The following is a 100,814-nucleotide window of genomic DNA, read 5'->3' as shown; positions in this document are numbered from 1 at the left end:
TTACTGTTTGTTCACTCTTCAAGACTTGATATTTTTTACATCTGATATCGTCTTGTGAGTGCCCACACAGATTGTCTGATAAATTGTTAAAGAGCGTGGCCAGCGTGAAAAAACTCACGTGGCGCGGGTGGCGTATATTACGTTTTCCCGCTGAAGAGTCAAGCTTTTATTTGCTTCACCGAAGCGCTTTTCCCTTCCCGACCCGGTGCGTCGAAGCGCTTATTCCCGGTCAGTGGAGGCGCATTATAGGGACTTCCTGCGGCATGACAAGCGCTAATTTTAAAAATACGGCCAACCGCTCAGAATTAGAACAAACCGCTCTTTTTCCCAACGATTAGGCCTTGGGACATGCCCAGTCGGCTCAAAACATCAGCGGCGAGGCAACATATTGATGCTGCGGAATGTCGCTAAGACTGAGTTTGCGCTGCTGGAGTGGGAAAGGAAGGCCATGGTACAGGCCTGGCAGCTTGCACCATGGATAACACCTTAATTATTACTGTAAGGCAACGATGTGATCATCTTTGACTTCCAGACGTACCGGCACCCCTGGAATCAAGGTCCCGGCCAGGATCTGCTGGGACAAGGGGTTTTCGATTTCCTGCTGGATGGCGCGCTTGAGAGGACGCGCTCCATATACCGGATCGAATCCGGTTTTAGCCAGCAGGTCTAGCGCTTCATCACTTAAGGTCATGCTATAACCACGATCTTCCAGACGTTTGTGCAGTCGCTGCAGCTGAATCTGGGCGATGTTGGAAATGTGCTCACGAGTAAGCGGATGGAATACCACTACTTCATCGACCCGGTTGATAAACTCCGGCCTGAAATGATGGCTGACCACTCCCAGAACCATATCTTTCATCTGCTGGTAATTCATCTCGCCGAATCGCTCCTGGATAACATCAGATCCCAGATTCGATGTCATGATGACCACTGTATTGCGAAAATCAACCGTGCGTCCCTGGCCATCTGTCAGTCGGCCGTCATCCAGCACCTGCAGCAGAATATTGAACACATCCGGATGCGCCTTCTCGATTTCATCCAGCAAGATGACCGAATAAGGACGACGGCGCACCGCCTCGGTCAGATAGCCACCTTCTTCATAACCGACATATCCCGGAGGAGCGCCAACCAGACGCGATACCGAATGCTTTTCCATAAATTCGGACATATCTATCCGCACCATGGCGTCATCACTGTTGAACAGGAACGTCGCCAGCGCTTTACACAGCTCGGTCTTACCTACCCCGGTTGGCCCAAGGAACATAAATGACCCGATGGGACGGTTAGGATCGGCAAGTCCGGCACGACTGCGCCTGATAGCATTCGATACGGCTTCTACCGCCTCATTCTGGCCGATAACGCGCTGGTGTAAATCCTGCTCCATACGCAGCAGCTTTTCCCGCTCGCTTTCCAGCATCCTTGATACCGGAATACCGGTCCAGCGCGCCAATACCTCAGCGATTTCAGTATCGGTAACGCGGTTACGCAGCAAGCGCATGGTTTTGCCTTCAGACTGGGCTGCTGCCGCGAGCTGTTTTTCCAGCTCAGGAATACGCCCATACTGTAACTCAGACATGCGGGCCAGATCACCAACGCGACGCGCTTGTTCAATAGCCAGCTTCGCCTGTTCCAGTTCAGCTTTTAGCGTCTGGGTACCGGACAGGGAAGCCTTTTCAGCTTTCCATTCTTCTTCAAGCTCGGAATATTCCCGCTCTTTATGATCCAGTTCCTCATTCAGCATCGACAGGCGTTTGAGGCTCGCATCATCAGATTCTTTTTTCAGCGCCTGCTGCTCCAGTTTCAACTGGATGATCCGGCGTTCGAGCCGATCCAGCGCTTCAGGCTTGGAGTCAATCTGGATACGGATGCTTGAAGCCGCCTCGTCGATAAGGTCGATAGCTTTGTCCGGCAACTGTCGGTCAGCGATATAACGGTGCGACAGCGTGGCGGCGGCAACGATAGCAGGGTCAGTTATCTGTACATGGTGATGGAGCTCATAGCGCTCCTTCAAGCCCCGCAGTATAGCGATGGTATCTTCAACACTGGGCTCCGCCACAAACACTTTCTGGAACCGGCGCTCAAGAGCCGCGTCTTTCTCAATATACTGGCGATACTCATCCAGGGTGGTGGCGCCAACACAGTGGAGCTCGCCGCGTGCGAGTGCCGGCTTCAGCATGTTGCCTGCATCCATCGCCCCATCGGCTTTGCCGGCGCCGACCATGGTATGCAGTTCATCAATGAACAGGATGATATTGCCTTCCTGTTTGGACAAGTCGTTAAGCACCGCTTTGAGACGTTCTTCAAATTCGCCGCGATATTTGGCGCCGGCGACCAGCGACCCCATGTCCAGCGACAACACACGACTGTTTTTCATGCCCTCAGGTACTTCACCATTGATGATACGCTGGGCCAGCCCTTCAACAATGGCGGTTTTACCGACGCCGGGCTCGCCGATCAAGACCGGGTTATTTTTTGTACGGCGCTGCAGAACCTGGATGGTACGCCGAATCTCTTCGTCACGACCGATAACCGGATCCAGTTTACCCTGCTCTGCCCTTTCGGTCAGATCGATAGTGTATTTCTGCAAAGCTTGCCGCTGCTCTTCTGCACCTTGTTCTTTCACGTTTTCTCCACCGCGCATTTGATCTATCGCCTGGGTAATAGTGTCGCTGGTCGCGCCGGCCGATTTCAGTAAATCCGCCAGGGCTCCACGCGACTCCAGGGCAGCCAGGACAAATAACTCAGATGAAATAAAACTGTCGCCGCGCTTCTGGGCAAATTTGTCGCACAGGTTAAGCACCCGGATGAGGTCGGCCGAAGGTTGGACATCGCCGTCGGTACCCTGGACCTGGGGCAGACGTTCACAAGCCTGCTCGACATCGATAGTGAATTTAGCTGCGTTGACGCCGGCCGATTGCAGCAAAGGCCTGACGCTGCCGCCTTCCTGTTTCAGCAAGGCCTGCATAAGATGTAAAGGTTCGATGAACTGATTGTCGCGCCCAAGTGCTAAGGACTGGGCATCGGCGAGGGCAAGCTGGAATTTATTGGTAAGACGATCCAGACGCATAACTCCTCCCACATTGGTCAAAATTGCTACTCTGGAGATTAAATAAGGTCGTTTATTTAAAATTCAAGGATATTTCGCCAATAAGTTGGATGATATTTGTTACCCATCCTGGACCGTCTTGGGGAGAGAGATTATATCAGCCAGACCAAACTTGCCATACGTCCGGTGATTCCATCACGCCGATAGGAGAAAAATAATGCAGTTTCAGTCACTGTACAGTGATTTCCACCATAAATTTGCCTTACGCCGGCGGCCTTCAGCCTCAATCTGGCCAAAAGATAGATATCTGCTAAAAACTTGTTGCCCGAAGCGACGAAAGCGGCTTCCGCTGCCGCATCAACGCCGATGAAAGCGTCCCTGACCTCGGCACCCACTTCAAAGGCCCGAGGACCAATGGCTGGACCCAGCCAAGCCATGATCTGCCCCGGATGGTCAGCAAAAGTCGATAGGGTCTTTTCAAGAATACCGTTGCAAAGTCCTCGCCAGCCGGCATGGGCGGCAGCCACTTCGCTGCCGGCCTGATTGCAAAACAGCACCGGTAAACAGTCGGCAGTCATCACCGCGCAGACTTGCCCTGCGTGACGAGTATAAACCGCATCGCCCGGTTGATGGCCGCTGCCGCAGCCATCAAGGGTGACGACATCGACGCCATGTACCTGGGACAGCCAGTCAACCGGCCCGGGCAATCCGGCCATTTCGATCAAACGACGGCGGTTCTGGTCCACCGTTGCTGGTTGGTCACCGACATGGGAACCCAGATTCAATGACTGCCATGGTGCAACGCTTGCGCCACCCATGCGGGTAGTTGAACAGGCGCGGACGTTGGCCGGTGCCGGCCATTCAGGGAAAATCAGCGAGTTCATGACCAGCCGTTCTGCTCGTTGAACAGCAGGGTATCAGCCTTGAGTGCTTCAATAAGATCGACCATGTCCTGAGGTAACGGAGCATGCCATTCCATTTCTATGGAGGTAATGGGATGATAAAGCCTGAGCATGGTTGCGTGCAGCGCCTGCCGATCAAAGCCACGCAGCACCCTGCTGAACTCCTCGGTTGCTCCCTTGGAAGGACGAGGACGGCCGCCGTAAAGAGGATCACCGATCAGCGGATGATTGATGTAAGCCATATGCACACGGATCTGATGGGTACGACCGGTTTCCAGCCGCAGCCGCAGCCGGGTATGGGCACGGAAATGTTCCATGATGCGATAATGCGTCACAGCGGGTTTTCCCATCGGATGCACGGACATATGGGTGCGCTTGGTCGGATGGCGCGAAATCGGCTGCTCAACCGTGCCGCCGGCGGTCATGTTGCCCATGGCAACCGCTTCATATTCGCGAGTAATCTCGCGGGCCTGTAACGATTCTACCAACCGGGTTTGGGCCGGAACCGTTTTGGCGACCACCATCAGACCGGTGGTATCCTTATCCAGTCGATGAACGATACCGGCTCGCGGCACGTCGGCTATCGGCGGGTAGTAATGGAGCAAGGCATTCAGTACTGTGCCGTCTGCATTACCGGCTCCAGGGTGTACCACCAGATCGCGCGGTTTATTGATTACCAGAATATCATCGTCTTCATATACGATATTCAGGGCGATATCCTGTGCCTGCCAGCGGGTTTCTTCTTCGATAACCGCATCAATTTCAACGCGTTCTCCGCCAAGCACCTTCTCTTTGGGCGTCGCACAGACCTGCCCGTTTACACTGACCCGATTATCCAGGATCCAGGCTTTTATGCGAGATCGGGAATAATCAGGGAACATTTCAGCCAAAGCCTGATCTAACCGTTGGCCTAGTTGTGATTCATTCACCGTGCCGGTGAGGAGTTGTTGTTGTGCCATATGCAGCTTCTTCGTTAACGTTAGGTTTTCACGGCAATGCCGTTTAAAATAATATGCTATTGTAGCTGGTCTCGACCGGGAGCTTAACGGACAGTTCCTGGAAAAACACTCTGAGGATAAGCAAAACGTCATGATGCGTATGAAATATCTGGTGGCTGCTGCCACACTGAGCCTGGTGCTGGTAGGCTGTTCCAGTACCAAGGATGCCGTTCCCGACAATCCGCCCTCCGAGATTTATGCGTCCGCACAGCAGAAATTGCAGGACGGCAACTATAGTGGAGCGATTAAGGAACTGGAAGCGCTGGATAACCGTTATCCTTTCGGTCCCTATGCGCAGCAGGTTCAGCTTGACCTTATTTACGCCTACTATAAATCGGCGGACTTAGCGTTGGCCCAGGCCTCGATTGATCGATTTCTGCGGTTGAACCCTACCCATCCCAACGCCGATTATGTACTTTACATGCGCGGTCTCACGGATATGGCGCTAGATGACAGCACACTGCAGGGATTCTTTGGAATTGATCGTTCCGATCGCGATCCTCAGCATGCCCGTGCGGCATTCAAAGATTTCACACAATTATTACGCAGCTATCCGAACAGCCAGTATGCCACGGATGCCACCAAACGTCTGGTTTATCTGAAAGATCGCCTGGCCAAGCATGAACTGGCGGTTGCTCAGTACTACAACAAGCGTGGCGCATATGTGGCGGTTGTGAATCGCGTTGAACAAATGCTTCGTGATTTTCCCGATGCGCAGGCAACCCGCGATGCACTGCCGCTGATGCAGCGAGCCTATCAGCAATTGCGCCTGAACGGGCAGGCTGACAAAGTGGAAAAAATCATCGCCGCCAACCCGGCTTGATGTCTTCAGTCAGCGTTTTTCGACGGCAACCTGCGGGTTGCCGTTTTTATTCAACAGGGGCGCTATTCAGGGGGCAATTCGCTCGCACTTACACTTTACCGTTAAGCTATCAACACTTATACCTCTTCAAAAACGGACTTTCCGGGGAAGGCATATCGGTAAACCGTTTTGCTAAAGTACCTGCGGCGTACATGTTGCTTTGGTCGAGTAGGCGAAAGGGAGCATTTAGCAGGCAGTTAGGCAGTTAGGCAGTGATGAATTAATAGAAGCAGAAGCAGAAGCAGAAGCAGAAGCAGAAGCAGAAGCAGAAGCAGGGCAGCATCTGTCGTTAAACAGAAGAAATCAAGACTGATTGGCTCACCTTCACCGCTACCATCCATTCAATAATGACTGATTTGAATCCAACACTCAAGGCCCTTCCAGCAGTTCCTCCCAGCGGTTCACAAAAACAGTTTCTGTGCCTCCAATCGCCGAAATAAATCGCGTCAGATCACACATATTTCCCTACCAGGGGTTATGCTTAATTTACCGAGACGACAACAGAGAGGTATTTGATATGATCATTAATATCACCAGCAAACAAATGGACATCACTCCGGCCATTCGTCAGCACGTCGAGGAACGCTTGGCCAAGCTGGTCAAATGGCAGACCCAACTGATCAACCCGCATATCATCCTCTCCAAGCAGCCCCAGGGCTTTGTGGCTGATGCCACGCTGAATACCCCTAATGGACAATTGGTTGCCAGTGCCAATCATTACGATATGTACGCTGCGGTAAATGAGCTGATTAACAAGCTTGAGCGCCAGCTCAACAAGGTTCAGCATAAAGGTGAAGCACGCCGCGCAGCAGAATGCGTGAAAACGTCCGCTTTTGTGCTGGAAGAGGAATAATCCGCCCTGACCGGCCCCGGCAATCTACAATGCAATGGTCCTGCCTGACGGCGATGGCTTCAGCTTAATTACCCAGACGCGCCCCGGTGGCGCGTTTTATATTGACAGAATTAAAAGCCAACGGTTAATGTAAACCTCTTAATGACACACAGGGCCCTGAAAACATGTCTTCATCACCGTTTCTCTTCGCATCCTTTTTTATCTTCCCCTAAATGGGAGGCCTGTCGTCATGTGAGAAAGAATGCGAAGACGAACAAAAAAGCCTCCCGACAACGGAGGCTTTTTTTATGATTGCGGCTAAGGTAAAAACTGAATGAATGATAATCCTTTATTAGCGCTGCGCGAGCGCATAAGCGCATTAGATTTAAAACTGCTGGCGCTGCTGTCGGAGCGGCGCGAGATTGCACTGGAAGTGGCTAAAAGCAAGATTGATTCCCACCGGCCGATTCGCGATAAATCCAGGGAGCGCGATCTGCTCGAATACTTGGTGGCGGAGGGAAAAAAACGTAACCTTGATGCTTTCTATGTCACTCGCCTGTTTCAGTTAATCATTGAAGATTCTGTACTGACACAGCAGGCTCTGTTGCAGACCCGTCTTAATCCCGACCATGAGCCTTCGGCCAGGGTTGCCTTTCTGGGTCCGAAAGGCTCCTATTCCCATCTGGCGGCGCGTCAGTACGGGGCACGGTATTTCGATAATGTCCTGGAATGCGGTTGTCAAAAATTTGCCGATATCATTCAAATGGTTGAAACCGGGCAAGCCGACTACGGCGTATTACCCATTGAGAACAGCAGTTCTGGCTCAATCAATGATGTTTATGATCTGCTGCAACATACACATCTGTCGCTGGTGGGTGAACTGACTAATAATATTGACCATTGCGTACTGGTCAGCGGCGAAACACGTCTGGATGATATCCACGTGGTCTATAGCCATCCTCAGCCGTTCCAGCAATGCAGCCAGTTTATCAATCGTTTTCCTCACTGGAAAATTGAGTATTGTGAAAGTACCGCTGCGGCAATGGAAAAAGTGGCGGCGCTGAAATCGCCTCATGCCGCTGCGCTGGGCAGCGGCGCAGGTGGCGAACTCTATGGTCTGCAGGTGCTGGAGCATAGCCTGGCTAACCAGGAGCAAAATTTTACCCGCTTTATTGTATTGGCTCGCAAGGCTATCGACGTGTCTGAACAGGTGCCGGCCAAGACAACGCTTATCATGGCAACTGGGCAGCAGTCTGGTGCATTGGTGGAGGCACTACTGGTACTGCGTGAGCAGGGAATCATCATGACTCGGCTGGAATCGCGCCCTATTCATGGTAATCCCCACGAGGAAATGTTCTATATCGACGTGCAGGCTAATGCCCGTAGCGCCGAGATGCGCAGAGCCCTGGCGGGACTGATGGAAATCACCCGCTCGCTAAAAGTCTTAGGCTGTTATCCGAGCGAGAACGTTATACCCGTCGAACCGCACTAGAAAAGACCGCCACCGCCAGGCCTTGCATCTTCGACATCGCTTCGTTCACCTTAACGGATGATCCCTCGGAAGATGGCGGCCTTAAAGGCACCGCCGTCGACACAGCAGGAAATAGGCGGGAATATTAGCGGTGGCGGTCTCGGGATTGGGCTGCCGGTGTAGACCTGTATTTCTCAGTCACGGCCGCCATTTGCTATAGCGGTCCCCTATAACCCGACATTTTCAGCTACGGCTATCATTGGCCTGACGCAGCAGCGTCCGGCTCTCTTCCAGAAAGCGCTGGGCATAATCGCCAAACCAATGTTCGATCTTCTCAAATCTATCGACAAAAGCTTGTTTATCACCGCTTTCCAGCAATTGGATGGCATCGCCAAAACGCTGGTAGTAACGCTTGATAAGCGCCAGGTTGCTCTCGGAGGACATGATGATATCGGCATACAGCTGCGGATCCTGCGCAAACAGTCTGCCGACCATCGCCAGTTCCAGCCGGTAGATCGGTGAAGATAAAGCCAGCAATTGCTCAAGTTCGACATTTTCTTCTGATAAGTGATAACCGTAGGCAAAGGTCGCAAAGTGACGCAATGCCTGAATAAAGGCCATATTCTGATCATGTTCAACCGCGCTGCTGCGATGAAGTATGGCACCCCAGACCTGGATTTGCTCCAGCAGCCACTGATAGGCTTCGGGCTGACGTCCGTCGCAATAAACCACCACCTGCTTGGCCAAGCTGCCACTGTCCGGTCCGAACATCGGATGCAGTCCAAGTACCGGACCGTTATGAGCAGCGAGCATTGCCTGCAGCGGGTCATTTTTGATCGATGCCAAATCGACAAGAATACAATCATCCGGCAACGGCGGCAGGCGTTGAATGATGTCTATCGTCAGATGTATTGGAACGCTGACTATCACCATGCCGGCATCAGCCAGCAGTGTTTGTGCCTGCGGCCAGTCCTCCTGTTCCAGAATCCTGACCTGGTAGCCTGATAGCGTCAGCATTTTTTCAAACAGGCAACCCATACGACCACGGCCGCCGACGATCACCACCGGACCGAGCTGCGGGCAAAGCGTTTTGAACCCTTTGTCGTTTTCACTGCTGTAAGATTCACGCATCACGCGGCGCAGCACATCTTCAATCAGGTCCGGCGGTACACCCTGGGCCAAGGCTTCTTCACGGCGAGAGGCCAACATCAGCGCTTCTCGATCCGGCGCATAAATCGGCAGACCGTGGCGACTTTTAACCTCTCCCACTTCAGCCACCAACTTAAGCCGCTGGGAAAGCAAGGCGAGCAATCCTTGGTCAACTTCGTCAATCTTATCCCTTAACGCCGTCAGCTCCGCTACCATACCCGTTATTCTCCTGTCAGCCGCCCGGCAAGAATATCCTGCAGCTCATTATGCATGCGTCGCAACAGGGTATCAGTACTTTGCCAATCGATACAGGCATCCGTTATCGAAACGCCATAGCGCATTGCTGCACGCGGCTGCTCGGATGACTGATTGCCTTCGTGGATATGGCTTTCCAGCATCAATCCGATAATGGACCGATTACCGGCTTTGATCTGTGCCAGCGCGGATTCAGCCACTTCGGCCTGACGACGGTAATCTTTGTTCGAGTTACCATGGCTGCAGTCAATCATCAGGGCAGGATGCAGACCGGCGCCTGACATTTGAGCTTCGCAATCAAGAATATCTTCAGGATGGTAATTGGGTTGTTTGCCGCCACGCAGAATGACATGACCATCCGGGTTACCCTGCGTATGCAGCAAGCACACCTGTCCTGACTGATTGATGCCCATGAAGCGGTGAGCCATGGCGGCGGCGCGCATAGCATTGATAGCCGTTCCCAGGCTGCCATCGGTACCATTTTTGAAGCCCACCGGCATGGAAAGCCCTGAGGCCATTTCACGGTGGGTCTGCGATTCAGTCGTGCGTGCGCCGATAGCAGACCAGCTAAACAGATCGCCCAGATATTGCGGACTGTTGGGATCCAGCGCCTCGGTGGCGAGGGGGAGTCCCATACGTACCAGTTCCAGCAACAAACCGCGCGCAATCTTGAGCCCTGCTTCGACATCGAAGGAGTTATCCATGTATGGGTCGTTAATCAGGCCCTTCCAGCCCACGGTAGTGCGGGGTTTTTCAAAATAGACCCGCATCACGATGAACAGCTTGTCACCCAGCTCATTGGAGAGCTGTTTTAAACGGCGAGCGTAATCCAGTGCCGCGTCGGTATCGTGGATGGAACATGGTCCGCAAACCACCAGAAGACGCGGATCCCTGCCATGGATGATATCGCGAATGGATTGACGGGCCGAAGCGATAGCCTGCTGCTCGCCCTCAGACAGGGGGAATTGCTGCTTAAGTTCTTCCGGCGTGATCATTACCTGCTCGGCGCTGATATTGACGTTATTGAGTGCATCTTTCTGCATGGGAAAATATCCTGACTAAGTGAGTTCTTTCGCCTGCGTCACTCGAGAGTGGACGCCGCTGTATGGGATATACCATACCATTAAATGTAAAGGTTACAATCCATAACTGTAAATATCTCATTACTTTTCCAGAACTCTGTGCGAGGACCTAACTCCGCATCACCCTTGGCTTCCAGTGATAAACATCAGTGGAAAACTGAATAAAATAGTTAATTATCAATATCTTAAAAAACAATGCAACATAAAAAAACCTTCACAACCATAACGTTAACGCCATTCAAAAAAGCCGTCGTAAACTTAAATTTACACACCTTCACTTCGACATTTTACATTCCATCGAGTCAACTGCCGATAACATTGACGGATGAATACCACACACCTTTTTACCTCCTGACAATAGCTGTCGCATATTACCGGCCGACACCCTATGATTGATAAAACCATCAGGTCACTTAAAAGATGATAAGCATGAATAAATACATTTTGATCTGTACGGCAGGCTTTATTCTGGCCGGCTGCAGCACTCCTCCTCACCTCAGTGCTGACGCCCCCGCCGGATCGCAATGGTTCCAGGCAGGATACCAGGATGCATCAACCGGTAAAATCGTCAAAGATAACAATACCTTGGCCGAATGGTACGGCAATCCGCAAATCAATCGTGAGGAATATCTTCAAGGATACAGCGCTGGCCAGAAAGCCCTTTGCCAGCCTGCGGCGCTGCTGGCCTGGGGAAAGCAAGGTAAAAACTTCCCTGCCAGTTGCGACGGGGTGGATAATGCGGAACGACTGAGGGACCAATGGCAACAAAAAGTCGACCCTGAAGGTCAATAAGCCAGAACTTTGCTCAGCCCGTTGACCTATAAACCCGTTGACCTGTTACCCCGTTGACCTGTTACCCCGTTGGCCTGTTAACCCGTTGGTATGTTAACCCGTTGGTATGTTGGCCTGCGGGATTAATCTCATTCTCTGCCCAGCAACATCAGGCGGGTTAATTATCATATATATTTATTAATGTTTTCAATTGACCCTGTCAGCGCCGTATTGCGCAGCACGCCATTACGGCTTTTTTTATCAAACGGAATATCATTAACAATGAATACACTATTCAAAGGATCGACCCTCACCCGTTTTGTTTTAATGCCTTTAATGCTACTGGCGATGCTGGTTGCCCTGAACGGTTGTGGCGATAAAGAGCCTGAGCAGCGTAAAGCCTTTATCGATTTCCTGCAGACCCGGGTTATCGCCAAGCCACAGATGGCCGTGCCTCAATTAACCGAAGCTGATAAAAAGGCCTTTGGCCCCTATGCAGATCATTATGCCATCATCACGGATTTTCATAAGGCGATGAATGAAGAAATGAACGGGAGTTTGGCACCGGCATTTATCAGCCTCAGTGATGTGGGATCAGTAGATAAACTGCTGGCTAAACGTGACCAGTTGCAGAAAATGTCTAATGACAGCACCGCCTGGCAGCAAAAGCTAGTCCAGCTGCGGGCAGATACTGACAAGAAGCATGCGGCTCTCAAGCAACCTGATGACCTGAAGGCCGTTTATGACAGAGCCTACGACAAAGTGATCGTGCAGCCAGATATACTGGCTGAGCAGGTCTTCACTCTGCTGCCAAAAGTACTGACGCTGGTGGTCGCCAAAGCTGACTTTATAAAATCACAGGGTGACAACGTTAAGATTATCGGCAATACCGTTCAGTTCAGCGATCAGCAAACGCTGGATAAATTCAACCAGATCCAGAAACAGCTGCAGCCGCTTATCGTCGAGCTAACGCAGGTAAGCAGTAACATGCAGCAGTTGGTTCGTTAGCCTCGCGACTCACTTGCTTCATCTATGCTGGTATTACCTATACATGCAGAAAAATGACCATTATCTGCTTCAGGTTACTGAGTTTCTAGCTGCCACTGTCGGTTATTCGCCAGGGATTAGCCGGTATCTGCCTCAGATGACAGGGTATGTCACTCCGTTTAACCGGTCACTGCTGCGAGATCCAGATTCCGGGTAGTTGCCGCCGATGACGTGCGCTATCTTGGGCAGTTTAAAGCCTGATAGTTGGTCTGGTACCGCGTCGAGCGCATAAAAAAAGGGTTAGCCTCGCGGCTAACCCTCTATAACTAAAAGCTTTCGGATGTAGCGAAAGCGTACTAGCCGTTAAGACGCTCTTTGATACGGGCAGACTTACCAGTACGTTCACGCAGGTAATACAGTTTGGCCTGACGAACGGCACCACGACGTTTCACGGTAATGCTGTCGATTACCGGAGAGTGCGTCTGGAATACACGCTCAACACCTTCGCCGTTGGAAATTTTGCGAACAGTGAAAGCAGAATGCAGACCGCGGTTACGAATAGCGATAACCACGCCCTCGAATGCCTGCAGACGTTTCTTGCTACCTTCAACAACCCATACCTTAACTTCCACGGAATCACCCGGACGGAATGAAGGTACGTCCTGTTTCAGCTGTTCTTCTTCGATTTGCTTGATAATGTTGCTCATAATAAGTCTCTTACCCTAGGTAAACTGAGTTTTCAGGTTGAAAGGCAATCAGTGCCAATCCCCTTTAATCGTCTTGCTGCACGGACCGATATTCCTTTTGGAATGCCGCCAGCAACTTTGCTTGCTCGTCAGTCAGAGCTAGGCTTTCCAGAAGTTCAGGCCTTCGAAGCCAGGTACGGCCCAAAGACTGTTTCAGACGCCAGCGACGAATCTCGGCATGATTTCCCGACAGCAGAACCGGCGGTACCTCCACACCTTCTAACACCTCTGGGCGGGTATAGTGGGGGCAGTCCAGCCACCCCTGCGCGAATGAGTCCTCGGCCGCGGATGCTTCGTGACCCAGTACGCCTGGAATAAACCGGGATACCGAATCAATCAGCGTCATAGCCGCCAACTCACCACCGCTGAGCACAAAATCGCCTATTGACCATTCTTCATCAATTTCAGCGGCGATAACGCGCTCATCTATACCTTCGTAACGACCGCAAACCAGAATCATCTTCGGGTTACCGGCCAGCTCGCTCACGCCTTGCTGATCGAGCTTACGTCCCTGAGGGGAGAGATAAATCACCTTCGCCCCTTCGCCTGCCTTGTTTTTTGCCTCGTGAATTGCATCCCGCAAGGGCTGCACCATCATCAGCATGCCCGGTCCGCCGCCGTAAGGTCGGTCGTCCACGGTACGATGCCGGTCATGGGTGAAATCACGCGGACTCCAGCACTGCACATTAAGCAGGCCGTTTTTCACTGCTCGGCCAGTTACCCCGTACTCAGTAATTGCGCGGAACATCTCAGGAAACAGGCTTATTACCCCAATCCACATAACAGCGTTCCACTCATTATTACCGGTTACTACCGGTCAGAAAGCCGGATCCCAGTCAACTTCAATCAGTTGCGCGGTAATATCGACCTTCTTGATAACCTGGCCGTCAAGGAACGGTATCAACCGCTCCTGGATGCCGAAGGCATCTTTCAGGTTGGCTTTGACAACCATGACATCATTAGAACCGGTTTCCATCATATCAATGACGGCGCCGAGCTGATAACCCGCAGTAGTGATTACCTGGCAACCCATAAGGTCTTTCCAGTAATAATCGCCTGCGTCCAGCGCCGGCAGTTGCGTTGAGTCGACGAGTATTTCACAGTTCGTCAAAAGACCCGCAGCTTCCCGATCTTCAATGCCTTTGATCTTGATGATCAAATCCTGATTATGGCGTTTCCAGCCTTCCAGCTCGATATGCTGCCAATTACCCGCCCGTTTAATAAACCAGGGCTGGTAGTCAAAAATGCTTTCGGCGTCTTCAGTGGATGAAAACACTCTGAGCCAACCGCGAATGCCATATGTAGAACCCATCTTGCCCAATACGATGGGATTGTCAGGACTCGTCATACGGATTTGTGTGCTCATTGTTACCACCGTGACCTTTTAAGCCGCTTTCTTAGCGTCTTTGATCAGCGAGGAAACGCGTTCGGATACTGTTGCACCCAGGCTTACCCAGTGATCAACGCGATCCAAGTCTAAACGCAGACCTTCAGCCTGACCGGAAGCGATCGGGTTGAAAAAGCCAATACGTTCAATAAAGCGACCATCGCGCGCATTGCGGCTATCGGTCACGACGATCTGATAGAACGGGCGTTTTTTAGCGCCGCCACGTGCCAAACGAATTGTTACCATAACATCCTCTTTAGTTAATAAAACAACCGGGCCTCATCGGGGAACGAGGTCCGGTTGCAGTATAAAAAGCCCCAAAATTTTACTCGTTTCGGGACAAAAAGCAATCGATACTTAACGTCCGGGAAAACCAGTAGGCATCATACCTTTCATGCCGCGCATCATTTTCGCCATACCGCCTTTCTTCATCTTCTTCATCATACGCTGCATTTCATCAAACTGCTTGAGCATACGATTCACATCCTGTACCTGCAGCCCGCAACCAGATGCAATGCGGCGCTTGCGTGAGCCTTTGATGATTTCGGGCTGGGCGCGCTCTTTAAGCGTCATCGAGTTGATGATCGCCTCCATGCGGACCAAAACCTTGTCATCCATCTGCGACTTGACGTTATCCGGCAGTTGCCCGGCACCGGGCAATTTGCTCATCATGCTGGCCATGCCGCCCATATTGCGCATCTGCTTGAGCTGTTCCAGAAAGTCGGTCAGGTCGAAACCATCGCCCTTCTTGAGTTTACTGGCCAGCTTTTCAGCCTGGGCGCGATCAACCTTGCTTTCGATATCTTCGATCAATGAAAGCACATCGCCCATACCGAGGATTCGGCCGGCCAGGCGGTCTGGATAAAAGGGTTCCAGCGCGTCGGTTTTTTCGCCGACGCCCATAAATTTAATCGGTTTGCCGGTAATATGGCGAATAGACAACGCCGCGCCGCCGCGGGCATCGCCATCGACCTTGGTCAGCACCACGCCGGTGAGCGGCAGAGCTTCGTTAAACGCCTTGGCGGTATTGGCCGCATCCTGCCCGGTCATGGCATCGACCACGAACAGGGTTTCCACCGGATTGATCGCACTGTGGATCTGGATGATTTCATCCATCATGGCCGAGTCGACATGCAGGCGGCCGGCGGTATCCACCAGCAGCACATCATAAAACTTCAGCTTGGCATGCCTGACGGCTTGGTTGACGATATCAAGCGGCTTCTGCCCGGCATCGGAGGGGAAGAAATCCACGCCTACGGTTTCGGCCAGGGTTTCAAGCTGTTTGATAGCCGCCGGACGATATACGTCCGCCGAGACCACCAGCACTTTCTTTTTATGCTTCTCGCGCAGGAACTTGCCGAGCTTGCCGACGCTGGTAGTTTTACCTGCCCCCTGAAGACCGGCCATCAGCACGACTGCCGGCGGCTGGGCGGCAAGGTTCAAATCGTTATTTTCAGCACCCATGGCGTTAACCAGTTCAGTGCGGACGATTTTGACGAATTCCTGCCCTGGGGTGAGGCTCTTGTTGACATCCTGACCCACCGCGCGCTCTTTCACGCGGTTGATAAATTCCCGCACCACCGGCAGAGCGACGTCGGCTTCAAGCAATGCCATGCGCACTTCACGCAGCGTATCCTTGATATTGTCTTCAGTCAGACGGCCCCGGCCGCTGATATTGCGCAACGAGCGCGATAATCGATCGGATAAATTTTCAAACATCGTTGTTTACTCAATCTGGAGTCGGGCCGCTTTCGCGACAGTATTGCGATGAGTATAACACGAAGCGTATACGGATCACTGCCCCGAAGACGAGAACGGTTGGAGCAAAACGATGCTGAGGCTATACTGTGCCTCTTATTCTTTTGAACAAAGCCTATAAGCGATATGTCCTGGATTGCCCTGCTGGCGTTTATCGCCTATTCAATAAGCCTTGGCCTGATTCTGCCCAGTATCCTGCGTAAACAGGGTCTCTCCCGCCGGCTGGCGCTGCTATCTGCGGCAGTAGCGCTGATAAGCCATGCGGTGTTTCTCTATCTGCGCATCTTTGATGTCCAGACCGGCCAGAATCTGAGTCTGCTGAATATCGGATCGCTGATAACGCTGATGATCTGTACGGTAATGACCATCGTTGCCTCCCGCAACCGCGGCTGGTTCCTGTTGCCCATCGTTTATCTGCTCGCCATGATCCATATGGTGTTTGCCAGCGTGATGCCGGGTGAATTCATCACTCACCTGGAGGCGACGCCAGGCCTGATGGTGCATATCGGCCTGGCCCTGTTCTCCTACGCGGTGCTGTTCATCGCCGCGCTGTATGCCTTCCAGCTGGCCTGGCTTGACCATATGCTCAAGAACAAGAAGCTGACATTCACCAGCGATATGCCGCCGCTGATGGGCATAGAGCGCAAAATGTTCCATATCACTCAGGTTGGAGTGGTGCTGCTTACGTTGACGCTGATAACCGGCCTGGTGTTCATGCAGCATATATTTGATGAAGAGAATCTGCACAAGGCACTGCTCTCCTTTCTGGCCTGGCTGGTCTATATTGTTATTTTATGGGGCCATTACATCAAAGGCTGGCGCGGACGTCGCGTGGTATGGCTCAGCATGGTCGGCGTGGCACTGTTGACCCTGGCTTATTTTGGCAGCCGTATCTGGCAGAATGTGATGGTTCTCTGAGCCCAATGCTGACGGTTCGCGTCGCGCCCTTTCGAGGGCGTTTGTTTTTTCTCCTGTAAGGAATACCACGTTGGAACATGTTTCAACCGGTACACTGCTGATTATCCTGGTGATCATGGTACTGGTTTCTGCTTATTTCTCCGCCTCAGAAACCGGCATGATGACGCTGAACCGCTATCGCCTGCGTCACGCCGCCAAACAGGGCAACCGTGCCGCCCGCCGCGTTGAAAAGCTTCTGTCGCGCACCGATCGTCTGCTCAGCCTGGTGCTTATCGGCAATAACCTGGTCAATATTCTGGCATCGGCACTGGCAACCATTGTTGGCATGCGTCTGTATGGCGACGCGGGGGTGGCGGTTGCTACCGGCGTTCTGACTTTCGTGGTGCTGCTGTTCGCCGAGGTGCTGCCCAAGACTATCGCCGCACTTTATCCAGAAAGGATAGCCTTTCCCAGCAGCGTGCTGCTGGTCCCGCTGCAGACCGTCATGATGCCGCTGGTCTGGCTACTGAACATGATGGCTCGCCTTATCATGCGCCTACTGGGCATTAAGCTGCCGTCAAATCTGCGCGATGCGCTGAACAAAGAAGAGCTGAGATCGGTGGTTAACTCCTCTCGATCGCTCATTTCCAGACGCAACCAGGACATGCTGATTTCCATATTGGACCTGGAAAAGGTCACCGTCGGCGACATCATGGTGCCGCGTAACGATATCGTCGGCATCAACGTCAATGACGACTGGAAGTCGATTATCCGCCAGTTGACCCATTCCCCCCACGGCCGCATCGTGCTGTACCGTGATAATCTTGATGATGCGATCGGTATGCTGCGGGTGCGTGAGGCCTACCGCCTGATGACTGAAAAGAAAGAGTTCACCAAGGAAAACCTGCTGCGGGCGGCGGATGAAATTTACTATATTCCCGAAGGCACGCCGCTGAATGTACAACTGGTAAAGTTTCAGCGCAATAAAGAGAAAGTAGGGCTTATTGTCAATGAATATGGCGACATCCAGGGGCTGGCGACCGTTGAAGATATTCTGGAAGAAATCGTCGGCGACTTTACCACGTCCATGTCGCCGAGCCTGGCGGAAGAAGTTATCCCCCAAAGCGATGGTTCGGTACTGATTGAAGGCGGCGCCAATATCCGCGAACTCAACAAGGCGTTCAACTGGACGCTGCCCGAGGACGAAGCCAGGACCATTAACGGCATGCTGCTGGAAGAGCTGGAAGACATCCCGGCAGTCAATACCCGCACCCGCATCGGCAGTTACCAGATAGATATACTCGAGGTCAGCGGCAATATGATAAAGCAAGTGCGGATAACGCCGCTGACGCCGTTAAAGGATGGCGTTGATGATGCTCGTTGAGTTTACGAGGGCTCTTGCGGGGGACATTTGCGCGCTTGCTGAAGCATTGTTGACTGCATCCGCTGGAAACTAAAAACCCTCCGGTATCGGAGGGCTGTGCTGCTGCCGCTGACAAATCAACGCTTCTCAGAATGGACCCGATGATAGCAGTCGCGTACTGCCTCAGGCCGCCTACTGTGAAAACGGCTGAACAGTCAGATATGCAGTTCCGCCAGTTTGTCTTTAGGCAGCGCCAGCTCATCATTTTGGTTGATGCGGATATCATTATCCAGAATATGCCGGGCGATGTCCTGTGCTTCCGTCAATGAGTGCATTTCATAAGTACCACACTGATATTCGTTAAGCTCGGGGATGTGTTTCTGGTCAGTCACTTTGAGCACATCGGCCATTGCCGCCTTCCATGCCGCTGCGACACGATTTTCGTCAGGCGCGCCAATCAGGCTCATATAGAAGCCGGTACGACAGCCCATCGGCGAAATATCGACAATTTCCACGCCCTGACCATTAAGATGATTACGCATAAAGCCGGCAAACAGGTGTTCCAGGGTATGTATGCCGCGTTCAGGCATCACTTCCAGGTTTGGCCGGCAAAAGCGCAGATCGAAAACGGTGATGGTATCGCCATGTGGCGTTTTCATGGTTTTTGCTACACGTACCGCAGGCGCTGCCATGCGGGTGTGGTCTACGGTAAAGCTATCCAAGAGTGGCATCTCGTCACCTCCTCGTAAAAAAATTTGAAATTATTTTTGCTATCAAAGGAAACCTTTTCCCCAGCCGCTAGTCATAATTAGTGAAAGACGCGCATTTGTTATCATCATCCCTGTCTACAGTGATGTTTATTTGGCCACATATTCTGTGGCCTTTTCTTTTTACTGCTACTTGTCATTGCCCGGCCTTGCTGGCCAGGAAACTTTCAAAATCCATGATATCGGCCGCTTCGATTTCCTGCTGTTTGCGCAGGGAACGCACGCGTTCTGCCGCCAGATCATCTTCACTCAAAACGTCCAACGGTTCATCGCATAACGTGCGGCGATACTGATCTGCCAGTATCAAGCCCAAACCGCCGATGCCGTGCTGCTTCATATCTTCAAGCATGCGTGCTGAAAAGGTCAATTCCGGGTTATCAAAGCTCTTGACCAGTTTGTCGCTGACCTGCTGATAGTGATCGTTCTGATTAATGCGGTCCAGAACCTCCGCCACGCGACGCAGATCGTGAAACAGTCCCTTACCCACGTCAGCCAGCGGGAACTCTGCTGTGCGACAGCCGATGCCCAATTTAAGCCCAGGTTTGCGTCCTTCGATAATGACGCGGTTCCAGTTGGCTCGAGTGCAGTCCAGTTCCTCAGCGTTCATTTCCGGCGCGTCGGCCAGGGTACACCAGATCAGGAACAGATCGAGGAAACGCGCCTGCTCATGGTCGACGCCAATCGGTGAGAAGGGATTGATATCCAGTGAACGAACTTCGATGTATTCAATACCGCCGCGCAGCAACGCATCCGAAGGGGTTTCGCCTGCATGGGTGACGCGTTTGGGGCGAATGGGCGCATACAGTTCATTTTCAATCTGCAGGACGTTGGTGTTCAGTTGCAGATAGCGGCCATCCCGTTTAAGCCCCATCCGCTGATATTCTGCAGAGGGGGTCTTGATCGCCTGTTTAAGCGCGGCGACGTATTCGTCCAGCTTGTTAAAGGTAATACCTAGGTGACTTTGCGACTTATTGGTATACCCCAGATCACTCAAGCGCAGTGAGGTGGCGTATGGCAGATAAATCATGCCGGAGGCAGAAGTCTCAAAAGGCAGGCTGGTTTCGCGACCGTTAAGGAATGAAGAACAAATGGCCGGCGATGCACCGAACAGATAAGGAATGATCCAGCCGAAGCGGTAGTAGTTGCGAATCAGCCGTAGATAGCCTTCAGAGATCGCTGTCTTACCGCTAGCTGCGTCGGTCACGCCCAGACGCGCCTGCCAGAATGCCAGCGGCAGGGAAAAATTGTAATGAACGCCAGAAATGACCTGCATCAGCGCACTATAACGGTTTTTCAGCCCTTCGCGATAAAGGGTTTTAAATTTGCCGGCATTGGAACTGCCGTACTGGGCCAGCTCAATCGGCTGATTACTGTCGATGTAGCAAGGCATGCTCATCGGCCACAGCCGTTCATCGCCCAGATTACGCGCTACATGGCGATGTACGTCGCGCAGCAACGCGAGCATATGATCGATATCGTCATCGACCGGCGTAATAAACTCCAGCAGGGCTTCGGCAAAATCAGTAGTAATCCATTTATGGGTCAGCGCCGAGCCAAGCGATGCCGGATGGGGAGTCTGTGCCAGTTGCCCATTAGGGGTAATGCGCAGCGTCTCGCGCTCCACGCCTCGGCGCAGTCCTTTCAACGCATCAGGATGGGATTCCAGCCATGAAAGCGCTTCTGATACATCCGGGATCACATTGACCTCCCGCAATTAAATGGGTATAGATTAAGCATAATTGAAACTGCCTGTTTAAGACTGTCTGTCAAATTTGTTCCGGTATTTACCACCACGCTATCCCCTGCAACGTCAACCAGGTCAGTACGCCATAGCGTAATGCTTTACCCAGAGATAAAAAAATCATTACCGGTATTAACGGTAAACGCAACCAGCCGGCGATCACACACAGCAGGTCGCCTATAATCGGCAGCCAGCTCAGCAGCAAGGTAATGCTGCCATAACGGCGCATCCAGCCCAAAGCAGTCTGCAGGCCTCGTCGACCGCTTAATTCAGGTGCAAAACGTCCCAGCATCACATTGGTCGCCCCGCCGAGCGTATTGCCAAGCGTTGCGACCGTCAATAATAGCAGGGGAGCTCCCTTGCCCGCACTGAGCAGCGCGACCAGCATGACTTCGGAGTTACCCGGCAGCAGCGTCGCACTCAGAAAGCTGCTGGCCAGCAGCAGCCATGGGCTTGCCGCTTCGATCACGGAATCAAGCGTACGTCGACAAATGCCATATTGGCTGCTTGCGCTGCCTGGATACCAAAGTCTGCATCCTCGAATACCACGCATTTTTCAGGCGCAACTCCGATGAGCTCGGCGCAACGCAGAAAGGTTTCCGGATGGGGCTTATAGGCTTTCACGTCGTCAGCGCCGACAATGGCGTCAAAATAATGCAGTAGTCCCAGATGCTCAAGCAACATTTCGGCCATGTGATGCTCACTGCCGGTGCCAACCGCCATCGGCTTTTTACCGTAAGCCTGCTTGACTACCGAAATCAGCGGCAATGGGCGGACATGGTCCAATAGCATTGCGCTTACCGCCGCGGTTTTTTCTTCCGCCAGCTGATAGGGATCCAGTGAGGATTGATGAGCTGCCAGAATAGTGCCGGCGATGAACCAGGTGGGCGAACCATTCAGCCCGACGACCAACGACTCATCAAACTGCATGCCGTATTTATTCAGCACCTGGTGCCATGCTTTTCGATGAGTAGGTTCAGTATCAAGCAGAGTACCGTCCATATCAAAGATCAGTCCATCGTAGTCATCGTACATGGTGGTAACCCTGAGACCTGAAAAGAGGCTTTACTGTAGCGCAAAGTCATAAAGTTGTCGCTTTTTCTGTTGACGTCCCGCATACGTTAACAGCTTGCCTGCTATAACAATAATGAGAAAATTTCAGGAGCCGCAAAGCTTATGACTGGCGGCAGGCAAGGGCTATGGCTGGGGATCCGTCATGATACCGTGCGGGTTCAGTGCGGTAAGCGCAGAGCTTAAAATGGCATCTATGGTGAAAACCAGCCAGCTAGGCAACTCTGCAAGATGTTTGATGAGAGGACAAATAAGGTTTAAGCCCGTAAGTGATTTACTTGATAGCTTCGCCGCCAAGTTCATCGCCATCGAGTGCTCTTCAAGCCGGGTATCAATGGGCGAAACCGGCCGGGTCGGGTTACCAGCGCTCGTTACAATCAGTGTGCTGAGGGTTGGCCGCGGCACCTACCGGCCTGGCCGGATCATCTGCTAGTGCTAGGGACAATCAGTCTATTGCCGCCATTGCCAACGCATCTTCGCCCGCCGGGAGGCGCATCGGCGTGTCTGGGTCGTTAGCCATCAGCCATATCGCTTTTGCCACATCATCGGGGTAGGTCACCTTGGCATCGCCTTGCATTCCGGTAAAGATGCGCTGGCCCAGTTCAGCATAATCTTCGGGCACAGTTCCCATTATGCGCTGGGCATTTTCACCGAAACGGGTTTCCGGCGCTCGGCCAGGAAGCACCAGACCAACCCGGATATTGAATGGCCTGAGCTCAATGGCCAGTGACTCCGTGAAAGCATTCACCGCCGCCTTGCTGGCGGTATAGACTGACAGCAATGGCAGCGGGGCCAGCGTCACGGCAGATGTCACATTGATGACCACACCCGTGCGTCGCTGCCTGAATCGCGGCAACACAGCCTGAGTCATTGCAATGGTACCCAGAGTATTGGTGGCAAATACGGCCTCCAACGCAGCGGCTGGAACCCCCTCGAGCGCATTTAACAAACCGAGCCCAGCGTTGTTTACCAGTACGTCGATATCTCCAGCATCAGCCATAGCCTGATCAATGCTGTCCTGTTGAGTCACATCAAGGCCAAGCAGACGTAAATTATCATTGTCAGGTAAAAGGTCTTTTTGCACAGTGCGCATTGTGGCGATCACCTTCCAGTTTCGTGCCAGAAAATATCTGGCGGTTGCCAAACCAAATCCTGATGAACAGCCTGTGATCATTACTGTTTTCATTATTTACTCCGCTTAGTTGACTTGCCCAGCGCAAATAATAAACTGCCTTGTTCGGACTATATATATCTATAAATCCGTTATTCATTTGCAGGAGTCCAGAAATGCCCGATCCGTTAGCGGAAATAATCACCATGCTGAAGCTTAAGGTTGTTTTATCTAAAACGGTCAGTGGAGCGGGCAACTGGCGGGTCCGGCGTTCAGAGCTCGGACAGCCATTCTACTGCGCCATTCTTTCCGGATCCTGCCACTTTGAAATTGAAGGTCATGCATTACTGACTCTGCATACGGGTGATTTTATTTTGATACCTGCTGCTTATAACTTCGCCATGACCAGCATTCAAGGGCCAGAGTCGGGAACGACTAACTCCACCCCTATTGCTGTTTCAGCAGGCCATTTCAGGCTGGGAAATGCACATGCTTCCTCTGAAATGCTGGCCATGATTGGGCACTGCGTAGCGGATTCACCGGACGCGGGCCTGCTGGTTTCTCTTCTGCCAGAGTTCGTTTTTGTCAGAGACGAAAAGCGACTGGCCATGCTTGTACAGTTAGTGCGTGATGAGGCCCAGGCGCAACGGGCCGGCAAGGAAATGATCCTGGAGCGCCTGGTAGAACTGCTGTTCATTGAGGCCATACGTGCGACAGGTACCCTCGCTACTCCGGGACTGATGCGCGGCCTTGCCGATAGCCGTATCGCCCAGGCAATACGCCTGATACATCAGGATCCCGCCAGACGGTGGACGGTTAAAGAGTTGGCTATGTGCTGCGCTTTATCACGCTCGGCTCTATTCGAGCGTTTTACGGAATTGATGGGCGTCACACCGATGGGATATCTGATGACCTGGCGGATGACGATTGCGATGCAGTTGCTCGGCCGCGCCGGGGTCGGTATTGCAACAGTAGCGGAGCGCGTAGGCTATGGATCCGCCAGTGCCTTTAGCGTGGCATTTACCCGCTATGTCGGCATGCCGCCAGGTAAATATAACCAGCATCTGTCAGCGGGGAAACCCTTGCCTGGGCTTATTCAGCAAAATTTGGCATACAGGAGATAATCACAGGATGGGGCATCGCAGGTAGTCAAGATAAAGCAGGAAATCGGTCGATTGCAGGTATTCAGGGTAGAAGAGTAAATCAGAGAATGGTGCATCCGGGAGGATTCGAACCTCCGACCGCTCGGTTCGTAGCCGAGTACTCTATCCAGCTGAGCTACGGATGCAGATAATTACCGGTACTGCCTGACTGCGGAATCGATGTGTTAATCAGAAATGGTGCATCCGGGAGGATTCGAACCTCCGACCGCTCGGTTCGTAGCCGAGTACTCTATCCAGCTGAGCTACGGATGCAAGGTGTGAAATGAATAATGAACTGGGCCGGAGCCTGGTTATTTATCTGCTGTCAGGTACGAACGACCTGAGGAACAGCTATTCAATTCTGACATCTGAAAAACAGGGCACTGATATAATGCATAACTCTGTGATACTTGAAGCCTGCATGATGCAGGGGACTTAATCCATGCTGACCACTAACCTTCAGTTCGCTTAAGGCCCGACTGAAATGGTGCATCCGGGAGGATTCGAACCTCCGACCGCTCGGTTCGTAGCCGAGTACTCTATCCAGCTGAGCTACGGATGCAGTGTTAATGGCGGTGAGGGAGGGATTCGAACCCTCGATACAGCTTTTGACCGTATACTCCCTTAGCAGGGGAGCGCCTTCAGCCGCTCGGCCACCTCACCTACGCGCCGTTGATAAAGCTCATCGGCACTGCGTGGCGCACATATTACTTTCCCGGCCTGATAAGTCAAACAATTTTTCCAGACTCACGCTCGTTTGCACAAAAGCCATTCAACTTGACGATATTGCCAGCAAAAACGCACACGCACACGGTTTTTATCGACGACAATACCTGCAGCATGAGTCCAGCCAGTTATGGCATAAAGTGGAGCAAGGAAAGTTAATAAGCAGAATTATGCGGCGCCTCGCTTATTGCAAGGCGCTTGAAATTGTCAGAAAGGAGCCTGTTGTGACTTCTCGGCCTGAATACGCTGGTAGATTTCTTCACGGTGGACGGATACCTCTTTAGGCGCGTTGACACCGATGCGAACCTGGTTGCCCTTGACGCCTAAAACAGTAACCGTTACCTCATCGCCAATCATGAGGGTCTCACCAACTCGACGAGTCAGAATAAGCATTCTTTGCTCCTTGAAAAATTAAAAGAGTCGGGTCTCTCAGTTTCCCGCCATTATCCATCATATACCGTGAAAACGTAAGACTTGTGAGTGGCACTACACAAAATGCCCCTGAGCCTGTATCACTTTCAATATCTGGTATAAGTTTAGTCGATATGACCAGCTTCGCGTCTAACTTTTGATACCGGGAACAATATGAATCCAAACACCCTAACTTAACAGAAAGTTAGGGTGTTTATAATAAGGTATTCTTATTCTGATCAGAGTTTTGTTGCAAGCATCGCGTCAACGCTTGCCAGCGCCGCTGGCAACGCAGCGACATCACTGCCGCCGGCCTGGGCTAAATCCGGCCGTCCGCCCCCTTTGCCGCCCACCTGCGCGGCCAGAGAAGCGATGACCTCACCCGCTTTCACCCGATCTGTGACATTTTTTGTCACGCCAGCAATCAGGCTTACCCGGTCGTCGGTTACCGTCGCCAATACGATTACCGCAGTGCCGAGCTGGTTCTTCAAGTCATCAACCATGGTGCGCAGCATTTTTGGCTCCACGTTATCCAACTGGCAGACCAACACCTTGACGCCGTTTATTTCTTTGGCTTGCTGCACCAAAGAGGCGCTTTCAAGCGCCGCCTGCTGGCTCTTGAGTTGCTGGATCTCTTTTTCCTGCTGGCGCGTACGTTCAAGCAGCGCCTTGACCTTATCGGCCAGGGTCTGGCTGTCGCCTTTAACCAGTTGGCCGATGCCCTGAATCAAATCGCTTTGCTGATGAAGGCTTGCCAGTGCGCCTTCACCGGTAACGGCTTCAATGCGCCGTACGCCGGCAGCGGTACCGGATTCCGAGATAATATGGAACAGGCCGATATCGCCAGTACGGCTGGCGTGGAGCCCGCCGCACAGTTCGGTAGAAAAGTCCCCCATCGAAAGCACCCGCACTTCAGCATCATATTTCTCACCGAACAATGCCATTGCGCCTTTACTGCGGGCGGCCTCGAGCTCCATGATTTCAGTGTTGATCGGCAGATTACGACGAATCTGGGCATTGACGATATCTTCTACCTGGCGGACCTGTTCTGGCTTCATGGCTTCGAAATGCGAGAAGTCAAAGCGCAGATACTGGTCGTTGACCAGCGACCCTTTCTGACCGACATGACTGCCCAGCACCTGGCGCAGGGCTGCATGCAGCAGATGGGTAGCCGAGTGGTTCAGCCGGATGCGATTGCGACGGGCTTCATCCACTGTGGCGAAAACCCGATCGCCGACCTTGAGTTCTCCATGATTCAGTCGACCCTGATGACCAAAGGCTTTGCCATATTTCTGAGTATCGTTGACGATAAACAGGCTGTTTGTGCTTTTCAGCTCGCCCTGATCGCCAACCTGCCCGCCGGACTCGCCATAAAAGGGCGTTTCATCGAGGACAACGACCGCTTCCTCGCCCTGATGCACAGAGGATACCGACTCGCCGTTGCGGAACAGCGCTGTGACTTTGCCTTCATGATGCAGCTCGGTGTAGCCAAAGAAACGAGTAGCATCGTCGACACGCAGCATGCTGTTGTAATCGGTGCCGAAGCCGCTGGACTCACGGGCGCGCTGTCGCTGCTGCTCCATGGCCTGCTCAAAGCCGGCTTCATCGACCTTCAGGCCGCGTTCACGACAGACGTCAGCCGTTAAATCCAGCGGGAATCCGTAGGTATCATAGAGACGGAAAGCCGTTTCGCCATTCAGCGTATCCCCTTCCAGGCGGGACAGCTCATCGTCAAGCAATGCCAGGCCGCGTTCCAGGGTACGGGCAAACTGTTCTTCTTCAGTGCGCAGCACTTGTTCGACAATTTCGCGCTGGGGCAGCATCTGGCTGGCAGCAGAGCCCATCACCTCAATCAGCGGCGCCACCAGCTTATAGAAGAAGGCGTCACGCGCGCCAAGCATATTGCCATGGCGTACTGCCCGGCGAATGATGCGGCGCAGCACGTAGCCGCGACCTTCATTTGACGGCACCACGCCATCGGCAATCAGGAAAGCGCATGAACGGATATGATCGGCAATGACGCGTAATGATTTACTGGTCAGGTCGCTGTGGCCGGTTACCGCGGCCACATCGGCAATCAGCTTAGTGAACAGATCGATTTCGTAGTTGGAGTTAACATGCTGCAATACGGCAGAAATACGCTCCAACCCCATGCCGGTATCAACCGATGGCTTTGGCAGCGGCAACATAGTGCCATCAGCCTGGCGATTGAACTGCATGAACACCAGGTTCCAAATCTCGATATATCGGTCGCCATCTTCTTCCGGGCTTCCGGGCGGGCCGCCCCAGATATGATCGCCGTGATCATAAAATATCTCTGAACAAGGCCCGCAGGGACCGGTATCGCCCATCTGCCAGAAATTATCCGAGGCATAAGCGCTACCCTTGTTATCGCCGATGCGAATAATGCGTTCTTCAGGTACGCCCACTTCATTGGCCCATATACTGTAGGCTTCGTCGTCCGTGGCATAGACGGTGACCCAGAGCTTTTCTTTGGGCAGATTGAACCACTGTTCGCTGGTCAGCAGTTCCCAGGCAAATAAGATGGCATCCTGTTTGAAATAGTCGCCGAAGCTGAAATTCCCCAGCATTTCAAAGAAGGTATGATGCCGTGCGGTGTAGCCGACATTTTCCAAATCGTTGTGTTTGCCCCCGGCACGCACGCAACGCTGGGAGGTGGTTGCGCGATGATATGAGCGCTTATCCAGACCCAGGAAAACATCTTTGAACTGGTTCATCCCGGCATTGGTAAACAACAATGTCGGATCGTTATCAGGCACCAGGGAGCTGCTCGCTACGACCTGGTGTCCCTTACTATGGAAAAAATCGAGAAACGCTTGACGGATCTCAGCGGTGCTCTTGCTCATAATTGTCCCGGAATGAGGCTAAAAAAACAAATCGAGAACAGAATAGCGCAGTATTGGGGCGCTGCAGTAGCGTTCACGGACTCAAAGTGGGAATAAGATAAATTTTCTTGAAGGGGAAGTAAAATCCCGCGCACTATCTATTTATAAATTTATATAAATTGCACGGATATCGTCGAAGGAAAAACCACGGGAAAGGAGGTAGCGCTGTATCTTGATTCTGGCGTCCCGTTCCGCGGGGAGGGGATCACCAAACTTTTTCATCGCAGCTGCTTTTGCCAGGGCCGGCCGGTCAATCTCAGCTTCGCCAAAGGCGCCGTCAATTGATTCACGGTCAACGCCTTTTTGCATCAGCTCCATGCGGATCCGCTGCTCACCATAACCTTTGCGGGTGCGGCTGCTGATATAACGCTGGGCAAAACGCGTATCGTTTAGCCAGTCATTTTCCAGACAATAGTGTATCGCAGCATCAATTTGCTCCTGCGTAATTTCCGGGGATTGCTCAGAAGTCTCTGCTTCTTTGCCTGCATCAGAGGGCGCGCGCCGAGGAAAACGACGCCGAGACACGGGCTGCGATGCAAGCTTGCGCCGCAGCTCCGCTTCACTGTGGTCACGCATCGACAGGATACGTAATGCACGGTCAAGTAATGTACTCAACCCAATAACCTGCCATTGTCAAAACATAACGACATGACCGGGTTATGGGATTCAGACTGATTAAAACTCTTCATTACTCTCGCTGGCGGCTTTTTCGTCAGCTTTTTCAGTATCTGCACCCAGAGGAGCTCCATCGGTGTTGCGCAGCAGCATGTCACGAAGCTTTTTATCCAGTTCAGCGGCAATTTCAGGCCGTTCCTTCAGGAAGATACAGGCGTTTGATTTACCCTGACCGATTTTCTCGCCGTTGTAGCTGTACCAAGCGCCCGCCTTTTCAATCAGCTTATGCTTCACGCCCAAATCGACCAATTCACCGCGGATATTGATACCTTCGCCGTACATGATTTGGAATTCAGCCTGCTTAAAGGGTGCGGCAACCTTGTTCTTGACCACTTTTACCCGGGTTTCGCTGCCGACCACCACATCGCCTTCCTTGATGGAACCGATACGACGGATATCCAGGCGCACGGAAGCGTAGAACTTCAGGGCATTACCGCCGGTGGTTGTTTCCGGGTTACCGAACATCACGCCGATTTTCATACGGATCTGGTTGATAAAGATCAGCAGCGTGTTGGCGTTTTTAAGGTTGCCGGCCAGTTTACGCATTGCCTGGCTCATCATACGTGCCGCGAGGCCCATATGGGAGTCGCCGATTTCACCTTCGATTTCCGCTTTCGGCGTCAACGCCGCCACGGAATCGACGATGATGACGTCGACCGCGCCGGAACGGGTCAGCGCATCACAGATTTCCAAAGCCTGCTCGCCGGTATCCGGCTGTGAGCACAGCAGGTTGTCGATATCTACGCCCAGTTTTTTCGCGTAGATGGGATCGAGGGCATGCTCGGCATCGATAAAGGCACAGGTCTTGCCTTCACGCTGGGCAGCAGCGATAACCTGCAGCGTCAGCGTCGTCTTACCTGATGACTCAGGCCCGTAGATTTCAACGATACGCCCCATCGGCAAGCCACCGGCGCCCAGTGCGATATCCAGGGAAAGAGAACCTGTGGAGATCGTTTCAACATCCATTGAACGGTCTTCACCAAGGCGCATGATAGAGCCTTTACCAAATTGTTTTTCAATCTGGCCCAATGCCGCGGCTAACGCCTTTTGTTTATTCTCATCAATAGCCATTTCAACTCCTATCAGCAGGGAGCGACATCGCTACCCTCTTTTTCACCAAACATGTGTGCCGGTACTGCAGCCAATTATACTGTATAGTCATACAGTATCAAGTAGAATTTCACAGAAACGTATCTATCAGGGTTTTCAGCGCGAAATGCACCGATTGCCGGCGGATATCATCACGCTCGCCGTCAAAGTGCATCAACTGGGAAAACGGCTCGCTGCCCCTGGCGGCAAAACCAAACCAGACGGTGCCGACCGGTTTTTCAATCGAGCCGCCGTCAGGCCCGGCGATGCCGCTGATGGCAACCGCATAGTCGGCACCCGCGGCTTTAAGCGCACCGGCGGCCATTTCAAGCACGACCGGGTCGCTGACCGCGCCATGCTTTTCAAGTGTGCTCGCCTGGACGCCGAGCAAATCGCTTTTGGCCTGGTTACTGTAGGTCACAAAACCCCGGTCAAACCAGCCGGCACTGCCGGAAATGTCTGTGATGGTTTTAGCCACCCAGCCGCCGGTGCAAGACTCGGCGCAGGTAATGAAAGCGTTTTGCTGTTTCAGGGCCGCGCCAAGGCGGCTACTGACGGCTGACAGTTCTTTATCGTCCATTGTACCCCATCCTGATGAGTAAGGTGTGCTGGTGAAAGGCGGGTATCTGGCTTGCAGCGGGATTACCGTTGGTTTTCCGGCACCTATCCCGAAAGCGTGCAAAAAGTGTTTGCCTTCGACAGAGCCGCTTCCAGCTCGCCTTTCCTTTGGTTGTCACCATTATAATGAGTTAAGCGCAGTTGTGATGTGCCGGAAGTAATAATCTGCGGCACAGAAGGGAAAAAACATCAGGTGCGAATTTGATATATTCTCATTATAAATATATAACTTGAAGTTATTAATAATTACTTAATATGATTTAATGTTAACTAGAAACTGGTTTAGCATCCTGGCAATCAGGGAATGAATATCTCATTTGCCCTTTCACTGTCATTCAGGAACCTCAATGAAAAAGATAACTCTGGCACTATTGGCAGCCGGCTCACTGTTAGGCGCCGCGACTCAGCTTCAGGCTGCCGACAATCTGGCCGCGATCAAAGCCGCCGGCACCATCACTTTTGGCACCGAAGGCACCTATTCGCCTTATACCTATCATGACAGCAGCGACAAGCTGGTCGGTTTTGATGTGGATCTGGGCCGGGCGGTGGCAGAAAAACTGGGTGTGAAAGCCAAGTTCATCGAAGGCCGTTGGGATGGACTGATTGCCGGTCTGGACGGTAAACGCTACGACGCGGTGATAAACCAGGTGGGAATCACGCCGGAACGTCAGGCCAAATACGCTTTTTCCAAGCCTTACATTGACTCGAAAGTGGTCTTGATTACCCGCGAAGACAATACCACCATCAAAAGCTTTGCCGACCTTAAAGGCCAGAAATCCGCCCAGAGCCTGACCAGCAACTATTCCCAGTTGGCAACCAAGTATGGCGCTGATATCGTACCGACCGACGGCTTTAACCAGTCGCTGGACCTGGTGATTTCCGGCCGTGCCGCCGCGACCCTGAACGATAATCTGTCATTCCTGGACTTCAAAAAGCAAAAACCCAATGCCAAGGTGAAGATTGTGGCATCGGAGAAGGCCAATGCCCCGTCAGGTATTCTGGTGCGTAAAGGAGATAGCGAACTGGTTGATGCCCTGAACAAGGCTCTGGACGAAGTGAAGGCAGATGGTACCTATAAAGCCATTTCCATTCGTTATTTCAATCAGGATATTTCTGAGTAATTTTTTTCGTGTAAAGGAGCGCTGAACAGATGCCGCCTTGGTTGCAACTGATGGCAGACTCCTTCTGGCGGTTGTTCTCAGCCGGAGTCATGTTTACCCTGCCGCTGGCCCTGCTGTCGTTTGTCTGCGGGCTGGCGGTAGGTTTTATTGTGGCGTTGATCCGGCTGTACGGCCCGCAACCGCTAAAAGGGATCGCTGATTTTTATGTGTGGGTGATACGGGGTACGCCATTACTGGTGCAACTGTTCCTCATTTTTTATGGTCTACCCAGCGCAGGTATTACGCTCGATGCTTTTCCGGCGGCGCTTATCGGTTTTACGCTAAGCGTGGGTGCCTACAGCTCGGAAATCATACGGGGCGCTATTGTGTCAGTGCCGAAAGCCCAATGGGAAGCCGCCTATGCCATCGGTATGGACAGCAGCCAGGCGATGCGCCGCGTCATTCTGCCGCAGTCGGTATTTGTTTCCCTACCGCCACTGGCCAATTCTTTTATCTCCCTGATTAAAGATACCTCGCTGGCAGCGGTGATTACCGTGCCGGAAATGTTTCTTGCAGCGCAGCGAATCGTCTCAGTGACGTATGAACCGCTGATTCTGTATGTTGAAGCGGCGATAATTTATTTGGCATTCAGCACGGTGCTGGGCAAGCTGCAGATCAAACTGGAAGTCTATTTCCGCCGTTATGAATAAGCTACTGGAGCTTATCTGCATATTCTGACCCGGCAGTAGGCATTGGACTGCTGTCGGACCAGATACCCCCGTGCCGCTAACCCTTCCCCGACCGATGCTGGATTTTACCTCTTGGCGCGGCAACGTGTTTTTACCTTGCGGCTCGGGATGAATCATCCTGAATAACTTTCTCACTGAAATTGAGTTTATAAAGCGTTTAAGGAACGCTAAAGTAATTGTCACAATGAATTATTTACCCAGGAAACTAGTGATGATTGCAAGTTTGAACAACCACTTCACCCGACTGACCGATCGGCCGGATTTCGGCAAACTGATCCTCAGGCTGACGTTCGGCTTGCTGATGCTGTTCCATGGCGTATTCAAGCTACAGCATGGGGTAGGCTGGATAGCAGACATGCTCGAACAGCAGGGCTTGCCCGGATTCATCGCTTATGGCGCCTATATCGGCGAACTGGTGGTGCCGGTGATGATCATCATCGGACTGCTGACCCGCCCGGCCGGCTTTATCTATGCGTTTAACCTGTTGGTTGCCACCTGGCTGGTGCATTCCAACGATGTTTTCACCCTGAGCAGAGTGGGTGCCTGGACGCTGGAGACCGAAGCGCTTTATTTCCTGGGCGGCATTATCATCATGCTGATGGGTGCCGGTCGATATGCTGTTATCCGTAATCCATCATATCGCTGACCCCTTTCCGCCATAAAAGCCGAGATCCTGCGTCATCCTTGACTGCGCTGCGGTCAAGGATGACGGCCGACTGAGCCCCTCTGCGTCTTGCCAACCCCTGCCTGCCGGGACTATGGCAATGGCCTTTTTGGGTCAACCTTCTGCAAAACGTGCCCGGGTTTCACTTTTCCTGCCTTTTCGAGCAATAATTTGACCCCACAAGGATTGGCGGTTGTTATTGAGGTGATAGACTGAGGTTACTGATATCAATATCAACCAGAGGAAAGGGATAGATGGAAGGAGGGCTGATTTTTTGCAAGGATTCAGTATTACGATTCCGTTCGGACTATGACGATACCACCGCCGTTCCCCTGCTATCTATCCAGCGTTGCCTGGATGAAGATGAACTCAGCATACTGCAATTCTTCCGCAATCCGGTGATCATCGAATCCGGCACGACGCTGTCGGCCATCTTTGTCGCCCTGCAGCCATGGCAGAAAATCCTGGGAACCTGGCTTGATCGGGATGTCTCGGCGTATATCGCCGCAATCAGAAAACCCTCGACCACTGACAGCGAATTTGACTGGATTGAGTTACAAAAGACCACGACTGTGCAGCGCGCCTGGCACCATGAAAAGATGCAGGATGAAGACGACCTGACTGAATATATGAATCGCAAAGGGTCGCCGACGTTGGACTTTGATATCGAGACGCACTGGTCGGCGACCGGTTTCAAGAGAGACGATAAAGAGCGCTACAGTATCAGCGGCGATATCCAAGGCATCAAAAATGTGCCGGTGGTGATCAACAATCGTCAGTTGCTTAGCAGTTATCAGGGCGGAAACAGCCGTTTGATCAACGGTGCCTGCCCTGGGGTCACGGTAAAGGGCAGCTCAAGTTATATTCAAGGCGATACTTCATTCCCCTTCTCGGCCGTACTTGAAGCCATCTTCATTGATGGCCTGTTTTACTACTCGCCGCAGGCGGCGAAAGCCAATCTGGCGATGCTGACTGAACTGGCGTCGCTGATTGAGGAAACGGAGGCTGACGGTGACGATGTCCTGGCAACCGCCGACGCCGGCAACAGCCCCGTGGATTTCGCTGCTGCCAATGACCGTGAAGGGACTCATGATGACGATGGCGCCATCGGCAGTGCGGGCGCTAACGATGACGACGGCGCCAATGATGATGATGGCGGTACGGAAGTGATTCAGGTTGAAGTCAGTGACGGCGCTTTTGATTCATTGTTTGAACATATGGAATCGGAGCAGGAACGCTGGGAAGCGCTGAAATCCCGCTGCAGTTCCGCAGGCAGTCTGCCGGTGAGAATTGGCGCCATACAGCAGGCCACCGCGCCGGAATCACGCTTCATACGTTATATCGAAGGTGGCGAGGACGACAGATAACATTAATTTCTGCCACTGCCGACAGGCTTTACAGACAGCTGTGCACATAAGATACTGCGCTATCATTTTCCCTGCTGCAGTTGCTCTATGCCTTTTTACACAGTTCTTCCGGTCTGGATATTTGGCGTTGCATTAATTCTGCTGACCCCCGGCCCCACCAATACCCTGTTATCTTCAGCCGGGGCCGCCAAAGGCTTTGCCGGCGCGGTGGGTTTCCTGCTGTTTGAAATACTGGGATATGTCATCGCCATCAGCCTTTGGGGCGTGATGCTGCATCATCTGATGGGCGGCTATCTGGCACTGCTGCCGATTATCCTGAAGGCATTCTGCGCTCTGTATATCATCTACCTGGCCACTAAACTGTGGCGGAAAAAAACCTTGGCCGCATCAGGGCAGGAAAACACCGTTACGCCGAAGCGCCTTTTCCTGGCCACACTGGCCAATCCCAAAGCGTTTTTATTCGCCGGCACGCTGCTGCCTGCCGCGACTTTCCTGCATTACGACGACTACCTGAAAAATTTGGCGGGATTTGTCGTCTTGTCCGCCGCAATCGGCCTGGGATGGGTTTATCTGGGCAGCGCTCTGGTGCGCGGTCGGTTCACGCGTTTTCCCCTAAGCGTAGTAGACAAGGGGGCGGCGCTAGTGATGTTGGCGTTTTCGCTGCTGATGCTCGGCCAGGTGCTCAACAATCTGTGAACAGCTGGTCACTGCTGTGGACCATTAGCCGCAGCAGTGATTACGGCATTCAGTTTTTCTTCACGAATTCAGATTTGAGCTTCATCGGGCCGAAGCCATCGATTTTGCAGTCAATATTATGGTCGCCTTCAACCAGGCGGATACCTTTCACTTTGGTGCCGATCTTCAAGGTGGAAGAGCTACCTTTGACTTTAAGATCTTTAATCACCGTAACCGAATCTCCATCGGCCAGCAGATTACCGTTGGCGTCACGTACCGTCAGTCCTTCGTCCTCTGCGGTGGCAGTAAGACTGGCCGACCATTCATGGCCGCATTCGGGGCAGTTGAGCTGCTCCCCTTCCTGCCAGGTAAATTCTGAACTGCATTGGGGACATGGGGGTAATTGTTGCACCTTAACCTCGACAAAAATAAGAAAAACAGGAAAAAGCGGCCTAACACAGCGCTCACTCTTCGGAATGCCTATTTTACACGTTTTGTCATCCTGAGGTACAGCCTGTCCAGCAGAAGTCACTCCGAGAACATTCACCCATAGCGCAGCCGCCTTCCAGCGGATCAGTGCATCAGCGGATCACTACATCAGCGGATCAGTGCATCAGCGGGTCGGGATTCCCAATTTCTTCATGCGCGAAAGCAGGGTAGTACGCTTTACCCCCAACCGCTGGGCCGCGCCGCGCGGGCCGGCTACCACACCATTGGTTTCTTTCAATACCTGCATAATCCGTTGATATTCATCTGCCGGGCCAGATGAGTCAGCCGCGGGCCGGGCCACGCCTTCAGCAGTGCGGGACTGGCCTGCGGGGATGGCTAACGGCCCGGCGGGCGACATCGGCGACAGATGAAACTGCAGCTCGGGCAGTTGCAGGTTGAGCACCGTGCCATGCGTAAGCAATACTGCCCGTTCAATCACGTTTTCCAGCTCACGTACGTTGCCCGGCCAGGGCATCAGGCTCAACAGGCGCAGCGTTTCGGCAGGAATACTGTCGATGGTGCGCTTCATGCGTCTGGCGATTTTATAGGTCAGGAATTTCACCAGCAGCGGGATATCTTCCGGCCGTTCGCGCAGCGGCGGGATGACCAGCGGGAAGACATTCAGCCGATAATAGAGATCGCTGCGAAATTCGTGATCGGCCACCATTTGCTTGAGATCCCGATTGGTGGCCGCAATAAGCCTGACATCAACCGAAATCAGTTTATTCCCCCCTACCCGTTCAAATTCCCGTTCCTGCAGCACCCGCAGAAGTTTAGGCTGCAGCTCCGGCGGGATTTCACCCACTTCATCCAGGAACAGCGAACCCTGATCCGCCAGTTCGAAGCGCCCCATTCGCTGGGCGGTGGCGCCGGTGAAAGATCCCTTTTCATGACCAAACAGATCGCTTTCCAACAGGCCCGCCGGCATCGCGGCGCAGTTCATGTTGACCATGCGTTTATCCCGGCGATCGCTGAGGTTATGGATGGCCCGCGCGATCAGTTCTTTGCCGGTGCCGGTTTCACCCAGAATCAGCACGGTGCAGTCGCTTTTGGACACCATTTCCACTTGCCTGAGCACCGACGACATGCCTTGACTGCGGCCGACAATTTCGCTGAAGTCCGGGCTGTTACCGTTTATCTGCTCAGTCAGGTAAAGGTTCTCGTGCACCAGCCGCTCCTTGAGCCGGCTTATTTCCTGATAGGCCAATGCGTTGTCTACGGCGATGGCGATACGTTCGGCAATCTGTTGCAGCACCTGCAAATTGGCGGCATTGAAATTATCCGGCTGGCACTGAGCCAGCTTCAGCACGCCGAGGGTTTTCTGGCCAAAGATAAGCGGCAGAATGCAAAGGCTTTGGATGTGTTCATGCCACAGATCAAAAAGCTGGCGCTCATCGTCGGCCAGTTGATCGGACTGCTTAAGATTCAGCAGCAGCATCTGACCGCTCTGCATAACCTGTTCTGCCAAGGTGCCGGCCAGCGGTACCGTGGATTGCTGGCGCTGGGCGACATTATTTTGCAGGTAATGCGTAGAGTATAGCGTTACCAGATCTTCTCGATCGCCGCACAGCACGATGCTGATAGCGTCAATCTTGAAAAAGCGATGAATTTCGGTAGAGATCTCACCGATCAAATCGTCCAGATCAAGCTTGGACAGTACGGCGTTGGTCACATCGACCAGCACGCGATAATCGTCCCGCTCGCGACGTAACTGCCGCTGCTGACCCTGTGACTGCTCGCGGAGCTGCAACTGTTCGACCGCCATTGACAGCAGGTCCATCAACAGCCGCGCTTTGACCAGCGACGCATCGCTGAAGGGCTTGCCATTACTGCGCCAGAGTTCGCAGCCGCCGAGCAGAACCCCGCCCGCCCGCAGCGGCATCAGGCAATAGTGACTGAAGGAAGGGTGCAATGCCAAAGCGGCGATTTGCGGATACCGTTCGGCCAACGCTGCGGCGGTGGCCCGCAGCGGCTGCCCGCTTCGCTGTAGCTCTAAAACCGGTCCATTGGCAAGCAGGGTTTGATCATGAAAGCTCAGCGACTGCTGCTGGCGGTCGAGACCATAAAAACTGACGCGGGCCCCCGGTGGATGCAGCAACAGCAGCGCCGCGCCTTCGGCCAGTTCCCATGCCTGGACTACGTCCTGCAGCAGCCGCAGCAGGGAGCTGAAACTCTGCTGATTAAGCAACCTACGGGTGAGCTCCAGGTGTTCCGGTTTCTCAAGACTTGTCTTCGACATTGAACATCACTCTGATTGACAAAATAAAAGCGAAAATAATCATTATGGGTTAGTGGAGTAATAAGGGTACCGCTCACCGCGGGCCAGCGCCCCCGACCGGATCAACAAATCCGGGGTAAAGGCTCGGCATAGGGTAAGTCCAGCAGTCGGCCTACGCCATATGCCCCCTCAAGCCGGACATCTCCCCGGCCGGTGACCCGGCCGATAGTGGCCGCATCCCGGCCTAGCGGATGGCTACGTAGCGCAGCCAATACCGCCTGCTCGGCCTGCTCGCTGACCACCAGCACCAGATTGCCCTCATTGGCAAAGTTCAGCGCCTCCAGCCCTAGCAGCTCACAGATGCCGCGAACCGCCGGCTTAATCGGCAGCAGACACTCAGAGATGCTGATCCCCAGCCGGCTGGCGGCGGCAAATTCATGCAGGATGGCGTTGACGCCGCCACGGGTGGCATCACGCAGGGCATGCACTCCGGCAATCTGCCTGAGCGGGGCGATAAGATCGGTCAATACTGCACAGTCGCTGGTCAAATCCAGCGACATGCCCAGCTTCTCCCGCAGGTTGAGGATGGTCGCGCCATGATCGCCAAGGGTGCCGCTGACCAATATTCGATCATCAGGCTGGATATGCTGCGCCGACCACTCCAGTCGCCGGGGTATCACGCCAATGCCGGCGGTATTGATAAACAGCTTGTCTGCGGCGCCACGCTGCACCACTTTGGTATCGCCGGTGACGATGCGAATGCCGGCCTGGTGCGCCACTGCCGCCATTGACCTCACCACCCGTTCCAGATCCGCCAGCGGCAGGCCCTCCTCCAGGATAAAGCCACAGGAGAGATAGCCCGGCGTGGCTCCGCTTACCGCCAGATCGTTGGCGGTTCCGCATACCGCCAGGGTGCCGATATCGCCGCCGGGAAAAAAGAGCGGATCAATCACATAGCTATCAGTGGTGAAGGCCAGTCTGTCGCCCTGCAGGGCGAGCGTATCCAAGCTGATCCTGGCCTGATCCTCGCGCATCTGCAGCTCAGGATCGGCGAACGCCGGTAAAAACAGTTCATCAAGCAAGCGTTGCATGGCCCGGCCGCCGCTGCCGTGAGCCAGGCTAATCACATCGTTCATTGCGTTTGTTCCTTGGTTTGCCGCCGATACTGGTACCAAGCGGCGCAAGCGCCCTCCGAGGACACCATCAGCGCACCGAAAGCGTTCTGCGGCGTGCATTCACTGCCGAACAGAGGACAGTCACAGGGTTTGCTTCGGCCGGTCAGCACCGCCCCGCAGCGGCTACGCCGGTCATCCGCCACTTGGCAATGGCTGGGATGAAAGCGTTGCTCGGCATCGAAATGCCGGTAAGCCGGCGTCAGCGCAATGCCTGAATCGGCGATCACGCCCAATCCTCGCCATTCGCTGTCGCCGCCGAGGGCAAATACATCCGCCATCGCCTGTTGAGCCAGTATGTTGCCCTGGTCAGGGACCACCCGCCGATATTGGTTTTCGACCGTGCTGTCATGGCGCAAGAACTGCTCTAGCAGCATCATCACGCCCTGCAGGATATCAAGCGGTTCAAAGCCGGTGACCACCACCGGCTTGCGGTGTTCCCGGCTGATAAATCGATACGGCACGATACCGGTAACCATGCTTACATGCCCCGGCGCCAAAAACGCATCGATAGGCACGTCGGGCTGTTGCAGCAGGCTGGCCAGGGTCGGCATCAAACTGATGTGCTGGCAGAAAACGGTGAAATTGCCGATGCCTTCCGCCCGGGCCTGCTGCAGGGTGATGGCAGTCACCGGCATGGTGGTTTCAAATCCCAGCGCAAAGAACACAACTTGTCGGTCCGGACTCTGTCGGGCCAGCGCCAGGGCATCCAGTGGCGAGTAGACGACCCGCACATCGGCTCCCCGTTCCCGGGCCTGCTGAAGTGAGGCTCGGCTGCCCGGTACGCGCATGGCATCGCCAAAAGTACAGAAGATCACTGCCGGGTGGGTGGCAATCTCTACGCAGGCATCGATCCTGCCGCGCGGCAGTACGCACACCGGGCAGCCTGGGCCGTGGATAAACTCGATAGCCGATCCCAGCAGCTTATCCAGCCCGAAACGAAAAATGGCGTGGGTATGGCCGCCGCAGACTTCCATGATGTGCAATGGCCGGTCCGGGCGGTAGGGCAAGGTTTCGACCGTGCGGGCGATACGCTGCAGCATCGCCTTGACCAGCGTCGGATCGCGAAATTCATCCACATAGTCCATCAGCGCCCTTCCCCGGTCATGAACAACATCACATCGTTTTCCACTTCCCCCATGGCGTGCAGGGCCGCCAGCATCTCTGCCGCCTCCGGTTCATCAAGCAGGCTCATGGCAAAGCCCACATGGATAAGTACCCAGCAGCCGACCAGCGAGGCGGCGCTGTTACCCGGCGCGATCACCAGGGCAATATTGACCTCCCGCCTGACACCGCAGACTTCGGCCCAGGCATGCTGGGGCGGGCAGCCGTCCAGCTCGACGATTTGACCCGGGATGCCTATGCACATCGCTGTGCCTCCAGCCAGTCGAGCCATTGATCCATCCCCTCGCCGTGAGCGGCAGACAAGGCAATAATGTCAATGTCAGGATTGACCTGGCGGGCATTGGCCACGCAGGCCTCCATATCAAAATCCAGATAGGGCAGCAGATCGATTTTATTCAATATCATCAGGCTGGCGGCGGCGAACATGTGCGGATATTTAAGCGGTTTATCTTCACCTTCGGTGATCGACAGAACCGCCACTTTATGGCGCTCGCCCAGATCGAAACCGGCCGGGCAGACCAGATTGCCAACGTTTTCAATAAAAAGCAGGCTATTGGCGGCCAGCGACAGACGGTGAAATGCATCGTGGACCATTTGAGCATCCAGATGACAGCCCTTGCCGGTATTCACTTGGATAGCCGCCACGCCAGTGGCGCGTATGCGCTCTGCATCGCGCGTGGTCTGCTGGTCGCCCTCTATAACTGCACAGCTAACCTGGCCGCGCAGCCGCAGCAGCGTTTGCGTCAGCAACGTCGTTTTACCCGAGCCGGGGCTTGATACCAGATTCAGCGCCAGGATCTGCTGACTGCCGAAATGCGCCCGGTTATGAGCCGCCAGCCGATTGTTTTTCTCCAGCACGCCGGTTTCGATTTCCACCATTCGGCGCTGGCTGAGACCAGGTGCATGGGTGCCGGCGATGCCCAAGCCGTAATGCAGATCAGCCGACACTCTTTTTCGTGGCCTGAAAGGGACTTTTACCGGCTGGGCATCAACCGCCACATCGCCTTCTATTTTCAGTTCGCCACTGGCGCAACCACAGGTTGAACACATCATTTTACCCCTTAAACGTTATTCAATTTCCATGCGTTTTATCGTCATACCGTCATCAGCATCAACCTGCAGATTACGACTGCCGCAAAGCGGGCAGAGCACCACTTTGATTGCCAGCAGTTCTACCTCCCGCTGGCAGTCATGACACCAGCAATGGGCCTGCTGCTGATCAATATGCAGTTGGCAACCCTGAGCCAGGGTGTCGCGGCACACTACATCAAAGCAAAATCGCAGCGCTTCGGCCTCAACACAGGAAAAAGCGCCGATTTCCAACCATACGGCCCTGATCCGTTGCGCCTGCTGCCTGACGGCATGTTGCAGCATAATGTCCAGCGCATGCTGGCAAAGCGTTATTTCATGCATCAGGTTCTCCCGGTCGTCAAAAACGCGTCATTTCTTGAAGGTTGCAATTTGAATGCCAAGCCATCCAGCAAGCCGATAGAGGCGTGAAATAAATCGCCACAGGGTCAGTGACATATTTGTCGGTCGTCATCGTCATCGACACCAGAATTTATCCTGTCTCTGTCTTAGCCCAGGCGAGTATTTAACGCTGCTGCTTGAATTTAATAGAAATAAATATTATCCGCGACACTGGCACGTTTTATGCCATATAGCCCTATCCAATGTCATATTGTCAGCATTGACCTAATACATAATCAAAATCGGGTAACCACTATGAGCACGATAAATGAAGTAACCAGCCAGGCCGATTATATCGCCGCCCAGAGAAGCCGCCTGTCAGCCCAGTGGCAGGCATATCACCGCACATTAATAAATGGAATTACCCACTCAAAAATAATTCATAATCATGAACTTATATGCGGTCACAATCACGATGCGCGCTTTCTTCTTTTTGATCATTTTATGATTCGCATCCAACTGAATGATGATTTTTACAGCCGTGATATCTGCTACTGCATAAATGTCGCCACGCCCGATCAAGCAGAACGGTTGCTGCCCTTTGCCCACGCCACCCTGGATGAAAACGGCACTATAGACGGCAGCGTCAATAACCGGGATACGCAGGCGGTAACTGAACATTACCTGATGAAAATTTCAGTCATTTATCAGTGCCTGTTTAATTCGATGCATGACAATCATTCGGCACATAAAGAATTAGAAAAAATAATTCTTAATCGCTAAGCCGATTATTTCTCTGACGGTCTCAAGTGTCGAAATAATCCGTTAAATGCCGATTTCGTCAAAAATGACGAAATAACGAGGAGCATCAATGAACCGCTTTATTATCGCGGATCCCAAATTATGCATTGGCTGCAATACCTGTATGGCCAGTTGCGCCGAGGAGCACCGTCAACTGGGTTTACAGGCGATGCCCAGGCTGCGGGTCATGCGCAATGCCCGGGATTCAGCGCCGGTTACCTGCCGCCAATGCGATGACGCCCCCTGCGCCAAAGTGTGTCCGGTAAATGCTATTCGTCATCAGGACAATGCCATCGTCCTTAATGAAAGCCTGTGCGTCAGTTGCAAACTGTGCGCTATTGCCTGCCCGTTCGGAGCAATCGGCTTTGAAGGCAGTCGGCCGTTGGCTGTTCCGGCAAACTGCAATACTCCGCTGGCGCTGCCGGCCCCCGTCGCTCCGCGCCCGGTCAGTCCGTTACTGGACTTTCAGCCGGGGGTACGCGCCGTGGCGGTGAAGTGCGACTTGTGTGCGGCGGGCAGCGAAGGCCCGGCCTGCGTACGCACCTGTCCGACCCAGGCTATACGTTTGGTGAGCGCTGAGGATGTCCGTGCCGCCAGTGAACAGAAAAGGCGCAGCGCCATGCAGGCCCTTGCCAGCGATCTCCCTTTTGTCCGCCCGTTAGAAACCCATAAGGAGCAACGCTCATTATGAACCCGCTGTTTACCGATCCACTGCAGCTGCTGACAATATCGCTGACAGGATATCTGCTGCTGGCCGTATTGGGGATACTGCTGTCGCCCTGGCCGCGGGTCTGCGCCTGGACCGGCGCAGGCACCGTTATTGCCGCCCTTGCCAGCCTGATTGCGGCATGGCAAATGCGTTTTACTGTTCCGCAGCACGCTTCCCTGCCCTGGCTTGGCCTTGGCGTTGAGCAAAGCGGGCTGAATGCACTGCTGCTGCTGGTGGTTGCCGTCAGCGCGCTGTGGCTGGGGCTTTATCACTGGGGATGGCTGGCGACGGTTGCCGCCCGCCGACGCGCGCGCATCGCCAGTCTGAGTCATCTGATGCTGGCGGCGCTCAGTGCGGCGGTGATGGCGGATAATGCCGTCACCCTGACGCTGATGCTCGAACTGTCCGCTCTGGCCGGCTATTTCCTGGTGGTGCAGCCGGGTGAGGCTAAAAGCCAGGCCGCCGGCCATAGCCAGTTCCTGCTGGCACGCCTGGCGACCCTGCTGCTGATAGCCGCTTTCAGTCTGCTTTATCTTCATCTGCACAGCCTGCAGTTCAGCGTAATTCGCACCGCTCAGTTGCCCGACGCCTTGCGTAACGCGGTGTTTTTGCTGGCGCTCGGCGGTTTTGGCATTGTTGCCGGCATCATGCCGTTGCACGGTTGGGCACCGTCATCCCATGGCAGTGCGCCGGCATCGGTGGCGATGCTTTTTTCATCGGTGCAGCTGAAAATCGGTTTGCTGGGCATTCTCAGGATCAGTCTGGATGTGCTGGGGACACCGTCGCTTTGGTGGGGGCTGCTGGTGCTGATACTGGCGGCCGGCACTGCATTCTTCGGTGGGCTTTACGCATTGATGGAACATGATCTGCGCCGTTTGTTGGCCTATCACTCCCTGGAAAACGTCGGCATTATCCTGCTGGGTATCGGCGGGGCAATGGTCGGCATTACGCTTCAGATGCCGCTGCTGGCTATGCTGGCGCTGACCGGCGGTTTGTTCCATCTGTTTAACCATAGCCTGTTCAAAGGGGCGTTGCTGCTCGCGGCCGGCGCTATAGAACAGCAGACCGGGCTCAAGGACCTGGAAAAAATGGGCGGACTGGCGCGGTTGATGCCTTGGACCGCCGGCGCGTTGCTGACCGGTCTTATTGCTATGGCGGCATTGCCGCCGCTGAATGGTTTTGCCAGCGAATGGCTTATTTACCAGGGGCTATTTACCCTCGGTACCGGGCCGGGATTTGTTTTACATTTGCTCGGCCCGCTGCTGGCGGTGGTTCTGGCCATCACCGGTGCGCTGGCGCTGATGTGCATCAGCAAAGTATTCGGCGTTTGCTGCCTGGGCGCGCCACGCACTGAGGCCGCACTCGGCGCCCGTCCGGCCCATCGACTGGTTACCCTGAGCGCACTGCTGCCGGCCATACTCTGCCTGTTATGCGGCATAGGGGCACCGTGGCTGATTCCGTTGTTTGCCGCCACCGCCGCCGAGCTCACGGGATATCCCTCGGCGGCACCGATCGGCCTGGTATCAGCGCCGCTGATTGCCCTGCTGTTGCTCTCCATGCCGCTGCTGCCGTTGCTGATAGCCGCGGTTTATCGCCGCAAACGGCTGCCTCCACGGTTACGGGGCAGCGCCTGGGCCTGCGGCTACGGCCATGAAGCCTCGATGGTGGTGACCGCCACCGGCTTTGCCCAACCGTTGCGGGTACTGTTCGCCCCCCTTTACCAGTTGCGTCGCTGGTTGATGCCTTCGGGCATCAATACCTTGCTGCATCGCCAGGCGGTAACCACCTTCTGCCATGGCCTGGCTGCCGTAGAATTGGCGGTGCTGCTGGTTGTGGCACTGGCCTGAGGAGATTCTGATGACCTATCCCACTTTACTGGCAGGCCTGGTGCAGGCTGTCATCTTACTGGCGGTTTCGCCGTTTTTTGCCGGCTTGAGCCGCCTGTTGCGCGCCAGGCTTCACTGCCGCCAGGGCGCGGGTGTTCTGCAGGAATACCGCGATATCGTCAAACTGCTCAAGCGCCAGAGTGTGGCGCCGGCGGCAGCCGGCTGGGTATTCGTCAGTATGCCGTACCTGCTTACCGGTGCCCTGCTGACTATCGCCTGCGCCTTGCCGATGCTGATGCAAGCCTCACCGCTGCCGGCGATTGGCGATGTGATTACGCTGATTTATCTGTTCGCGGTGGTTCGTTTTGTTTTTGTTATCGCCGGTCTGGATACCGGCAGCACCTTTACCGCTATCGGCGCCAGCCGGGAAGCGATCATGGGCATCCTGGTGGAACCGATTCTGATGCTGGGCCTGTGGGTGGCCGGGCTGGTCGCCGGTTCACTGCAGTTAACCGCCATAACGCACAGCATTGTCTCATGGCCGCTGTATGACTGGCTGCCGCTGCTGTTCGCCTGGCTGGCCTGCGCCTTCGCTACCTATATCGAGATGGGCAAACTGCCTTTTGATCTGGCTGAAGCCGAGCAGGAACTGCAGGAAGGGCCGCTGACAGAATACAGCGGTGCAGGGCTGGGTATCCTCAAATGGGGCATCAGCCTGAAACAGTTGGTGGTGCTGCAGCTGTTCCTCGGCGTGTTTATTCCCTGGGGGCAAGCCACGGAGCTTACCGTGCCGGCGCTGGTGCTGGCTCTGGGACTGAGTCTGTTGAAACTCGTTTGCGCCATCGGGCTGATTGCGCTGATTGAAAACAGCGTAGCCCGCCTGAGATTCCTCAACGCCGCTCGCACTACCTGGGCTGGATTCGGCCTGGCTTTCCTGGCGCTGGTGTCCTGGCTGGTTGTCAGTTGATCAATAACAGAGGCAATTCATGAGTAACGAACATATTGGCCAGCATTATCTGGCAGCGCTGAACCAGCAGTTTCCGGCTACCGTGCTGAAGGCGGAATGGCAGACTCGCGATCAGCTGACCGTCACCATTAAAATCAATGATCTGCCGGAAGTGGTCGCTTGGCTTTACTATCAGCAGGGCGGCTGGCTGTCGGTGCTGTTCGGCAATGACGAGCGGACGCTGTGCGGCCACTATGGCCTGTATTATGTGCTGTCGATGGAGCAAGGCGTTAAATGCTGGATAACGGTGCGGGTCGAGGTCGATGCCGACACGCTGGAGTTTCCCTCGGTCACACCACGGGTGCCGGCGGCGGTGTGGGGCGAGCGCGAAGTGCGGGACATGTACGGCCTGCGGCCAGTGGGCCTGCCTGACCAACGGCGCCTGGTGCTGCCCGACGATTGGCCGGATGAACTCTACCCATTGCGTAAAGATGCGATGGATTACCGCCAGCGTCCGGCACCCACCACCGACGTGGAAACCTATCCCTTTATCAGCGAGGCCGGCAGTGAGGCCGGGGTGGTGCCGATAGGCCCATTGCATGTCACCTCGGATGAACCGGGCCACTTTCGCCTGTTTGTCGATGGCGAAGATATTATCGATGCCGACTACCGTTTGTTCTATGTCCATCGGGGCATGGAGAAACTGGCTGAGACCCGGATGGGTTATAACGAGGTGACCTTCCTGTCCGATCGGGTATGCGGCATTTGCGGCTTTACCCATAGCGTGGCTTATACCAGTTCTGTGGAAAACGCCATGGGGATCGCGGTGCCGGAACGGGCTCAGATGATTCGATCCATTCTGCTGGAGGTGGAGCGGCTGCACAGTCATTTGCTTAACCTCGGGCTGGCCTGCCATTTTGTCGGCTTTGATTCTGGCTTCATGCAGTTTTTCCGGGTGCGTGAACAATCGATGAAGATCGCCGAAGTCCTGACCGGCGCCCGCAAAACCTATGGTCTGAACCTGATTGGCGGCATTCGTCGCGACATGCTGAAAAACGACATTGTTCAGACGCTGCAGTTGGCGGCCGGTATGCGCGCCGAGCTGACTGACCTGGTCGATATTCTTCTAAGCACGCCGAATACCGGGCAGCGCAGTATCGGCGTCGGCCGGCTGGATCCACAGGTCGCACGGGATTACAGCAATGTCGGCCCGATGATCCGCGGCAGTGGCCATCGCCGGGATACCCGCCTGGATCATCCGTTTGCCGGCTATGCCAGCCTGCCGGTTGAACTGTGCGTTGAAGACGGCTGCGATGTGTATTCACGCCTGAAGGTGCGTATCCACGAAGTCTTCAACTCCCTGGCGATCATTGAGTTTGGTCTGCAGAACCTGCCGGCCGGCCCATTGGCGGTGGAAGGCTTTAGCTATATTCCGCACCGTTTTGCGCTGGGTTTTGCTGAGGCGCCCCGTGGCGACGATATCCACTGGAGCATGACCGGCGACAATCAGAAGCTGTTCCGCTGGCGCTGCCGTGCCGCTACCTATGCCAACTGGCCTACCCTGCGCTATATGCTGCGCGGCAATACCGTCTCCGACGCACCGCTGATTATCGGCAGCCTCGATCCCTGCTACTCCTGTACCGATCGCATGACCATTGTCGATGTGCGCAAGCGTAAGTCAGTGGTGGTGCCCTATAAGGAGATCGAACGCTATGGCATCGAACGCCGAAATGCGCCGTTTTAAGAGAACAACATCATGTTGAAATTCATTAGAAAAGTGCTGAACACCGGTAAAGTGACAGTAGCTTATCCGGCTGAACCCCTGCCGGTAGATGCTAATTTTCGCGGCAAGCCGGAATATCAGCCTGAACAATGCATCGCCTGCGGCGCCTGCGCCAATGCCTGTCCGTCAAACGCACTGACAATGGCAACCGATAGCGAAAAAGGCGTCATCCGCTGGCAGCTGTTTCTCGGTCGCTGCATCTTCTGCGCCCGTTGCGAAGAAGTCTGCCCTACCGCGGCTATCCGCCTATCAAGGCAATTCGAACTGGCAGTCTGGCGTAAGGAGGACCTGTTTGAGCGGGCTGACTTCAAGCTGTGCTACTGCCGACAATGCCATAAGCCGTATGCCGCGCAGAAAGAGATTGATTACACCCTGGCATTACTGGAAATAAGCGGTGAGCAGCAGGGGTATTACCAGCGCCAGTTGGAAACTTGCCCGGCCTGCAAGCAGCAGCAGAATCTTACCCAGGCCGACCGGATTGATATCGGCCGTCATCTGACCCGCGAGGTGAACCGATGAGCCCACTACCGATTGGACCCCGAGACCAGAATGGCCTGCCGGTGCCGATTAGCGTTGATGAAAGTATTAGCCGCCTGAAAACCGCCTTATTACAAGACATAGGCCGATCGGCCTATGTCTACCGCGTTGACTGCGGTGGCTGTAATGGCTGTGAAATCGAAATTTTCGCCGCTATCTCTCCGCTGTTCGATGCTGAACGCTTTGGTATCAAGTTGGTTCCTTCGCCGCGGCATGCCGATATTCTGCTGTTTACCGGCGCGGTTACCCGTGCCATGCGGATCCCGGCCGTTCGCGCCTGGCAGGCGGCGCCAGACCCGAAAATCAGCATCTCCTACGGCGCCTGTGGCAACAGCGGGGGTATTTTCCATGACCTCTACTGCGTGTGGGGCGGTACCGATCGCATCGTTCCGGTGGATGTCTATATCCCAGGATGTCCGCCTACTCCCGCGGCGACCCTTTACGGTTTTGCCCTGGCCCTGGGGCTGCTTTCCCAGAAAATCTCTGCCCGACAGCATCATCAGGCACCCGAAGAAGCCGCTGCCTTGTTACATCCGGCCTTGCCCCAGCCCTTGCGCGTGCTGCTGGACCGGGAAGCCCGCCGGATGGCCGGCTACCGCTATGGCCGCCAGATTGCCGACAGGTTTATGGATCTGATGGCGCAGGCCCCCATGGAGGCGCGGCGCCAACGGATTGACCAGTATCTTGCCGAGCAAAGCGATCCCCGGCTGACGGAAATCGTCGGTAACCTGATGGCGATTTGCCAGCAGGTAGCGTCTGGAGAGCTGCGGCTATGAGCAGATCATCCCGAGTGGTGTTTTATTCCCTGAGCCGCAAATTCGTCCAGGAAAAACAGGCGCCGCCCAAAGCCCAGGAAGTGATTTATTACAGCCTGGCGATAGGCCATCACCTTGGCGTCATCGACTGTCTGCAATCCCGGCTGGAATGCCCGCTGGACGGCTTTAACCGCTGGGTAGCGCAACTGCCGTCCGGCGGTGCCGCGCGTCGCAAGCTGGAGGGCTTAGGGCGCTTCGGGGAAATCTGCATCGACAGTACCCATACCCATCTGCTGGCCACAGCGCTCAGCAAGGCGGCCCCCCTGCTGACCGATGAGCAACAGTCCTGGAGCCAGCGGCTGATAGACCTGCTGCAGCTGATTGAAAATGAACCGGCCATTTACCTGATGGTGAGGAGGAGAGATGGCTAACCTGTTGCTGTGCGTAGGTAACATCATGATGGGCGATGACGGCGCCGGCCCTTTATTGGCGGAGCGCTGCCTGCAGGGGATGCCGGCGAACTGGACGGTGGTGGATGGCGGCGCGGCGCCGGAAAACGATATCGGCCATATTCGCGACCTGCGTCCGGACCGGCTGGTGATCGTCGATGCGACCGAGATGGGGCTGGCCGCCGGCGAAACCCGGGTCATTGACGCCGAGGCTATCGCCGAACTGTTTATCACAACGACCCACAACCTGCCGCTCAGTTTTCTTATCGATCAACTGCGTCCGGATATTCCTGAGATCACCTTTATCGGTATACAGCCGGAGACGGTCGCCTTCTATTACCCGGTAAGCGCGGCGGTCACCCAGGCGGTCGACAGATTATACCGCCGCATGGCGCATTGGCTGCCCGATGGCGGTTACCCGCGACTGATGATGACGAATGACTGAAAAGCCGCTCGTCACTTATGCCACGACGCTCGTCACGCTTAGATCAAGATTATGATTTTTAACGCATTAATTGTTGGCACGCTTTATGTATAAGTTACGACTAACAGCACAACATGACCTTCTTACCAGGAGTTACTGATGAACCGGTTCATCATCGCCGATCCCAAAAAATGCATCGGCTGTCGCACCTGTGAAATCGCCTGCGTGATGGCGCACAGTGAAACCCAGGATATTTCGGCGCTTAACGCCGCCACTTTCGCCCCGCGATTGCATGTGATCAAGGGCGTTAACGTCAGCACCGCCGTGCTCTGCCGGCAGTGCGAAGACGCGCCCTGCTCTAACGTCTGCCCCAACGGCGCCATCGTCCGCCAGAACGGTATGGTGCTGGTGATGCAGGAACGCTGCATTGGCTGCAAAACCTGCGTAGTGGCCTGCCCCTACGGCGCCATGGAGGTGATTACCCGTCCGGTAATTCGTCAAAACGGCGCGGCGCTCTATGCCAGCACTGATAAAGCGGAGGCACACAAATGCGACCTGTGCCACCAGCGCAGCGACGGCCCTGCCTGTATGGCAGTCTGCCCGACCAACGCGTTGCATTGCGTTGACCGCAACCTGCTGCAGGATATGAACGCCGAGAAACGCCGCCGCGCCGCGCTCGACACTATGTCGTCACTGTTTTAGGAACCCCACAGATGAATAAAATCACTACCGTCTGCCCATACTGCGGTGCAGGCTGCAAAATGAAACTGGTGGTCGATAATGGCCGCATTATTCGTGCCGAAGCTGCCGAAGGTGCCACAAATCAGGGGGAATTGTGCCTGAAAGGTTATTACGGCTGGGATTTTCTCAATGATACCAAGCTGTTGACGCCGCGTCTGAGCCAGCCGCTTATCCGCCGTGAAAAGGGCGGCAAATTCGAGGCGGTGAGCTGGGATGAAGCAATAAGCTATACCGCCCGTCGCCTGAAAGAGATCAAGCAGCAATACGGCGCCCGCGCCATTATGCATACCGGCTCATCACGGGGCACCGGCAACGAAACCAATTACGTGATGCAGAAATTCGCCCGGGCCGTTATCGGCAATAATAATGTCGACTGCTGCGCCCGCGTCTGTCACGGCCCTTCGGTTGCCGGTTTACAGGCTACCCTGGGCAATGGCGCGATGAGCAACTCCATCGGCGATATCGAAAACTCCAAGTGCCTGCTGATCATTGGCTATAACTGCGCCGACTCCCACCCGATCGTCGCTCGCCGGGTATTGAAAGCCAAAGAAAAAGGCGCCCAGATCGTGGTGTGCGATCCGCGCCGGATCGAAACCGCGCGCATTGCCGATCAGCACTTGCAAATCAATAATGGCTGCAATATGGCATTGGTTAACGCCTTCGCCCACGTACTGATTGAAGAAAATCTCTACGACACCGATTATGTGGCCAAATACACTCAGGGGTTTGAAGCCTATCGCCAGCTAGTGGCGGATTTTGCTCCCGAAGCGGTAGAGGAGCTTACCGGCGTGAGCGCCCAGCAAATCCGGCAAGCGATGCGGACCTATGCCAGCGCGCCTTCAGCCACCATCATGTGGGGCATGGGGGTGACGCAGTTCGGCCAGGCGGTCGATGTGGTCAAGGGGTTGGCCAGTCTGGCGCTGTTGACCGGCAATCTGGGACGTCCCAATGTCGGCGTTGGCCCGGTCCGCGGGCAAAACAATGTTCAGGGCGCCTGCGATATGGGCGTACTGCCTAACGAATTCCCGGGTTATCAATCAGTTACCGACCCAGAGGTTCGCGCCAAATTCGCCGCTGCCTGGGGTATCGATGCCGACAAAATGGACAGCGAAGTCGGTTATCGTATTACCGAAGTTCCCCATCTGGTGCATGAAGGCAAGGTCAAGGCCTACTACATCATGGGAGAAGACCCGCTGCAGACCGAAGCCGATCTCAGTTTGGTCCGCGGTGCCTTCGCGGCACTGGACTTTATCGTGGTGCAAGATATCTTTATGACCAAAACCGCTGAGCAGGCCGATGTTATTCTGCCTGCCACTTCCTGGGGAGAGCACGGCGGCGTATTCTCCTGCGCCGACCGTGGCTTCCAGCGCTTCGAAAAGGCTATCGAGCCTCAATATAATGTGAAACGTGACTGGGAAATCATCAGCCTGCTTGCCACCGAACTGGGCTATCCCATGCATTACCAGGATAACCAGCAAATCTGGGACGAGATGCGCGAGCTCTGTCCGCTGTTTTACGGTGCCACCTACGAAAAAATGGGCGAACTGGGTCATATACAGTGGCCGTGCCCGACGCTTGATCATCCGGGTACCCCCTATCTTTATGAAGGTAACCGGTTCACCACCCCCTCAGGTAAAGGACAGTTGTTTGCCACCGCCTGGCGGGCGCCGGCAGAAGTACCTGACAGCGCCTACCCGCTGGTGCTGTGTACTGTGCGTGAAGTCGGGCACTACTCCTGCCGATCAATGACCGGTAACTGCGCCGCCCTGCAGACGCTGGCCGACGAACCGGGTTTTGTCCAAATCCATCCGCAGGATGCCGACCTGCTCGGCATCAGTGACCAACAGCTGGTGTGGGTGTCATCCCGCCGGGGTAAGGTCATTTCGCGCGCCAACTTTAATGAGCGTATCAATAAAGGCGCGGTGTATATGACTTATCAGTGGTGGATAGGGGCGTGCAACGAGCTGACGCAGGAAAATCTGGACCCCATATCCAAAACGCCTGAAACCAAATATTGCGCGGTTAAACTGGAAGCCATCAGCGATCAGCACTGGGCCGAAAATTATGCCCAGCAAAGCTACAGTGATATGAAGGCCCGTCTGCGCAGCGCAGCCGAAGATCTGGCATAACTGCCGGGTGTTCGACAAGCTAAAGCCGGCTGGACGATGGCTTGGCCTTATCAGTCTGATGCCTGTCACATCAGGCGGGCATCAGGGTCAACAGTACCGCCTTTGCCCATCAGTCCGGCCGTCGGCGTATGACCCAAGGAGTAGGCATAATGACAGATTCTGTTCCCTGCATCGCGCTACCCGCCGGACAGCCGCTTGCTGAGCCCGGTGTCCTGATATCGATAAGCGGTAAGGTGCAGGGTGTCGGATTCAGGCCCTTTGTCTGGCAATTAGCCGGGCAGTTGCAGTTGCGCGGCGACTGCAGCAATAACAGCGCCGGCGTGGAAATACAACTGGCCGCTACCGACGGGATAGATGAATTCCTCGGCAGGCTCCGGCAACAGGCGCCGGCGCTGGCCAAGATTGATTCCATCAGTCTGACGCCATTCAGCTGGCTGCGGTCGCCCGTGGACTTCATTATTCTCAGCAGCCGACCAGGGCGGATGAGCACCCAGATCGTGCCCGACGCCGCCACTTGTCCGGATTGTTTGGACGAGCTGTTCAACCCTGGCAATCGCCGATTTGCCTACCCTTTCATCAACTGTACCCATTGCGGCCCCCGCTATACCATTATCAGCGCCATGCCTTACGACCGACCCAATACCAGCATGGCGACGTTCCCGCTTTGTCCCGCCTGTGGCCAGGAATATGCCTCGCCCACCGACCGGCGTTTTCATGCCCAGCCGGTGGCCTGCCCGGTATGCGGGCCGGTACTGTCCAGTTGCCAGGCCGATGGCATTACGCAGCATGTTGGCCAGATGGCGCTAGAGCAAGCGGCCGCTGCGATTGCCGCCGGTCACATCGTGGCGATTAAAGGGCTTGGCGGTTTTCATCTGGCCTGCGATGCGACCCGCAGCGAGGCGGTGCGCCGGCTCAGAGCACGCAAGCGTCGGCCGGGCAAACCGCTGGCGGTGATGCTGCCGGACAGTCATTGGCTGGCGCGAGTCACTAACAGCCCGCAGCTGGACCCACTCGCCGCCTTGCTGGCATCGCCCGCCGCGCCGATCGTCCTGGTCAGCCATCGATCGGACTCGCCATTGTGTCCGGAGATTGCCCCGCAGCTGGATGAGGTCGGCGTGATGCTGCCGGCTAATCCGCTGCAGCATCTGCTGATGCGGCGGCTCGGATGTCCGCTGGTGATGACCTCCGGTAACGCCAGCGGGCGCGCCCCGGCACTGAGCAATCAGCAAGCGCTGGCCGGACTGGCCGGCATTGCCGATCTCTGGCTGCTGCACGATCGGGCTATTGTGCAGCGCGCTGACGATTCACTGCAGCGCTGGCATCCTGACCACCCGGAGATGCTGCGCCGCGCCAGAGGCTACGTGCCGGATGCATTTCCCCTGCCGCCGGGATTCAGCACCCGGCAACCGCTGCTGGCGACCGGCGGCGATCGCAAAAATACCTTTTGCCTACTGCTGGGCAACAAGGCGATCCTCAGCCAGCATTTCGGCGATCTGGAAGCGGAAGACGTCCAGCAGCAATGGCATCAGGCAATCGCGGTGTTCAGTAATCTTTATCACGTCCGTCCAGAGCTGCTGGCGACCGATGCCCATCCGGGCTATGTCTGCCACCGCTGGGCCCACCGCCAGTCGTTACCGGTAGTCGATATCATGCACCATCATGCCCATCTGGCTGCCTGCCTGGCGGAACATCAGTGGCCGCTGGATGCCGGACCGGTCATTGGCCTGGCGCTGGATGGCATTGGCTATGGACCTGATGGCCAATGGTGGGGAGGCGAATGCCTGTTGGTCGATTACCGGCACTGTCGCCATCTGGGCGGCTTACCGCCGGTCGCCCTGCCGGGAGGGGATTTGGCCGCCCGCCAGCCGTGGCGCAACTTGCTCGCACACCTGGACAGGTTTGTCCCTGACTGGCAGGGCATGCCACAGAGCGCCGATCTGTTGGCCCGTCCCTGGCAGCCATTGCTCAAGGCAGTCCAGGCCGGCATCAACGCGCCACTGGCGTCTTCCTGCGGGCGGCTGTTTGATGCCGCCGCCGCCCTGCTGGGCTGCGCCCCTGAACAACAGCGCTGGGAGGGTGAAGCCGCCTGTCGGCTGGAAGCCCTGGCGCATCGCTCAGCGGCCGCTGATCATCCGGTCACGTTACCGCTGAAAGGAGATAGATTGGATCTGGCGGTATTCTGGCGGCAGTGGCTGTTATGGCAAGCTCCAGCCCCTGAGCGGGCCTGGGCATTTCACGATGCGCTAGCCAAAGGCTTTGCGCGGCTAGCCCGGCAGTTTGCCGATCGACATGGCATCCGGTGGGTGGCGGTGAGTGGCGGCGTGCTGCATAACCGTCTGCTGCGCCAGCGGCTGTGTCTGCATCTGGCACCGCTGCGAGTAATGCTGCCTGAGCAGGTCCCGGCCGGCGATGGCGGGCTGGCGCTGGGTCAGGCGATGATCGCCTGCGCGTTACGCATTCCCCAACCTATCATTCAGTTAAGTTATACCTAGGTTTAAGGTATTGATCAGAAACAATGCGATAGTATGATAATTCATTACAATGATCACACGCTTCATTGAACCTTCTTCTCATAGAGATCAAAAACTTGCTCATACTGCGCACAACGCTGCTGGCACTGCTCGCCGTTATACCCCTGCTGGCCAATGCCGCCGCACCTGAAGAACTGAGTATTGCCTGGCCGGTTAACGTCGGGCCTTTGAATCCTCATCTCTATACCCCCAACCAAATGTTTGCCCAGAGCATGGTGTATGAACCCTTGGTGAAATACCAGGCAGATGGGACGGTCATTCCCTGGCTGGCAGTCAAATGGCAGCACTCGGATGACGGAAGGGTCTGGCTTTTTACCCTGCGCGATGATGTCACCTTTTCCAATGGGGAGCCCTTCACCGCCCAGGCCGCGGAGCAGAACTTTCACGCCGTGCTCGACAATCGCCAGCGACATGCCTGGCTTGAACTGACCAACCAGATTACGGACGTCAAAGCGCTCAGCCCTACTCAACTGCAGATTACCCTGAAGACCGCTTACTACCCGTTCCTGCAGGAACTCGCCCTGCCGCGGCCATTCCGTTTCATTGCCCCATCGCAGTTCAAAGGCCATGAGACCATGAACGGTATCCTGGCCCCTATTGGTACCGGGCCGTGGGTACTGCAGCAATCCCGGCTTAATCAGTATGACGTCATGGTGCGAAACGAGCATTACTGGGGGAATAAACCGCGGGTAAAGAAGATCACTATCAAAGTCATTCCGGATGCCACCAGCCGCGCGGTAGCCCTTGAAACCGGCGATATCGACCTGCTGTATGGCGATGAAGGGCTGTTACCCCTGGATACCTTTGACCGTTTCAGCCACAATCCGGCGTACCGCACCCAGCGTTCGCAGCCGGTGGAAACGGTCATGCTGGCGCTTAACTCCGCACGCTGGCCGACCAACGAGCAGGCAGTGCGGGAAGCGCTTAATTATGCGGTCGACAAGCCTACCCTTATAACCAGTGCGCTGTACGGAACACAGAAGGTGGCCGACACCCTGTTTGACCCGACAGTGCCTTACGCCGACATTGGCCTTGCCGCGCGCTCTTTTGATCCGGTCAAAGCCAGAACCCTGCTCGAGAATGCGGGATGGCTGCTGCCTGCCGGTGAATCGGTACGTCAAAAGGCAGGCCAGGCGCTGCGGATAGAGCTGGCCTTTATCGGCACCGATGCGCTGAGTAAATCGATGGCCGAGATTATTCAGGCCAATCTGCTGCAGGTGGGGGTGGCGGTCACGCTGGTCGGCGAAGAGGAGAGCAGCATCTATGCCCGGCAGAAAGATGGCCGTTTCGGCATGATTTTCAACCGCACCTGGGGCGCGCCCTACGATCCGCCGGCCTTTTTGAGTTCCATGCGCGTCCCCTCCCATGCCGATTATCAAGCGCAACTGGGGTTAGCGGATAAGGCGCTTATCGACCGCAAAATCGAGCAGATCCTGACAACCACCGACCCAACGCTGCGTAAGACGCTGTATCGCGAGGTGCTCACCCGTTTGCATAACGAAGCGGTTTATCTGCCTATCAGCACCGTTTCACTGTTATCGGTCTCTCGCCGAGAACTGGGCGTTATCCCCTTTGCCCCGCTGTCATCGGATATTCCCTTCGAACTGATTACACCGGTGAACCGCTGATGCTGCGATACATTCTGCGGCGTATTCTGCTGCTGGTGCCGATGCTGCTGGTAGCGTCGGTGGTAATATTCCTGATGCTGCGCCTGGGCGCCGGTGACCCGGCAATGGATTATTTGCGGCTGTCCAGCCTGCCGCCGACGCCGGCAATGCTTGCATCGACGCGAAGCATGCTGGGTCTCGATCAACCCCTGATTGTCCAGTACGGACACTGGCTGTTTAAGGCCGTGCAGTTGGACTTCGGCATCTCCTATGCCACCCAGCGCCCGGTGCTGGAAGACTTGCTGCAGTTTCTGCCCGCCACGCTGCAGTTGACCGCAGCGGCACTGGCGCTGATTTTACTCACCTCGGTGCCGTTAGGCATCTGGGCGGCGCGCCATCGCGACCGGATGCCCGATTTTGTAGTGCGGCTGATCGCTTTTCTCGGTGTTTCAATGCCCAATTTCTGGCTGGCATTCCTGCTGGTGATGGTATTTTCGGTCTGGCTGCAGTGGCTGCCTGCCCTGGGCTATGGCAGTTGGCGGCACATTCTGCTGCCGGCGTTCTCTATCGCCTTTATGTCACTGGCTATCAATGCGCGCCTGCTGCGGGCCAGCATGCTGGAAGTCGCCGGGCAGCGGCATGTAACCTGGGCACGTTTACGTGGGCTTGATAACCGACACACTGAACGGCGCCATATATTACGCAATGCCGCCCTGCCGATGGTGACCGCCTTGGGAATGCATATCGGTGAACTGATTGGCGGCACGATGATCATCGAGAGCATCTTTGCCTGGCCCGGCGTCGGACGCTATGCCGTCTCGGCCATCTTTAACCGCGACTATCCGGTAATACAATGTTTCACCCTGATGATGGTTACCGTATTTGTCGTGTGCAATCTGCTGGTGGACCTGCTCAATGTAGCGCTCGATCCGCGTATTCGCCGCCACGAAGGAGCCTATAAGTGAGGTTTTTCCTTTCAGCCCGCTGGTCGGTTCGTCTGGCGCTGGTCATTATTGCGCTGCTGATCATGACTGCCTTCACCAGCCACTGGTGGCTACCCTACGATCCGCAGGCGATCAATTTGCCGCAGCGCCTGTTATCGCCCAACAGCCAACACTGGCTTGGCACTGACCACTTGGGACGGGATATTCTCAGCCGGCTGCTGGCCGCTACCCGCATCTCGCTCGGTTCGGTGATGGTTTGCCTGATACTGGTGCTGGCGCTGGGATTGACTATCGGCGGCGGGGCAGGACTTATCGGTGGCCGGGTCGATCAGGGGCTGATGCGCATAGCCGATCTGTTTATGACCTTCCCCACCTCGATCCTGTCCTTTTTTATGGTAGGGGTATTGGGCACCGGTCTCACCAATGTGGTGATTGCTATCGCCCTGTCCCATTGGGCCTGGTATGCGCGCATGGTACGCAGTATGGTTATCTCCCTGCGCCAGCGCGAATTTGTGCTGGCAGCCAGGCTCAGCGGTGCCGGCTATCGGCATATTTTCCTCGATCATCTTGCCGGCGCGGTGGTGCCGTCGCTGGTGGTACTGGCAACGCTGGATATCGGCCATATGATGCTGCATGTGGCGGGCATGTCCTTCCTTGGCTTGGGCGTTACCGCCCCTACTCCTGAGTGGGGGGTGATGATCAATGACGCCAGGCAATATATCTGGACCCAGCCACTGCAGATGCTGTGGCCCGGCATGGCGCTATTCCTGAGCGTGATGGCCTTTAATCTGGTCGGTGACGCACTACGCGATCACCTTGACCCTCATATGACGATGGAGCACAGCCACTGATGCCGCAGCAGATTGAACTGCAGCATATTACCCTGCAGGCAAAACAGCCGCTGGTGAGGGATATCTCGCTTACGCTGCGAAAAGGCCGGGTACTGGCGCTGGTTGGCGGCAGCGGCAGCGGTAAATCCCTGACCTGCTCAGCTCTGCTGGGGGTGCTGCCCGCCGGCGTATATCAGACCTCCGGCCAGGTGCGGGCAGATGACCAAACCGTTTGCCCCGACCAACTGCGGGGCTTCAAAATAGCGACCATTATGCAGAATCCCCGCAGCGCCTTTAATCCGCTGCATACCATGGCGGCGCATATTGATGAAACCTGCAAGGCGCTCGACAAACCCGCCGACCGGCCAATGCTGCTGTCGGCGTTACAGGCCGTCGGGTTGGAAGATGCCGAGCGCATACTGTCGCTCTATCCGTTTGAAATGAGCGGCGGCATGCTGCAGCGCATGATGATTGCGCTGGCCCTGCTTATCGATGCGCCCTTTATCATCGCCGATGAGCCGACCACCGACCTGGACATGGTGGCCCAGGGCAAAATTCTCGATCTGCTGGAAAACGTAATGGCCACCCGTTCACCCGGCATGCTGCTGGTCACCCACGATATGGGCGTGGTCGCGCGCCTGGCGGATGATGTTGCGGTCATGCATCAGGGTGCTATCGTCGAACATGCCTGCATAGAAGATATCTTTACCTCTCCTCGGCACCCGGTGACCCGGAATCTGCTGAGCGCCCATCTGGCGCTATATGGACTGGAGTTGCCCGGATGAGCTTACTCAGCGTCAACGCACTCAGCCATGGCTACTTTCATCAGCCGCCAGTGCTCAACGGCATCACGTTTACCCTGCAGGCAGGAGAAACGGTTGCCCTGCTGGGGCGCAGCGGGTGCGGCAAGAGTACCCTGGCGCGTTTGCTGGTCGGACTGGAATCCGCTGCGGCCGGGCAGATACACTGGCGAGGGGTAGCCATTTCATCGCTGAAAAAAACCGGCCGTATTGCGTTTCATCGCGATATCCAGCTGGTATTTCAGGACGCGATAGGCGCGGTAAATCCGCGCCAAACGGTGTACGACATTATTCGCGAACCGATGCGCCATTTGCTGAACTTGTCGCGCCAACAGCAGCTTGCCCGCATCTGCCAACTGCTGCGAGTGGTTGAACTGGATGAAGACGTGCTCAGGCAGCGCCCCCCCCAGCTTAGCGGCGGCCAGCTACAGCGGGTCTGCCTGGCCCGCGCACTGGTGGTCGAGCCAAAATTACTGATCCTGGATGAAGCGGTATCCAATCTCGATCTGGTGTTACAGGCCGGCATCATCGAACTGCTTAAGCGCTTGCAGCAACAGTTCAACACCACCTATCTGTTTATTACCCATGATCTGCGGCTGGTCGAGCGTTTCTGCCAGCGGGTGATGGTAATGGAGAACGGGCAGATTGTTGAAACCGTTAACGTGCAATCGCCGTTGACCTTCCGGTCCTCTGCCGGGCAGCAATTGCAGAGGGCGGTGCTTCCCCCTTTCCCGGTTCGCCGTCACACGCCCCCTACCGAGGTATTAACTGCATGCAGCGCATAACAATTACCCTTGATGATGATCTGTTGACCAGCCTGGACGATTTAAGCCAGCAACGCGGCTACCATAATCGTTCCGAAGCCATTCGCGATATTCTGCGTAACCAACTGGTCCGGGCCAGCGAGCAGAGCAGCGAACGGCAGGGTTATGCGGTACTGTCTTATGTCTATGAGCATGAGAAACGGGATCTCGCGAGCCGCATTGTTTCCACCCAGCACCATCAGCACGATTTATCGGTGGCGACTCTGCACGTGCATATCAATCATGATGACTGCCTGGAAGTCACCGTGCTGAAGGGCAGGATGGCTGATATCCAGGAATTGTCGGATGATGTCATTTCACAACGCGGCGTCCGTCATGGCCATTTGCAAAAGCTGCTATAGTCGATCCTGTCTCGCTCAAAGCTGGTATTGCCAGGGTTCAGGCAACAGCCTGAAGCTGTCGCCTTCTTCGATAATGTGGGCAAAGCCGGGAAAGTCGATATGCATACCGGCCACCAGCAGCCGGTCACGAGCCACATCGGCAAAGATGTCCCGGCGAGTGCTTGCCGCCAGGGCGGGATGGTGGTCGAAGCTCATGGTAACCTCCGGTCGCGTCACCTGTATTTCGGGCACGTGAATGATATCGCCAAGAATAAGTAACCCATCACCGCCAGAAGCGATCATAAATCCGCTGTGGCCGGGCGTATGGCCGGGCAGCGGTACGCTGGTAACTCCCGGAAAAATGTCGGCTTCGCCGCGAAACGTCTTGATAACGCTGGCATAAGGCTCAATCTGCTCGCGCGCGCAGTGGAAAAAGTGCTTTCGATCCTGTTCATCCATGCGGTACATCTCGACATCGTCGAACCAGTGTTCAAGCTCAGCATGGTGGACCACCAGCTCGGCGTTAGGAAAGTACCGTGCTCCGCTCCGGCGGTCCGACAGGCCTGCAGAATGATCCGGATGCACGTGCGTCAGCAGAACAGTATCGATAGCGGCGGGATCGACGCCTAGGGCATGCAGGCTGTTCAGTAATTGGCCGGCTGAGGGCTGCAGATAGGTGCCGCAACCGGTGTCTATCAGCGCCAGCCGGCCGGCAGAATGCACCAGGAAGCAATTCACCGAGGCCCGTCGTGCAGGGCGGAAATTGGCGGCCAGGATCTGTCGCGCTTCCTCGGGCTCGATGTTCTGCAACGATGTGATGCCGGCATCCAGATAGCCATCCGACACGCAGGTTACGATGATATCGCCAATGCGTCGGTGATAGACCGGAGGCACTTGAGTTTGGGGAGGTTGGTGCATGCAATCACGGCGCCTTGTGGATAGAGTATCAAGTAAATATTGAGCGGACTATCGAGCCCGCACTGCTGCTACCGCGCAAGCTCGCCGCGGGCGGGCCCGGCCGCCCTTAATGCGGCACGCGTATTCCGCCTTCAACACCGCTCGGGCTTAACAGCACCTGCCAGAGTTGGATATTGCGCGCACGAAATGCGCCGGCACAGGCGGTAAGGTAATAATTGAACATACGGTAAAAGCGATCGCCATAGCGCTCAGCCAGACGAGGCCAGGCCCGTTGAAAACGCTGATGCCAAGCCATAAGCGTTCGGTCATAATCGGTGCCAAAATTATGCCAGTCTTCCATCACGAAATGGGGTTCGCTGGCTTCGGCGATATGCTTGGCCGAGGGCAGGCAGCCGTTGGGGAAAATATATTTATTGATCCAGGCATCGACATTCATATCGGTCTGGTTAGCGCCGATGGTATGCAGTAAAAACAGACCACCGCTGTTCAGGTTGCGACGGACAACCTCGAAATAAGTGGCATAGTTTTTCGGCCCCACATGTTCGAACATGCCGACCGAGACAATGCGATCAAACTGCAAGGCAAGACAGCGATAATCCTGCAGCAGGATGGTGACATCCAGCCCTGCGCAGCGCTGTTGCGCCAGTGCCTGCTGTTCGACGGAGATGGTAACGCCGTGTACCGACACGCCATAATGGGTGGCGGCATAGGCGGCCAGCCCGCCCCAGCCGCAACCGACATCCAGCAGCGTCATACCGGGCTGCAACTGCAGCTTGCGGCAAATCATGTCCAGTTTGGCTTCCTGGGCCTTGTCCAGCGTCTGCGCCTGGTGCCAGTAACCGCAGGAGTATTGCATATAGGGGTCAAGCAGCTGAGTGAACAAATCGTTGCCCAGGTCATAATGCTCTTTACCTACCGTCCAGGCGCGCTTGCGGGATTGCAGATTGAAAATCCTGGCTGTCGCTACCGCCAGCGTATCCCTGAAATGGGGAGGAAGTCTTTTTTCCAGTCCGGCGCGCAGTAGGCGATGAAAGAACATGTCCAGCCGATCGCAGTCCCACCAGCCATCCATGTAGCTTTCGCCCAACCCGAGCGAGCCTTCTTTCAGCACACGCTTAAAGAAATGGGGGTTATTGATTTTAATATCATGAGGACGGCTACCATTAATTTGGATGTCCGCTTCGCTCAACATCTCGTGCGCGATTCGATACCAGTTATTATCATAAAGGCCCAGCGCTTCAATACATGTGGTACTCATAAATCCTCCACTACCGCTGTTCTGTTGTCGCCCGGCGAGGGCACAGATCCCTGTTGCTTACCGAGAATCTCAAATCCAGAACGGCACTCTAGACCCAAATAACAGGATGGTCTATGATGGATACTCTGTAATTTTTGACCGAAAATCTTGAAATGAGCCAATCACACCAGTTCGCCCTTTCATCCGACCTCATCAGCGAACTGCTGACCGGAATGCGCTTGCGGGGCGTGCAGTATCGCCGCATCAAGACCGGGCCAGAGTTCGGCCTCAGCTTTGATGCCAGGCCCGGACACGTTTACTTCCATTTCCTCGCCGTCGGCTCCGCCGTACTGCGGATGGCGGACGGCAGCCTGCATACCATTTCCGCGGGTAATGCCATGTTTATGCCCCAGGGCGGTGCCCATCAGCTGATCTCCAGTCCCGATGCACCGGTTCAGGATATCGACAGTTTTGTCACCGCCCCGCTCGGTGACACCGTCTGTGCGGTGGATGCATTAGCCAGCAGCGACATCACTCCCAGCACTATCCTGTTTTATGGCTGCATGGAGTTTGACCTCGGCGGCATGCAAGGCCTGGGTCCATTGATGCCTGGTCTGATGCTGGTCGATGCCCATGGGCAGCGCTATCCCGGGCTGATGCCGATCCTTGACTCGATGAAACGTGAAATCTGCTCCGGACGCGTGGGTTTTGCCGGTATCCTGGCCCGGTTGGCCGACGTGGTAGCGGCGATGATCATACGTGGCTGGGTTGAATGCGGCTGCGACAACGCCTCCGGGCTGGTAGCCGCATTGCGCGACCCCAGGCTGGCCCGTGCCATACTCGCCCTGCACCGCCAGCCGGGCCGGGATTGGACGGTGGCGGAACTGGCGTCCGAATGCCATACCTCGCGATCGGTATTCGCCGACCGCTTCCAGGCAACCATCGGCACGCCGCCGCTGCGCTACGCGACCGAATTGCGGATGCGCCTGGCCAGCCAATGGCTGACCCAGGACCGTCTGCCGATTGAAGCGGTGGCCCAGCGTCTGGGCTACACCTCACAGGCCGCCTTTAGCCGGGCATTTAAGCGCATCGTCGGCCAGTCGCCGGGGGCCAGCCGACAGATGGGCTCTGCTGTGGGTTGATGAAGAAGAGGGGTCAGATGCTGATGAAACCTATAAACCAGAGAGGTGTATAGGCCTGATAAGCGGGGTGCAGGATGCAGCAACGCTTTACTCTGGTACCATCTTAACCAGGAACGATTAAAAGCCATTAACAGGGCATCACAAAGCTACTGCGATAACCCATGCTGAGCTGATTCTTACTCACCCTACAGGGATGAAATGGAGCGATGTCGATAGACTACCAGTCGATGACACACTGGATCAGTGAAGCATTAAAAAGGGCTGGGAACAGACGACGCTGCGCGACCGGAAGCAAAACGCCATGGCGAGACTACCACCGTCCTGATGCGCCGCCGCCGCCGCTCGATCCGCCACCGCCGCTAGAGCCGCCGCCCCCTGAGCTCCCGCCGCCGCCGCCGCGTCCACTGCGTCCACTGCGTCCACTGCGGGCACTGCGGGCACTGCGGGCACTGCGACCACTGCGACCACTGCGACCAGCAAAGCTACTCGTTAAGGACAAAATGATCGCCAGCGGCACCAAAGTAAACATAAACAAGGTGGCATAATCTTTAATATCTTCCGCCCCTTGGCCCAAGGAAACATTGTAGCAAGCAGCCATCACCACCATTGCCAGGCCACACTTCAATGCGCGCACTACCGGTACCCCGCGCCGAAAAATGAGCAATGGCAATAAAACCATACCCCACAGCCACATGCCTATGGTTTTCGGCGAAAGCTGACGCGCCGTGGGTTCCTCGGGCAGAGGCTGTCCGTCGAGCAGCGTACGGATATCCGCGACCCCCTGGCTAATGCCTTTATAATATTGATTTTTCTTGAATTCAGGCAGAACGCTGTTGCGTAAAATGCGGCCAGTTTGTACATCGGTAAGCGTGCCCTCCAGTCCATAGCCCACTTCTATACGCACCGTATGATCATTGACAGCGACCAGAAACAACATGCCGTCGTCACGTTTTTTGTCGCCAAGTTTCCACTGATCGAAAACGCGCGTCGCAAACTGCTCTACCGTATCATCGCCGGTAGTGTTCACTAACAATACCGCTATCTGAGCGCTGCGCTGCGCTTCAATGTCAGTCAGTGTCGCCATCAACGTGCGCTGCTCATCGGCGCTCAACGTGTGAGTGAGATCCGTTACCCGCGCGTGTAATGGCGGCACCGGTATCGTGTCGGCCTGCGCAATGCTGAACGTCAGCATGCACAGCACAAGCAGGATAAGACGCTGCATCATGGCCTCCTTTACTGCCAGCATCAGTGCGCCGGCGCCGGTGTGCCGAAATCTACCGTGGGCGCGTGTGAGATAGCCTGCTCATCCTCAGGCGTGAAGTTCGCTTTGGCATGATAGCCCATCGCTTTAGCCACCAGCACCCCGGGGAATTGGCGAATCAGCGTATTGTAGCGCTGCACTGCCGACACATAGCGACCACGAGCAACGGCGATACGGTTTTCGGTACCTTCAAGCTGTACCATTAAATCCTGATATAGCCCGTTGGCTTTTAACTCAGGATAGCGCTCACTGACCGCGATTAAGCGCGACAGCGCACCGCCAAGCTGGGTTTGCGCCTGTTGCCAGCGGGCCTGCGCTGTCGCGTCGTCGGGCTGTTGATTCAGCGCTTGCGTGGCTTGTGCGGTGCGGCTTCGTGCCTGCGCGACCTGGGTAAGTACCTCAGTTTCATGATTGGCGTAGGATCTCACGGTAGCAACCAGGTTAGGGATGAGATCTGCACGGCGTTGATACTGGTTAAGCACTTCAGCCCAGGCGGCCGTCACCTTTTCATCACTGCTCTGAATATCGTTATAGCCACACCCCGACAGCATAAAGATGGCCAGCAGTGCCAGCCAAATGCGCATCATAATGTTATTCCTCAATATTGACCTGGAGACAAGTCTAGCGCATGGCGTGCGTAAAGGGCAATTGCCGTGGCTAGCCAAGCAACCATCGCCAATATCGGCTTTGCCCTGATCGTCTGTTTCATGGTTTCTATCGCTTTAACTGACAAAGGCTATGCGAGTTGTTTTTGTAGTAGCCCCCTGATGATCCATACACTTTGACCCGCCTAAAATAAGAGGTCGGCTTGGAACTTTGTTCAAGACTGGTCAAAGCGAAATCATGGCTACTGTTCTTACTGAGCCAGAGCGACGCCGCCGTCGTCGCCCCCCGCAGGAGAAGATCGCCATCGTTCATAAAACCTTCCAGCCAGGAAGCTCCGTTTCTCTTGTCGCTCGTCGTCATAATGTGACTGCTAATCAAGTCTTTAAATGGCGTAAGCCATACCAGGACGGTCGCATGATATAGGGGGTCAAAACCAGTCATGGCGGAAAATGCAGCGGCAATCAAGCGCAACAATCCAAATGAGGGGAGATTAGGGTCTGTCCCTGTTTCCAATATCGTTGATACACCTATGGCCCTGTACCCACCAACGGGCTTATTAATTTCTATTGCTTAACATCGCGTGGTCAGATCGTAGACTGCGTTTTTGGTAGCCGTTATGATTGCATTTCACACAGGATTTATAAGTGATTGTGAAAAGGATACGGTTGAGGAACTCAACGGAACATACTTCTTTGCCGGTAAGTCCAATCTGAGCGTTGCACAGCGGCTGTTTATGATTTTTTGCGAGAATACGGCAAGCCAATTGGGGATTGGCGCGGCCGATTTTGGGGCTATTGTCTCGGGTAGAAACCACTTAGGCATAAGGGGCAAGTTTGCCAATGCGACGAAAGGAACCTCTTACGCCTCAAAAGCGCGGGGCAACGATAAGTTATGGTAGATAGTATCGAACAGCGAGTTTATGAGCTTGTACGGCCATATGCTGGCACGTATCTGTTCAATGTTAAACAGGTAGAACTAACGCCTGAGACTGATTTTGATACTGATCTCAACATTGATGAGCTTGAAGCCGAAGATCTCATGAATGAGTTTTTCGAGAAACTCAACGTTGAACGGGGCAACTTCAAGATCGAAACCTACTTCCCCAACCTCCCTTTTTCATGTAATCCGTTCAAGAAAACGGAACCTGTACCCGTCCCAGATTTCACTATCGGTATGCTGATTGAATCAGCTAAAGCAGGGAAATGGTTGTACGAATAATCGCAAGGCGCTTAATAAGTGGCTGTACCCGTACACTTATTTTTGACCGATGGGGATGGCGCTGGTTTTGCCCCCCCTATCTCCGGTCACGAATTACGCGGACTTCCCAAATATCTGTCGTGCCAGTTGAGCGCATGAAGTGGTTTTAAGCCTACATGTCCATACACTTATTCCCGCTTAGGTTGAAGGTTTCCCCACGCGCCGATATTCTCTTGGCGAGCGATATTCTAAAGCGCTAGTGTGTTTTCTCGCTAGCCGAACCGCCATCTCCCATCACTATGTTGGCTATGGAGATGGAAGAAGGATGAGATATCATTCACCCTGACATTAAGGACAACATTGCTTTGCACACTGGCTTGTGGAAAAGTGCATAGTCTCATCGATGTCAATCAAGCAAGCATAGACCTAAATGGAAAAGTTGATGAGCTAGGTTTATTGCGTTGGGCGGTCGTTGATTGTCAAGGGTTTACCTGTAATGTCGGCAACTGCTTTTTAATCTTCACCAACCGTCAGCCAGGTCCGTCTCCACGAAATGTCTGTATCGATAACGTGTTGATTAACATAGAATGACTTACAGTCATTTTACAGAAATGTCTCACCTATATCAGCAGTGCGATTTCATATTCTGGATAGCTTTTTGATTACTGCTGGCCGACAATTTTTGGTTTTATAGGGCTTACCAGGGTTTCGCTTGCGGCCAACTGAGAACGCCAAAGAATTATAAACCGAGTTAAATCAATATGAAAGAGTCTACAGACATGGACCTATCTGCCCACACCCCAATGATGCAGCAGTACCTCAAGCTAAAGGCGCAGCACCCCGATATTCTGCTGTTCTACCGGATGGGCGATTTCTATGAGATGTTCTATGACGACGCCAAGCGCGCCTCCCAGTTGATGGATATCTCGCTGACCAAGCGGGGAGCGTCCGCCGGTGAGCCGATACCGATGGCCGGTGTGCCCTATCATGCGGTGGATACCTATCTGGCCAAACTGGTCAATCTGGGCGAGTCGGTGGCCATCTGCGAGCAAATCGGCGATCCGGCGACATCCAAGGGACCGGTCGAGCGTCGGGTAGTCAGAATCGTTACGCCGGGCACACTGACCGACGAGGCGCTGCTGAGCGAACGCCAGGACAATCTGCTGGCCGCTATCTGGCAACAGGCCGAGGGCTTTGGCTATGCCACGCTTGATATCACCTCCGGCCGTTTCCTGGTCACTGAACCCGCCGACCGGGAGGCGATGGCCGCCGAGCTGCAGCGCACCAATCCGGCCGAGCTTTTGTTCCCGGAAACCTTCCACGATATGCCGCTGATTGAACACCGGCGCGGCCTGCGCCGCCGCCCGATCTGGGAATTCGAACTCGATACCGCGCGCCAACAGCTAAATCTGCAGTTCGGCACGCGCGATCTGAACGGTTTCGGCGTCGAGCGTGCGCTAGCGGCGCTGTGTGCAGCCGGCTGCCTGCTGCAGTATGTGAAGGATACCCAGCGTACCTCCCTGCCCCATATTCGATCCATTACTCTCGAGCGGCAGCAGGACGCTATCGTCATGGATGCCGCCACTCGCCGCAACCTTGAGCTGACCCAGAACCTGGGCGGCGGAGTGGACAATACCCTGGCAGAAATTCTTGATCATACGGTGACGCCGATGGGCAGCCGGATGCTTAAGCGCTGGATCCATATGCCCAAGCGCAACCGGGTAGTGCTCGGCCACCGGCAACAGGCTATCGTAGCGCTGCAGGAACGCTATCCAGAGCTGCAGCCAGTGCTGCGCCAGGTCGGCGATCTGGAACGGGTGCTGGCGCGTCTGGCGCTACGCAGCGCCCGGCCGCGTGATCTGGCCCGTATGCGCCATGCATTCCAGCAACTGCCGGCCCTCCATCAGCAGCTGTGCGCCGAACCGACGGAACATATCCAGAACCTGCTCGGCCAGGTCGGCCGATTCGAAGAGCTGAACACCCTGCTGGAAACGGCAATCATCGAAGCGCCGCCGGTGCTGGTGAGGGATGGCGGCGTGATAGCACCGGGTTATAACGCCGAACTGGATGAATGGCGTGCCCTGGCCGATGGCGCCACCGACTATCTGGACCGCCTGGAAATCCGCGAACGCGAACAGACCGGGCTTGATACGCTGAAGGTCGGCTTTAATGCCATTCATGGTTATTACATTCAATTGAGCCGTGGCCAGAGCCATCTGGCGCCGATGCACTATATGCGCCGCCAGACGCTGAAAAATGCCGAGCGTTACATTATTCCTGAGCTTAAGGAGTATGAGGACAAGGTGCTGACCTCCAAAGGCAAAGCGCTGGCGCTGGAAAAAATGCTCTATGACCAGTTGTTTGACCTGTTGCTGCCCCATCTGGCTGATTTGCAGCACAGCGCCGCCGCGCTGGCGGAGCTGGATGTGCTCGCCAATCTGGCCGAACGCGCGGAAACACTCAACTATACCTGCCCTACACTTTCCGAGGTGCCGGAGATTCGGATAGTCGATGGACGCCATCCGGTGGTGGAACAGGTATTAAGCGAGCCCTTTATTGCCAATCCGCTGTCGCTGGCCCGTGAACGGCGGATGCTGATTATTACCGGCCCTAATATGGGCGGTAAAAGCACCTATATGCGCCAGACGGCCCTTATTGTCCTGATGGCGTATATCGGCAGTTTTGTGCCGGCGACCCAAGCGGTTATCGGGCCCATCGATCGCATTTTTACTCGCGTCGGCGCCGCGGATGATCTCGCGTCAGGCCGTTCAACCTTTATGGTGGAGATGACCGAGACGGCGAATATTCTGCACAATGCCACTCCCCAGAGTCTGGTGCTGATGGATGAAATTGGTCGGGGTACATCTACCTATGATGGACTGTCGTTGGCTTGGGCCTGTGCCGAAAACCTGGCGGGTAAAATCAAAGCCATGACCCTGTTTGCCACCCACTATTTCGAGCTGACGACGCTGCCGGAGAAGATGGAAGGTGTGGTGAATGTGCATCTGGATGCCCTGGAGCATGGAGAGACGATAGCGTTTATGCATCGGGTGCAGGATGGCGCTGCCAGCAAAAGCTACGGGTTATCGGTGGCCGCCCTGGCGGGTGTGCCGAAAGAGGTCATCAAACGGGCCAGGCAGAAGCTGAAAGAGCTGGAAAATCTGTCTGCCGGCGCCGGTGCCGGCACGGTCGATGGATCACAACTGTCGCTGCTGCAGCCAGAGGAAACCCCTGAGGCGGTTGAGGCCCTGCAGGCCTTGGACCCCGATACGCTATCGCCGCGTCAGGCGCTGGAGATGATTTATCGCCTGAAAGACATGGTCTGACTGTGAGTGCGCCACCTGGTCCACGGCAACCCTGGTCGTCAACGCAACGCTTCGGCGCAGCAGCCGGACCAGCCCTACACAGGCTGACGTCACCGGTAGTTGACGTCAGCGACAATTGAAGACAAAAAAACGCGGCAGGGGATACCTGCCGCGTTTTTTATTACCGCCCGCAAGGACAGTTGTATCGTTTACTTATTCACGAAACAGGGCTTCAATATTCAATCCCTGTGTCTGCAGTATTTCACGCAGACGACGCAGGCCTTCAACCTGAATTTGCCGTACACGCTCACGTGTAAGACCAATTTCACGACCCACATCTTCAAGCGTAGCCGCTTCATAGCCCAGCAGACCAAAGCGTCTGGCCAGCACTTCACGCTGTTTAGCGTTCAGTTCGAACAGCCACTTGACGATGCTTTGTTTCATATCATCGTCTTGAGTGGTGTCTTCCGGGCCACTCTCTTTTTCGTCAGACAAAATGTCCAGCAAAGCCTTTTCAGAGTCACCGCCCAATGGGGTGTCTACTGAGGTGATACGCTCGTTGAGACGCAGCATGCGGGTGACATCGTCAACCGGTTTATCAAGCTGCTGAGCAATCTCTTCGGCGCTTGGCTCGTGGTCCAGTTTGTGTGAGAGCTCGCGTGCGGTGCGCAAATAAACATTAAGCTCTTTAACGATATGGATTGGCAGGCGAATCGTACGGGTTTGATTCATGATGGCCCGTTCGATGGTCTGTCGAATCCACCAGGTTGCGTAAGTAGAAAAACGGAATCCTCTTTCTGGATCAAATTTCTCTACCGCGCGGATAAGACCCAGGTTTCCCTCTTCGATCAAATCCAGCAGCGCAAGTCCACGGTTACTATAACGGCGGGCGATTTTCACCACCAACCGCAAGTTGCTTTCGATCATACGACGTCGTGAGGGAACATCGCCCCGCAGTGCGCGTCGAGCAAAATAGACTTCTTCTTCGGCTGTGAGAAGCGGGGAGTATCCTATCTCGCCCAGGTAGAGCTGCGTCGCATCCAGCACACGCTGGCTGGCGCCTTGTGACAGCAGCTCTTCTTCGGCTATATCATTATCAGCAGGCTCATCTACTAGCGCCTTCTCGTCAAATGATTCTGCGCCATTCTCATCGAATTCAGCATCTTCATGTAACTCGTTAACTTTCAGCGTATTTTGGCTCATAGTGGCTCCTACCCGTGATCCCTGACGAGATATGACTCATCCCGCCTAATTATCGCTGCGGAAGGTAACGCAGCGGGTTTACGGATTTCCCCTTGTAACGAATTTCAAAATGCAATCTTACTGAGCTGGTCCCCGTGCTACCCATGGTAGCTATCTGCTGTCCCGCCTTAACTTCTTGTTGTTCCCGGACCAGCATTGTATCGTTATGGGCGTAAGCACTCAGGTAATCATCATTATGTTTGATGATAATCAGATTACCGTAACCCCTTAAAGCATTGCCTGCATACACTACACGACCGCCTGAGGTCGAGAGTATCGGCTGACCACGTGACCCGGAGATATCGATCCCTTTGTTGCCGCCTTCAGAGGCGGAAAAGTTGTCGATGATTTTACCATCCGTAGGCCACCGCCATCCGGCAATTGCCGTGTTCCCCGACGCTACACTGGGTGGCGTGGTAGAGGGAGCGGTAACAGGCGCTGTTGTCGCAACAACGGTGCCCGTAGTGGGTAACATTTTGCCGCCGTTTGAGGGCAACATTTTCCCTACATTCTGTTTACCTGAACTTTCAGAATACGCATTGTTCGCTTGAGAATCAATACCCGGGTTCACCAATTGCGTATTCGAAGCAGGATTTGGTGCGCCACCATTGCCGGTGTTGCTTGCCAGCATACCACCGCCACTCGTACCGGTTCCGCTTCCGGTGAGAGGTGCCGCTCCGTTACCAACCTGCAAAGTTTGACCTACATTAAGGCCATATGGTTCCGGAATATTGTTCCTTTTGGCTAAGTCCCTGAAATCAGTACCTGTTATCCAGGCTATATAGAACAGAGTATCGCCACGCTTGACCTGATACGTGGTGCCTGAATAAGAACCCTTAGGAATGGAATTGTAGCTGCGGTTATAAACAATATTCCCTTGAGAGGAAACGTCGGTACCGCCCCCTGATGCCGCCGCTGACGGAGCAGCCGTAGGATTGTCCGACGACGCGCCGGCAGAGGGATATGGGGCTACCGCGCCTGATCCTGAAGGGGAAGAGGGATACGGCGCTGCCGTGCCTTGTCCGGCAGTCGACGAAGGATACGGCGCCAGCGGAGTTGACGTCGATGCCCTGGCGGGGGTTGAAACCGCCCCGCCGGCAGATTGATTCTGCCCAGGCCGGTTTGACACCAGCCCGCCACGGCCACCGCCGCCATCTACGCTACTTATGGGGGCGGCAGCGTCATCACTGGCACATCCAGCCAAACACAAACTCGCTACTGTTCCTACCGCAATGCGGCGCCAGTAGCATTTTGGGCTTCCCATGCTCATCTCTCCCCTGTGGCAGCAAAGCCAATCATCATTCCAAATATGCCAGACATTATCGTTATACATCCTTTACACACTGAATACCTCAGCATTCAGAGTATTTTAAGCTATTTCCTAAAAGGTTCAGGCTGAAGATAATGCTAGCAACAACCGATGTAAGGCGCCATTAAACACCTGTATAGAAATTTAAGTAAGCCAGCGCCATGATCAAAAAAAGTGTCTTCCCAAACAGCGCGCTCAGGCAAGCTCGCCTTTGACCAGCGGGACAAAACGAACCATTTCAATGGTTTCTACGCTAAATTCATTGTTGTGCCGACGCACCCGGGTCAGATGCTGGCTTTCTTCGCCAACCGGCAACACCATGATGCCGCCCTCATCCAGCTGAGCCATTAGCGCCGGAGGAATTTCAGGCGGGGCAGCAGTGACGATAATGGCGTCGAACGGTCCTTTGGAAGGCCAGCCCAGCCAGCCGTCACCGTGGCGGGTAGAAATATTATGCAGATCAAGCTGTTTCAGGCGGCGCTTGGCCTGCCATTGCAGTTTTTTGATGCGCTCGACTGAACAGACATGCTGTACCAGGTGCGCCAGGATCGCGGTTTGATAACCTGAACCGGTGCCGATTTCCAGCACTCTTGACGTGGGTTGCAGCGCCAGCAGCGCCGTCATGCGGGCGACGATATAGGGCTGGGAAATCGTCTGACCGAGGCCAATCGGCAGCGCGGTATTATCATAGGCCTTGTGCTCAAAGGCTTCATCGATAAAACGTTCCCGCGGCACCGCCTCGATAGCCTGCAACAGACGCTCATCGTGGATCCCAAGCAAGCGCAGTTGCGACAGCAGGACCTGCGTACGGCCATCTACCATTGACTCTCGACCTCCGCGTTAACCAGCCACTTTTCCAGTACCGACTGAGCCGACCAGGCGGTCAAATCGACCTGTAGCGGCGTTATCGATACATATCCTTCTTCGACAGCGGCAAAATCCGTGTCCGGGCCTTTATCGAAGGTTTCTCCCGGCGGCCCGATCCAGAACATCTCACGACCGCGCGGATCCAGGGTGCGGATGGCCTGATTGGACGGATGCCTGCTGCCGCAGCGCGTCACCCGTATCCCCTTCAGCGACGACAACGGCAAATCAGGCACATTGATATTCAAAATTTTCCCGGTACGCAGCGGCGTTTTCCCCAGCGCCCGGAGTAACCCGCAGGTGACGGCTGCCGCCGTTTCATAATGACGCTCGCCATTCAGCGATATCGCCAGCGCCGGGAAACCGAGATGGCGGCCTTCCATCGCCGCAGCGACGGTGCCCGAATAAATCACATCGTCGCCCAGATTGGGGCCGGCGTTGATGCCGGACACCACAATATCCGGTGCCGGACGCATCAGTGCGTTGACGCCCAGGTAGACACAGTCGGTCGGGGTGCCCGAAAGCACGGCGATATCGCCGTTGCTCTCGGTCTGGATACGTAAAGGAGCATCCAGCGTCAGCGAATTGGACGCGCCGCTCCGGTTACGGTCAGGTGCCACAATTTGAATATCGGCAAATTGGCGCAGGGCTTCAGCCAGGGTCTGAATGCCGGGCGCATGGATCCCATCGTCATTACATAAAAGTATGCGCATAGTAATTAGCTTTATAGAATAATTATCGATTTCAACGCGCTGCACACCATTGGGCAAAAGCATCTGCAATTATTGATTGCTCAGCCAATACCCAATGAACAACCCTGCCGGTTACGAAAAAACAATAATGGCATGAAACGTCACGCCGGTGAAGCCGGCAATTCGGGCTGTGGGGCAAAAAAAACGGGGTAGCATTCGCTATAGGGCGACGTCTGCGTCAGCAACTAGCAATTCTCTTACAACACTTGTAGCAAAACTGCCGGCAGGAAGCGCAAAGGACATTGCTAGCGTTTGTGGATCCTGCCAGTTCCAGGCCAAATCCTGGGGCACAATGCTGATGGCGCGCCGCGCAGGCTCCAGCCGCTCCCGGACCAGCAGCCCCAATAGGGCGGGTTGACTCTCCAGGCAGCCCTGTTCAAACGCCAGCGCGTCACCAGCGGTACCTGCTGGGCCATCGCCCGGCAGCGGTGCCGTTACGCTGAGCTCGCCCTGCGCCACTCTCTCGGTCAACAGGGGGAGTTCATCGGCCAATGCGATAAACCAGCTGCCGCGTCCGGTCAGTTGCAGCGCATCGCCGGCCAGCACCTGTCCGGCACCGAAACGGGCCAGACGCTGGCTGACGACCAGGTTAAACAGTGCACTGCGGGCGCTGGACAGATAGAAACTGCGTTTTCCCCGATCTTTGATGCGAACGTCATCAGCGGCCCATTTCAAGGCCATCTCCAGGTTGTTGCCCTGACGACCAAAACGCTGGCTGCCGAAATAATTGGGTACCCCCAGGTGGCTTATCAGTGACAACCGCTGTTCAACCGAGTCACGGTCGCTGACCTGACGCAGCACCAGTCTGAATCGATTGCCCTTGAGCGTACCGATACGCAATTTACGGCGATGGCGGGTCACTGCAAGCACCTGGCAGCCTTCAAGCTGGAATTGGCTGAAGTCCGGCGCGGTTTTGCCGGGGATGCGCAAGCAGAACCATTGCTCGGTAATAGCATGGCGGTCTTTCATGCCGGCATAACTGACCGAGCGCAGCGCAATGCCGGCGAATTTGGCCAACGCTTCAGCGACGAAAACGGTGTTGCAGCCGGTTTTACGCAGCCGCACCAGAATATGTTCGCCCTCGCCATCCGGCGCAAAGCCCAGATCTTCGGTAACGATAAAATCACCGGCGGTGGACTTCAGCACGCCGGTGGCTGACGGCCTGGTGTGGAGCCAATGCAGTTGGCTCTCTACGAGTCCGGCGCTCATGGGCGTTTTATCAGCAGCGCTACCGCTGCACAGGCGATGCCTTCGCCTCGGCCGGTGAAGCCCAACTGCTCGGTGGTGGTCGCCTTGACATTAACCTCATCGATATGACAGGCCAAGTCTTCGGCAATGTGGACGCGCATTTGTGGAATATGCGGGGCCATTTTAGGCGCCTGGGCAATCAGGGTGATATCCACATTGCCCAGCAGATAACCTTTGGCCTGGATGCGGCGCCAGGCTTCTCGCAACAGTTCACGGCTGTCAGCCCCTTTGAAGGCCGGATCGGTATCTGGAAACAGCTTGCCAATGTCGCCGAGCGCGGCGGCGCCAAGCAGCGCATCGGTCAGGGCGTGCAGCGCCACATCGCCGTCGGAGTGGGCCAGCAGCCCCTGCGCATAAGGAATACGAACGCCGCCGATGATAAGCGGGCCTTCGCCGCCGAATTTATGAACATCAAAACCATGGCCGATGCGCATCAGACCTTCTCCCCTTTATGCAATTGAGTCAGATAAAAAGCCGCCAGGTCCAGATCTTCCGGACGCGTGACTTTGATGTTATCGGCCCGGCCCGGCACCAGTAGCGGCCGATAACCGCAATATTCCAAGGCCGAAGCTTCATCAGTGATGACCGCTCCTGCGTCGAGCGCCCGTTCCAGGCACGACAACAGCAGTCGGCCGGGAAAAAGCTGGGGCGTCAGGGCATGCCAGAGATTGTTGCGATCAATCGTCTGGGCGATATGAGCTCCATCAGCGGCCGCCCGTTTCATGGTGTCCCGCACCGGCGCGGCCAGGATACCGCCGATATCGGACTGGGCAGTCAGCGCTAAAAGGCGCAACAGGTCATCCTGATGGAGGCAGGGCCTGGCGGCATCATGCACCAGTACCCAGGGTGCCTCGCCAGCAAGCCGCAGCCCGGCCAATACTGAATCGGCCCGTTCCCGGCCCCCTGGCACCTGGCGGACGCGCGCATCCTGGCTGACTGGCAGCCGGTCGAACCAGCAGTCATCCGGGCTCAGTGCCACGATCACCTGGCGAATGCAGGGTTGCGCCAGCAGCGCCGCTATGGCGTGCTCAATGACGGTTTTATCACCAATGGCGAGGTACTGCTTGGGGAAGGACATCTGCATGCGGCTGCCCAGGCCTGCCGCCGGCACAATAGCAATAATATCCTCAAAGGATCCTGCGGGTGAAAGCATTATTGATTATCTTGAGAAGCTGGCGCCGTGGTACGCCGTTTAGATTGGTCCGGAACAAGGCGATAGAAGCTCTCGCCGGGCTTTATCATGCCAAGCTCGTTGCGTGAGCGTTCCTCGATGGCTTCCTGGCCACCGTTCAAATCATCGATCTCAGCAAACAGCTGGTCGTTGCGCGCTTTAAGCTTGGCATTACTGCCCTGCTGAACCGCGACATCGCTTTCAACACGGACTAAATCGTGAACTCCGTTTTTACCGAGCCACAGTGAGTATTGTAACCATCCAAGCAGTACTAATAACAGCAGCGTAAGTTTTCCCATCCCCGCCCCCTGAAAGACAGCACAATCATCCCATATCTTCAGGCCGGACTCCACACCAGGCGGAAAATAGAGTTACCAAAGCCGCATATCGCCGCTTTTTCGCGCGCTTTTAAGACGGATTTTTACCGTTTGTTACCAGCAGCAATCATGGGCGGGGGTTCACCAGCCGGTCAATCGGGAAAATACTAGCCAGAACAGCGTAAAGATTGACAGCCCGCTTAACAGGATTACCCCTAAGATCCGGCCGGGTAAGAGCAGACCGAAAAGCATGCCAATCAGCACCGACAGCGGCATCAGCGCCAGGAAAAAAGGCCAGGTATACAGCAGGACAAATAAGGCGTTCGCCCCATAGATAATAATAGGCACGGCAAACGCCAGCCAGTAGAAGGTAAAGCCGGCCATGCCGGCCCAGAAACTGCCGGGTAACGCATTTCCGTGGCGAGACAGGTGCCTTTTCAACGTAAAACGTAGCGGCTGAATGCCTTTTAACCGGGTGATTTGCTGCATAACGTACCTGCGCGTGGTGATAGCAGACCGTCACGCAAGTTTAGCGGCGATCAGGCCAGTCAGGATCCGATAATAACGCGGCTGCGCAGCAGGTCTAATAAACGCAGCGTCAAATCTGTTACCAATTGTTCGCCGTTCAGATGCACTTCCGGTGCCAGTGGCGCCTCATACACGGCATCTATGCCGGTGAAGTTACGCAGTTCACCGGCACGGGCTTTTTTATACAGCCCTTTGGGATCGCGGGCTTCACAAATGGACAGCGGCGTATCGACAAATACCTCAATAAAGCGGGCCTCGGGCAGCATGTCACGCACCATGCGCCTTTCAGCCCGGTGAGGGGAAATAAACGCCGTCAAAACCACCAGACCTGCATCCACCATCAGCCTGGCGACTTCACCTACCCGCCGGATGTTCTCACGCCGGTCTTCATCACTGAAGCCCAGGTCGCGACACAGGCCGTGTCGCACGTTATCACCGTCAAGCAGATAGGTGCTGACGCCAGACTGATGCAGCGCCTGCTCCAGCGCCCCGGCCAGGGTAGACTTGCCGGAGCCCGACAAACCGGTGAACCACAGCACTGCGCCCTGATGGCGATGTAATTGCTCACGATCCTGGCGGATCACCGGATGGTCATGCCAGCGGATATTTTCATCCGCTGCCCCCCTATGCTCGGCCATGGTTATTTGCCTCCCAGCAGGTCGCGAGCGCCCCAATGGGGGAAGTGGCGGCGCACCAGGGAATTGAGTTCAACTTCAAAGTCACTGAAGCTCTGCGGTTCACGGTACACCTCCTCTAACGGTTCACGCACCATACCGGCGCCGACCGTCACATTGGTCAAGCGATCGATAAATATCAATCCGCCGGTCACCGCATTGTCGGCATATCTGTCCAGCACCATCGGCTCGTCGAAGGCCAGTTCCACCAGGCCGATCCCGTTCAGCGGCAGACTGTCGGTCACCCGCTGCGTCAGGCTGTTGATCTCTACCTGATACTGGATATTTTCCAGCCGGGCACGGGTCTTTTTGCCGGCAATCTTGATATCAAAGCTCTGACCGACGCTCAGGGGCTGGTCAGTCATCCAGACCACATCGACCTGGGCGTTCTGCACCGTGCGGATGTCAGCCGCGGCATCGACGATCATATCGCCGCGGCTGATATCGATTTCATCGGCGAGCACCAGCGTTACCGCTTCTCCAGCCCAGGCTTCCGGCAGACTGCCGTCAAAGGTCACAATCCGGTCGATAGTCGAACTCAGCCCCGAAGGCAGCACTTTGATCTTTTGTCCCACTCGCAGCACACCTGAAGCGACAGTGCCAGCGTAACCGCGAAAGTCCAGGTCGGGCCGATTGACATACTGCACCGGGAACCGCACCGGCTGCTGTTCATTGAGGTTAAGCACCTCCACGTTTTCCAGCAGATCCAGCAACGTCGGCCCCTGATACCAGGGCATAGAGGCTGCCGGACTGGCGACATTGTCCCCTTCCAGCGCCGAGATCGGTACAAAGCTGATATTCAGGTCCGCCGGCAGCTGCTGGGCAAACAGCCGGTAATCCTGTGTGAACTGCTCATAGACCTGCTGATCATAGTTGACCAGATCCATTTTATTGACCGCCACCACCAGGTGGCGGATCCCAAGCAGGGTACTGATAAAGCTGTGGCGCCGCGTCTGATCCAGCACGCCTTTGCGAGCGTCGATTAACAGAATCGCCAAATCGCAGGTCGAGGCGCCGGTGGCCATATTGCGGGTATACTGCTCATGCCCCGGCGTATCGGCGATAATGAATTTGCGCTTTTCAGTGGAGAAGTAGCGGTAGGCCACATCAATAGTGATGCCCTGCTCGCGTTCAGCCTGCAGGCCATCGACCAGCAGCGCCAGGTCGAGCTTTTCGCCCTGGGTGCCCAGGCGCTTGCTGTCTGAATGCAGTGTCGACAGCTGGTCTTCATAAATCTGCCGGGTATCGTGCAGCAGGCGTCCTATCAGGGTACTTTTCCCATCATCGACGCTGCCGCAGGTCAGAAAGCGCAGCAGCGTTTTGTGCTGTTGGGCATGCAGGTAAGCTTCCACCCCGCCCTGCTCAGCGATCTGTCTGGCTATGGCATTGTTCATGTGATCGCTCCTCAGAAGTAGCCCTGGCGTTTTTTCATTTCCATCGATCCGGACTGATCGCGGTCGATGACTCTTCCCTGCCGTTCACTGGTGGTGGACACCAGCATTTCTTCGATGATCGAAGGCAAGGTTTCGGCGGTGGATTCCACCGCGCCGGTCAACGGCCAGCAGCCGAGCGTCCTGAAACGTACCATGCGCTGGGTGATGACTTCGCCAGGCTGCAGGTCAATGCGGTCGTCGTCCACCATCAGCAGCATACCGTCGCGTTCCAGCACCGGTCGCGGCTTGGCCAGGTACAGCGGGACGATTTCAATGTTTTCCAGGTAGATGTACTGCCAGATATCCAGCTCGGTCCAGTTGGAAAGCGGAAACACCCGAATGCTTTCGCCCTTGTTAATCTGGCCATTGTAGTTGTGCCAGAGTTCGGGCCGTTGGTTTTTCGGATCCCAGCGGTGCAGACGATCGCGGAACGAATAGATACGCTCTTTGGCGCGCGATTTCTCTTCATCGCGACGGGCTCCGCCAAAGGCGGCGTCAAAGCCGTATTTATCTAGCGCCTGCTTCAACCCTTCGGTTTTCATGATATCGGTGTGCTTGGCGCTACCGTGAACAAACGGGTTAATGCCCAGTTTTTCCCCTTCGAGATTACGGTGTACCAGCAGATCGCAGCCATAGGCCCTGGCGGTGTGATCGCGGAACTGGTACATCTCGCGGAATTTCCAGCCGGTATCCACATGCAGCAGCGGAAAAGGAAGCGTGCCGGGAAAAAACGCCTTTCTCGCCAGATGCAGCATCACCGAGGAATCTTTACCGATGGAATACATCATCACCGGATTATCGAATTCAGCGGCGACTTCACGGATGATATGGATGCTTTCCGCTTCCAGCTGTCGCAAATGGGTGAATCGTTGTTGGTCCATTAAATACTTCCTTAAGCCAGATTGACCACTGAGGCGCGCTTTTGCGACGTCAAATCCTGTTTTCCAAACCAGGCAATCTGATGGTGGAGAGTGACAACGTCGCCAATCACCAGCAATGCCGGTGTGGGAGCATGTTGTGCCAGAGTTTCAAGTTGATCCAGCGTACCGATAAACACCTGCTGGTCGGGCCGGGTGCCGCGGCTGATAACCGCCACCGGCGTTTGGGGCGAGCGGCCATTGATAATCAGTTGACGGCTAATCTCGGCAGCCTTGACTACCCCCATATAAATAGCCAGCGTCTGCTGGCCCTGGGCAAGCGCAGGCCAGTCAAGGGCGTTACCGTCAGGGCGAAGGTGGCCGGTAATGAAAAGCACGCTCTGGGCATACTCCCGGTGGGTCAGCGGGATGCCGGCGTAGGCGGTCGCACCCGCGGCGGCGGTGATGCCCGGCACCACCTGGAACGGGATGCCCGCCTCAGCCACTTGCTGCAATTCCTCACCGCCGCGGCCGAAAATAAACGGGTCGCCGCCCTTGAGCCTGACGACGCGCCTGCCCTGCTGGGCATGGGTGACCAGCAGTCGATTGATTTCATCCTGGGTCATTGAATGCTGTCCGGCACGCTTACCGACACAGATACGCTCCGCATCACGGCGCACCAGCTCCAGCACTTCATCGCTGACCAGAAAATCATAGAGCACCACATCGGCCTGCTGCATCAGTTGCAGGCCACGCAGCGTCATCAGTCCGGCATCACCGGGTCCGGCCCCGACCAGCGCCACCTCACCGCCGTGCTCCGGCAACGCGGTAAGCTGCTGCATCAGGGCATCTTCGGCACCTTCAAGTTGCCCTTGGGCGACCAGGCTGGCGAAACGGCCATTCAACGCTTTTTCCCAGAATCGCCGGCGTCCGGTCATCGAGCCGATATGCTGCTTGACCCGTTCACGCCAGTTGCCGGCTATCTGCGCCATCGGTCCGAGAAAGGCCGGCAGCAGGGATTCCAGCTTCTCCCGCAGGATCCGCGCCAGCACCGGCGCTTTTCCGCCGGAGGAAATCGCAATCATGATCGGCGAACGATCGACGATTGAAGGAAAAATAATCGAACACTGCGGCTGGTCATCGACCACATTGGCCAGAATATGGCGTTTATCCGCCTGGGCAGAGACCTCGGCGTTCAGGGCCGCATCGTCGGTAGCGGCGATAACCAGAAATACGCCTGCCAGCATATCAGCGGTAAATACCTCACCGATGACGCTCAGCCGACCTGCCTGATGCTGCAGTTTCAGCTCAGGCGCCAGTTCGCGCGCGACAATGCGCACAGCGGCACCCGCGCGCTGAAGCAGTACTATTTTTCGTGCGGCCACCTCGCCTCCGCCTACCACCAGCACCGGGCGTTGTCTGAGATCGGCAAACAGAGGTAAATATTCCACGACATCCTTTCATCATATGACTTAGCAATAGAGCGACTATACGTCTTGCAGTTTGGTTCTATGAAATTCTTAATTGGAATTACATTTGCTTTAATGGAATAACGCCATGATTGACAGTGGTATCGCCATCAGCACGTTCTTCAACAATTCCGCTCTTTAATTGCCTCCAGGCGCGCAAACAAATTGTTTTAGACTCGGAGCAGTCCCATACTATAGGCGTTATCAGACGCGGCAGAATACGTTGCCGCTCCCTTTCCTGAGGACTCAGCAACATGTGTCACCCCGGTCGCATAAAACGCGCGTTTATGGCGTTGTGCGTCACACTGGTATTACCCCAGGCGGCTAAAGCCGCTTTGCCCAGCCCAGGCTCGTTTGCCGAGCAGCAGACCCGCTACATCGCCACTTATTTTCCCGGACGGATGGCCGGCAGCCCCGTTGAACAGATGGCCGCCGACTACCTGCATCATCAGTTTGAGCAGTTAGGCTACCTGAGCAACCTGCGGGCTTTCAATACTCGTTACCGCTACAGCGACAGCAACGGTAAAGCTGACTGGCGCCGCATCACATCGACCTCGGTGATTGCGGCCAACGCCGGACAGAGCGCCGATGAAATTCTGGTGATTGCCCATGCCGATACGTTTTTGCCCCACAGCGATAAAGAGGTGAACAGCAATTTCGGCGGCCTGACGCTGCAAGGCGTGGATGACAATGCCGCAGGGGTCGGGATTATGCTGTCCCTAGCCAGGCAAATGGCCGGCCATCATGGCAAGGCTGGCCTGCGCTTCGTCGCTCTCAGCGCCGGTGAACCCGATATCCAGGGGGCGGAAGATTATCTGCAGCGCATGACCCCATATGAGAGACAGCATACCCTGCTGGTTATCAATCTGGACAGTCTGGTTGCCGGCCAGCAACTCAAAATGAATTTCCATCCCGGCGCCGCAGAAGATCGCGCGGCGACGGATATCAAAAAGATGGGCGCCATGGCCCGTAAAGCGGGGATTGGGCTGCTGCTCAATACCGTCAGCGCCAAAGTCACTGAGTGTCCCACCAATGCGCTGCCGTTTATCCAGGCGGGGTTCAGCGTGCTGGATGTCAGTTCCGGCATGGCGGGTAAAGACTGCCGGCAGCGTAAAACCAGCCGTCATTTTCCGCTGGGTGGCGTTCGTTACCAAAGCCAGCGCGATAGCCTGGCTTATCTGGACCAACACCTCAGTGGACAAATCACGGTTAGAACCCGGGACAGCATGCGACTGCTCGAGCCATTACTGGTCAATCTGACCGGCCACGCAGCGAAAATTTAGCCGGGAGGTCAGCCTTCGTGCAGACCACACTCCCGCTTCAGACCAAAGAAGCGGGTTTGTTCCTCGTTCATCCCGGGCTCCCATTTGCGGGTAGTATGGGTATCCCCCACCGACAGGTAACCCTGCTCCCATAACGGGTGATAAGACAGTCCATGCTGCTTGAGATACTGATAGACCTGGCGGTTATCCCAGTCGATGATCGGCAGCAGTTTAAATACGCCGCGCTGAATAGCCAGCACCGGCAGCTCGGCACGGCTGCCGGACTGTTCACGGCGCAGGCCGGCAAACCAGGTCGCGGCATCAAGTGAGGACAGAGCGCGGTTCATCGGTTCAACCTTATTGATAAAGTTGTACTTTTCTATGCCCGCGACGCCCTGCTCCCAGAGCTTGCCATAGCGCGCCTCTTGCCACGCCGGCGACTGCGCAGCCTGGAATACCTGCAGATTCAGCTGCAGTTGTTCAGTCAATTGATCGATAAAGCGGTAAGTCTCCGGAAACAGATAGCCGGTATCGGTCAGTATCACCGGAATAGTCGGCCGCTGGCGGCTGACCAGATGTAGTGATACCGCCGCCTGAATACCGAAGCTTGATGACAGCACCGACTGGTCCGGCAGATTTTCCAGCGCCCAGCTTACTCGTTCCTCGGCAGACAGTCCCTCAAGCAGTTGGTTAACCTGGGCCAGCGCAGCGGTCTGCTGCGATTTATCCAGTTGGTTCAGCTCTATCAGGTTTAATGTGGTCATCGGCAGATCTCCAGATCAGTCGTGAAAGTCACGGGCGGAGTCAATCACCGGTTTGACGATACCGGCGCGTACCACAAAATCACCGTAGGATTCATCGCCATGACGCTCTTTGGCCCAGCGACCAGTGGTGCTATCAATGATCTCCAGGATCTCGTTTTCGGGGATATTCTCGCGATACATGCGCGGGATCCGATTGCCGGCGCGATCGCCGCCCAGATACAGGTTATAGCGCCCGACCGCTTTCCCTACCAGCCCGATTTCAGCCAGCATCGCCCGGCCGCAGCCGTTAGGACAACCGGTTACGCGCAAGATGATTTCGTCATTGCCCAAGCCATGGCCGTTCATGATGTCCTCAACCTTGGTGACGAACTGCGGCAAAAAGCGTTCAGCTTCGGCCATCGCCAGTGGACAAGTCGGAAAGGCAACACAGGCCATCGAGGCCTTACGCTGCAGGCTTACGCCATCGTTTATCAACCCATGCTGGCGGGCCAGCTTTTCAATCCGCGCTTTGTCTTTGGTTGGCACACCGGCGATGATCAGGTTCTGATTGGCGGTCAGACGGAAATCGCCTTTGTGAATGCGGGCGATTTCGGCCATGCCGGTTTTCAAGCTGCGGTCCGGGTAGTCCAGCAAGCGGCCATTTTCGATAAACAGCGTCAGGTGCCATTTATTATCGATGCCCTTAACCCAGCCAAAGCGGTCGCCGCGTTCGTTAAAGGCATAAGAACGAATCGGCTCAAATGCGATACCGGTGCGTTTTTCCACTTCGGCTTTAAAGACATCGACGCCAACCCGCTCCAGCGTATATTTGGTTTTCGCATTTTTGCGATTGGAACGGTTGCCCCAGTCGCGTTGTGTGGCGACGATAGCCTCGGCAAAGGCCAGCGTGTGTTCAACCGGAATATAGCCGAATTCGCTGGCCCGCCGCGGATAGGTAGACTTGTCGCCATGGGTCATCGCCAGGCCGCCGCCGACCAGCACGTTAAAACCGACCAGCCGGCCGTTATCGCTGATAGCCACGAAATTAAGGTCGTTGGCGTGAATATCGACATCATTCAGCGGCGGTATCACTACCGTGGTTTTAAATTTACGCGGCAGATAGGTCGGCCCGAGGATCGGCTCCTGGTCGGTGGTTTCACGCTTTTCGCCGTCCAGCCACACCTCGGCATAGGCCCGGGTTTTCGGCAGCAGGTGCTCGGAAATCTTCTTCGCCCATTCATAGGCCTGAAAATGCAGTTCCGACTCGACCGGGTTAGAGGTACAGAGCACATTGCGATTGACATCGCCGGCGGTGGCAATCGAGTCCAGGCCCAGACGGTTGAGCAGTTGGTGCATTTGTTTCAGCTTCGGCTTCAGTACGCCATGAAACTGGAAAGTCTGGCGTGTGGTCAGCCGGATACTGCCGTACAGGGTATTCTGTGCCGCAAACTCTTCAATGCCGAGCCATTGTTCAGGGGTGATAACGCCGCCGGGCAGGCGACAGCGCAGCATCATATTAATCAACGGTTCCAGCTTCTGTTCGGCACGCTCAGCCCGCTCGTCGCGATCATCCTGCTGATACATGCCGTGAAAGCGGATCAGCTGGAAATTGTCGCCATTGAAGCCGCCGGTCAGACCGTCGTGCAAATCTGCCGCGATAGTGCCGCGCAGCAAGTTGCTGGCCCCCTTCAGGCGTTCATTGTCTGATAATGCAGGGGTGGATGGTTTCTCACTCATCAATAAACATCTCGCTGGTAACGGCGCTCAATGCGCAGCTCACTCAATAATTCGTCGGCCTGCTCGGTATCCATGCCGCCGTGCAAGGCAATCAGTTCCACTAATGCCAGCTCAACATCCTTGGCCATCCGAGTGGCGTCGCCGCACACATAGATATGGGCGCCCTGCTGGATCCAGCGCCAGACTTCGGCCCCTTTTTCCCGCAATTTGTCCTGCACATAGATTTTTTTAGCCTGATCACGGGACCAGGCCAGATCAATCTGCGTGAGAATGCCGTCTTTTTTGTAACGCTGCCATTCGACCTGGTAGAGAAAATCATCGGTAAAATGCGGATTACCAAATATCAGCCAGTTCTTGCCCGGCGCCTCATCCGCCGCCCGCTGCTGCAGAAATGCGCGGAATGGGGCGATGCCGGTTCCTGGTCCAATCATGATGATCGGCGTATTGGGATCGCCCGGCAGGCGGAAATTATCGTTATGTTCGATAAACACCTGCACATTGTCATCTTCGGCCAAACGGTCGGCCAGAAAGCCAGACGCGCCCCCGGTGCGTGGGCGGCCATCAATGTCATAGCGCACCACCCCGACAGTGATATGCACTTCATCGCCGACTTCCGCCTGGGCTGAAGCAATGGAATAAAGTCTCGGCGTCAGCGGCCGCAATAACTCAATTAGCTGTTCAGGGTTAAGTTCGACCGGCGCCTCGCGCACCATATCGACAATCGGGGTAGCGGCGGCGTAGGCCTGCAGCGCCACTTTATCGTCTACCAGCGCCAGCAGCTTTTCATTTCGGGCAAGGGCGGCATATGCGGCGACGATAACCGGCGTGTTCTGCGTGAGCTCAAAGCGAGACTCCAGCGCCTCGGTAAGGGTCAGTTCAGCGCCCTCCACCGTCACCTGCAGATCGCCTTTCAGCCACAATAGGTCAAGCAACTCGCTGACTAACGCCGGATCGTTGCGGTACCAGACGCCCAGCGCATCGCCAGGCTGGTATCTGATGCCCGAATCGCCCAGGTCAATTTCGATATGCCGGACGTCCTTTTGTGAACGGCGACCGGTAATTTTTTGGCTGGCCGCCACCTGGGCGGTCAGCGGCGACGTTTTACTGACCGGGCTGCTGTCGACCTCATTAATGGTGCCGCTGAGGTTAAGCTGCTGCTCGGCCGGCGTCGCTTTGGCTACCCGTGTTTTGAGCAGGGCAACGACCTCCTGGCGCCAGGCAAGCGCGACCGCCTGGTATTCAACATCGGCATCGACCCGGGCCAGCAGTCGCTGAGCGCCCAGCTGTTCCAGGCGACCGTCGAAATCCTTACCCACTTTGGCAAAGAATTCATAAGAGGTATCCCCCAGGCCGAATACCGCAAAGTGGGTATCGGTCAGGGCGGGTGCCTTTTTCGACATCAGGAATTTAAACAGCGCCACCGCTTCTTCCGGCGCATCCCCCTCTCCCTGGGTAGAGGCGATCACCACCAGCAATTTTTCCTGGGCAATCTGCTTGAATTTATAGTCGCCGGCATTAATCAGCACCACATCAAGCTCTGCGGCGATCAAATCGTCGCGCAACTGCTCGGCCAGCCGGCGGGCGTTGCCGGTCTGGGAGGCGCTGAGCAGCGTGATAGGCTGAGGTTTTGCCGCCGTGGCGGCCGGTTGCGGATGGCTTGCCTGCGGCTGATTGACCTGTCCCCAGAAATAGCCTGAAACCCAGGCCAACTGGAGCGGTGAAAAATCACCGGTTGCAGCTTGCAAGCGGGCCAGCTGTTCCGGATTTATCGGAAGCAAAGAGGTTGACGGAGCCTGAGTGGTCATTGCTGTTCGGTTGTCCTTGTACTGAACCCTGATAAGGCAGAATGATGTTGCTGTTAGATCACTTGAGTTTGTAAGGTTAACCGGCGGGATGCAATCTATTAAAGATGGTCTGGCAATATTAAATAACCAAACAACCTAAGGAGTAAATGAGGTAAAATTTACCTGCCAAAGTGGGATGTGGATCAGTTGATTGAGCGACAATTGACTTACTTTGCAGACAAAAGTTTTGTTACTAGCGGCGCATTGCCTGGCATCATGGCGCGCATTTGGTTACCATTCAGCGTTAAAAGTTAATAGAGAAGCAATAGTGACCACCTCGTTATTTAAAGATTTTACTTTTGAAGCTGCACATTTACTGCCCCATGTACCGGCAGGACATAAGTGCGGGCGCCTGCATGGCCATTCGTTTCTGGTAAGAATCGAAATTACCGGCCCCGTCGATCCGCATACCGGCTGGATCCTCGACTTTGCCGATCTGAAAGCCGCCTTTAAGCCGGTGTTGGACCGTCTGGACCATTACTACCTCAACGATATTCCCGGTCTGGAAAACCCGACCAGCGAAGTGCTGTCCCAGTGGATCTGGCAGCAACTTAAGCCGGCCCTGCCGTTGCTGAGTGCGGTCCAGGTAAAAGAGACCTGCACCGCTGGCTGCATCTACCGTGGCGAAGTCTGATTTCATCAACGCCCGCGCATCAGTGACGCCTGTGTTGATCGATGCCTGAGCTATAGTGATGCCTGCCCCGGATTGAAGCTTGTGCATCAGTGATGCCTGCCTTGGATAGAACCCTGAGTGTTAACCTTCGCCCCTAAATGAAACGCCTCAGGCGATATGCAGATATTTATGGGTCTGCATCGACAGCCGCCAGTTACGGGCGATACAGGTTTTGATACACAGCCGGGTGGCGGCGTCCTGCTGGCTTATCGGCTGCAAAGCGATAACCCGTTGCTTGTCATCGGTCAGCATGGCCAGCAATTCATCCAGATGTTCTATATCACGTTCACGCGCGACCGGATGCTTAATTTCATCAGCGCGTTGCAGCGCATGCTTCTGCACCTCCATGCCGCCACGCATGTTGACCTTCGGTGAAACCGTCACCCAGGTCTGGGTGGTGCAGCGTATCTCATGGGTACCGCTGGTTTCGATCTGGCAGCTGAAACCGTGCTGTTCGAGTATATGGGTCAGCGAAGTCAGGTCATGTATGCAGGGCTCCCCGCCGGTTATCACCACATGCTGGGCGGTATAGCCCTGTTCGGCAATGATCTCCAGGATCGCTTCCGGCGTCACGTTGGCCCACTGTTCGCTATCAACGGTTTTCAGCGGTATATCCCCCAGTGGCACTTCTTTTTCAGCGTCCTGCTCCCAGGTATGCTTGGTGTCGCACCAGCTGCAGCCTACCGGGCAACCCTGCAGGCGGATAAAAACAGCGGGCACGCCGGTAAAGTAACCTTCGCCCTGCAGCGTCTGGAATATTTCGTTAAGCGGGTACTGCATCGGATTCACTGATTCTCGCGTCTGGTTTGTAACGTGATTATAACCACTACCGGCGAACAGCCAACGGGCTGTTTTCAGGCCGGGCGGAAAAATAAAAACCCGCCGAAGCGGGTTGACATCTGTCGGGTTGTTCCCCGCAGCGTCGCGGGGAAAACCGGGCATGGCTTACGCCTGGCCTTTAACTTCTTTCAGGCCGTTGAACGGAGCGCGTTCGCCCAGCGCTTCTTCGATCCGAATCAGCTGGTTGTATTTGGCAACGCGGTCAGAACGGCTCATAGAACCGGTCTTGATCTGGCCTGCCGCAGTACCTACCGCCAGATCGGCGATAGTGGCATCTTCGGTTTCGCCTGAGCGGTGAGAGATGATGGTGGTGTAGCCGGCATCTTTCGCCATCTTGATGGCTGCAAGGGTTTCAGTCAGTGAACCGATCTGATTGAATTTAATAAGGATTGAGTTGGCAATACCTTTATCAATACCTTCCTTCAGGATCTTGGTATTGGTGACGAACAGGTCGTCGCCCACCAGCTGGATTTTGTCGCCCAACACTTTAGTCTGGTAGGCAAAGCCTTCCCAATCAGATTCGTTCAGGCCATCTTCGATAGAAACGATTGGATAACTCTTGGTCAGTTCTTCCAGGTAATGAGTGAATTCCTGAGAAGTGAAGGTTTTGCCTTCGCCTTTCAGCTCATAGTTACCGGTTTTCTCATCAAAGAACTCGGAAGCAGCACAGTCCATGGCCAGGGTGATGTCTTTACCCAGTACATAGCCGGCTTTTTCTACCGCTTCCTTGATGGCGGCCAGGGCGGCAGCGTTGGATTCGAGGTTCGGCGCATAGCCGCCTTCATCACCAACTGCCGTGCCCATACCTTTGGACTTCAGCACTTTAGCCAGGGTGTGGAACACTTCAGAACCCATACGGATAGCTTCTTTGACGGTTTTAGCGCCCACCGGCTGGATCATGAATTCCTGGATATCGACATTGTTGTCGGCATGTTCACCACCGTTGATGATATTCATCATCGGCAACGGCATGGAAAATTTACCCGGGGTACCGTTCAGTTCAGCGATGTGCTCATAAAGCGGCATGCCTTTGGAAGCAGCAGCGGCTTTGGCAGCAGCCAATGATACGGCCAGAATGGCGTTGGCGCCGAACTGGGATTTGTTTTCAGTACCGTCCAAGTCGATCATGACCTTGTCGATGGCGGCCTGGTCTTTGGCATCTTTGCCCTGCAGAGCTTCAGCAATAGGACCATTTACCGCATTGACTGCTTTGGTCACGCCTTTGCCCAGAAAACGGGATTTGTCGCCATCACGCAGTTCCAGCGCTTCACGCGAACCGGTAGAGGCGCCTGACGGGGCTGCAGCCAGACCAACAAAACCACCTTCCAGATGAACTTCAGCTTCAACAGTCGGATTTCCGCGAGAATCGATAATTTCACGGCCAAGGACTTTAACGATTTTGGACATTAGTATTTCCTCAGTACAAGTTAAAACAAAATTCCTGACGGACCGCGCCAGGTTTATGCCTGCGCGTGCCGCCGTATCCTTTTTATTTCATCTGGCGCTTCTGGTAATCGCCTGCGGCCTTGACGAAGCCGCTGAACAACGGGTGTCCATCGCGCGGAGTAGAGGTAAACTCCGGATGGAACTGGCAGGCCACGAACCACGGATGATCCGGCAGCTCGATCATTTCCACCAGTTTGTTATCACCTGACAGACCAGCCACACGCAGGCCGGCCGCTTCAATCGGTTTCAACAGCATGTTGTTGACTTCATAGCGATGACGATGACGTTCAATGATAGTCGATGACCCGTACATCTCCCGCACCAGACTGCCTTCGGTCAACTGACATGGCTGTCCGCCAAGGCGCATAGTGCCGCCTAAGTCGCTTTCTTCGCTGCGCATTTCAACATTGCCGTTTTCATCGCGCCACTCGGTAATCAGCGCCACCACCGGGTACTTGCAATCCGGCACGAACTCGGTTGAGTTCGCATCTTGCATGCCGGCGACATGGCGCGCGAATTCAATCAGCGCCACCTGCATCCCCAGGCAAATGCCCAGGTAAGGGATTTTATTTTCACGGGCATATTGCGCCGTCAGGATCTTGCCCTCGACACCTCGGTAACCAAAGCCGCCGGGGATCAGGATCGCGTCAAGATTCTTAAGGATCTCGACGCCGCGGGTTTCAACATCCTGCGAATCAATCAGCTTTATGTTAACGGTCAGACGATTTTTCAGGCCGGCATGCTTCAGTGCCTCGATAACCGATTTATAGGCATCTGGCAGCTCGACATATTTGCCTACCATGCCGATGGTCACTTCACCACCGGGATTGGCTTCCTGATACACCACCTGCTCCCATTCAGACAGGTCGGCGTCCGGACAGTTCAAGCTGAATCGTTTACAAATATAATCGTCCAGGCCCTGGGATTTCAATAGCGCCGGGATTTTATAAATAGAATCAACATCTTTAAGAGAAATAACCGCTTTTTCAGGAACGTTGCAGAATAAAGCAATTTTAGCACGTTCATTGGTCGGCACCGAGCGATCGGAACGGCAAATCAGCACATCCGGCTGGATACCGATAGACAGCAGTTCTTTGACCGAGTGCTGGGTCGGCTTGGTTTTCACTTCACCGGAAGCCGCCATATAAGGCACCAGGGTGAGGTGCATGTAGAGGGTGTGTTCACGACCCACTTCTACCGCCATCTGGCGGATGGCTTCCAGGAAAGGCATCGCTTCGATATCGCCGACGGTACCGCCGATTTCAACCAGCACCACATCATGACCTTCGCCGCCTTCGATAATACGTTCCTTGATGGCGTTGGTGATATGGGGAATGACCTGGATTGTGGCGCCCAGATAGTCGCCGCGCCGTTCTTTACGCAACACATCGGAGTAGATACGTCCGGTAGTGAAGTTATTACGGCGGGACATTTTAGTGCGAATGAAGCGCTCATAGTGACCCAGGTCGAGATCGGTTTCTGCCCCGTCTTCGGTAACAAAAACTTCGCCGTGCTGGATAGGGCTCATGGTACCGGGATCCACATTGATATACGGGTCCAGCTTCATGATGGTAACGTTAAGGCCACGGGCTTCGAGAATAGCCGCCAGGGAGGCTGCGGCAATGCCTTTACCCAATGAGGATACGACCCCGCCGGTTACAAAAATATAATTAGTTGTCATGCTGAACCTGAGAATTTAGGTGTAAAGACGGAATAACCAAGACGGGAAAACAGTATACCTTAAGCCTTTATCCGCCACAAATGTTCGTTTCACTGAATGTGATCGGGGCATATTACGGCTTTGCGGCGGGCAACCTGCCGCCGCAGGAAGAATAAAAATATATAAAACAATTGGTTAAGCAGCCTATTTGCCGGGAATTTAACAAAACGGCAAAGCCGGCGTTACGCTTTTATTTCCGCTTTTTTCACCTGCTGCCAAGCGGTTTCCATTTGTTCAAGCGTAGCCTGCTCAAGGGTTTGTCCGCTAGCGATAATAATTTCTTCAACCTGGCGAAAGCGGCGTTCAAATTTATTATTGGCTTTCTGCAGGGCTATCTCGGCCTTTTGGCCTAAATGTCGCGAAAGATTAACCGTAGCAAACAACAGATCGCCCACTTCTTCTTCCAGCTTGTCCGGGTCAACCACTGCCTGACGCGCCTCATGCATCACTTCGTCAATTTCTTCATGCACTTTTTCCAGCACCGGGCCCAGGGTATGCCAGTCAAAGCCTACCGATGCGCAGCGCTGCTGGATTTTCTGCGCTTTCATCAGCGCGGGCAGCGCCTGGGGAATATCATCCAGCGGAGAAAGGCGGGATTTTTCCGCCCGTTCAGCCGCCTTGATGGTTTCCCACTGCCCGGCGGGTATCTGCAACGAGACGCCCTCCAGAGCCGGGTTAAAGATATGCGGGTGACGTCTTTCGAGTTTATCGCTGATAGCGTTACAGATATCGTTGAAATCAAACAGGCCCTGTTCACGGGCCAATTCAGCATAAAACACCACTTGAAACAGCAGATCGCCCAACTCGCCGCGCAGATCGTCATAATCTCTGCGGCCGATGGCGTCGATCACTTCATGGGTCTCTTCCAGGGTATAGGGCACGATGGAATCGAACGTCTGCCGGCGATCCCAGGCACAGCCGCGCTCAGGAGAGCGCAGGGTAGCCATGATGTCGAGCAGTCGTGCCAGCGGTGAAGGTTCGGCTGAGTTTAAAGACATATCAATTCCCATGCAGACGCCGGGCGTCGATGACATCCGGTAATTGGTTCAGCCTGGAGAGCACTCGTCCCAGGACCTGGAGATTGTAGATTTCTATATCCATATCGATGGTGGCCAACTGCTGCTTGACGTCGCTGCGGCTGGCGACCCCCAGCACGTTGACCTTTTCGTTAGCCAGGATGGTGGTGATATCACGCAGCAGGCCGCTGCGGTCGTTGGCCACCACCCGCACCACCAGCGAATATCCGCTGGAGTAGCTTTCGCCCCACACCGCATCCACAATGCGCTCAGGTGCGTTGGCCTGCAGATCGGCCAGTTGATCGCAGTCGGCACGGTGAATGGATATTCCCCGACCCTGGGTGATAAAGCCGGTGATTTCATCGCCGGGTATCGGCTGGCAGCAGCGGGCGATATGATGCATCAGATTGCCCACGCCTTCGACCACTACCCGGCCGTTATCCTTGCTGCGCGGTACCGAGGGCGAATTCTTCTGGGTAAGCTGCAGCAGGGCCGCCTGATCCTGCTCTTCGGCGCTGGGCTTATTAAGCTTGCTCTGCAGGTAGTTGACCATCTGATTGATGCGTACATCGCCACCGCCGATCGAGGCCAGCAATTCATCCAGGGAATTGACGTTGTAGCGCGGCAGCAGCAGCTTCTCCGCTTCGCGGATGCTGATGCCCAGATGCTCCAGTTCGTCATCCAGCAGTTGGCGGCCGGCGAGAATGTTTTTGTCCCGGTCCTGCTTGCGGAACCAGTTATGGATTTTCGAGCGACCGCGGCTGGTGGTCACAAAGCCCAGATTGGGGTTTAGCCAGTCTCGGCTTGGGTTCGGGTGTTTCTGGGTAATGATCTCCACCTGATCGCCCATCCGCAGCTGATAGGTAAACGGCACGATGCGGCCGCTGATTTTGGCGCCGATGCAGCGGTGGCCCACATCGCTGTGGATGTGGTAGGCGAAATCCAGCGGTGTCGAGCCTGACGGCAGGTCGATCACGTCGCCTTTGGGGGTAAACACATAGACCCGATCGTCGAATACCTGGCTTCTGACCTCGTCGAGAATTTCCCCTGAATCGGCCATTTCTTCCTGCCAGGACAGCAGCTTACGCAGCCAGGCGATACGTTCTTCGTAGCCTGAACGGGAGCCAGTGGCGCTGGCCCCTTCTTTATATTTCCAGTGCGCGGCGACGCCAAGCTCAGCGTCTTCGTGCATCTGCCGGGTACGGATCTGGATTTCCAGCGTCTTGCCGCGCGGCCCGAGCACCACGGTGTGGATTGACTGATAGCCGTTTGGTTTCGGGTTGGCCACATAGTCGTCGAACTCATCCGGCAGATGCCGGTAATGGGTATGGACAATCCCCAGGGCGGCATAGCAGTCCTGCAGGCGATCAACCACAATCCGCACCGCACGGACATCAAACAGTTCATCGAACTCAAGCGCCTTTTTCTGCATTTTTCGCCAGATACTGTAGATATGCTTGGGACGGCCGTAGATATCGGCCTTAAGCCCTTCTTCCTTCATCGCCTGGCGCAGGGAAGAGACGAAATCATCAATATAGTGTTCGCGATCGATGCGACGCTCATGGAGCAGTTTGGCGATGCGTTTGTATTCATCAGGGTGCAGATAACGGAAGCAGAAATCTTCCAGCTCCCATTTCAGTTGACCGATGCCCAGACGGTTGGCCAGCGGCGCATAAATATTGGTGCTCTCTTTGGCGGCCAGTACCCGTTCGTCTTCCGGCGCGTCCTTGAGTTCACGCAGATGGGCGATACGCTCGGCAAGCTTTATCACCACGCAGCGAAAATCTTCGACGATTGCCAGCAGCATACGGCGGACATTGTCCACCTGTTCAGGCGCCATGGTATCGTTGTGGGTGGCTTTAAGCTGGCGGATGGCATCCATGTCGCGTACGCCGTGCACCAAATCGAAAATCTTCTTGCCGAAATCCTGCTCGAGCTTTGGCTCTTCCACCACGCCGGCGTCCACCAGCGGGAATAACAGCGCGGCGCACAGGCTGTCGTTGTCCATGCTGAGCATCGACAGGATTTCGACCATTTCGATACCGCGCCACAACAGCAGCGACGCATCCGAGTGATTCTTGCATTGCTGTTCGCAGTAGCGCCAGGTTTCGGCCAGCCGCTCACTTGACTGTGGGTTGGTAAGTCCCAGACTGGCTACCCAGTCTTCAAGGGCAAATTCGCCCGCCGTGTTCAAATGCGCACTTCTTACCGCAACCATACCCACTCCCTACTTTGCCAAGATGCCGGAACTCTTGATAAATAACACCATGGACTCCAGGTGACCGCTATGGGGGAACATATCCAGCATAGCCACGCGCGCAGCACTGTATCCCGCCGCCAACAACGTCTTGCTGTCCCGTGCAAGCGTCGAGGGATTACAGGAAACATAGACAATGCGCCGGGGAGACCAGGCAGCAATAAGTGACATAACACCCTGAGCACCGCCACGTGCGGGGTCAAGCAAAACCTTATCAAATCCCTCGCTGGCCCAGGGCTGCTTCGCGGCATCCAGCTCAAGATTTTCATGATAAAAGGTTACATTATTGAGTGAATTATTTAATGCATTATATTGCCCATTAGCAACTAAGGCCGCAACCCCCTCCACGCCGATGACCTGGCCGCTGCGCTTTGCCAGCGGCAGGGTAAAATTGCCCATGCCGCAAAACAGATCCAGCACCCGCTCAGAAGCGTCCGGCTCAAGCCACTGCAGGGCCAGCGCCACCATCTGCCGGTTGACCTCGCCATTGACCTGGATGAAGTCGCGAGGACTGAATCGAAGCTCAAGATCATCAATCCGATAGACCGGCGCTGCACCACGCAGGCAGTCCAATTCATCGCTTTGCGGTGCCAGCCAGACGGCAATCTGATGGCTGTCGGCAAACGCGGTCAGCGCATCGCGGTCGGCATGACTGAGCGGCTCAAGGTGGCGCAACACCAGCAGAGGACCATTATCGGCCAGCACCAGTTCCAGGTGTCCCAGGCGTTTGACCGCCTGCAGCCCCTGCAGGCACTCTCTCAAGGGCACCAGTAACTCACTGAGCTCGGGGCGCAGTATAGGACAAATGCGGATATCCACCAGCTCAGTTGAATTGGCCTGACGATAGCCCATCAGCAACCGACCGGTTTTAAGCTGAAACAACAGGCCTAGCCGGGTCCGGCGTCGATAGCCATAGGCTTGGGCGCCGACCGTCAGCACCTCGCCTGTTTGGACACCGGTTTCCCGCTCCAGCAGTGCTCTCAGCGCGGTGGCTTTACTCTGCTGCTGCAGGTTGAGACTGATATGTTGCTGCTGGCAGCCGCCGCACTGGGAAAAATGCGGGCACAGCGGCGTGACACGCTCCGGGCTGTCCGAAAGACGCCGGGTGACCCGCGCCCGACTGAACTGGCGTTTTTCTTCCGTCAGTCGGACCTCGGCCTGTTCTCCGGGCAATAATCCAGGAATAAACACCACTTTGCCGTTGTGACGCGCCATGCCCTGGCCGAACCCGTCCAGGCCGGAGCAGGTCAGTGTGAGCGTTTGCCGGGGCGTTTCGCGGCGGCGGGGAGAGTAGAACTGAGCCATGTTTTCCTGAGTGATCAATGCGGATTCGCAATCGATTATCTCATATTCCCGCCAGCGGTCCAATTAAAGCTAGGAGGTAAAAGGACACGCCAGCGATATGATATCATCGGTAGAGGCCGCGCCGTTGCCGGCAGAATCCGTTAGTCCCTGACCCTCGGTCAGAGTACAATTCCCGACAATGATAAACGGTTGACGCCCCCGGCTACCGATGCTGACCGCTTAATGGACCGCTATGACTAAATACAGTTTACGCGCGCGCATGATGATCCTGATATTAGCCCCTACGCTGCTTATCGGCCTGTTGCTGAGCGCTTTTTTTGTCATCCATCGTTACAATGAACTGCAGAATCAATTGGTGAATGCCGGGAAAAGCATTATCGAGCCGCTGGCGGTATCGACCGAACAGGGTCTGGCATACGGCGATCGCCAATCGGTTCAGAATTTCATCAATTTGTTGCATCGGCATCATTCCGAGATTGTGCGCGGCATCAGTGTTTTTGATGCCGCCAATCATTTACTGGCCAGCTCGAACTATCAGCAAAATCTCCAGCAGCTTCAGCTGCCGGCCGATACGGCACTGCCGCAGTCTCTTACCCTGGAGCGGCACGGCGGCAGCCTGGTGATGCGTACCCCGATAATCAACGAGACCGAACAGTCGGTCACGCAGACCGCTGCGCCCGGGATAAGCCAGCGAGCGGCGATGGGCTATATCGCCATTGAGCTCGATCTGGACTCCGTGCGCCTGCAGCAGTACAAGGAGGCGTTTCTCTCCACCCTGCTGCTGCTGCTGTGCCTGTGTATCGCCGTGCTGTTTGCCTATCGTCTGATGCGAGACGTTACTGGCCCGATCCGCAACATGGTCAGCACCGTCGACCGCATCCGGCGCGGTCAATTGGACAGTCGGGTGGAGGGCTTTATGCTGGGCGAACTGGATATGCTGAAAAATGGCATCAACTCCATGGCGATGTCTCTGACCGCTTATCATGAAGAGATGCAGCAAAGTATCGATCAGGCTACCTCGGATCTGCGCGAAACGCTGGAGCAGATGGAAATTCAGAACGTTGAACTGGATTTGGCGAAAAAGCGTGCCCAGGAAGCCGTCAGGATCAAATCCGAATTCCTGGCCAACATGTCCCACGAATTGAGAACGCCCCTTAATGGCGTTATCGGCTTCACCCGCCAGACGCTGAAAACCCCGCTGTCGCCCACCCAGCGGGATTACCTGCAGACCATTGAGCGCTCTGGCAATCATTTATTAAGCATTATCAATGACGTGCTGGATTTCTCCAAGCTTGAGGCCGGCAAACTGCTGCTTGAAACCATTCCCTTCGCCCTGCGGGCCAATCTGGATGAGGTTGTCGTGCTGCTGGCCCACACCGCCCATGAAAAGGGGTTGGAGGTAACGCTTAATGTGCAGCATGAAGTGCCTGAATATGTTATCGGCGATCCGTTGCGCCTGCAGCAGGTCATGACCAATCTGCTGGGCAATGCCATCAAGTTTACTGAAAATGGCAATATCGATATCAGGGTGGAAAAGCGTGATGATCATTACGATCAAATCATGCTTGAAGTCCAAATCCAGGATACCGGCATCGGCATTTCGGCCTTGCAGCAGTCCCAGTTGTTCCAGGCCTTTCGTCAGGCGGATGCCAGTATTACCCGCCGTCATGGCGGCACCGGCCTAGGGCTTATCATCACCCAGAAACTGGTGAAGGAAATGGGCGGGGATATCAACTTCCATAGTCAGATTAACCAGGGATCCACCTTCCGTTTTTCGATCCCGCTGCAGCTTAATCATCTGGCATCGCCCGACCCGCATCAGTATGATTATCTCCTCAATAAACGTCTGGCGTATGTAGAAAGCAACGCCGCCTCCGCCAGGGCTACCCTCGACATGCTGGATACCACGCCGCTGAGGGTGGCCTATAGCCAGACCTTGGACCAGCTGCCGGCGGGGCTATACGATTTCCTGCTGCTAGGCAAGCCGGTTCAGCCGCGCTTGTCGCTGCTGGAAATAAAACGCGAACTGGTGAGAACCAGCAAAATGGCTCCCTGCGTTATCCTTGCTCTGCCTTGCCAGGCTCAGGTCGATGCTGAGCAAATCAAGAAAATGGGCGCCTATGCCTGCCTGGCGAAACCGGTCTCATCAGGGCGCTTGTTCGCCCTGTTGTGCGAACAGCAGCTGCAACAGGTGCCAATCTCCGCTGACACCCCTCCGCTGCCGTTTTGCCTGCCGCTGAAAGTGATGGCGGTCGATGACAACCCGGCCAACCTGAAACTGATTGGCGCGCTGCTGCGCGAGCGGGTGGGCCACACGGTGTTATGCGAAAACGCCCGCGAAGCCATCGCCTATGCCCGTCTTCACTCACTGGACTTGATTCTGATGGATATCCAGATGCCGGAGATCGACGGACTTCGCGCCGCCGAGCTGATTCGCCAGTTGCCTCAACACCAGCGCACGCCAATTGTGGCGGTGACCGCCCATACGCTGGAAAATCAGCAACAGCATTTGCTGGCATCAGGGATGGACGATTATCTGCCCAAACCGATTGACGAAGCGATGCTGCAGCAACTGCTGGCTCGCTATGCGCCCGCCGGTAGCAGCCCGCATCCTGCTACTGAGCCGAGCGGCCTGCCGGACAGGCAGGATATCAGCCTGGACTGGCAGCAGGCTCTACGTCAGGCGGCGGAAAAGCCGGACCTGGCGCTATCGCTGCTGAAGATGCTGCTGAACGCCCTGGAGGACATCAGGACCGAGGTGGAGCTGCTGCTGTCAGACCCAGAGCGCCCTTCGCCGTTGCCGATGATTCACAAGTTACATGGCAGTTGCTGCTACAGTGGCGTTCCTCGTCTGAAACGGCTGTGCGCCGATATTGAGCGCCAGTTGCACAGTGGCGTGGCGGTCAGTGAGCTTGAGCCCGAATGGCTAGAGATGCTGGATGAGATTGAAAATGTCAAATTGGCCGCCGAGCCTTTTCTTGAAAGCGCAACGGCGGCCGAAAAATGACGTTGATGCCGTCACAGACATGTTGGCGGCGAGTTGATGACTTAAATGCCCTCGCCGCCAGCTTGATGGCGGCGAGTTGATGACTTAAATGCCCTCGCCGCCAGCTTGATGGCGGCGGGTAAATTACTTGAATGCCGCAGCCAGCTTGATAGTGGCTGCGATGTTACGCGCCGTCATGCGCACGTTGCCGGCGGCGTTTTCCAGCGCATCATCCAGTGAGCAGATGCTGTAAAGCACACTGAATACCGCATCAAGGCCGTGCTGATGGACGATGCCCACATCAGCGGTCAGGCTGCCGGCAATACCTATCACCGGTTTATTGTAGCGTTTGGCCACTTTTGCAACGCCGATGGGCACTTTGCCCTGAATAGTCTGGCTGTCAATGCGCCCTTCACCGGTGATGACCAACGTCGCATCCTTGACCAGTTCGTCCAGCCCCAGCGCTTCGGTGACAATTTCGATGCCTTTGCGCAGTTCAGCACCGCAGAATGCCTGCAAACCAGCGCCCATGCCGCCTGCTGCTCCGGCACCCGGCTCATGTTCCACGTCCAGCTTCAAATCACGACTGATAATGGCGGCGTAGTGTTTAAGCGCCGCATCCAGCCGGACGATCATTTCAGGAGTAGCGCCTTTCTGCGGCCCGAAAATAGCCGAGGCGCCTTCGTCGCCGGTCAGCGGATTGGTCACGTCGCAGGCAACTTCAAACCGACAGCGGGCAATGCGCGGATCCAGGTCTGACACATCAA

91 protein-coding genes, 4 tRNA genes, 2 pseudogenes and 1 other annotated feature (1 of these 98 cut by a window edge) are annotated in these 100,814 nt (G+C 55.2%); of the genes and pseudogenes, 39 read left to right on the top strand and 58 right to left on the bottom strand.

All coding sequences use genetic code 11. The features are described from left to right. Nucleotides 1–493: 493 nt before the first annotated feature. The 3 genes from clpB to rluD all read right to left on the bottom strand — a co-directional run bounded on the left by clpB (nucleotide 494) and on the right by rluD (nucleotide 4,907). Nucleotides 494–3,067, bottom strand: a complete 2,574-nt coding sequence (gene clpB / locus EDC52_RS07355; RefSeq protein WP_131864657.1) for an ATP-dependent chaperone ClpB — start codon at nucleotides 3,065–3,067, stop codon at nucleotides 494–496. Between the two features lie 131 nt (nucleotides 3,068–3,198). Next, complete coding sequence (yfiH, locus tag EDC52_RS07350; protein ID WP_131864656.1) at nucleotides 3,199–3,930, bottom strand: purine nucleoside phosphorylase YfiH; 732 nt, start codon at nucleotides 3,928–3,930, stop codon at nucleotides 3,199–3,201. Further along, entirely contained in the window at nucleotides 3,927–4,907 is a 981-nt protein-coding gene (gene rluD, locus EDC52_RS07345; RefSeq protein WP_131864655.1) for a 23S rRNA pseudouridine(1911/1915/1917) synthase RluD, read from the bottom strand. The genes yfiH and rluD overlap by 4 nt, the downstream gene beginning before the upstream one ends. Before the next feature lie 130 nt (nucleotides 4,908–5,037). Here rluD and bamD point away from each other — a divergent pair, with 130 nt between their 5' ends. From bamD to pheA, 3 genes are all read left to right on the top strand, one after another. Beyond that, on the top strand, nucleotides 5,038–5,769 hold the full coding sequence (bamD, locus tag EDC52_RS07340) for an outer membrane protein assembly factor BamD (RefSeq protein WP_131864654.1): 732 nt from the start codon (nucleotides 5,038–5,040) through the stop codon (nucleotides 5,767–5,769). 556 nt (nucleotides 5,770–6,325) lie between these two features. Then, the gene (gene raiA / locus EDC52_RS07335) at nucleotides 6,326–6,661 is read left to right on the top strand and encodes a ribosome-associated translation inhibitor RaiA (protein ID WP_131864653.1); all 336 of its coding nucleotides are present in this window, start codon (nucleotides 6,326–6,328) and stop codon (nucleotides 6,659–6,661) included. 163 nt (nucleotides 6,662–6,824) lie between these two features. Beyond that, nucleotides 6,825–6,950 (top strand) — a sequence feature (Phe leader region). Nucleotides 6,951–6,974: 24 nt separating this feature from the next. Beyond that, a complete protein-coding gene (gene pheA / locus EDC52_RS07330) occupies nucleotides 6,975–8,132 on the top strand; it encodes a bifunctional chorismate mutase/prephenate dehydratase (protein WP_131864652.1) in 1,158 nt (385 codons plus the stop codon). 222 nt (nucleotides 8,133–8,354) lie between these two features. On the opposite strand, the gene tyrA is transcribed toward pheA, so the two are convergent. Beyond that, the gene (gene tyrA / locus EDC52_RS07325) at nucleotides 8,355–9,476 is read right to left on the bottom strand and encodes a bifunctional chorismate mutase/prephenate dehydrogenase (RefSeq protein WP_131864651.1); all 1,122 of its coding nucleotides are present in this window, start codon (nucleotides 9,474–9,476) and stop codon (nucleotides 8,355–8,357) included. A 5-nt stretch (nucleotides 9,477–9,481) separates the two neighbouring features. Beyond that, nucleotides 9,482–10,558 (bottom strand): 3-deoxy-7-phosphoheptulonate synthase, encoded by a 1,077-nt coding sequence (locus tag EDC52_RS07320; RefSeq protein WP_131864650.1) that lies wholly within the window; start codon nucleotides 10,556–10,558, stop codon nucleotides 9,482–9,484. 468 nt (nucleotides 10,559–11,026) lie between these two features. Here EDC52_RS07320 and EDC52_RS07315 point away from each other — a divergent pair, with 468 nt between their 5' ends. Next, nucleotides 11,027–11,389 (top strand): DUF2799 domain-containing protein, encoded by a 363-nt coding sequence (locus EDC52_RS07315; RefSeq protein ID WP_131864649.1) that lies wholly within the window; start codon nucleotides 11,027–11,029, stop codon nucleotides 11,387–11,389. Between the two features lie 261 nt (nucleotides 11,390–11,650). After that, complete coding sequence (locus EDC52_RS07310) at nucleotides 11,651–12,376, top strand: DUF3053 domain-containing protein (protein ID WP_131864648.1); 726 nt, start codon at nucleotides 11,651–11,653, stop codon at nucleotides 12,374–12,376. 335 nt (nucleotides 12,377–12,711) lie between these two features. Here EDC52_RS07310 and rplS read toward each other — a convergent pair whose 3' ends face one another. From rplS to ffh, 5 genes are all read right to left on the bottom strand, one after another. Beyond that, on the bottom strand, nucleotides 12,712–13,062 hold the full coding sequence (gene rplS, locus EDC52_RS07305) for a 50S ribosomal protein L19 (protein WP_131864647.1): 351 nt from the start codon (nucleotides 13,060–13,062) through the stop codon (nucleotides 12,712–12,714). 64 nt (nucleotides 13,063–13,126) lie between these two features. Further along, nucleotides 13,127–13,882, bottom strand: coding sequence for a tRNA (guanosine(37)-N1)-methyltransferase TrmD (gene trmD / locus EDC52_RS07300; protein ID WP_131864646.1), 756 nt, complete (start codon nucleotides 13,880–13,882; stop codon nucleotides 13,127–13,129). A 36-nt stretch (nucleotides 13,883–13,918) separates the two neighbouring features. Continuing rightward, entirely contained in the window at nucleotides 13,919–14,467 is a 549-nt protein-coding gene (rimM, locus tag EDC52_RS07295; RefSeq protein WP_131864645.1) for a ribosome maturation factor RimM, read from the bottom strand. Nucleotides 14,468–14,485: 18 nt separating this feature from the next. Beyond that, nucleotides 14,486–14,734 (bottom strand): 30S ribosomal protein S16, encoded by a 249-nt coding sequence (rpsP, locus tag EDC52_RS07290; RefSeq protein ID WP_131864644.1) that lies wholly within the window; start codon nucleotides 14,732–14,734, stop codon nucleotides 14,486–14,488. A 111-nt stretch (nucleotides 14,735–14,845) separates the two neighbouring features. Further along, nucleotides 14,846–16,207 (bottom strand): signal recognition particle protein, encoded by a 1,362-nt coding sequence (gene ffh / locus EDC52_RS07285; protein WP_131864643.1) that lies wholly within the window; start codon nucleotides 16,205–16,207, stop codon nucleotides 14,846–14,848. 165 nt (nucleotides 16,208–16,372) lie between these two features. On the opposite strand from ffh, the gene EDC52_RS07280 reads away from it, so the two are divergent. Together EDC52_RS07280 and EDC52_RS07275 are read left to right on the top strand one after the other, a co-directional pair. After that, the gene (locus EDC52_RS07280; protein WP_131864642.1) at nucleotides 16,373–17,164 is read left to right on the top strand and encodes a cytochrome C assembly family protein; all 792 of its coding nucleotides are present in this window, start codon (nucleotides 16,373–16,375) and stop codon (nucleotides 17,162–17,164) included. A gap of 70 nt (nucleotides 17,165–17,234) precedes the next feature. Then, entirely contained in the window at nucleotides 17,235–18,527 is a 1,293-nt protein-coding gene (locus EDC52_RS07275) for an HlyC/CorC family transporter (RefSeq protein ID WP_165911671.1), read from the top strand. A gap of 194 nt (nucleotides 18,528–18,721) precedes the next feature. On the opposite strand, the gene luxS is transcribed toward EDC52_RS07275, so the two are convergent. The 5 genes from luxS to EDC52_RS07250 form a co-directional block, all read right to left on the bottom strand. Further along, nucleotides 18,722–19,237, bottom strand: coding sequence for an S-ribosylhomocysteine lyase (gene luxS / locus EDC52_RS07270; RefSeq protein ID WP_131864641.1), 516 nt, complete (start codon nucleotides 19,235–19,237; stop codon nucleotides 18,722–18,724). Between the two features lie 172 nt (nucleotides 19,238–19,409). Continuing rightward, complete coding sequence (gene gshA / locus EDC52_RS07265; protein ID WP_131864640.1) at nucleotides 19,410–20,972, bottom strand: glutamate--cysteine ligase; 1,563 nt, start codon at nucleotides 20,970–20,972, stop codon at nucleotides 19,410–19,412. A gap of 85 nt (nucleotides 20,973–21,057) precedes the next feature. Then, a complete protein-coding gene (locus tag EDC52_RS07260; RefSeq protein WP_230467977.1) occupies nucleotides 21,058–21,402 on the bottom strand; it encodes a YqaA family protein in 345 nt (114 codons plus the stop codon). 77 nt (nucleotides 21,403–21,479) lie between these two features. Further along, the gene (gene yqaB, locus EDC52_RS07255; RefSeq protein ID WP_131864639.1) at nucleotides 21,480–22,049 is read right to left on the bottom strand and encodes a fructose-1-phosphate/6-phosphogluconate phosphatase; all 570 of its coding nucleotides are present in this window, start codon (nucleotides 22,047–22,049) and stop codon (nucleotides 21,480–21,482) included. A 481-nt stretch (nucleotides 22,050–22,530) separates the two neighbouring features. Next, on the bottom strand, nucleotides 22,531–23,271 hold the full coding sequence (locus EDC52_RS07250; protein ID WP_131864638.1) for an SDR family oxidoreductase: 741 nt from the start codon (nucleotides 23,269–23,271) through the stop codon (nucleotides 22,531–22,533). 101 nt (nucleotides 23,272–23,372) lie between these two features. Here EDC52_RS07250 and EDC52_RS07245 point away from each other — a divergent pair, with 101 nt between their 5' ends. Then, complete coding sequence (locus EDC52_RS07245; RefSeq protein ID WP_131864637.1) at nucleotides 23,373–24,320, top strand: AraC family transcriptional regulator; 948 nt, start codon at nucleotides 23,373–23,375, stop codon at nucleotides 24,318–24,320. A gap of 87 nt (nucleotides 24,321–24,407) precedes the next feature. Here EDC52_RS07245 and EDC52_RS07240 read toward each other — a convergent pair. The 9 genes from EDC52_RS07240 to pncC form a co-directional block, all read right to left on the bottom strand. Next, a tRNA-Arg gene (locus EDC52_RS07240) sits at nucleotides 24,408–24,484 on the bottom strand. Nucleotides 24,485–24,534: 50 nt separating this feature from the next. Next, nucleotides 24,535–24,611 (bottom strand) — tRNA-Arg (locus tag EDC52_RS07235). Nucleotides 24,612–24,823: 212 nt separating this feature from the next. Beyond that, nucleotides 24,824–24,900 (bottom strand) — tRNA-Arg (locus EDC52_RS07230). Between the two features lie 8 nt (nucleotides 24,901–24,908). Then, a tRNA-Ser gene (locus EDC52_RS07225) sits at nucleotides 24,909–25,001 on the bottom strand. A 270-nt stretch (nucleotides 25,002–25,271) separates the two neighbouring features. Further along, nucleotides 25,272–25,457: a carbon storage regulator CsrA gene (gene csrA, locus EDC52_RS07220; RefSeq protein ID WP_131864636.1), complete on the bottom strand. Its 186-nt coding sequence runs from the start codon at nucleotides 25,455–25,457 to the stop codon at nucleotides 25,272–25,274. 257 nt (nucleotides 25,458–25,714) lie between these two features. Beyond that, entirely contained in the window at nucleotides 25,715–28,342 is a 2,628-nt protein-coding gene (gene alaS, locus EDC52_RS07215) for an alanine--tRNA ligase (protein WP_131864635.1), read from the bottom strand. Between the two features lie 141 nt (nucleotides 28,343–28,483). Then, entirely contained in the window at nucleotides 28,484–28,996 is a 513-nt protein-coding gene (locus tag EDC52_RS07210) for a regulatory protein RecX (protein ID WP_131864634.1), read from the bottom strand. Between the two features lie 60 nt (nucleotides 28,997–29,056). Next, nucleotides 29,057–30,127: a recombinase RecA gene (gene recA / locus EDC52_RS07205; protein ID WP_131864633.1), complete on the bottom strand. Its 1,071-nt coding sequence runs from the start codon at nucleotides 30,125–30,127 to the stop codon at nucleotides 29,057–29,059. 109 nt (nucleotides 30,128–30,236) lie between these two features. Further along, a complete protein-coding gene (pncC, locus tag EDC52_RS07200) occupies nucleotides 30,237–30,725 on the bottom strand; it encodes a nicotinamide-nucleotide amidase (protein WP_131864632.1) in 489 nt (162 codons plus the stop codon). A gap of 385 nt (nucleotides 30,726–31,110) precedes the next feature. Between pncC and EDC52_RS07195 the strand changes: the two genes are divergently transcribed. From EDC52_RS07195 to EDC52_RS07175, 5 genes are all read left to right on the top strand, one after another. After that, nucleotides 31,111–31,884, top strand: coding sequence for an amino acid ABC transporter substrate-binding protein (locus EDC52_RS07195; protein ID WP_131864631.1), 774 nt, complete (start codon nucleotides 31,111–31,113; stop codon nucleotides 31,882–31,884). A 29-nt stretch (nucleotides 31,885–31,913) separates the two neighbouring features. Next, complete coding sequence (locus EDC52_RS07190; RefSeq protein ID WP_131864630.1) at nucleotides 31,914–32,573, top strand: amino acid ABC transporter permease; 660 nt, start codon at nucleotides 31,914–31,916, stop codon at nucleotides 32,571–32,573. Between the two features lie 250 nt (nucleotides 32,574–32,823). Beyond that, nucleotides 32,824–33,258 (top strand): DoxX family protein, encoded by a 435-nt coding sequence (locus tag EDC52_RS07185; protein WP_131864629.1) that lies wholly within the window; start codon nucleotides 32,824–32,826, stop codon nucleotides 33,256–33,258. A 272-nt stretch (nucleotides 33,259–33,530) separates the two neighbouring features. Further along, nucleotides 33,531–34,643, top strand: coding sequence for a hypothetical protein (locus EDC52_RS07180; RefSeq protein WP_131864628.1), 1,113 nt, complete (start codon nucleotides 33,531–33,533; stop codon nucleotides 34,641–34,643). Between the two features lie 87 nt (nucleotides 34,644–34,730). Further along, the gene (locus EDC52_RS07175) at nucleotides 34,731–35,339 is read left to right on the top strand and encodes a LysE family translocator (protein ID WP_131864627.1); all 609 of its coding nucleotides are present in this window, start codon (nucleotides 34,731–34,733) and stop codon (nucleotides 35,337–35,339) included. A 49-nt stretch (nucleotides 35,340–35,388) separates the two neighbouring features. Here EDC52_RS07175 and EDC52_RS07170 read toward each other — a convergent pair whose 3' ends face one another. From EDC52_RS07170 to hypA, 7 genes are all read right to left on the bottom strand, one after another. Next, a complete protein-coding gene (locus tag EDC52_RS07170; RefSeq protein WP_131864626.1) occupies nucleotides 35,389–35,730 on the bottom strand; it encodes a zinc ribbon domain-containing protein YjdM in 342 nt (113 codons plus the stop codon). Between the two features lie 201 nt (nucleotides 35,731–35,931). Next, on the bottom strand, nucleotides 35,932–38,046 hold the full coding sequence (gene flhA / locus EDC52_RS07165; RefSeq protein WP_131864625.1) for a formate hydrogenlyase transcriptional activator FlhA: 2,115 nt from the start codon (nucleotides 38,044–38,046) through the stop codon (nucleotides 35,932–35,934). Nucleotides 38,047–38,147: 101 nt separating this feature from the next. Beyond that, nucleotides 38,148–39,161: a hydrogenase expression/formation protein HypE gene (gene hypE / locus EDC52_RS07160; RefSeq protein ID WP_131864624.1), complete on the bottom strand. Its 1,014-nt coding sequence runs from the start codon at nucleotides 39,159–39,161 to the stop codon at nucleotides 38,148–38,150. Next, a complete protein-coding gene (gene hypD / locus EDC52_RS07155) occupies nucleotides 39,158–40,285 on the bottom strand; it encodes a hydrogenase formation protein HypD (RefSeq protein WP_131864623.1) in 1,128 nt (375 codons plus the stop codon). Before hypD ends, hypE begins: the two co-directional genes overlap by 4 nt. Beyond that, a complete protein-coding gene (hypC, locus tag EDC52_RS07150; RefSeq protein ID WP_131864701.1) occupies nucleotides 40,285–40,566 on the bottom strand; it encodes a HypC/HybG/HupF family hydrogenase formation chaperone in 282 nt (93 codons plus the stop codon). The genes hypD and hypC overlap by 1 nt, the downstream gene beginning before the upstream one ends. After that, on the bottom strand, nucleotides 40,557–41,372 hold the full coding sequence (gene hypB / locus EDC52_RS07145) for a hydrogenase nickel incorporation protein HypB (RefSeq protein WP_131864700.1): 816 nt from the start codon (nucleotides 41,370–41,372) through the stop codon (nucleotides 40,557–40,559). Before hypB ends, hypC begins: the two co-directional genes overlap by 10 nt. Before the next feature lie 18 nt (nucleotides 41,373–41,390). Continuing rightward, nucleotides 41,391–41,735: a hydrogenase maturation nickel metallochaperone HypA gene (gene hypA, locus EDC52_RS07140; protein WP_131864622.1), complete on the bottom strand. Its 345-nt coding sequence runs from the start codon at nucleotides 41,733–41,735 to the stop codon at nucleotides 41,391–41,393. Nucleotides 41,736–41,975: 240 nt separating this feature from the next. On the opposite strand from hypA, the gene EDC52_RS07135 reads away from it, so the two are divergent. The 18 genes from EDC52_RS07135 to nikR all read left to right on the top strand — a co-directional run bounded on the left by EDC52_RS07135 (nucleotide 41,976) and on the right by nikR (nucleotide 60,709). After that, complete coding sequence (locus tag EDC52_RS07135) at nucleotides 41,976–42,515, top strand: formate hydrogenlyase regulator HycA (protein ID WP_230467970.1); 540 nt, start codon at nucleotides 41,976–41,978, stop codon at nucleotides 42,513–42,515. 88 nt (nucleotides 42,516–42,603) lie between these two features. Further along, on the top strand, nucleotides 42,604–43,224 hold the full coding sequence (locus EDC52_RS07130) for a 4Fe-4S dicluster domain-containing protein (RefSeq protein ID WP_131864621.1): 621 nt from the start codon (nucleotides 42,604–42,606) through the stop codon (nucleotides 43,222–43,224). Beyond that, on the top strand, nucleotides 43,221–45,089 hold the full coding sequence (locus EDC52_RS07125) for a proton-conducting transporter transmembrane domain-containing protein (protein ID WP_131864620.1): 1,869 nt from the start codon (nucleotides 43,221–43,223) through the stop codon (nucleotides 45,087–45,089). Before EDC52_RS07130 ends, EDC52_RS07125 begins: the two co-directional genes overlap by 4 nt. Nucleotides 45,090–45,099: 10 nt before the next feature. Continuing rightward, nucleotides 45,100–46,035 carry a respiratory chain complex I subunit 1 family protein gene (locus EDC52_RS07120; protein ID WP_131864619.1) on the top strand — a complete coding sequence of 312 codons (936 nt, stop codon included), beginning with the start codon at nucleotides 45,100–45,102 and terminating at the stop codon, nucleotides 46,033–46,035. A 19-nt stretch (nucleotides 46,036–46,054) separates the two neighbouring features. Further along, nucleotides 46,055–47,758, top strand: a complete 1,704-nt coding sequence (locus tag EDC52_RS07115; RefSeq protein WP_131864618.1) for a hydrogenase large subunit — start codon at nucleotides 46,055–46,057, stop codon at nucleotides 47,756–47,758. A gap of 12 nt (nucleotides 47,759–47,770) precedes the next feature. Further along, the gene (locus tag EDC52_RS07110; protein ID WP_131864617.1) at nucleotides 47,771–48,316 is read left to right on the top strand and encodes a formate hydrogenlyase complex iron-sulfur subunit; all 546 of its coding nucleotides are present in this window, start codon (nucleotides 47,771–47,773) and stop codon (nucleotides 48,314–48,316) included. Beyond that, nucleotides 48,313–49,110 (top strand): NADH-quinone oxidoreductase subunit B family protein, encoded by a 798-nt coding sequence (locus EDC52_RS07105; protein WP_131864616.1) that lies wholly within the window; start codon nucleotides 48,313–48,315, stop codon nucleotides 49,108–49,110. The genes EDC52_RS07110 and EDC52_RS07105 overlap by 4 nt, the downstream gene beginning before the upstream one ends. Further along, on the top strand, nucleotides 49,107–49,520 hold the full coding sequence (locus tag EDC52_RS07100) for a formate hydrogenlyase maturation HycH family protein (RefSeq protein ID WP_131864615.1): 414 nt from the start codon (nucleotides 49,107–49,109) through the stop codon (nucleotides 49,518–49,520). The genes EDC52_RS07105 and EDC52_RS07100 overlap by 4 nt, the downstream gene beginning before the upstream one ends. Further along, on the top strand, nucleotides 49,513–49,983 hold the full coding sequence (gene hycI / locus EDC52_RS07095) for a hydrogenase maturation peptidase HycI (RefSeq protein ID WP_131864614.1): 471 nt from the start codon (nucleotides 49,513–49,515) through the stop codon (nucleotides 49,981–49,983). Before EDC52_RS07100 ends, hycI begins: the two co-directional genes overlap by 8 nt. Before the next feature lie 138 nt (nucleotides 49,984–50,121). Further along, entirely contained in the window at nucleotides 50,122–50,664 is a 543-nt protein-coding gene (gene hydN, locus EDC52_RS07090) for an electron transport protein HydN (RefSeq protein WP_131864613.1), read from the top strand. 11 nt (nucleotides 50,665–50,675) lie between these two features. Then, nucleotides 50,676–52,832, top strand: a complete 2,157-nt coding sequence (gene fdhF, locus EDC52_RS07085) for a formate dehydrogenase subunit alpha (RefSeq protein WP_131864612.1) — start codon at nucleotides 50,676–50,678, stop codon at nucleotides 52,830–52,832. Nucleotides 52,833–52,981: 149 nt separating this feature from the next. Next, the gene (gene hypF, locus EDC52_RS07080) at nucleotides 52,982–55,324 is read left to right on the top strand and encodes a carbamoyltransferase HypF (protein ID WP_131864611.1); all 2,343 of its coding nucleotides are present in this window, start codon (nucleotides 52,982–52,984) and stop codon (nucleotides 55,322–55,324) included. Between the two features lie 95 nt (nucleotides 55,325–55,419). Continuing rightward, on the top strand, nucleotides 55,420–56,991 hold the full coding sequence (gene nikA / locus EDC52_RS07075; RefSeq protein ID WP_131864610.1) for a nickel ABC transporter substrate-binding protein: 1,572 nt from the start codon (nucleotides 55,420–55,422) through the stop codon (nucleotides 56,989–56,991). Beyond that, on the top strand, nucleotides 56,991–57,935 hold the full coding sequence (gene nikB / locus EDC52_RS07070) for a nickel ABC transporter permease subunit NikB (protein WP_131864609.1): 945 nt from the start codon (nucleotides 56,991–56,993) through the stop codon (nucleotides 57,933–57,935). The genes nikA and nikB overlap by 1 nt, the downstream gene beginning before the upstream one ends. Continuing rightward, nucleotides 57,932–58,765, top strand: a complete 834-nt coding sequence (nikC, locus tag EDC52_RS07065) for a nickel ABC transporter permease subunit NikC (RefSeq protein ID WP_131864608.1) — start codon at nucleotides 57,932–57,934, stop codon at nucleotides 58,763–58,765. The genes nikB and nikC overlap by 4 nt, the downstream gene beginning before the upstream one ends. Continuing rightward, entirely contained in the window at nucleotides 58,765–59,529 is a 765-nt protein-coding gene (gene nikD, locus EDC52_RS07060; RefSeq protein WP_131864607.1) for a nickel import ATP-binding protein NikD, read from the top strand. Before nikC ends, nikD begins: the two co-directional genes overlap by 1 nt. Continuing rightward, nucleotides 59,526–60,329, top strand: a complete 804-nt coding sequence (gene nikE / locus EDC52_RS07055) for a nickel import ATP-binding protein NikE (RefSeq protein ID WP_131864606.1) — start codon at nucleotides 59,526–59,528, stop codon at nucleotides 60,327–60,329. Before nikD ends, nikE begins: the two co-directional genes overlap by 4 nt. Continuing rightward, a complete protein-coding gene (gene nikR, locus EDC52_RS07050) occupies nucleotides 60,317–60,709 on the top strand; it encodes a nickel-responsive transcriptional regulator NikR (RefSeq protein WP_131864605.1) in 393 nt (130 codons plus the stop codon). Before nikE ends, nikR begins: the two co-directional genes overlap by 13 nt. Nucleotides 60,710–60,724: 15 nt before the next feature. Here the strand turns inward: nikR and EDC52_RS07045 are convergent, their stop codons facing one another. Then, nucleotides 60,725–61,606, bottom strand: a complete 882-nt coding sequence (locus EDC52_RS07045) for an MBL fold metallo-hydrolase (RefSeq protein ID WP_131864604.1) — start codon at nucleotides 61,604–61,606, stop codon at nucleotides 60,725–60,727. 106 nt (nucleotides 61,607–61,712) lie between these two features. After that, on the bottom strand, nucleotides 61,713–62,864 hold the full coding sequence (gene cfa / locus EDC52_RS07040; protein WP_131864603.1) for a cyclopropane fatty acyl phospholipid synthase: 1,152 nt from the start codon (nucleotides 62,862–62,864) through the stop codon (nucleotides 61,713–61,715). Between the two features lie 152 nt (nucleotides 62,865–63,016). Between cfa and EDC52_RS07035 the strand changes: the two genes are divergently transcribed. Beyond that, nucleotides 63,017–63,985, top strand: coding sequence for an AraC family transcriptional regulator (locus tag EDC52_RS07035; RefSeq protein WP_131864602.1), 969 nt, complete (start codon nucleotides 63,017–63,019; stop codon nucleotides 63,983–63,985). A 310-nt stretch (nucleotides 63,986–64,295) separates the two neighbouring features. On the opposite strand, the gene EDC52_RS07030 is transcribed toward EDC52_RS07035, so the two are convergent. Both EDC52_RS07030 and EDC52_RS07025 read right to left on the bottom strand, forming a co-directional pair. After that, on the bottom strand, nucleotides 64,296–65,231 hold the full coding sequence (locus EDC52_RS07030) for a TPM domain-containing protein (RefSeq protein ID WP_131864601.1): 936 nt from the start codon (nucleotides 65,229–65,231) through the stop codon (nucleotides 64,296–64,298). Further along, entirely contained in the window at nucleotides 65,231–65,833 is a 603-nt protein-coding gene (locus tag EDC52_RS07025) for a LemA family protein (protein ID WP_131864600.1), read from the bottom strand. Before EDC52_RS07025 ends, EDC52_RS07030 begins: the two co-directional genes overlap by 1 nt. A gap of 256 nt (nucleotides 65,834–66,089) precedes the next feature. Between EDC52_RS07025 and EDC52_RS07020 the strand changes: the two are divergent. The 4 genes and pseudogenes from EDC52_RS07020 to mutS all read left to right on the top strand — a co-directional run. Further along, nucleotides 66,090–66,269: pseudogene (locus tag EDC52_RS07020) on the top strand (transposase); the annotation flags it as partial. 199 nt (nucleotides 66,270–66,468) lie between these two features. Further along, a pseudogene (locus EDC52_RS07015) lies at nucleotides 66,469–66,726 on the top strand (hypothetical protein); the annotation flags it as partial. Between the two features lie 17 nt (nucleotides 66,727–66,743). Beyond that, entirely contained in the window at nucleotides 66,744–67,070 is a 327-nt protein-coding gene (locus EDC52_RS07010) for a DUF1493 family protein (protein WP_131864599.1), read from the top strand. Between the two features lie 740 nt (nucleotides 67,071–67,810). Further along, nucleotides 67,811–70,375: a DNA mismatch repair protein MutS gene (mutS, locus tag EDC52_RS07005; protein ID WP_131864598.1), complete on the top strand. Its 2,565-nt coding sequence runs from the start codon at nucleotides 67,811–67,813 to the stop codon at nucleotides 70,373–70,375. 192 nt (nucleotides 70,376–70,567) lie between these two features. On the opposite strand, the gene rpoS is transcribed toward mutS, so the two are convergent. The 13 genes from rpoS to cysG form a co-directional block, all read right to left on the bottom strand. Further along, a complete protein-coding gene (rpoS, locus tag EDC52_RS07000) occupies nucleotides 70,568–71,557 on the bottom strand; it encodes an RNA polymerase sigma factor RpoS (protein WP_131864597.1) in 990 nt (329 codons plus the stop codon). 49 nt (nucleotides 71,558–71,606) lie between these two features. Next, entirely contained in the window at nucleotides 71,607–72,860 is a 1,254-nt protein-coding gene (gene nlpD, locus EDC52_RS06995; protein WP_131864698.1) for a murein hydrolase activator NlpD, read from the bottom strand. 240 nt (nucleotides 72,861–73,100) lie between these two features. Further along, nucleotides 73,101–73,727, bottom strand: a complete 627-nt coding sequence (locus EDC52_RS06990; RefSeq protein ID WP_131864596.1) for a protein-L-isoaspartate(D-aspartate) O-methyltransferase — start codon at nucleotides 73,725–73,727, stop codon at nucleotides 73,101–73,103. Further along, nucleotides 73,721–74,482 (bottom strand): 5'/3'-nucleotidase SurE, encoded by a 762-nt coding sequence (gene surE, locus EDC52_RS06985; RefSeq protein ID WP_131864595.1) that lies wholly within the window; start codon nucleotides 74,480–74,482, stop codon nucleotides 73,721–73,723. The genes EDC52_RS06990 and surE overlap by 7 nt, the downstream gene beginning before the upstream one ends. Nucleotides 74,483–74,680: 198 nt before the next feature. Beyond that, entirely contained in the window at nucleotides 74,681–75,730 is a 1,050-nt protein-coding gene (truD, locus tag EDC52_RS06980; RefSeq protein ID WP_131864594.1) for a tRNA pseudouridine(13) synthase TruD, read from the bottom strand. Further along, entirely contained in the window at nucleotides 75,727–76,203 is a 477-nt protein-coding gene (ispF, locus tag EDC52_RS06975; protein ID WP_131864593.1) for a 2-C-methyl-D-erythritol 2,4-cyclodiphosphate synthase, read from the bottom strand. The genes truD and ispF overlap by 4 nt, the downstream gene beginning before the upstream one ends. Continuing rightward, entirely contained in the window at nucleotides 76,203–76,922 is a 720-nt protein-coding gene (ispD, locus tag EDC52_RS06970) for a 2-C-methyl-D-erythritol 4-phosphate cytidylyltransferase (RefSeq protein ID WP_131864592.1), read from the bottom strand. The genes ispF and ispD overlap by 1 nt, the downstream gene beginning before the upstream one ends. Then, nucleotides 76,922–77,239, bottom strand: a complete 318-nt coding sequence (ftsB, locus tag EDC52_RS06965; RefSeq protein ID WP_131864591.1) for a cell division protein FtsB — start codon at nucleotides 77,237–77,239, stop codon at nucleotides 76,922–76,924. The genes ispD and ftsB overlap by 1 nt, the downstream gene beginning before the upstream one ends. 159 nt (nucleotides 77,240–77,398) lie before the next feature. After that, a complete protein-coding gene (locus EDC52_RS06960; protein ID WP_131864590.1) occupies nucleotides 77,399–77,746 on the bottom strand; it encodes a DUF3561 family protein in 348 nt (115 codons plus the stop codon). Nucleotides 77,747–77,805: 59 nt separating this feature from the next. Continuing rightward, nucleotides 77,806–78,423 carry an adenylyl-sulfate kinase gene (gene cysC, locus EDC52_RS06955; RefSeq protein WP_131864589.1) on the bottom strand — a complete coding sequence of 206 codons (618 nt, stop codon included), beginning with the start codon at nucleotides 78,421–78,423 and terminating at the stop codon, nucleotides 77,806–77,808. 2 nt (nucleotides 78,424–78,425) lie between these two features. Next, entirely contained in the window at nucleotides 78,426–79,853 is a 1,428-nt protein-coding gene (cysN, locus tag EDC52_RS06950; protein ID WP_131864588.1) for a sulfate adenylyltransferase subunit CysN, read from the bottom strand. A gap of 11 nt (nucleotides 79,854–79,864) precedes the next feature. Beyond that, nucleotides 79,865–80,773, bottom strand: a complete 909-nt coding sequence (cysD, locus tag EDC52_RS06945) for a sulfate adenylyltransferase subunit CysD (protein ID WP_131864587.1) — start codon at nucleotides 80,771–80,773, stop codon at nucleotides 79,865–79,867. 11 nt (nucleotides 80,774–80,784) lie between these two features. After that, complete coding sequence (gene cysG / locus EDC52_RS06940) at nucleotides 80,785–82,200, bottom strand: siroheme synthase CysG (RefSeq protein WP_131864586.1); 1,416 nt, start codon at nucleotides 82,198–82,200, stop codon at nucleotides 80,785–80,787. Between the two features lie 272 nt (nucleotides 82,201–82,472). Here cysG and EDC52_RS06935 point away from each other — a divergent pair, with 272 nt between their 5' ends. Further along, nucleotides 82,473–83,501 (top strand): aminopeptidase, encoded by a 1,029-nt coding sequence (locus EDC52_RS06935; RefSeq protein ID WP_131864585.1) that lies wholly within the window; start codon nucleotides 82,473–82,475, stop codon nucleotides 83,499–83,501. A gap of 8 nt (nucleotides 83,502–83,509) precedes the next feature. Here EDC52_RS06935 and EDC52_RS06930 read toward each other — a convergent pair whose 3' ends face one another. Genes EDC52_RS06930 through cysJ form a run of 3 tightly spaced genes read right to left on the bottom strand, consistent with a single transcriptional unit; the run spans nucleotide 83,510 to nucleotide 87,765 of the window. Then, nucleotides 83,510–84,244, bottom strand: a complete 735-nt coding sequence (locus tag EDC52_RS06930) for a phosphoadenylyl-sulfate reductase (protein WP_131864584.1) — start codon at nucleotides 84,242–84,244, stop codon at nucleotides 83,510–83,512. A 15-nt stretch (nucleotides 84,245–84,259) separates the two neighbouring features. Next, nucleotides 84,260–85,960, bottom strand: coding sequence for an assimilatory sulfite reductase (NADPH) hemoprotein subunit (cysI, locus tag EDC52_RS06925; protein ID WP_131864583.1), 1,701 nt, complete (start codon nucleotides 85,958–85,960; stop codon nucleotides 84,260–84,262). Next, a complete protein-coding gene (gene cysJ / locus EDC52_RS06920) occupies nucleotides 85,960–87,765 on the bottom strand; it encodes an NADPH-dependent assimilatory sulfite reductase flavoprotein subunit (RefSeq protein WP_131864582.1) in 1,806 nt (601 codons plus the stop codon). Before cysJ ends, cysI begins: the two co-directional genes overlap by 1 nt. Nucleotides 87,766–88,069: 304 nt before the next feature. Between cysJ and queD the strand changes: the two genes are divergently transcribed. Continuing rightward, nucleotides 88,070–88,438 carry a 6-carboxytetrahydropterin synthase QueD gene (gene queD / locus EDC52_RS06915; RefSeq protein ID WP_196237749.1) on the top strand — a complete coding sequence of 123 codons (369 nt, stop codon included), beginning with the start codon at nucleotides 88,070–88,072 and terminating at the stop codon, nucleotides 88,436–88,438. A 147-nt stretch (nucleotides 88,439–88,585) separates the two neighbouring features. Here queD and queE read toward each other — a convergent pair whose 3' ends face one another. The 6 genes from queE to rlmD all read right to left on the bottom strand — a co-directional run bounded on the left by queE (nucleotide 88,586) and on the right by rlmD (nucleotide 97,061). After that, nucleotides 88,586–89,257, bottom strand: a complete 672-nt coding sequence (gene queE / locus EDC52_RS06910) for a 7-carboxy-7-deazaguanine synthase QueE (RefSeq protein WP_131864697.1) — start codon at nucleotides 89,255–89,257, stop codon at nucleotides 88,586–88,588. Between the two features lie 165 nt (nucleotides 89,258–89,422). Further along, the gene (gene eno, locus EDC52_RS06905; RefSeq protein WP_131864580.1) at nucleotides 89,423–90,724 is read right to left on the bottom strand and encodes a phosphopyruvate hydratase; all 1,302 of its coding nucleotides are present in this window, start codon (nucleotides 90,722–90,724) and stop codon (nucleotides 89,423–89,425) included. A gap of 82 nt (nucleotides 90,725–90,806) precedes the next feature. Beyond that, a complete protein-coding gene (gene pyrG, locus EDC52_RS06900) occupies nucleotides 90,807–92,444 on the bottom strand; it encodes a glutamine hydrolyzing CTP synthase (protein ID WP_131864579.1) in 1,638 nt (545 codons plus the stop codon). A 221-nt stretch (nucleotides 92,445–92,665) separates the two neighbouring features. Next, nucleotides 92,666–93,481, bottom strand: coding sequence for a nucleoside triphosphate pyrophosphohydrolase (gene mazG / locus EDC52_RS06895; RefSeq protein ID WP_131864578.1), 816 nt, complete (start codon nucleotides 93,479–93,481; stop codon nucleotides 92,666–92,668). A 1-nt stretch (nucleotide 93,482) separates the two neighbouring features. Further along, nucleotides 93,483–95,717 (bottom strand): GTP diphosphokinase, encoded by a 2,235-nt coding sequence (gene relA / locus EDC52_RS06890; RefSeq protein ID WP_131864577.1) that lies wholly within the window; start codon nucleotides 95,715–95,717, stop codon nucleotides 93,483–93,485. A gap of 9 nt (nucleotides 95,718–95,726) precedes the next feature. Beyond that, complete coding sequence (gene rlmD / locus EDC52_RS06885) at nucleotides 95,727–97,061, bottom strand: 23S rRNA (uracil(1939)-C(5))-methyltransferase RlmD (protein WP_131864576.1); 1,335 nt, start codon at nucleotides 97,059–97,061, stop codon at nucleotides 95,727–95,729. Nucleotides 97,062–97,293: 232 nt separating this feature from the next. On the opposite strand from rlmD, the gene barA reads away from it, so the two are divergent. Next, nucleotides 97,294–100,068 carry a two-component sensor histidine kinase BarA gene (barA, locus tag EDC52_RS06880; protein ID WP_131864575.1) on the top strand — a complete coding sequence of 925 codons (2,775 nt, stop codon included), beginning with the start codon at nucleotides 97,294–97,296 and terminating at the stop codon, nucleotides 100,066–100,068. Between the two features lie 123 nt (nucleotides 100,069–100,191). On the opposite strand, the gene EDC52_RS06875 is transcribed toward barA, so the two are convergent. Next, a protein-coding gene (locus EDC52_RS06875) for a glycerate kinase (RefSeq protein ID WP_131864574.1) crosses the window boundary here: on the bottom strand, nucleotides 100,192–100,814 show its 3' portion. It continues 520 nt past the right edge of the window; only the last 623 of its 1,143 coding nucleotides appear in the window; its start codon lies off the right edge, out of view; the stop codon is at nucleotides 100,192–100,194.

Source organism: Biostraticola tofi (genome assembly GCF_004343195.1).
GTDB lineage: Bacteria > Pseudomonadota > Gammaproteobacteria > Enterobacterales > Enterobacteriaceae > Biostraticola > Biostraticola tofi.
The sequence above is the reverse complement of the archived record's forward strand: the minus strand, read 5'-3'. Positions and strand labels throughout refer to the sequence as shown.

Coding starts and splice junctions, on each gene's coding strand:
- EDC52_RS07195 (WP_131864631.1), top strand. CDS start 31,111: ATGAAAAAGATAACTCTGGCACTATTGGCAGCCGGCTCACTGTTAGGC.
- fdhF (WP_131864612.1), top strand. CDS start 50,676: ATGAATAAAATCACTACCGTCTGCCCATACTGCGGTGCAGGCTGCAAA.
- EDC52_RS07185 (WP_131864629.1), top strand. CDS start 32,824: ATGATTGCAAGTTTGAACAACCACTTCACCCGACTGACCGATCGGCCG.
- ispF (WP_131864593.1), bottom strand. CDS start 76,203: ATGCGCATCGGCCATGGTTTTGATGTTCATAAATTCGGCGGCGAAGGC.
- EDC52_RS07100 (WP_131864615.1), top strand. CDS start 49,107: ATGAGCAGATCATCCCGAGTGGTGTTTTATTCCCTGAGCCGCAAATTC.
- relA (WP_131864577.1), bottom strand. CDS start 95,717: ATGGTTGCGGTAAGAAGTGCGCATTTGAACACGGCGGGCGAATTTGCC.
- yqaB (WP_131864639.1), bottom strand. CDS start 22,049: ATGTACGATGACTACGATGGACTGATCTTTGATATGGACGGTACTCTG.
- EDC52_RS07025 (WP_131864600.1), bottom strand. CDS start 65,833: ATGATGCGCATTTGGCTGGCACTGCTGGCCATCTTTATGCTGTCGGGG.
- nikR (WP_131864605.1), top strand. CDS start 60,317: ATGCAGCGCATAACAATTACCCTTGATGATGATCTGTTGACCAGCCTG.
- hycI (WP_131864614.1), top strand. CDS start 49,513: ATGGCTAACCTGTTGCTGTGCGTAGGTAACATCATGATGGGCGATGAC.
- pyrG (WP_131864579.1), bottom strand. CDS start 92,444: ATGACAACTAATTATATTTTTGTAACCGGCGGGGTCGTATCCTCATTG.
- nlpD (WP_131864698.1), bottom strand. CDS start 72,860: ATGGGAAGCCCAAAATGCTACTGGCGCCGCATTGCGGTAGGAACAGTA.
- EDC52_RS07030 (WP_131864601.1), bottom strand. CDS start 65,231: ATGCTGGCAGTAAAGGAGGCCATGATGCAGCGTCTTATCCTGCTTGTG.
- ftsB (WP_131864591.1), bottom strand. CDS start 77,239: ATGGGAAAACTTACGCTGCTGTTATTAGTACTGCTTGGATGGTTACAA.
- EDC52_RS07315 (WP_131864649.1), top strand. CDS start 11,027: ATGAATAAATACATTTTGATCTGTACGGCAGGCTTTATTCTGGCCGGC.
- hypA (WP_131864622.1), bottom strand. CDS start 41,735: ATGCATGAAATAACGCTTTGCCAGCATGCGCTGGACATTATGCTGCAA.
- EDC52_RS07320 (WP_131864650.1), bottom strand. CDS start 10,558: ATGCAGAAAGATGCACTCAATAACGTCAATATCAGCGCCGAGCAGGTA.
- alaS (WP_131864635.1), bottom strand. CDS start 28,342: ATGAGCAAGAGCACCGCTGAGATCCGTCAAGCGTTTCTCGATTTTTTC.
- surE (WP_131864595.1), bottom strand. CDS start 74,482: ATGCGCATACTTTTATGTAATGACGATGGGATCCATGCGCCCGGCATT.
- hydN (WP_131864613.1), top strand. CDS start 50,122: ATGAACCGGTTCATCATCGCCGATCCCAAAAAATGCATCGGCTGTCGC.
- EDC52_RS07045 (WP_131864604.1), bottom strand. CDS start 61,606: ATGCACCAACCTCCCCAAACTCAAGTGCCTCCGGTCTATCACCGACGC.
- EDC52_RS07175 (WP_131864627.1), top strand. CDS start 34,731: ATGCCTTTTTACACAGTTCTTCCGGTCTGGATATTTGGCGTTGCATTA.
- raiA (WP_131864653.1), top strand. CDS start 6,326: ATGATCATTAATATCACCAGCAAACAAATGGACATCACTCCGGCCATT.
- EDC52_RS07190 (WP_131864630.1), top strand. CDS start 31,914: ATGCCGCCTTGGTTGCAACTGATGGCAGACTCCTTCTGGCGGTTGTTC.
- nikD (WP_131864607.1), top strand. CDS start 58,765: ATGCCGCAGCAGATTGAACTGCAGCATATTACCCTGCAGGCAAAACAG.
- EDC52_RS07115 (WP_131864618.1), top strand. CDS start 46,055: ATGAGTAACGAACATATTGGCCAGCATTATCTGGCAGCGCTGAACCAG.
- EDC52_RS06990 (WP_131864596.1), bottom strand. CDS start 73,727: ATGGTAGATGGCCGTACGCAGGTCCTGCTGTCGCAACTGCGCTTGCTT.
- EDC52_RS07110 (WP_131864617.1), top strand. CDS start 47,771: ATGTTGAAATTCATTAGAAAAGTGCTGAACACCGGTAAAGTGACAGTA.
- hypB (WP_131864700.1), bottom strand. CDS start 41,372: ATGTGTTCAACCTGTGGTTGCGCCAGTGGCGAACTGAAAATAGAAGGC.
- bamD (WP_131864654.1), top strand. CDS start 5,038: ATGATGCGTATGAAATATCTGGTGGCTGCTGCCACACTGAGCCTGGTG.
- ffh (WP_131864643.1), bottom strand. CDS start 16,207: ATGTTTGAAAATTTATCCGATCGATTATCGCGCTCGTTGCGCAATATC.
- tyrA (WP_131864651.1), bottom strand. CDS start 9,476: ATGGTAGCGGAGCTGACGGCGTTAAGGGATAAGATTGACGAAGTTGAC.
- EDC52_RS07250 (WP_131864638.1), bottom strand. CDS start 23,271: ATGAAAACAGTAATGATCACAGGCTGTTCATCAGGATTTGGTTTGGCA.
- ispD (WP_131864592.1), bottom strand. CDS start 76,922: ATGCTTTCACCCGCAGGATCCTTTGAGGATATTATTGCTATTGTGCCG.
- rpoS (WP_131864597.1), bottom strand. CDS start 71,557: ATGAGCCAAAATACGCTGAAAGTTAACGAGTTACATGAAGATGCTGAA.
- pncC (WP_131864632.1), bottom strand. CDS start 30,725: ATGGACGATAAAGAACTGTCAGCCGTCAGTAGCCGCCTTGGCGCGGCC.
- mazG (WP_131864578.1), bottom strand. CDS start 93,481: ATGTCTTTAAACTCAGCCGAACCTTCACCGCTGGCACGACTGCTCGAC.
- trmD (WP_131864646.1), bottom strand. CDS start 13,882: ATGTGGATTGGGGTAATAAGCCTGTTTCCTGAGATGTTCCGCGCAATT.
- luxS (WP_131864641.1), bottom strand. CDS start 19,237: ATGCCACTCTTGGATAGCTTTACCGTAGACCACACCCGCATGGCAGCG.
- rimM (WP_131864645.1), bottom strand. CDS start 14,467: ATGAGCACACAAATCCGTATGACGAGTCCTGACAATCCCATCGTATTG.
- clpB (WP_131864657.1), bottom strand. CDS start 3,067: ATGCGTCTGGATCGTCTTACCAATAAATTCCAGCTTGCCCTCGCCGAT.
- EDC52_RS07125 (WP_131864620.1), top strand. CDS start 43,221: ATGAACCCGCTGTTTACCGATCCACTGCAGCTGCTGACAATATCGCTG.
- recA (WP_131864633.1), bottom strand. CDS start 30,127: ATGGCTATTGATGAGAATAAACAAAAGGCGTTAGCCGCGGCATTGGGC.
- hypD (WP_131864623.1), bottom strand. CDS start 40,285: ATGGACTATGTGGATGAATTTCGCGATCCGACGCTGGTCAAGGCGATG.
- truD (WP_131864594.1), bottom strand. CDS start 75,730: ATGAGCGCCGGACTCGTAGAGAGCCAACTGCATTGGCTCCACACCAGG.
- cysJ (WP_131864582.1), bottom strand. CDS start 87,765: ATGACCACTCAGGCTCCGTCAACCTCTTTGCTTCCGATAAATCCGGAA.
- rpsP (WP_131864644.1), bottom strand. CDS start 14,734: ATGGTAACAATTCGTTTGGCACGTGGCGGCGCTAAAAAACGCCCGTTC.
- cysC (WP_131864589.1), bottom strand. CDS start 78,423: ATGGCCGAGCATAGGGGGGCAGCGGATGAAAATATCCGCTGGCATGAC.
- EDC52_RS06930 (WP_131864584.1), bottom strand. CDS start 84,244: ATGACCACATTAAACCTGATAGAGCTGAACCAACTGGATAAATCGCAG.
- yfiH (WP_131864656.1), bottom strand. CDS start 3,930: ATGAACTCGCTGATTTTCCCTGAATGGCCGGCACCGGCCAACGTCCGC.
- queE (WP_131864697.1), bottom strand. CDS start 89,257: ATGCAGTACCCGCTTAACGAAATATTCCAGACGCTGCAGGGCGAAGGT.
- nikB (WP_131864609.1), top strand. CDS start 56,991: ATGCTGCGATACATTCTGCGGCGTATTCTGCTGCTGGTGCCGATGCTG.
- hypE (WP_131864624.1), bottom strand. CDS start 39,161: ATGAACGATGTGATTAGCCTGGCTCACGGCAGCGGCGGCCGGGCCATG.
- hypC (WP_131864701.1), bottom strand. CDS start 40,566: ATGTGCATAGGCATCCCGGGTCAAATCGTCGAGCTGGACGGCTGCCCG.
- EDC52_RS07245 (WP_131864637.1), top strand. CDS start 23,373: ATGCCCGATCCGTTAGCGGAAATAATCACCATGCTGAAGCTTAAGGTT.
- EDC52_RS07180 (WP_131864628.1), top strand. CDS start 33,531: ATGGAAGGAGGGCTGATTTTTTGCAAGGATTCAGTATTACGATTCCGT.
- EDC52_RS07135 (WP_230467970.1), top strand. CDS start 41,976: ATGCCATATAGCCCTATCCAATGTCATATTGTCAGCATTGACCTAATA.
- EDC52_RS07120 (WP_131864619.1), top strand. CDS start 45,100: ATGACCTATCCCACTTTACTGGCAGGCCTGGTGCAGGCTGTCATCTTA.
- cysD (WP_131864587.1), bottom strand. CDS start 80,773: ATGGACCAACAACGATTCACCCATTTGCGACAGCTGGAAGCGGAAAGC.
- EDC52_RS07130 (WP_131864621.1), top strand. CDS start 42,604: ATGAACCGCTTTATTATCGCGGATCCCAAATTATGCATTGGCTGCAAT.
- EDC52_RS07010 (WP_131864599.1), top strand. CDS start 66,744: ATGGTAGATAGTATCGAACAGCGAGTTTATGAGCTTGTACGGCCATAT.
- cysI (WP_131864583.1), bottom strand. CDS start 85,960: ATGAGTGAGAAACCATCCACCCCTGCATTATCAGACAATGAACGCCTG.
- EDC52_RS07280 (WP_131864642.1), top strand. CDS start 16,373: ATGTCCTGGATTGCCCTGCTGGCGTTTATCGCCTATTCAATAAGCCTT.
- nikE (WP_131864606.1), top strand. CDS start 59,526: ATGAGCTTACTCAGCGTCAACGCACTCAGCCATGGCTACTTTCATCAG.
- EDC52_RS07310 (WP_131864648.1), top strand. CDS start 11,651: ATGAATACACTATTCAAAGGATCGACCCTCACCCGTTTTGTTTTAATG.
- EDC52_RS06935 (WP_131864585.1), top strand. CDS start 82,473: ATGTGTCACCCCGGTCGCATAAAACGCGCGTTTATGGCGTTGTGCGTC.
- hypF (WP_131864611.1), top strand. CDS start 52,982: ATGACAGATTCTGTTCCCTGCATCGCGCTACCCGCCGGACAGCCGCTT.
- EDC52_RS07105 (WP_131864616.1), top strand. CDS start 48,313: ATGAGCCCACTACCGATTGGACCCCGAGACCAGAATGGCCTGCCGGTG.
- barA (WP_131864575.1), top strand. CDS start 97,294: ATGACTAAATACAGTTTACGCGCGCGCATGATGATCCTGATATTAGCC.
- rplS (WP_131864647.1), bottom strand. CDS start 13,062: ATGAGCAACATTATCAAGCAAATCGAAGAAGAACAGCTGAAACAGGAC.
- cfa (WP_131864603.1), bottom strand. CDS start 62,864: ATGAGTACCACATGTATTGAAGCGCTGGGCCTTTATGATAATAACTGG.
- EDC52_RS07035 (WP_131864602.1), top strand. CDS start 63,017: ATGAGCCAATCACACCAGTTCGCCCTTTCATCCGACCTCATCAGCGAA.
- EDC52_RS07260 (WP_230467977.1), bottom strand. CDS start 21,402: ATGCTGGTCGCGCTGCTCAGTGCGGGCAAGGGAGCTCCCCTGCTATTA.
- rlmD (WP_131864576.1), bottom strand. CDS start 97,061: ATGGCTCAGTTCTACTCTCCCCGCCGCCGCGAAACGCCCCGGCAAACG.
- pheA (WP_131864652.1), top strand. CDS start 6,975: ATGAATGATAATCCTTTATTAGCGCTGCGCGAGCGCATAAGCGCATTA.
- eno (WP_131864580.1), bottom strand. CDS start 90,724: ATGTCCAAAATCGTTAAAGTCCTTGGCCGTGAAATTATCGATTCTCGC.
- EDC52_RS06960 (WP_131864590.1), bottom strand. CDS start 77,746: ATGCAGCAAATCACCCGGTTAAAAGGCATTCAGCCGCTACGTTTTACG.
- flhA (WP_131864625.1), bottom strand. CDS start 38,046: ATGTCGAAGACAAGTCTTGAGAAACCGGAACACCTGGAGCTCACCCGT.
- rluD (WP_131864655.1), bottom strand. CDS start 4,907: ATGGCACAACAACAACTCCTCACCGGCACGGTGAATGAATCACAACTA.
- mutS (WP_131864598.1), top strand. CDS start 67,811: ATGAAAGAGTCTACAGACATGGACCTATCTGCCCACACCCCAATGATG.
- csrA (WP_131864636.1), bottom strand. CDS start 25,457: ATGCTTATTCTGACTCGTCGAGTTGGTGAGACCCTCATGATTGGCGAT.
- cysN (WP_131864588.1), bottom strand. CDS start 79,853: ATGAACAATGCCATAGCCAGACAGATCGCTGAGCAGGGCGGGGTGGAA.